Here is a 115,343-nt window from a genome sequence, read left to right on the forward strand (position 1 = left end):
CCAGAAATACGGGACTGATAATCGATTTGACAGCGTATCCCTTTAGGGCAAACATGGTCTTTTTCGCCTGCCATACCACAACGGCAAGGATTCATTGCGGCAATAAGTTGGAAGCGAGCAGGATAGCTAATATGGTGATTAGCACGGGCGATAACTGACTCCCCACTTTCTAAAGGTTGACGAAGAGAATCAAGAACCCGTGGAGAAAATTCAGGCAATTCATCAAGGAATAACACACCATTATGAGCAAGGGAGACCTCTCCCGGTCGTCCTTTAAGCCCTCCACCAATCATTGCGGCCATGGAAGCAGAATGATGTGGGGAACGAAAGGGGCAATGAAGTGAAATGGTATTATGAACCGTTTCTCCTGTAATAGAAGCAATCAGAGAGACATCTAAAAGCTCACGGCTATCAAGAGGTGGCAAAATGGAAGGTAAGCGTTGCGCTAGCATAGATTTTCCAGCACCAGGGGGACCTACAAACAAAAGGTTATGGCGTCCAGCAGCACAAACTTCTAAGGCACGTTTGGCTGTTTTTTGTCCTTTGATTTCGCAAAGATCTGGAAGTTCAGTTTCGATAGTATATTGGCGCGGTTGTGGACGTTTTTGAATTTGGGTTCCTTTGAAATGGTTGACTATAGTGAGCAGAGTCTCTGGGGCAAGAATATTTATTTCTGCATTTGCCCATGCTGCTTCAGGTCCACATTGGAAGGGACAAATCAGTCCTTTATCGAGTGATAAAGCTGTCATGGCAGCTGGTAAAACACCATTAACGGCGGTAAGTGAACCATCCAGTGATAATTCTCCTAAAATGACATAGTCTTGAGCTACTTCGGGAGGGAGGATTCCCATAGCAAGCATTAAGCCTACGGCGATTGGCAAATCATAATGCGATCCCTCTTTAGGCAAATCAGCTGGTGCAAGATTAATCGTAATTCGTTTAGTAGGCATAGAAAGTCCACAAGCGTGGAGGGCTGCTTGTACACGTTCACGGCTTTCTGCAACTGCTTTATCAGCTAATCCAACAATAGCCATTCCTATTTTACCAGACGAAATCATAACCTGTACATCGACAGGGACTGCTTCTAGACCGCGAAAAGCAACAGTTGTAATACGTGCGATCATTTATTTATTTTCCCCCTTTAGACTTGGTAGAGACAATCATATCTATTTATAAAAATCAAGAAGCATCTCTATAGCTTTTTTTATAGAGAGAACTATATACGTGGGCAGTTTTTTAGCATTCCCATGGAAAGTCATTTGTACAAATTTAACCATGATGATATGGGACGCAATAAAACATTTATAATAAGCTAAATAAATATGTTAAGAAAAAAAGAATGAGGCTGTTCGTGTTATACAACAGTGCAAAATTTTATGAAAATATAAGGGGAGGATAACGTTATGTATCGCAGAGTGTTATTTGATGTGATAAAACGTGTAAAATGTGCAAAGTAATTATATTTACCTTTCTTATTTTTATATTATTTAAAGCGTAGTAGATGCAAAGTGTATTATAAGGTATCTGATTTTATGGTATACCAGACAAGAATTTTGTTAAAATCAGGGACTGTGCGCTGTGTATTTATAGGCTTGTGTTTTACTTTTTCTTTTCCACAGCCACTTGCTGCATTTGATTTTTTCGGCATCCCTTTTTTTGGTCAAAAGAAAACAAATTCTTCTTCACATTATACCAAAAGTACAGAGAAATTTTATAAAGTTGATGTTGTTGCACCGCCAGGTGCACCATTAGAAGGTATAAAAATAGTTAAATCTGTTTCTTCTCTTGTTGCTGATAAAGAGAAAGCATCCGCCAGTTCTTCTGGTTTGCTCGCCAAGGCGCGTTCAGATTATCGAGCAATTCTTTCTGCTCTTTATGCTGATGGACGCTATGGTGGTGTTATTAGTATTAAAATTAATGGCTTAGAAGTCGCTGATTTAAGTCCGGTAACTCAACTTCCAGCACAATCGAATATCGTTATTACAATTAATGCTGGTCCACAATATGTTTTTAGTATTGCCAATATTGATAAAGTAGCTCCGTTTGAAAAACGTAAAGCGCATAAAATGCCCACAATTGAAGAATTGGGCTATAAATTTGGGGCTATTGCTAAATCTGAAACCATTTTGAAAGCAGAAAAATGGGCGATAGAAGGATGGCGGCAACAAGGTTATGCTAAAGCTAAAATTATGAAGAGTGAAGTCGTGGCTGATCATGCTACATTGCGTGTTGAAGGACGGATTGTTGTTGGTCCTGGACAAAAGGCTTATTATGGTCCTTTAAGTGTGCGTAATATAAGTAAGAAACCACGTGTAGATTCAGCTTATATCGCGTGGATGACCGGATTGAAACCAGGGCAGATATACGATTCTGATGCGTTAGCTAAGGCAAATGAACGTCTTGCGCGCCTTGGTGTTTTTCGTGCTATCAATATACGTGAGGCTGATACTATTAATCTAGATGGTAGTTTACCGCTTGCACTTGTTGTACAAGAACGTAAACCGCGTCGTTTTGGTGTAGGCGGTAGCTATTCAACTTTAGACGGTGCTGGTTTTGAGACTTATTGGATGCATAATAATCTTTTGGGTCATGCAGAGACTCTTAAAATTGAAACAAAAATAAGTGGTGTTGGTAGCAATAAAAAGCAATCATATAATTTTAAAAATTTTGATTATCTTTTCGGTGGTACATTTGTAAAGCCCGGTGTACTCACGCCAGATACAGATTTCAGATCAGAATTAAAAATACAACAAGATGTTTTAGAAAATTATACGACAAAAGCCATCAAAGGAAAATTAGGTATTACGCATATTTTTAATGGTAATCTATCGGGACAGGCTGCTGTAGAAGTTTCAAATGGTTATTCACGTGATATCTATTTTGGGAGCCGTAATTTTACAACAATCGGTTTCCCTAGCGGCTTGATTTACGATAGTCGTAATAATAAGTTTAATGCAACAAAAGGTTTATATGGTGAAGTTTTCATTGAGCCTTTTTATGAGATGCGTTTTAGCAACTTTGTTGCAAAAGTAACAGCAGAAGGTCGTTCTTATTGGGCGTTGGATGAAGGGGATCGTTTTGTTGTTGCTGCGCGGGCAAAGCTTGGTACAATTCTTGGGAATGATACAGCACAAGTACCCGCAAATACGCTTTTTTTTGCTGGTGGTGGGGGCTCTGTTCGTGGTTATGCTTACCGTAATATTGGTATCAAAACAGAAAATGATGGGGTTGTTGGTGGACGGGCGCTTATTGAGGGGTCAGCAGAATTGCGTGTTTCTTTAAATGATAAAATAGGGTTTGTCAGTTTTCTTGATGGAGGTTTAGTAGGGAAAAAGGCGAATTTTGATTTTTCTCAAAAAATTAAATGGGGAGCCGGTATAGGAGGTCGTTATATGACGGGTCTTGGTCCTTTACGCGTTGATTTAGCCTTTCCTTTAAAGAGAGAGAAGGGTGACCCTCGCATTGGTTTTTATGTGGGTATAGGGCAAGCATTTTAATGAAAAAAGGTGTACGTTTATCAGCTTTCTTCTTTGTATTTTTGTTTTTTGGGGTGGGTAGTTTTGTTTTTGCGCAAAGAGGAGACATTCTTCCCTCTAGCGAAATGAAAACAGATGATCGCTCATGGTTTGTTTCTTTAATTGAACGAAAGCTTTCAGCGCCTAATCGTCAAGTTCGTTTACACAATATGCAAGGGACACTGTCTTCTCAAACATCAATTGATACTATTACTGTCAGTGATAAAAAAGGGGTTTGGCTTAAAATTACCAATGCTAAAATGGATTGGAATCGTCTAGCGTTGCTGAGAGGGCGGATGGATATTAACCAGCTTTCGGCAGAACAGGTTACATTTTTACGCAAACCGCAAGGCAATTCTTCTTTTGTTTCTTCCCTTGAGACTGGTAAATTCTCTTTACCAAAATTACCGCTTGCTCTTTCTATCAATACGCTTACAGCTCAACATGTGACATTTGAACAGAATCTTTTTGGTTTTTCTGCTGATATGTCCTTAAAAGGCAATTTCACCTTGGCTGGTGGTAATTTTGATGTCGATATAGCGGCGCATCGTTTAGATGCACCGGGTTCTTTTTCTGTTCTCACCAAGATATCTGATAGTAATCGTACAGCTCAAATTGATATTTCTGCTAACGAACCACAAAATGGTATTTTGGCGAATATTTTTAACATTGAACAACGTCCAGCATTAAGTCTCGTCGTGAAAGGTGATGGTACTTTTGATGATTTGGTTATCAAACTTTCTTTAGAGTCCGATCATCATTCTATTTTAGATGGTAATGTTATTCTTGCAAGTGTTCCAGAAGGACAGAGTTTTTCTACGAAATTAGAGGGAACACTGAGCCCTTTAATACCTGTTCAATATCGTAGTCTCTTCGAATCTGATATAACATTAAAAGCAAAGGCAAGAAGAACAAAAGAAGGTGTGACACACCTTGATCAGATGGTTATTCAGAACAAAGCAATGAATGTTATAGCCAATGCTGAAATAACCGCTGATGGATTCTTGCGACGGCTTTTTGTTGATGGCAAAATGGCTCTTGATAACGAAAAGGAGTCTATTCATTTACCTATATCAGAAGTGCCAAAACCTGCGAATACTCTTGCTTTGAACATTGACTATGGTCGCGAAGGTCAACAATCTTGGAATGGGCGGTTGGTTGTAAATCATTTAAGCAATAAAAATATTTATATTCGCGATGCAATTTTTGATATGGGAGGAGTAAGCGAAAATCTTGATAATGCAGCTTCTCGTCATGTTGGTGTTCAGGTTAAAGGGACGCTTCAAGGGGTTAAAAAGATTAAGGGAGCGTTAGTAGAAAATTTAAGCCAAGCGGTTCATGTGCATTTAGATACGGATATTGTTTCGAACAAACCAATTTTGATTCATGATCTGAGTGTTACGGCTCAGGGTTTTTCTTCTTGGTTAAAAGGGACAATGGAGAATTTTGTTTTTAAAGGCGATCTCGGTTTAAAAGCTCAAACATTAACTCCTTTGGAAGTGTTCAGTAAACAATCACTTTCTGGTAATGCAGATATTAAAGCCAAAGGAACGATCAGTTTATTGAGTGGCATTTTTGATCTCCAATTATCAGGAATGGCTGACGATATGAAAATAGGCGTGCAGTCTTTTGATCGTTTATTCAAAGGAAATACTACTCTTTCAGGTGGCACTGCTCGAAATACAAAGGGCTTCACTTTACGTCATTTTAATTTGAAAAATCAATATACAAATATAGAGGCTAATGGTTATTTTTCAGATGAAAGCGCTAAAATGGATCTATCTGCTCAAATATCTGATTTGTCCAAATTAGACTCAAAGATAAGCGGTGCACTTACAATTCAAAGTACGGCGAGAGGGCGCAATAGCCATATAAAACTAAATACGCGTGCCCATATTTCTGAAGCATTAATTGTAGGGAAGAAACTTCAAAACACAACATTTAACATAGATGCATTTGTAGATAATACAGCACCAGTTACTTCTTTAACAGGGGTGGTAAAGGGTGAAGGAATTTTTGCTAAGAAACCTTTGCATTTATCGGCCTCTTTTGAAGATTCTCATAAAATTCGAAAACTTGAAAATATCGATATTAGAGGGGGAAGTGCAAAAATAACGGGTGATCTTTCTCAACAACTTGGCGGTTTTTTGAAAGGAGCGCTGCATATTGATGCCGATGATATTTCCGTACTTTCAGCGTTATTTTTGCAGGATGGTAGTGGAAAAGTAAAAGGAGATTTTATTTTTGATGAACAAAATGGCAGACAAAAAACCAATGTGAAGGCGCATGTTAACCATTTGAATTTTTCCAAGAATAAAATAAAAAAATTGGCAATAGATGCTGACATATTCGATCCTTTTGGCATGACTCAGTTTGAAGGAGTTATCAATGCAGAACATATTCAAACACCTTTGGTAATGGTCAATCGTTTAAATGCTCACGCTGATAGGAATAATGGACAAACGGTTTTTACTGTCCAGGCGATGTTGCATGATACTCTCAATGCAAGGCTTTCTGGTCGTTTAATGGTTGAGGAACTTCCAGAAAGTATAAAACGAGAAGTGCAAATTGAAGCTGTGGACTTAAAACAACATACTTTTCATGCAACATTGCCGAAGCCATCTATAATTTCTTTTGATAAAGATGGAATGACAATCAATGAATTAGGAATTGCAATAAATGGAGGCAACATCATTTTAGCAGGAAATATTCAAGATACCCTGAATTTACAACTTACAATGAATGCGCTTCCTGCTGCTTTAGTCAATCTGTGGAAATCCGATCTTGGAGCAGCAGGGAGTGTAACAGGGCAGGTTATGATTCGTGGTCATTTAAAAAAACCTGATATAACTTACGATATAAAAGGTGAGGGACTGACAACCGTTGCTTTTCAAGATAAAAAAATTATGCCTTTTTCTCTTTCTGCTACGGGAAATACTGTAGATCAAAATCTTACTTTGAATGCAAATTTAACAGGAGAAGGAGTACAAGCACAAGCTCAGGGGCGTGTATCTCTAGAGAAAAATGCGCTTGATCTTCATATTAATTTGCAAAATTTATCTGCACGTTTGGCGAATGGTTTTATTGCAGGACAAGCGCTTGATGGGACAGTGATAGGTAAAGTTGATATTGGTGGAACAATGAAGGATCCATCTGCTCATTTTGAGCTTTCTAGTCAAAATTTAACCGCTATGACGCATAAAGGACCGATGTCAATCAATATAAATGCTCGTGGTTCTTATAAAAAATCGACATTTCATATTGAAAATATGATAGCTACTGGAGATAAAGGATTAGATCTTTCCATCCATGGGCCTGTATCTCTTAATGGTTCAGAGGCAAAATTAAACGTTAAAGGGATAATGCCTCTTGATTTTGTTAATCTCTTATTAGCTAAGCGTGGTGCACATATAACGGGTACAGCAAGAATTGATACAGCTCTTAATGGGTCATTATCAAAGCCACAATTGATAGGAAATATTTCTATAGGCGACGGTAGCTTTTTTGATTCACAAACAAATGTAGGATTAAATAATATAACAATTGAAGGCAAATTGAAAGGTGATCATATCCTTATAGAAAAAGCTTCAGCTTCTTCGTTTGAGGGGGGAGGAATTTCTGCTTCAGGTCGTATCTCTAATGGTCTAGAGACAGATTTGATATTTCATCTTGATAATGCCAATTATAATGATGGTTCTATGATTCTGGCAACATTATCAGGTGAGATGACAATGACAGGTCATTTTTTAAATAGTCTTGTTCTTGGTGGTGATATCATCGTTGAAAAAGCTGAAGTTTTTGTTCCTGATCATTTTAAAAGTGCCAAGTTTCTTGATGTTAGAAATAAGAATTTAACTAAATCGATTCAAACAACACTTGAACGTGCTGATGTTAAGAACACGAACAAAAGCAAAAGCCGTATAGTTACACAAGAATCTTCATCTGTCGTGCTATCAAACATGCGTATTACAGCACGCAATCAATTTTTTGTACGCGGAAAAGGCTTAGATGCTGAACTGGGAGGACGCATTAATCTAGCAGGTCCATTGAATGATGTGCATCCAGTTGGTGAATTTAGAATGATTCGTGGACGTTTTGATATCCTGTCGCAACGTCTTAATTTTGATCAAGGACAAGCGAGTTTTAGTGGTAATCTTAATCCTACGGTTTATTTTGTAACCAACAATAACAGTGGTGATATTCGTGTCACTGTAACTGTAAGTGGGACGGTTGATAATCTTGATATTAATTTTTCATCACAACCAAATTTGCCTCAGGATGAGATTTTGGCGCGTTTGATTTTTAATCGCTCTCTTAATGAATTATCACCATTTCAGATTGCTCAACTTGCAGCAGCAGCGGCTGATCTTGCAGGTAGTTCTAATACATCTTTGTTGAATACTTTACGAACTAAAATTGGACTTGATGATCTTGATGTTATCGTTAATGAGAAGGGGAATACAGGCTTACGTATTGGACGCTACATACACAATAATATTTATTTGGGTTTTGAAGCAGGGTCTGATGGAACGACGAAAGGGACAATTAATTTAGATATTTCGCGTCATCTCAAAGCTAAAGGTGCCATAGGAAATGAACAAAATTCTAGTATAGGTCTCTTTTATGAAAGAGATTATTAAAGATTGAATTTACAAAAAACAATTTCTTCGTTTTTTGTCTCTCATTTCTAAATCTGAGGAAGGAGGCATAGACTAGAAATCCTATAAAAGAAGAAGCTTTTTGTTGAGGCGTGAAGAGATATATCTGAAATATTTGATTTTTGTTATGCTATTCTCTAAAGGGACAAAATCTTCACGAAAGATAGTATGTTATTTTGCTGCTATATATTTATTTTAGAGAAATACCTTACCTTGTTTTCAAGCCCATATCGTGCTGTTGCCTAAAGAATGGAGTGTGTGCAATATATTGATTTATAAAGATAATTTATTGTTATTCAACTTGAATTAGAACTTTGAATATCGTACGAATCTCTTTCGTATTGAATCAATCAAAATCATTCGGCTTGTATGCTACAAGCGGAGAATCCTGTGTGGATAAAACTATTAAGAAATAACTAAAAATGCCTCTTATGAATCATCTCGAGAGCTAAGAGCTGTCGCAACATTAGGGACTGGCAGAATAGTGTGAGTGGTGCCGGCTTGTTACTCCATAAGCGTAAAGATAGAGGGGGTTAATGGATTTATCGTTATACAATTCACGAATGTTATTGCGAATGGGCTTAGGGAAGACTTTGAGAGAGGTCTCTTTAAAACAAGTACGTGAATTTGCAACACAATGGCATTCTGTTTTTACGTGAAGGACATGATTCCATTAAAGAACGTGATAAACAAAAGCGTTAAGCGGAGAATTCATAAGATATCGATTTTATTGTCAAACGCATTTAAAGCAATATTTTTTAATAATAAAAATTACCTATTATTTTAGATTTTGTTTATTGTGTCTGGAATAAGATCACTTTTCTTATAACGAATAGCTCCCCAAACAGAATACTCCAAAATATAACATTATTGTGTTGCAAGTTTATGTACTTGTTTTAAAGGAACATTTCTCAGTGTGCGCTTGAGTCTATTTCATAAGATTGCTTGTGAAATGGTATAAAGTATCTCTTATGAATGGTATAAAATCTACACTACCGTTATTAATAAAGGTATAAGTATTTACTAAAGCTATAAGCCGGCATTATCATTCTATTTTCCAGCTTCTCATGTTGCTGACAATCTTTTCACTTGAAAGTGTAGAGGTATTTTTATTGCTTATCTTAAGAGTTTTTATGCATATACCAATATCTCTTATGACGTACAACAAGCGCTTTTGATTGATTCATCATAAATATAAAGAAAATTTGCAATAAGCAAATTACATCTTATCTTTTGTTTAAGATATAAAATAACAAATTATGATTATAAATCAAAATATTAAAATGTATATTAAAAGATATTTTTGTAAAAATATTTATCAGAATTATATGTCGTATTTTTCTATTTTAGCGGTTAAAAGAAAGAGGAATGTCATTTTGCTTTTCATCTGTTTTTTTGCATATTGAAATTATAGCCTTATATAGGCACTAACGTTGTGCATTTATAAACTCTTCAAGCAGTTAAGGTATTGGAGGAATATCATTTTAGTTTCTAAATGTAGAAAAAATAGCAAAGCTTGCTTTAAAGCAAGCTACAACAGTAAAAAAGTTTTATAATAAAACCTCTCTTATTTTTTCAATGTTTTTCTTTTAAACGGAGTGTATCTATAATTTGCAACACAATTTATAATTGTTAGCTTATTCTGTTGTACCATAAAAGACCGACATTTGAGGTGTGGTGATATAAGGTATGTAAGCCTTTTTGACACAGTATTCTGAAAGCACGTGGTGAATATTTAGGGTAAGCCTTGTATAAGTGAATCACATAAGTTGTTATCAAGGGGAATGAGCTCAATAAAAATCTAGATTGTTTACAGATCAGATTGGGTAGAGTCTTTGTCCTTTAAAATTTGTGTGGAGAAAAAAATTATCAGTGCAGGGATAAACACGGATAAAGGTTGTATTAATCCAGATTCATCATCATCCGCGATAATTTTTTCAAACTTTTATGCTTTCTCTTTCAGGATTCACAACACTTATGAATGTTTCAATACTTATTTGAGGAAGGGAAGGGGTTTTTGAAATTTCATGGTTAAAGTCAATTGCATTCAACAAAATAGCGAGTAAAGTTTTCATCTAAATCCAAGAAGTTTATTTTCAATAAACCATAAATTCTTTGCCAACTTTGATTAAAGTAATGCTTTTTCTTGATAACAAGTCTTTTTTTATAAATGGAGCATTACCTTCTATCCATTTTTTATTTCAAATCTTATTTAAGGATCTAGAAATTAGGGGGTATGTTTTTTGAACTGGATATTATGAAGTTTTTTATAAAACCCATGTTCTTTTGCTAGCAATTCTTTTTGAGTACCTTGTTCAATCAGTTGTCCATTTTGTATGACCACAATTTTGTGAGCACGAGCAATCGTTGAAAGGCGATGAGCAATAATGATCGTTGTGCGTCCTTTAGTAAGGTGGTGAATGGCTTCATTAATTTGTGCTTCGGTGTGTGAATCGAGCGCACTTGTTGCTTCATCAAGAATCAGAATTTCACTATCGTGAATCATTGCTCTAGCGATAGCGAGTCGTTGTTTTTGCCCCCCTGAAAGATTACAGCCATTATCACCTATCTGTGTATCATAACCATTTGGCAAACTCATAATAAAGTCATGAGCATTTGCTGCTTTTGCTGCTTCGATAATTTCGTCATCACTAGCCCCTTCTTTTCCAAGCCCGATATTATATTTAACAGTTCCTTGAAAGAGAAAAGTATCCTGTCCTACATAGGCCATCAGGTTTCTCAGAGAGCGAAATGTTGTGTAGCGAATGTCTTGATCATTAATCAATATGCGTCCTTTTGTGGGGTCATAGAGGCGCATAATAAGGTTGATAAGGGTTGATTTTCCCGAACCGGATGGTCCCACCAATGCTGTCATTTTTCCGGCTTCTATTTCTAGGTTGATGTCTTTCAATATCATTTTGTTATTAGTGTATGCAAAAGAAACATGTTCGAAACGAATAGTTCCTTGCGTTTTATTCAGATCTTTAGCTTCTTTATGTTCTACAACTGTAAGGGGACAATCGAGTATTTCAAACATCGTACGGATATTGACCAAGCCAGATTCAATTTTAACACGTACATTTGCTAGTCTTTTTGCGGGTTCATAAGCTAAAAGTAAAGCAACAATAAAAGACATAAATTCACCTTGAACACCTGCGCGTTGGGTTGCAAGATAACCGGAAAAACAAATAATACCTGCAATGGCAACACCCGTGAGTGTTTCCATAATTGGATTGGTAATAGCTTCGAGTGTTGCAATACTGTTTGTTTGTTTTTCAACATCACAAATGGCTTTGTCCATCCGTTTTTTCATGATTTCTTCTAGTGAAAAGGCCTTGATGATTCGAATACCAACAGCCGTTTCCTGTACGATTTTGATAATTTCACCAAGTGAAAGGAGTTCTTTTTCCATCAAGCTGCGAACGCGTTTTAAAGCCATTCGAACGCCTAAAAAAGCTAGTGGTCCTACGATTAAAGTAATGGAGATTAACACAAAGTTTTGAATGAACATGACAAGCAACAGACCACTAACGGAAAGCAAATCACGTACAAAAGTTGTGATAATAGTATCAATTATATTACGTACGGCTGTCGCGTTATGAGTTACACGAACAAGAAGATCAGATGAAGTGTTATTATGATAAAAAGAGACTCCTTGTTCCATAAGTCGTGCAAAAATTTTACGCTGTTGTTCAGCAATGATACTATTGCCTGCTTTGTTTAGAAAGTAAGTTTGGAAAAAAGTTGCAACTCCTTTGAGAATAAAGATAAAAGCAATGAAGCTAGAAATCAAAACAATCATAGGAAAATTTTGTGCATCAATAATCTGATTAACAACATCCCGCATAATCCATGCACTGGTTGCTGTGGTACAAGAAATGATGATCATTGAGAAGATAGCCGCACTGTACCAACGCATATGTTTACGAAAATTTTCTCGCAAAAGGCGGATAATAAGATGTTTGTCAAAAGAGGAAATTTGTTTTTTAGCCATGAAGAGCTTCTATATTCTCTCATTATTTTATGCAAGATTGAAACACTCTTAATTAAAAAGCCCCTTAATCTTTTTTACAAAAATAGCTTTTTCTTTCAAGGTTCATCACATCAATTTCACGACGGTGAGAGTGAAGAATGTAGTGCAAAGTTTCTGTGAAAGGTATAACGAAAATTCGTTGTTCATCATTATTTTTAGTTTTCAATAAAAGGTACCGGCGAGTTTCTCTATTGTATTTACCAATTTCCATATTGTGATAGTCTTTGGCACTTGAAATGGTTCACAAAAAACATTTCTGCTTTTTTAATAATTTTATGTATCATCTCCATTTGTGATGTGTAAGCAAACAATTTTGCCGCATTGCATGATAAGAGAGATTGAAATAAGAAGACCTTACAATGTTTGAGCTTTCTCATTAATATGCAAAATAACGAATTCTTCTTATAAATTGATAAAGCATTATTAAACTCTTAAAAGGATTTATACACATTTATAAAACCTTAAAAGCACCACAAAAATTCTATGTGGTGCTTCTAAATAATACTATACACATCATTTTGATGCGTTGCATGCGAATATTATTCCAATGCAAAACTATTTAGGTGCTATCACCATCATCATTTGCCGGCCTTCAAGCTTTGGCTCCAATTCGATTTTGGCAATTTCACTTGTATCTTCTTTTACACGCTGAAGAAGCTTTAATCCAAGATCTTGGTGAGCCATCTCACGACCACGAAAACGCAAAGTAATCTTTACTTTATCACCATGATCAATAAAGCGATGAACAGCCTTGAGTTTAACTCCATAATCATGGACATCAACATTTGGGCGCATCTTAATCTCTTTGATTTCGATGACTTTTTGCTTCTTACGTGTTTCAGCAGCTTTTTTTTGGGTTTGATATTTTAATTTTCCCAAATCGATGATTTTACATACAGGTGGCTCCGCATTTGGTACAATTTCAACCAAATCAAGTCCCGCATCTGCAGCCATAGCAAGAGCTTCTTGTATCGCAACAACTCCCTGATGTTGTCCCTCATCATTGATAAGCTGAACATGAGGTACCCGAATATCCTGATTTGAACGTGGTCCGTCTTTTTGGGTAGGTGTCATTTTAAACGGTTTACGAATGGTTTATGCTCCTTAAATTTTGATTCAACTACAGTTAATTTAATATACAATTATGTACCTAAAAACAACTATAATTCGTGTTATTTTCATTATTTGATTTATTACTTTTTGGAATGATTTAGATTATAAAAGTTTTTCTCTTAATTTAAAGAAATTGTTTTATAGAGGATAAAAAATCATGGATCAAAATATTCCTTGTCAGTTTTTTTCATTTGAGAACACCGCACTTGCAGTACGCTATCGCAAGGGGCGCCAATCTCCAGGTTTGGTTTGGCTTCCTGGCTATCAATCCGATATGTTAGGAAGTAAGGCAACGTTAGTTGATCAGTTTGCTCAGAAGAATGATTTGTCTTGTTTACGTTTTGATTATTCTGGACATGGAGAATCTGAAGGTGATTTTTTTCAAGGAACAATTTCGCGTTGGGTTAAGGAAAGTTTAGCGACTTTTGAAACCTATTGTGAGGGTCCACAAATTTTGATTGGTTCCTCTATGGGGGGGTGGATTGCGCTAAGGCTTGCAATGATGCTAGCACAGAAAAATAAGAAGCTTGCTGGCATGATATTGATTGCTCCAGCACCTGATTTTACACAAACATTGGTGGAACCAAAATTAGGCCCAGAAGAATGGAAGATTTTGGAGGAGAAAGGCTATATTGAACGACCTGCAGTTGATGATACAGAGCCAATGCCCTTTACAAAAACATTGATTGAAGATGGGCGCGAAAATTGTGTTATGAAAGGATGCATTGATGTTGGATGTCCAGTCCATATTCTACAAGGGATGGAAGATGAAGATATCCCCTATCAGCATACATTGACTTTACTTGATCATTTACCTCTCCATGATGTAACATTGACACTTGTTCGTGATGCGGATCATCGCTTTTCTCGTCCACAAGATTTAGATTGCCTTGAAACAGTATTGAGATCTTTTATTAATCAGATTAATGCAAAGTAAGGGGTACATTTATTGATGAAGATAAAAATATATGAGCATTTCTAAACAGCATTTTATTTTTTCTGAGCGCTCTGTACCTGTACGGGTGCGGGAAAATAAGTATGCGCGCCGTCTTACCTTACGTATTGATGCCAGAAGTCAGGAGATTTGTGTAACAACACCACCAGCAATAAATCTCTATGCGGTTGAAAATTTTATTGAAAAGCATCGATCTTGGATTGAGGCACGTCTTGCTCATGTACAAATCTCTCATAAAAATGCTTATCTCAAAGAGGGGGCGACAATTCCCTTATTGGGTGTTTCTCATACCATAAAGCATAGAGAGGGACGTGGGGTAACAGAAATCATTACAGCAGATGCGGAGCAAGGGCCTGAAATTATTGTTTATGGTCAATTAGAATATCTCCCAAGACGCATTGCTGACGTTTTGAAAAAACAAGCGGCGCTTATTATAACGCCTTTGGTGGCACATTATGCTCATCAGGTAGAGCGTAAAGTCAAATCCATTTGTTATAAAGATACGAGAAGTCGTTGGGGCTCTTGTTCAATCGATAAGCGTCTTTCTTTTTCTTGGCGCCTTATTATGGCACCAAAAGAAGTTGTTGAGTATGTTGTTGCCCATGAAGTTGCTCATCTTGTTGAAATGAATCATGGGCCAAGATTTTGGGCTCTTTGTGAAGAGCTATGTCCTGATAGTAAAACATATCGTGCTTGGTTGAAAGAAAATGCTCCTAGACTGCATGCAATTAATTTTGATTCATATAATTTAGAGGCGTAAAAAACTTTCAAATGAAGGCAATATTTAACGGAACTTTTTGTTGAGTGTTTTGTTGAGTGTGTGCTTGCTCATGTATAATGAGGAAGCCATTGAAGCTCTCAGCACGATTGTTCTCCCCTGCTTGGTTTGCTGAGTGTCTTCAATGTTTTGCTTTATCTTTTTTGTAATTCAGCGTAATAACCCTAAGTTCCGATGACTTATAAAAAATGGGAAGGTTTTTTATGTCTGTTCTTACAGATCCACTTCAGCTATTACAGGCACTTATTCGTTGTCCTTCTGTTACACCTCATGAAGCAGGGGCTTTATCAACTTTGGAACAATTTTTGAAAAAAATGGGATTTCACGTCGATCGCCCTGTTTTTACGGATAAAAATACAGATAATGTTGAAAATCTTTATGCAAAAATGGGGAGTGAAGGACCCCATCTTATGTTTGCGGGTCATACGGATGTCGTACCGCCAGGTGCATTGGAAGATTGGACTTACCCACCTTTTGAAGCTGTTATAGATCAGGGGAAATTATATGGGCGGGGTGCTGTTGATATGAAGGGTGGTATCGCTTGTTTTATTGCGGCTCTAGCGCGAGTTCTTGAGAAACGACCCATTAAAGGAAGGGTAAGCCTTTTAATTACTGGTGACGAAGAGGGGCCTGCTGTTAATGGTACGGTAAAACTTCTCAAATGGGCAGAAAAAAAAGGCGAAAAATGGACTGCGGCTCTTGTGGGAGAACCAACAAGCGTAAAGACTGTTGGTGATATTATCAAAATTGGTCGCCGCGGATCGATTTCTGGTGTCATTACCGTGAAGGGTCGTCAAGGTCATGTTGCTTTTCCAGAGAGGGCTGCCAATCCCTTGCCTTTGGCAAGTAAGCTTATTCAAGCATTGACACAAATCGTCTTAGATAAAGGGACAGAAAATTTTCAACCCAGTAATTTAGAGCTAACAAGCATCGATACCGGTAATTTAGCGGTCAATGTTATCCCAGCGCAGACAACAGTTCATTTTAATATACGCTACAATGATCTTTGGACAAAAGAAACACTGATGAAGGAAATTGAAAAGCGTCTTGCTTTGGTGCAATCAAAAAACAATGGTGATCAATATCCCTCTTATCAGCTTGAATGGATTCCAAGTTTAGGAGATGTTTTTTTGACCAAAAATGATAAACTCATTCAAACTTTATCCAATGCTATTAAAAGTGTAACAGGGAATATACCAGAATGTTCCACTTCTGGTGGTACTTCAGATGCGCGATTTATTAAGGATTATTGCCCAGTGGTTGAATTTGGCTTACCAGGGCAAACGATGCATATGGTAGATGAGTGTGTAGCCCTTGATGCAATGGAAACACTTACTACTATTTATGAGCGTTTTATTATTGAATTTTTTGCATAAAGAAAAGGTTGCTGGTTCAAAAATACCTTTATCTTGTTGTGCCATAAGATATTGCCATTTATGGTGTGGTGATACGAGACTCGTAAAACTTAATATATTAAGTAGTCTTAGAGTAAGTAATGAATATTCTTAAGTTGGGATTCTTGCCTGTAGAGTCTTTAAGTTAAGTGAATTACATAATTGAAAAGCCAAAAGAGACCTGCTTGAAGAAGCAGAACTGTTTAGACCATATTGGATTGAAAATATTCGTTCTTTAAGGTGTAGAAAGGCGGTGCAATCATATATGGAAAACAATGAATATTATATCATCATTGTGTAGTGACAGGTTGAAGCCATGAAGACACACAAAAACATGCTGCTATTGTAAAAAGTTCGTACAACATAAATGCGCTCATTCACAGCTCATGTTTTAATATGGTTTCTGAGCTCTCACAAAAGGCACTTCTTGTTCCAATTAGACTCTCTTAGAATAAAGACTATAGGAAAAGCGCTTTAAGTTTATTTTATTTCATATATTTTGCTCTGCTTTTTTTGTCCCCAAGAACTTCCGTTGCAATATCATTACGAGATAGAAGGTGAGGTTATTTAATCAGCTTTAATATTGGTTATGATAAAGGTACACAGAAATTCTTTTGTAGCATCACGTTGACTTCTTTAGCCAAGGATTGTCCTAGTATTATTCTCAATTTTTTAATTAAATAACTTTAAAGGACGCGTATAGACACTTATAAGCATATACGCATACAAGTAAGATCATATGAGATTAACATCGTTTCACTCGCTAACAAAGCAATACCGATTCATATTTAGTATATTTGTCATTTGAGTGCATTATTTGTTTAGTAAAGCTCATGATGTTGCTGTTACCTATAAATTAATACCGATCATACGGCCGCGTATCTCAAATAAATATTGGTTCAGTATTTTTTGCGATAACAGCTTTTACATGCCAGAATAGGATAAAAGCATTGTGTATATCTATTTTTTATAATCTCTGAAACAGACATACAAACATAACCTCATTGAGGGAAAATATAAAAGGTATAAAGGTGAAAATCAGCGTGCTTTTTTTACTTTCTTTTTTATTCGGCTTTACGGTTTTCAAAAGTAACTAGAGTAATATCTTTTTAAATAATCAGAGACTGATGCATGGCTTCATGCTTATTTCTCTGGTTCTTTAAATGGTGCCACGATTTCATAAAGAACAATACATTATCGTATTATGCATTCACATACTTGTTTTAAAGAAATTTTCTCAATGTTTGTCACATTTGTGCTACTACGGTGCTTATGAATATTGTAATATAAAATCTATAATGCCTCCCCATCTTTATGTTTATGAAAAATAAAGTTAGAGCACCATACACTTTCTAGCTCAAAATATTGCAATAGCTTTTAGCACTTAAGAGTGTTCATAAGAGGCCTTTTTACTCCTTTTTTATAGTTTTTATCCACATGCTTCTCCCTTTTTAAGGTGTAAGCAAATGGCGGTAACTAGCTTGCTATAAATAGTTTTGAAATGAGAGAATCTCACGATATTCTAATCTCACCTTTGCTGTGAAAAATGATAATTATGATTAAAATAAGTATGTTGTTATAAAAACTTTAGTTTGCGAGTTGGCTGATGATGTGATCAAGAACAATACGTCCTTTGGTTGTTGCTTTTAAGCGTTGGTTATCCACCATTTCTATCAATTCTTGGTGTTGTAAATCGATCAGTTTTTCCATTGGAATGCGTTTAGGGCTTAAGGTTTCATAGCGTATAAGTTCTAAGCCTTCGCAAAGGCGTAATCCCATAAGGAGCATTTCATTTGCCTGTTGTTCAGTGGTTAAATGTTCCGTTTCAATACAGCCATGTCCTGTTGTTTCTACCAAATTAAGCCACTGTTCGGGATGCTTTTCATTTATTGTGACATAACGTTCGCGGTTTTCAAGGTGTGATGACAATGTTTTTGAACAGAAAGAGGAATGATTCGGTGTATGCTCAATGAAACGTCCATGTGCTCCTGGACCAAAGCCTGCATATTGGTGATAACGCCAATAAAGAAGATTGTGTGCTGATTCGGCACCGGGCATTGCATGGTTTGAGATTTCATAGGCAGGAAGTCCATGTAGTGCCGTTATTTCTTGAGTAAGATGATACAGATCTGCTGCTAGCTCTGATGGGGGAAGGATAAGTCTTCCTGCATCATGAAGCCGTTTAAAGGCGGTTCCTTCTTCGATCGTCAATTGATAAAGAGAAAGATGGTCCGCTGCTAAATCAATTGCTTGTACAAGTTCAGATTTCCATTGTTCAAGGGTTTGTTCGGGGCGGGCATAAATGAGATCAAAAGATAAACGTGGAAAAATTTGCCGTGCTAAAGTAATAGCGCAAAGAGCTTGTTCCACATTATGGAGTCGGCCAAGTTTGCGCAATACTTTATCATTGAGCGCTTGTATCCCTAGAGATAAGCGATTAACACCTGCCGCACGGTATCCACGAAAGCGCTCTGCTTCCACACTGGATGGATTAGCTTCTAATGTAATTTCAACTTTATCATCGACTACCCATTTTTTTGCAAGTGCTTGCAATAGGGCATCGACAGTTTGCGGCTCCATAAGGGAAGGGGTTCCTCCACCAATAAAAATACTTGTAATATGGCGTGGGCCTATTTTGTGGTATTGCGTTTCTATTTCGCGCTTAAAGGCGGTGACAAAACGTGGTTGATCAACACCATGGATGCGAACATGCGAATTAAAGTCACAATAAGGACATTTAGCTACACAAAAGGGCCAATGAATGTAAATGCCAAAAGGTTCATTCATGAGAATGCTAAAAGGTTTTCTGCCAAAAGTTTGAAAGCACGTGCGCGATGTGAAAGAGGGGGAAGATCATTACGTTTCCAGTTGTGTTTTTGCTCTGTTGACATTTCTCCAAAGGTATTTTCATATCCATCGGGTAAAAAAATAGGATCAAAACCAAAGCCTTTATCTCCCCGTGGAGGCCAAATGAACGTTCCTTCAACGCATCCACGGAAGTAATCTGCATGAGCATCAGGCCATGCAATGCAAATGACGGATATAAAACGGCATTTCCGTTGACTTTTTTCTCGTGCTCCGACTTTTTGGAGTTCATTTTCTATTTTTTTCATAGCTTTTGGAAAATTACGTGTACCATCGGCTTGAATTGCCCAATCAGCGGTATAAACGCCTGGCGCACCCTCCAATGCATCTATCTCTAAGCCTGAATCATCAGAGAGGGCAGGAAGTCCTGTTTTTTTTGCTGCTGAAAAAGCTTTAATATAAGCATTTTCTTCAAATGTTTTTCCCGTTTCTTTTGGTTCTGGCAAGCCCAGTTTTTTTGCCGATTGTATTATTAAACCGAAAGGCGTAATTAAAGTAGTGATTTCATGCAATTTTCCGGTGTTATGTGTAGCAATGACAAGTTTTTTATCTGCTATGCTTCTCATATAGATTTCTCCAAAAATGAAAGGGGAATTATTTTTGTGCTAAAAACGGTTTAAATGCTCATACACACACATTCTGCTTAATTTCACATAATATGATTATTTTACACGTTTTATGATATTTTATTCCAATAAAATTTTTTATCTTGCACGAAGATAACCTTGCAAAGATAGGAAAGACATGTCTTTTTTATGATAGCATTTTATGGTAAACTTCCAATTTTCTGCTTGCTCTAAAGGGTGAAATTTTCTATTTACAGCGGTTTTTAATCAATCTAGATTCTCTTGACAAGTCCCTACAGCAGACCACTTTACAGATCAATTCTTAATCTTAAATATTTCTCACACACTCTAACAAAAATATTTCCTGCGTAATTTATCAAGCATCACTCTGAAAGGTAGCATTTTACAGCTCAATAGGATAATATGTTTTTATACTACTTTAGACTATTTGACCAAACCTTGGCAAAACTTATATAAGAGATGAGGATTTTAAAAGTAGTGAAACAATTGTGATGAAGCACAAAACTATTGATAATGAACTAAAATATCTTGATGAACGTTCGCGTGATATTTTTCGCCATATTGTTGAAGCTTATCTTAATGATGGTGAACCTGTAGGATCACGGAATCTTTCGCGGCTTTTACAACAGACATTATCGCCTGCGACGATTCGCAATGTGATGAGTGATCTTGAACATCTCGGTTTGATTTATGCACCACATGTTTCTGCGGGTCGAATGCCGACACAATCAGGTTTACGCTTTTTTGTTGATGCATTTATGGAAGCGGGTGATTTGCCAAACGAAGAGCGAGAAAATATTGAAATGCAAGTCAAAGAGGCTGGTCATGCACAATCGGTTGAACATTTTCTTGTTCAAGCAAGCCGAGTTCTTTCAGATCTTTCACGTGGGGCAGGGCTTGTTTTAGCAACAAAACAAGAAGGAACATTGAAACATATTGAATTTGTGCGCCTTGATAGGGAGCACGCTCTTGCCGTTTTGGTGACTCAACAAGGTGAAGTTGAAAATCGTATTGTTCATTTACCAGAAGGGGTTACCCATGCACAATTGACGGAAGCAACGAATTTTCTCAATGCCCATATTCAAGGGCGTACATTGAGTGAAGCTAAAGGGGAAATTGCCCGCTTATGTGCAGAAACAAGGGCCGCACTTGATGATTTATCACATCATCTTGTTGAAACGGGATTAGCTCTTTGGGGAGGAGAAGATGCTGATCATAAAATACACCTCATTGTTCGCGGGCGTAGCAATTTACTTGAAGATGTGAAAGCAGAAGAAGATTTAGAACGGTTACGCCATTTGTTTGATGATCTTGAAACGCGCGAGAGTATGGCACAGCTTCTCGATTTAACGGATGAAGGTTCTGGGGTTAGAATTTTTATTGGTTCAGAAAATAAGTTATTTTCTCTTTCTGGTTCTTCTTTAGTTGTAGCACCTTATCGTGATTCACAACAAAGAGTCATTGGTGCTTTAGGTGTTATTGGTCCTACACGGCTTAATTATGCAAGGATCGTGCCCATGGTTGATTATACAGCTCAACTTGTGTCACAGTTATTGCGTTAAAACGATGCAAGTAAGTATTTGTACTATAAAAGCTCATTGTATTATATACATTGCTACCCCTTGATTTTTGTCTGTAGAATTTCGATATCGAGAATAACGAATCTTATGAAGGAATAAAATTTTTATGTCTGATGAAAAAAACAAATTTACTGACGCTTCATTTGAAAATTGTGATTTAAAAAATCCAGCTGATCGTAATACACTTAAACAGGCAGCCGATGAATTTTTAAAAACACATAAAACAGAGGAACACGAAGTCGTTGAAACAGAAAGCAATGAGGTTAGTGATCTTTTAGCGTCTTTGCAGGATGAAAATAAAGAACTGAAAGATCAGCTTTTACGTCTTGTTGCAGATATGGAAAATCTTCGACGCCGTACTATGCGAGATGTGGCGGATGCAAGAGCTTATTCCATTGCTAATTTTGCACGGGATATGTTATCGGTTTCTGACAATCTCAATCGTGCTTTGGAAGCTATTCCAGAAGGTGCACGGGAGAGTGATGCTGGTTTGAAATCATTGGCAGAAGGCGTTGAAATGACTGAACGTGCCATGATGGCAGCATTAGAACGTCATGGGGTGCAAAAAATTCATCCAGAGGGGCAAAAATTTGATCCTCACTTTCATCAAGCGATGTTTGAAATTCCCAATGCTGATGTTCCAGATAATACTGTTCAACAAGTGGTTCAGGCAGGTTATATTATCGGGGAAAGGGTACTACGTCCAGCTATAGTGGGTGTAGCTAAAGGAGGAGCAAAAGAAGCTTCTGTTGAAGCTGATTCGGCTTAAAACACATCAATAATAAATCTCCAACATAAAATGCAGTATTCCCTGCAATTACACATATATGAAGTCTTTTCTTAAAGGGTTTTTAAAGGGTGTTATAAACACCCTTTTATCTTTGAAGCGCCCAACTTCCTTTTACAATATAGGGAGCCTTATTTAAGGGAGAGGCCGATAACAATAAAACAAAATGATCAACTTCAAAAGGAGGGACAAAAAAATCATCTTGAAAAGATAGATAAGAAGAAAGATCTTTAAGATTAATATCAAATATTCGTGCAAGAGTGATATGCGGAATAAACAGTCTTTCATCAGGCTTTAACTCTAATTTATTCCGAATATATTGCATCTTTTCATGTAAAAGAGTAAGCTTTTCACAAGGTTCAATGCGAACCACAAGAGAATGAGGAGCATTTTCTGAACCAAAAACTTCAAAACCTTTTATCTGTAGCGTAAAAGAAGGAAGTTCTATAGTGTTAAAGGTATGCATAATTTCATCTGCTAAGGAGCTTTCAACTTCGCCAAAAAAAGATAAGGTGACATGAAAATTTTGCGGGTTGATCCATTGCGCTTTTGGTAAGCCATTTTGCAATGATACGAGGGCTTTTGTTGTTTGTTGAGGAATCTGAAGAGCACTAAATAGACGACCCATGATATTATCTCCTTATAATGAAAGATGCTATCCCAAGCGCAATATAGATAATAAGGGCGGGGCACGTACCACAGAAAACAAGGCAATAGTATAGAAAAAGAATGTCTAAAAAATGCTTACTATAATTATGGTCGTACAAAGCTTATTCGTTTTAAGAAAATGGTTATGATATTGATAAGAATTGCGTTTTCAGGATCTGTATCACAATGATGTGCAATGGAAGATTACTTGTGTATTATAAAGGCTACAAAGTTAGCAGAAAATAAGAAAAGTTGATAGATTTTTGATGTGCGAAATTATTTTGACATTTATCTTTAGCCTAAAATAAAGCATACTTTAATACAAGGTGAAGAGTTCTCTTTTCTGTAAAAATTTAATTATATGATTAAGTCGGGGAATAGCCATAATACGCAAAACTATTCAAATTGGTCAAATAATGTTAGGAAAGGAAGAAAAAAATCGAGCATAACAAAATTACTATAAGCTTTTACATTTATGATAATTATGCCAATCTATAATGGATATGAATATTGGTATAAAAGCGGGAAGAGAAATTAAAATTCAAAATAATGATCGAAAGTTCCTATTTTCTAAGAATTATCATCTTTGTTTATGATGAAAAAGCACTAGTTTTCCTCTCCAAAGTTGTTATTGATGAGCTTTTCAAGAGCATTAAGAGCATCTGTTGCTTCTGGTCCTGAAACACGAATGGTGAGGTTGCAACCGGATGAAGCCGCTAGCATCATAAGTCCCATAATTGATGATCCGCCAACAATTTTCCCGTCCTTTTCAACTTCAACAGTAACATTAAAATTGTCAACAGTTTGTACAAATTTTGCAGAAGCACGTGCATGCAACCCACGTTTATTACAGATATTGAAATGACGACTTATACATGGGAGGGTATCTTTGGAAAACATTGGTATTTTATTATCCGCTATAAAATCATACTTGGTACATTAATATATTTACGCCCTGCTTCTTGTGCTATTCTTAACGCGTCTGATAATGAAATATCAGGACATTTGCGAATAGAAATTAGTTTAATAAGCATGGGCAAATTAACACCCGCAATCATTTCAACGCGTCCTTTTTCAATAGCAGGAATAGCTATATTTGATGGTGTTCCACCGAACACATCTGTTAATATGATGACGCCATGATCCGTATCTGTATCGGTTACTGCGGCTATAATATCACCTCGGCGCTGATCTATATCGTCATCGGGATAAACGCATATTGTTGCGAACTTTTCTTGTACTCCAACAACATGTTCCACGGCATGTAAAAATTCGACAGCCAGCTCACCGTGCGTTACAAGCACGAGTCCAATCATTTACGCAAACTCCTGTTAACTAATAAGACCCAACCATAGTTGGTGGGAAAGACATTGTACAAGGCTTTATCTTGCTGCCAAGAAAAATTTGCAAAAAAAAGGCAAAAATTGTGATTTTTTTATCTTTAGAAAAAAATTAGACAGATTTTTGCCATATTTTTCTAAACAAAAATGCTTCAATAGCTTGACAAATGGCTGTACAATCGGCTTCACGAAGAGAGGGAAGTTTTAAAAGAGGAATGTGCAAATTTTCAAATTGAAAAGTTTTATTTGTGGAAAAACGTTCATATTCCGGACCGAGAAAAATAACACAATCGATAGTTGTGTGCTTTTTGAATTCTATCATATAAAGACCAACGCCACGAATCTCGATGCCGCCCTCTAAATTATCGGGAGTGTATCCGTGAAGCTTTCCATTTTCCGCACGCAACATTGTATAATCATCACTGATAAGCTTCGCTTCACGTTTTGACCACTCAGCGCGGTCAAGCAAAGAAAGGGTGATGGTTGATTTTCCTGATCCCGATGGACCTATAATTAACAGCCCCTTGCCGCCCAGTTGAAGGCAATTTGCGTGGAGTATTTCACATTTTGTTTTCATGCCTTTTACTTTGGATAAAAGATTTATTTAGCAAGCGGAAGCATAATAGTAAAACGTGCACCAGTTTTACACTTCCCAAGTGTAGGATCGATAATATTTTCGGCTGTAATTGTCCCATTATGAGCCTCGATGATTTGCCGACTAATAGAAAGGCCAAGTCCAGAGTTTTGTCCAAAAGCATCTTCATTTGGTCGATCTGTATAAAAACGTTCAAAAATGCGTTCAATATTTTCTGAACGAATACCTGGGCCATTATCTTCAATGGTTAAAATAAGGGTTGAAGCATGGCTTTTCATAGTAATGCAAATTTTGCCACGATTCCGAGGAATAAAAGAACGCGCATTTTCAAGAAGATTTGAAATCACTTGTCCTAAACGAAGTTCATGTCCCAATACAAGATAAGCTTTTCCATGAGGACGTGGGACAATATTAAGGCTTATATCAATAGTTTGCGTATTACGATACACTTCCTGAACAGCATGAACAAGACTTTCCAAAAGCGGTGTCATATCAACAATCTCTGCGGTTTCTCGTGCAAGCTCTGCATCGAGTCGCGATGCATCAGAAATATCTGTAATCAACCGATCAAGGCGGCGCACATCATGTTGAATAATTTCCAGCAATTTCTCTTGTGCTTCTTCATTTTTAGCCAGAGGGAGCGTTTCAACAGCACTGCGTAGAGAGGTGAGAGGATTTTTTAATTCGTGGCTTACATCAGCAGCAAAGCGTTCAATGGCTTCAATACGCATATAAAGGGCATTAGTCATATCACGAATAGAAGTTGAAAGGTGACCAATTTCATCTTCACGCATTGAAAAATCAGGAATTTCTACACGCTGATTATTACCATTACGCACTCGATTAGCCGAGGCAGATAATTTACTTAATGGATGGGCAATCGTATGGGCCAAAAAGAGAGAAAGAACCAAAAGTACGCTACCTACAACGGCAAAAACTTTAAAGATAACCAGTCTTTCGCCTTTTACAATGTTATCAATATCGGAACCAGTGGTTGAAAGAAGAAGAGCTCCAACCACTGCGCGATAGCGTTGAACAGGAACGGCAACAGAAACAATTAATTGCCCTTGTCTGTTGCGTCTTTTAGCCGTAGCAAGAGATCCGTTTAATGCGCGGTACACTTCTGGATAAGCAATACCACTGGTTTTTGTTTGTTCTCTGTCAAGAGCAATACCTTTGCCATAAAATGCGCTTGAATACCATGAAGTAAGGCGATCCCACATGTTTTGTTCTGTTTTAAGTGGGGGTAAATCATAACTAAAAACTTCTCCACTAGAATAAAGAACGCGCGAATCAAGAAGGAGAGTAGCATCACGATCATAGATACGTGCTCTTGTCGTTTTAGGTGTAATAAGACGCCGTAAAAGAGGGGCAACTTGCTCAGGGTTAATAGGAAAATCCCAAGAATCGGTTGATTGAGGAGCGGGTGTAACGCTTTCACCAGTCTGTAACTCTAAGAGTTTTTGAGGGTCAATGAGGATAGAATTTGTATCTACTGTTGCAGAAGCAGCAATAGCCCCAGCAATAATTTTTCCTTGGGTACATAAACTTTTGATTTTTGCTTCAATTAAACCATCGCGAAATTGGTTAAGGTATAAAATGCCTGTAACTAAAACAGCAAGAGCAGCAATGTTTAATATAACAATGCGACGTGTGAGGCTGGAAAAAAGCAATTGTCTAAAGAGACGTTGTGTTCGAAGATGCAAACGAGCGAACATAAGAAATGGCGTTGAGGATGTACCATTAACGGTTGTTTTTTGTAAAGTTTCCAGTTGAGAATTGTCTGTCATCGATTTGATTGCCATTCAAATTTTTGCGACAAAGTAGTTTTATACCTCGTGGAAACGATAACCTACACCATAAAGTGTTTCAATCATTGCAAAATCATCATCCACTTGTTTAAACTTTTTACGCAGACGTTTAATGTGACTATCAATGGTGCGATCATCTACGTAGACTTGATCACTATAAGCAGCATCCATTAAAGCATCACGACTTTTTACAACTCCTGGTCTTTGTGCTAAGGTTTGCAGAATCAAAAATTCCGTAACGGTTAAAATAACAGGTTTATCTTTCCATGTACAGGTGTGGCGTTCTTGATCCATCACAAGATCTCCGCGTTTGAGAGAAGAGGTGGAAGAAGTTCCTGTAGAAAGCGGTTGGTTACGTGCATTAGAACGGCGTAAAATAGCTTTCACGCGTTCAATAAGAAGACGTTGGGAGAAAGGTTTAGTAATAAAATCATCAGCTCCCATTTTGAGACCAAATAATTCATCAATTTCATCATCTTTAGAGGTAAGAAAAATAACTGGAAGATCAGATTTTTGACGCAAACGACGCAAAAGTTCCATCCCATCCATTCGGGGCATTTTAATATCAAAAATAGCTAAGTGTGGAGGGTGAAGTGTGAGACCCTTGAGTGCAGATGCTCCATCTGTATAGCTTTCAACCCGATATCCTTCTGTCTCAAGCGCAAAAGATAAAGATGTCAAAATATTGCGATCATCATCAACAAGTACAATCGTTTGCGTGATTGTTGGTGTATCTTTCATGGTTTCTTAGACCTTTCTATTGCTGTGGTAGCAAATTACCCACACTTATTTATATGGGAGTTCATATTTTTTTTGCAAAACAAATATGATACAAATTGTAGCAAAGTAAAAAACCTTTTGTCATTACTGTAAAATCTTGTTTTGCTTTCATAATTTATAATGTTTCTACGTCTATTAAGATCCCTTCATTTGAGAGAAAATTTTCATAAAGGCTTTTTTTATCAAGGTTTATTACAAAGTTTATTATTGTATTTGTCTCATAATTGAACAGATGTAGTTTTGATTGTTGAAGTTTAGAAAATCTGCCTATGTGTTTTAAGAGCAAAGAAAAGAATGTGGCAATATATGCACAAAAATTTGTTTCTGCTACACGAAAGGAGGTCGTAATGGGATTTTTTAATTTTATTAAAACCGTAGGGGAAAAGTTAGGTATTGGGGACCATGAACCAAAAGAAAAGGATTTTAAGAGAGCATTTGATCATTTTCAACTCGGTACAGAAAAAGTCAATATTCAAGTTGAAGACGGTAAAGCTATTTTAAGCGGTGAAGTTCCAGATAGGGAAACACTTGAAAAAGCACTGCTGGTTGTTGGCAATTCACAAGGTATCTCTTCTGTAGATGTTAATCAATTAAAGGTTATAGATACAACGCCTAGAAAAACTTCTCGCTTTTATGAGGTTAAATCTGGTGATAATCTTTGGAAAATTGCTGAAGAGGTTTATGGAAAAGGGCAAGGTAATAAAAACACATTTATTTTTGAAGCCAATAAGCCAATGCTAAAATCTCCCGATAAAATTTATCCTGGACAAGTTTTACGTATTCCTGAAATTGACCATAGTTAATTCATCAAAGGGGATAATTTTTTACTGATGGCATTAAACAAAAAATAAAGAAGCGTAAAAAATTTCACGCTTCTTCATTTTATAAAGTGTGTATTTATAATAAAAGGAGCTTAGTGAACAGGAGAGGATTTAGAAGGTGATGGTACTTTCATAGCGTTTACAGAGAAATCAACATCAATGGTTCCTGCTTTCTCAAATGTTAATTTTGCGCTAATTTTATCACCTAACTTAAATGGTTGTGAAAGCCCCATGAACATAATATGATCACCGCCAGGCTTAAGCGTGATTTCGCCATTTCCCGGAATTTCAATGCCATTGTGCATTTTTTCCATTTTCATAATATCATTAACGACAGCCATAGAGTGTATCTCTGTTGTTTTTACTCCGTTTGTGGAAATAGAAACCAAACGGTCTGGGGTATTACTGTGATTAATAATGTAGAGATAACCGCTACCAACTCTTATACCTCTAGGTGTTTCGCGTGTCCAAGGATTGAGAATTTCTATGTCGCCAAGTTTATATTGCTGAGCACCTGCTGGCAAGGTTATACCAGCAAAGAGAAGAGCACACACGATATTTATGATAACCTTTTTGTATGGATATTGTGTATGTATTATATTCTTAAAGATGAGATTTGTTATTTTTTTAATAATAGATGTCATCATTGATTTACCCTCCTTCATAAGATTCACACTTTGAATATTTTTATTTTAGCAGAGCTTTTATTTAAAATAAAAGAAAGAAATGCTAAAATGAAATTGATTTGAATATAAAAATCATAGAATTCTTGAAATTTAAAAGAAGACAGTAAGATTTACAATGACAACACACCTCTTAACGCTTCCGTGTTCATCTCATAAATAGTATTTGCAAATGGTATAAAATCTATGATGCACTACTATTTTACTTAATGAAGATATAATACAGAACAATCATCAACTACTTTACCAATTTTAATATTATGACAGCTCTTGGCATTTTAAAGCGTTTATACAGAGGTATTTTTATATATTTTCAAAGTTCAAAATTATACAGTTAAGAAAAAACGCTTTAGATGAATTTAAAGCACAGATTTCAAATAGCCGCAAACAATGAGACCGTTAGAAGGAGAATTTTTGAAAGGAGATCGATAGATAATACCTTTACTGATATGAGCATTAGATATGATGACTATTTTAGTCCAAGGAAAATTTATAATATTTGTGATATAAATTATTCGCCTTTTAAAAAGCTTTTACGTGAGTATGATTTTATCAATGATGAGAAGATCAAGAGCGAGAGTGCAATCATTCTTTTATTTTTTAATTTTTATAGAAAGATATATTTTTTGAGAATTGCAAGAAAAATATATTATGCTCTCAAGTCTCTCATAAATATGGTATTTATGGGTCATTAGAGTGCCTATTTTAAAATAAATTTTTTATTTTGGAGATGTTTCTCTCATTATTCTCTTGTAGCAATAAAAGCCTGTTCTTATATACGAGGCAGCAAGGCTTGTTGCGACTTGCAGTTTATTATTATTTATATTGCTTGAAGCAATATACGGGCTTTAGGTGTTATGAGGAGCTATCTTAAAAAGATGCTTTATGAAGGTTGAGGTAGCTTGCTGAATGGAGATTATAATATGGCAAAAGTAATTGGTATTGATTTGGGGACAACGAACTCTTGTGTGGCTGTTATGGATGGCAAAAACGCAAAAGTTATTGAAAACTCAGAAGGAGCGCGAACAACACCTTCCGTTGTTGCCTTTACTGATGGGGGGGAGCGGCTTGTTGGGCAGCCTGCTAAACGGCAGGCGGTGACAAATCCTGAAGGGACAGTTTTTGCAGTTAAACGTTTGATAGGGCGCCGTTTTGATGACCCTATGGTTGAAAAAGATAAAGCGCTTGTTCCTTATAAAATTGTTAAAGGTGACAATGGTGATGCATGGGTTGAAGAGGCGGGAAAGAAATATTCTCCGTCACAAATTTCAGCTATGATTTTGCAAAAGATGAAGGAAACAGCAGAATCTTATCTTGGTGAAAAAGTTGAACAAGCCGTTATTACGGTTCCTGCTTATTTTAATGATGCGCAACGTCAAGCCACGAAAGACGCAGGTAAAATTGCTGGACTTGAAGTTTTACGGATTATTAATGAGCCAACTGCTGCTGCTTTAGCTTATGGTTTGGACAAAAAGGACGGAAAAACAATTGCTGTTTACGACCTTGGTGGTGGTACATTTGATATTTCAGTCCTTGAAATTGGAGATGGCGTTTTTGAAGTTAAGTCAACCAATGGGGATACGTTTTTAGGGGGTGAAGACTTTGACATGCGCTTGGTCGGTTATTTTGCCGATGAATTCAAAAAAGAACAAGGAATTGATCTGAAAAATGATAAACTCGCTTTACAGCGCTTAAAAGAAGCGGCAGAAAAAGCAAAAATTGAGCTTTCTTCGTCACAGCAAACAGAAATCAATTTACCATTTATCACGGCAGATCAATCAGGTCCCAAGCACTTAACAATGAAATTGACTCGGGCAAAATTTGAATCTCTCGTTGACGATTTAGTGCAGCGTACCATTGAACCTTGTAAAGCTGCGTTGAAAGATGCTGGATTAAAGGCCGGTGAGATTGACGAAGTTGTTTTAGTGGGTGGAATGACACGTATGCCCAAGATTCAGCAAGTTGTGCAGAGCTTCTTTGGTAAGGATCCACACAAAGGCGTTAATCCTGATGAAGTGGTCGCAATGGGTGCTGCCATCCAAGGAGGTGTATTGCAAGGCGATGTCAAAGATGTGTTGTTGCTAGATGTAACACCTTTATCTTTGGGTATTGAAACCTTGGGTGGGGTTTTCACACGCCTTATTGAGCGCAATACCACTATCCCGACGAAAAAATCGCAAGTTTTTTCGACAGCTGATGATAACCAGAGTGCTGTGACGATTCGTGTTTTTCAAGGTGAACGGGAAATGGCAAGTGATAATAAGTTATTGGCTCAATTTGATCTTGTTGGTATTCCTCCAGCCCCACGTGGTATACCTCAAATTGAAGTTACTTTTGATATCGATGCGAATGGTATTGTTAATGTTTCGGCCAAAGATAAGGGAACAGGTAAAGAGCATCAAATTCGTATTCAGGCATCAGGTGGTTTAAGTGATGCTGATATTGAAAAAATGGTAAAGGATGCAGAAGAGCACGCGGCTGAGGATAAAAAACGCCGTGAAGGTGTTGAAGCTAGAAATCAAGCGGAGGCTCTTATTCATTCAACTGAAAAGTCGCTCAATGAATATGGCGATAAAGTATCAGCTGAAGAAAAGGGACAGATTGAAACAGCAATATCTGATTTGAAATCTGCGCTTGAAGGCAGTGATACGGAAGAAGTAACAACAAAGATGCAAAAATTAGCAGAAGTCAGTATGAAGCTTGGACAGGCTATGTACGAAGCCTCACAAGCAGCGAGCGCTGACACTGAAACAGAGGCAAAGAATGATGATGTTGTTGATGCTGATTTTGAAGAAGTTAATGATAAGAAGAAATAGTGTCAGCATATGTGTTGATTAATTGATAAACCCGGCCTTTGAAATATAAGGCTGGGCTTTATTATTTGAGATAAGTTGCAACTTTGTTGCTAAAAATATAAATTAAAAGCAATATTATCCATAAAGATGGATGACAGAAAAATTATCAGGAATACATGATGAAGGTTGACTATTATGAAATTCTTGGCGTGACTCGCGAATGTGATGATAAAAAGTTGAAATCTGCTTTTCGTAAGTTGGCAATGCAATATCATCCTGATCGCAACGCGGGGGATAAAGAGGCAGAGCGAAAATTCAAAGAAATTGGCGAAGCCTATGAAGTTCTTAAAGATCCCCAGAAGCGTGCTGCTTATGATCGATTTGGCCATGCGGCCTTTGAAAATAGCGGTGGTCAAGGGGGAGCAAATCCCTTTGGTGGTTTTGCTGCTGGTGGTGGATTTGCGGATATTTTCGAAGACTTTTTTGGTGAGATTATGGGAGGGACACACCGTAAGCGTGGTGATAGTCGCGAACGTGGCGCAGATTTGAGTTATAATATGGAAGTGACTTTAGAAGAAGCATTTTCAGGAAAAACTGCAGAAATTAATATTCCCAGTTCCGTTACGTGTGATGTTTGTGAAGGATCAGGAGCGAGAAAAGGCTCTAAGCCGCAAGTTTGTGGAACATGTCATGGATCTGGTCGTGTGCGTGCTGCACAGGGGTTCTTTTCTATTGAGCGGACATGTCCTACATGTCATGGACGTGGTGAAACTATTACGGATCCATGCCCCAAATGTCAGGGGACACGGCGTATAGAGAAAAAACGTTCATTAAGCGTAAATGTTCCAGCTGGTATTGAAGATGGAACGCGTATTCGCCTTTCTGGTGAGGGTGATGCTGGTATTCGTGGTGGCCCCAATGGTGATCTTTATATTTTCCTTTCCATTAAACCGCATGAGTTTTTTCAGCGAGAAGGAGCAGATCTTCACTGTCGCGTTCCTATTTCAATGGTAACAGCTGCTTTAGGAGGAGAGTTTGAAGTTTCCGACCTTGATGGTGTTAAAGCACGCGTTAAGATTCCAGAAGGGACACAAAATGGACGTCAATTCCGCCTTAGAGGCAAAGGTATGCCCATGTTGCGCCGTCAGCAAGCAAGGGGTGATCTTTACATCCATATCACGATTGAGACACCGCAGAAATTAACGCAGGAACAACGTGAATTGTTGCAAAAATTTGAGAAACTCTCAAATCATGAAAATTCACCGCAATCACATGGTTTTTTTTCACGTATGAAAGAATTTTTTGAAAATATTTCTGGTTAAAATTATGTGAATGTTCTCAGAATAATTAGAGAGAACTGTGGGAAAGTTATTTTCATTAAGCTTTCTATTGTCTCATTATCTTTGAAAAGCATTTTTTCTTGAAAAGAAAAGAGAGAGACAGCTAATTTAGGATAAACTCCTGCTGCTGATAGTTTTTATATTTCATGAGTTTTATGGATAAGTCTTATTTTTGAGTGTCTATGACATTTTAAAAAGGGCTTATCCATATAAGAACGCAATTGAGTGATTGATAATAAATATTGCCAGTGTCATGATAACTGCCTTTATGCATTCAGTATTTTTGGTGTTTATTTTTTCACTCAAAATTTCTTTTTAAAGGCTCTATAATAAAACTATAAAATAGGTAGCGGCTTGCCAAGAAACGCTAAATAAGCTGTTAGGCAATCCATCTTTTTCAAATAAAGTATCAACTTCTTATAACCGATTTTATTTTTGGCATTTTTCATAGTTTTAATCACTGCTTCCTTTAAAATAAGGGTTATTTTGTTCGGAATAGCTTTTACATGCCTCATCTTAGCTTTTAGCAGTAATCATGTCTTTTTAGATGCGGATTTAGTTTTGTATTTCTGATGTCATAAACAGTTTTTCCAGATAATAAAAACGCTATAATCAAGTTTATTTTGTTCCAAAGAAATTGTGGAATGAGATAATGTGTGTTGAATGCTAAAGAAGACATAACAAAACACTTTTCGATATATCTCTCTTGTGGGGAAACAGATTCGATGGAATTCACTTAATTGAATTTATTGGCATAATAAAAAGTTGGTGGGAAGATAGAGGAAGTTACCTTTAAAAAGAAAAAATAAATACAATAAAAAATAGCACAATATGCTTAGAAAACAGCACGATATATTGTTGAAATTGATTGGTGATATGGAAAGAGAAATTTACGAAATGAATCTTTTTTCATAAAATAACATAATTAAAAGAATTAAAAATTCTACAAAACATTGAATAATTCAAGCATGTATCGCTATGCAGAAAGAAAAACTTAATGACCGATCATGAAAAATGAGAAGTTTTATAAAACCTTACGAAGAGAGTAATCTAAACAATTAAATGCTTTTACGAAGATGCTTCTGAAGAGTTATCGAAATAAAGTCACAATATATGATAATTTTGCAAAGCCTTTTTTCGATTTTACGATATAAAAAGATAAATTATGATTATAAATCAACTTATTATGATTCTCCATGAGGAGCGTTCAATTGACATTTCCTCATGTTTAATGATTGAGAAAAAGTCAAATTTTTAAAACCAAAGTTATAGTTTATTGGGATAAGCTATAAAGCAGTTGAGTGATTTCTTATCTTGGGAATATGTTAATTTTATTATTATAAGAAACTTTATTTTTATCTTACAAAATCAATGGTTGTATATATTCCTATTCATTGTTAAGTATCCATAGGGATAAACTAATGAGTTGAATGTACGGCTTAGCTTCAAAATTTTGCTTTTCAATTTTATATATAAGATCATAAAATAATGACATTTTTTTACGTCTATTTTGTTTAATTTTTCGCTGTCAATTTTTAAAGGAAGTTTTTTGTATTTCATTTTGCTATTCCTTTTTCGTAATTTAGAGGAAAATTGACGATTTTCAGGGGAGGGGGTGGATAGAGTAAAGTTTGGTTTTATTGTTTTCACTTTTCCTAAATTTCATTAAGAGATGGTAAAAAGTGATGAGGAGGCTCTATTGATGGATGATGCTAAAAACGGTGATGTAGATGTTTTGGAAAAACAAGCAGCATTTTTATCGTCTGCTTTACCTTATATGCAAAAATATGAAAATGAAACGGTCGTGGTAAAATATGGCGGCCATGCTATGGGTGATCCTGCTTTGGGGCGAGCATTTGCGCGTGATATTGCTCTATTAAAGCAATCGGGGATCAATCCTGTTGTTGTTCATGGTGGTGGGCCTCAAATTGCTGAAATTTTAATGAAAATGGGGATTGAATCACGATTTGAAAACGGACTACGGGTAACCGATGAGCGGATCGTTGAAGTGGTTGAAATGGTTTTAGCGGGTTCCATAAATAAAGAAATTGTTGCTCTCATCAATGCTGAGGGTGAATGGGCAATAGGATTATGCGGCAAGGATGGCAATATGGTTTTTGCCGAAAAGGCTTATAAAACTGTCATTGATCCTGATTCGCATATTGAACGTGTTTTAGATTTGGGGTTTGTTGGTGAGCCTGTTGAAGTTGACCGCACATTGCTAGATCTTTTAGCATCTTCTGAAATGATACCAGTTCTTGCTCCTGTAGCTCCAGGACGCGATGGTAAAACTTATAATATCAATGCTGATATTTTTGCTGGAGCTATTGCTGGTGCATTAGAGGCTAAACGCCTTTTATTTCTCACTGATGTTCCTGGTGTTTTGGATAAACAGGGTAAACTTTTAAAAGAATTGACAGTTGCTGAAGCTGAGAAATTTATTAAAAATGGGACAATTTCAGGAGGCATGATTCCAAAAGTAGAGACTTGTATAAAAGCCCTTCAAAATGGCGTGGAAGGTGTTGTCATTTTAAATGGTAAAACTCCTCATTCTGTTTTACTAGAGCTGTTTACCGAACAGGGAGTTGGAACGCTTATTGTTTCATAAATTGTGGGGAAAATTGGAAGAGAAAGTTTTTCATGGTGAATCTAAAACAGTTTAAATATCCTTTATTAAGTAAGCCAGAATTGGCAATATTTACTGCGACAATATTGTGGGGCGTTACATTTTTAGTCATTCACATTGCGGTACGCTATAGTGGTCCTCTGTTTTTTGTTGGATTTCGTTTTATTGTTGCATCTCTTATATGTGGGGTAATTTTTTGGCGCTCTATAAAAGGTATAACTGTTTATGAAGTTTTCGCTGGGATGGCGATAGGTTTAGCCATGTTTTTTGGTTATGCTTTTCAAGCAGCTGGACTTCAAACAATTATTAGTAGTCAGTCAGCTTTTATCACAGCGCTTTATGTACCGATGGTTCCAATCTTGCAATGGATTGTTTTTAAAAAACCTCCCCGTTTAGCTTGTTGGATTGGTATTATTTTCGCTTTTATTGGGCTTGTATTTATTTCAGGACAAAAGCCGGGAAATTTTGATTTTTCAAAAGGCGAAATTTTAACTTTGTTAGGCGCTTTAGCGATTGCTGGAGAAGTCATACTCATCGGAATTTTTGCGAACAAGGTTGATAGTCGGCGTGTAACCATTATTCAGTTATTTTTTAGTGGTTTTTTTTCATTTGCTTGTATGCCTTTGATGGGTGAAAGCATCCCTGAATTTTCGTGGGTGTGGTTTAATATTGGTATAGGATTGGCATTAATGAGTGCCATCATTCAATTAGCTATGAATTGGGCACAAAAGTCTATTTCCCCTACGCGTGCGACACTCATTTACGCAGGTGAACCGGTATGGGCTGGTATTGTTGGGCGTTTGGCTGGCGAACATTTATCTCCCTTAGCTTTATTGGGCGGTTTGCTTATTCTGATTGGGATAATTGTGGCTGAATTACAACCTTCACAATGGCGTAAAAAAAATAAAGCAATTAAAAAAATTGATTAGCTATACATTTTTTTATTATGATTTTATTACATGAGATTTTTGCTTGTAGAGTTTTCATTTTTGGAGCTTTTTTAATACTAAGATGATTAAGAAGTTCTATAAATTATTCCAGCTTTTGCATGCCAAAGTGGAGAAATAGTATGCTTCTATCTGTTTGTCAGATTTCTGAACCGGGCAGACAACCTTCATTGAGCCAAAGCATGAGGTGATATAAAGGTAAAAATTAACGCTCATCTTTAAATTCGGCTTTAACAACTTTCAAAAACATCTACGGTAATGTTTTTGAATAATGAAAATTACGCACTGTCGCACGTTATTTCTTTTGTCCTTTAATAGAGTTACGCTTCTCACGCAAAATAGAACGCCCAAAGTATCCCCATAACGTTGTACATTAAAGCGTTTTTTAAAAGATAATTTTCTCAATATACATCATATTCATTGACGGTTTGCATGAAGTATAGAAAAACCACAGAGCATCATCATTTTACTTAAAATAAAAGGCACGAGCATTTTCTTTATCTGTTCTCAATATTACGACAGCCTTTGGCATTTAAAAGAGAGAGGCATTTTTACTCTTTTCTTAAACGTTCTTATCCATACACTAGCCCTGTTTTATAATGGAGAGGCAAAAAAATTGATTGATTCACTATGAGAAGATTTAAAATGAGAGAGGCTCGCGATATTCAGAGTTTTCATTTAAATTGCAAAACAATAAACGATCATTATAAATCAATGCGTTATCCAATGAATCGAAGAGGATTGGTGTGTTTTATATTTAATGGAGGAAGGAAGGAGTTGTATAAAAAGTATATAAAACATCACTCAATAGAGCATATTTCTAAAGTTTTAAAAATTGAGAAAAAACTCCCTCGATATTCATATTATTTTATATAAGATTACTAAAAAAGCAGATTATTGCGTACAAATAAAAAAGCATTTCTTGCGAATTTTATTGCAAGCCTAAGTGATATACACGCACATCATATAAATATGATAATACATTGATTTATAATTATAAGCATTATTCACATTGAATTAGAACCCTGAATACCGTAAAATTTTCTCACGTCAAATCATTTTCATGTTAAATCAATCCAAATCACTTGCTTACACGTCACAAGTGGGTGGGGGCATGTGGGTAAAGACTGTACAAGAAAGGCATATCTCTTATAAACTTTTTCAAGTGTAAAGGATCGTCGCAATATTGGAGATTGGCAAAGTGTGTGATGGTGCTAGCTTACTACAGCATATGAGTTATCAAATAAGATGCGAAAAGATCATTTTAGCAGCCTTGGATTTAATTTAGCAAATAAAGCCTCATTTTTTAGGCTATAAAAAGTTGTGTTTTGAGAAGCTTTTTAGGTTTATATTCTTTTGATAGAAGCCGGAGCATAATTGGTCTTTGCGTTTTGTATTATTCTTTGCTAAATCGCCTTATATGACAATAGATCGTAATTATATTCGTAATTTTTCCATCGTGGCGCATATTGATCACGGCAAATCCACTTTAGCTGATCGTTTGATTCAAATAACAGGTGGGCTTGATACACGTGAGATGAAAGAACAAGTACTCGATTCCATGGATATTGAGCGTGAACGTGGAATTACTATTAAAGCACAGACGGTACGTTTACACTATAAGGCAAAGAATGGTGAAACCTATATTTTAAATCTTATGGATACACCAGGTCATGTGGATTTTGCTTATGAGGTTTCGCGTTCATTGGCAGCTTGTGAAGGTTCTCTGTTGGTGGTGGATGCAAGCCAAGGCGTAGAGGCGCAGACGTTAGCAAATGTTTATCAAGCCATTGATAATTCCCATGAGTTGGTTGTTGTTCTCAATAAAGTTGATCTTCCAGCAGCAGAACCTGAGCGAGTTAAAGAACAAATTGAAGATGTGATAGGCATTGATACATCTCAAGCAGTAGAAATATCAGCAAAAACAGGTTTGGGTGTTCCTGATGTTTTGGAGGCAATTGTTGCACAATTACCACCTCCACATACAGGTGATGTTTCAAATCCCTTGAAAGCAATGCTGGTTGATAGCTGGTATGATGCATATCTTGGTGTCATTGTTTTGGTACGGGTGATAGATGGTATTTTAAAAAAAGGCCAAACCATTCGTATGATGGGTACAGGTGCAAAATATCCAGTTGAGCGCGTTGGGGTGTTTACACCTAAAATGGTACAGGTTGATGAATTAGGACCGGGCGAGATTGGTTTTATCACTGCTTCTATCAAAGAGGTAGCAGATACACGGGTTGGGGATACGATTACTGAAGAGCGCCGTCCTTGTGAAAATGCTTTACCTGGTTTTAAGCCTGCGCAACCGGTTGTCTTTTGTGGACTTTTTCCAATTGATGCTGCCGATTTTGATGATTTGCGTGCAGCCATGGGCAAATTACGCTTAAATGATGCGAGTTTTTCTTTTGAAATGGAAACATCTGCGGCTTTGGGGTTTGGTTTTCGCTGTGGCTTTTTGGGACTTCTGCATCTTGAAATTATTCAAGAGCGATTAGAGCGTGAGTTTAATTTGGATTTAATCGCGACAGCACCTTCGGTTGTTTATCGCATGAATATGAATGATGGTTCTGTTAAAGAGTTGCACAATCCAGCGGATATGCCTGATGTGGTTAAAATTTCTTCCATAGAAGAACCGTGGATTCGGGCGACAATCATGACTCCTGATAATTATCTTGGGTCAATTTTAGAGCTATGCCAAGAGCGGCGCGGGGTACAGGTTGGGTTATCCTATGTTGGAACCCGTGCTATGGTAACGTATGATTTACCACTGAATGAAGTTGTTTTTGATTTTTATGACCGGCTAAAATCAATCTCAAAGGGTTATGCTTCTTTTGATTATCAAATGACAGATTATGCAGAAGGTGATTTAGTTAAAATGTCTATTTTAGTGAATGGAGAGCCTATTGATGCATTATCGATGCTTGTTCACCGCACGATTGCAGAAAAGCGCGGGCGTTCCATGTGTGAAAAACTGAAAGATCTTATTCCCCAGCATATGTTTCAGATTCCAGTTCAAGCGGCTATTGGTGGTAAAGTTATAGCGCGCGAAACGATTCGTGCTTTGCGTAAAGATGTAACAGCGAAATGTTACGGGGGTGATGTTACGCGTAAGCGCAAACTTTTGGAAAAGCAAAAAGAAGGCAAAAAGCGGATGCGCCAATTTGGAAAAGTAGAAATTCCACAATCGGCATTTATTCAAGCGCTCAAAATGAACAAATAATGAAAAAAGGGGTATTTTCTCTCATTGATTGCGCTTTTGCTTTTGTTGATTGGTTCAGGTGTTTAAAGAACACTTTTAAATAGAATTGCGTCGTGCTTCATGTTCTTGTGTATTGCATAATGGTGTCACTTTCTCACGTAAAACAGAATGCTTTAAACAAAATACATTTATGTTGCATATTGGCGTGCTCGTTTTCGTAAATCATCACTCAATACATCAAACTCCATTTCACAACGGGGGATGTAACAAAATATAATGTAAAATACACTGTGAATGATATAAAATCCATTTGGCATTACCGCTTTTACGCGTCAGAAAGGTGCAAAGCGCACCCATCATACTCTTTTTCCGCTCAAAATATTATGACAGTCCTTATCACTTGAGAGAATTCATTAAAGGTATTTCACTCTTTTCTTGAAGTGTTTCTTACCCACATACCAACTGTGTTTGTAACGAGCAAGGAAATGATAGTGATTGATTCACTATGAAAGGATTTGAAATGAGAGAATCCTTGTATTCGAGGTTATTATTCAAGTTAAAAAACGATGAAATATTATTATGAATTAATCTTGTGTCTAAGAACGTAAAAGATCATTAATAGATGTTTTTTCTCGTGTTTTTTGATCAACGCGTTTTACAATAACAGCACAATAAAGGTTTGGGCCTGCTTCACCATTTGGTAAAGGTTTTCCGGGGAGAGAACCTGGTACAACCACTGAATAGGCTGGTACTTCACCAATAAAAATTTCACCTGTTGTACGGTCAATAATCTTTGTTGATTTTCCAATAAAGACTCCCATTCCCAAAACAGCACCTTCACGGATAATACAGCCTTCAACAATTTCAGAGCGAGCACCGATAAAGCAATGATCTTCAATGATTGTTGGATTTGCTTGCAGTGGTTCTAAAACACCTCCAATACCAACACCGCCAGAAAGATGGACATGTTTACCAATTTGTGCACAAGAACCAACGGTGGTCCATGTATCAACCATTGTGCCCTCATCGATAAAAGCACCAAGATTGACAAAGGATGGCATCAATATAACATTGGGTGCAATGTAAGCAGAATGACGTACAATGGCTCCAGGAACGGAACGGAAATCAGCACTTTTAAAATCTGCCTCTTGCCAACCAGAGAATTTTGAAGGAACTTTATCCCACCAATGTGTCCCATTGATTCCACCAGTAATAATTTGCATAGGATTAAGCCGAAAAGAGAGTAAAACCGCTTTTTTCAACCATTGATGAACATGCCATTGTCCATTTTTTTGTCGTTCTGCAACACGGATTTCACCTTTATCAAGAAGGTTCAATGCATGTTCAACACTCTCACGTATTTCGCCTTTTGTGGTAGTATCGATAGAATCGCGATCGTCAAAAGCTTGTTCGATAATAATTTCAAGTTGTGTGATATGGGTCATGACGAGAGTTCCGTTAAACAAGTTGAAAGCTTCAAGATTTATTCTCTATGAACTACGCGAAGAAATGTGTTCAGTCAATAAAACGATGAGGAAGTAGGACAGGTGCATGAAAAAAAGCTGTAAAGAAAAAAGAAAAAGGGAGCAAGAAAACTGGACGCCACTTCTCCATACGAAGGATGCTCTACAACAGATCCATAAAGTCTCTAATTCAGCACAGGTGCGTTCGTCTACTTATCGTTTAGCCTATATCGATCAAGATTTTATGATGCGTCCAGAGCTGCGTTCACAACGTATTAGTCTTGAATTTTTAAAGCCGGAAATAACCCTTAAAGAATATGATATTCAATCAACAGTTGTTTTATTTGGTGGTGCGCGTATTCCTGAACCTGGGCAAGCAGCGTGGGCTGCAAAAAATGAAATACAAAAGAAAAATTTGCATGCTATGTCACATTATTACGATGAAGCAAGAGAGTTTGCGCGTTTGTGCTCACTCTATTCTGCTACGACACAATATCGTGAATTTGTGGTTGTTACGGGGGGCGGACCAGGAATCATGGAGGCGGGAAATCGTGGTGCTTGTGATGTTGGTGCCCCAACGATTGGCTTGAATATTATTTTACCACATGAGCAAGAGCCTAATTCGTATGTGTCGCCGCATTTGTGTTTTAATTTCCACTATTTGGGGATGCGCAAAATGCATTTTTTAGTACGAGCGAAAGCCCTAGCCATTTTTCCAGGAGGATTTGGAACTCTGGATGAACTGTTTGAGACATTAACTTTAGTACAGACGGGGCGTATGAAACAGGTACCAATTTTATTGTTTGGCAAAGAATTTTGGAGCAATACTGTCAATTTTGAGTATCTGTCTGCACAAGGTACAATTTCTCCTACTGATATTAATTTTGTGAAATTTGTTAATACAGCAGCAGAAGCTTTTGAAGAAATTCGTTCTTTTTATAAACTGCCTTAACGACTTTTGAGATGCTCACTCTTGAAGGATAATTAATACTCTACTTTGGTTAAATAAAGTCCTGAGGGGGGGGCAACAACACCACAACGTTTACGATCTTTAGCATGAAGAGCTGTTTCGAGATCTTGAGCTGTCCAACGTCCAATACCCACTTCCATGAGGCTTCCTGCGAATGAACGGATTTGATGATGAAGAAAAGAACGAGCTTGTGCATAAAGGAAAATTTCTTCACCTTCTCTTTGAATATCGAGACGTTCAAGGGTGCGAATAGGGCTTTTGGCTTGGCAATGTGCTGAACGGAAAGTTGTAAAATCATGTTGTCCTACAAGCTTTTGCGCAGCTTCATGCATGGCTTCAGCATGAAGAGGTTTTGGTATCCACCACACGCGTTTGGCATTTAAAGCTGGTGGAGAGCGACGATTAAGTATTTTAAAAAGATAATGGCGTTTTACAGCGGAAAATCGTGCATCAAAGTCATCAGGGACATTTTCTACATTTAAGATTGAAATCGCCTCTCCCTGTTTACGTAAAAGAGCATTGAGCGCGTCACGCACAGTATGGGAGAGCCAGTTTTTTTCAAAATCAACATGCGCAACTTGTCCCGTAGCATGTACGCCCGCATCGGTTCTTCCTGCTGTTGTTATGGTCAATTGTTGTCCACTAAAGCAAAAAATTGCTTGTTCAAGAGCTCCTTGTATCGTGTGAAGTTTTGCTTGACGCTGCCAACCAGCATAATTTGAACCATCATATTCAAGAGTGAGTTTAAAACGTGGCATCTTAAAAAACAGCAGAAATATGAGCACCTCGCAAAAAGGTTGCGCACTCAAGAATTTTACCGCCAGATCTTTGGAGAGAGGTTATTTCTATCCGTCCTTGCCCACAATGGATAATCAAAGAATCTGGTTCTATCCGTCCAATTTCAAGAGAAGGACCTGTTGTTAAACGACTATCAAGAATTTTTACACGTTCTTCTCGTCCACCGATATTCATATTGCACCAGCAACTAGGAGAGGGAGAGAGCGCGCGAATATGCCTATGAATAAACTCTGCAGGTTTTGTCCAATCAATGCGGGTCTCTTCTTTTCTAATTTTGGCGGCATAGGTGATGCCTTCTTCTGATTGTGGGGTCAGTTTAAGTTGTCCTTTTTCAAGAGTGGATAAAGTCTCTACCATAAGTTCTGCGCCAATATGTGAAAGTCTGTTTGAAAGCTCAGCAGTGGTGGTGTTATCAGTAATGGGGATGGAGCGAGAAAGAGCGATAGGCCCCGTATCAAGTCCTTCATCCATTTTCATGATCATGATACCTGTTTCTTTATCACCAGCCATAATTGCTCGTTGAATAGGCGCAGCACCACGCCAACGTGGTAAGAGTGAAGCGTGGGCATTAAAACAACCAAAACGTGGCGTTTCGAGAATAGCTTTGGGTAAAAGGAGTCCATAAGCCACCACAATAGCAGCATCAACAGAAAGTGCTGCAAATTGCTCCTGTTGTTCGATTGTTTTGAGTGTTTGAGGCGTGAAGACAGGAATGGATTTTTCTTTTGCTACGGTGTGAACAGCGGAGGGGATTAATTTAAGTCCTCGACGTCCTGCTGGACGAGGGGGTTGACTATAAACAGCAACAACATCATGACCTGCATCCAATAAAGCATGTAAAATAGGAACAGAAAAATCTGGTGTTCCCATAAAACTTAATCGTAAAGCCATTACAAAACTGCTTCCTGCATGTTTTTTTCTTTTGCGCGTTTTTTAAATTTTCGTATCACCATATCGCGTTTGATCTTTGAAATGTAATCAATAAAAAGGCGCCCATCTAAATGATCAATTTCATGCTGCAAGCAAGTTGCTAAGAGATCGTCTGCTTCAATTTCTGTTTGTTTTCCTTCACGGTTCTGATAGCGAACACGAAGGCGTTTAGGACGTTCAACCTCTGCAAAATAATCAGGAATAGAAAGACAACCTTCTTTGTAAATATTACGCTCATCTGAAAGCCATAAAATTTCAGGGTTGATAATAACAAGTGGTTTTTTCTGCTCATCTTCAGAATTTCCAGAGACATCTATAACCAACATACGTAGCGGTATACCAATTTGAATAGCAGCAAGACCAACGCCTTTAGCATTATACATGGTTTCCAACATGTCATCCGCAAGTTTTTGGAGAGCTGAATCGACCTGCTCAACAGGTTTGGACACTTCCCGTAAAATCGGATCAGGTAAAGTAACTAAAGATCTCATTGGCATAAGTAGAGATTAATCAATGGTTTGTTATTGGTCAATATTGAATAACGGATTCTTGCGTTTTTTTACAATAAGAGCGTTATATTACAATTTATGTTTGATTCGTTTTTTTCCATACTCGCTGGTGATTTTTTTTCTAAACTAATGCTTTTGCTTTTATTTATACTTGTCTGTTTGGCATTTTTTATGTTGATACATTCTCATCGAAAAAAAGCATTTTTGGAAAATGAAATTGCTGAACGCGCACGTGAGGCACAAATGCAGATGGCTACCTTGCTGAAAACACAAGCTGAAATGCAAGGACGAATGCAAACGATGGCGGAAATTTTTGGTCAACGGCAGGCTGAATTGAATAAATCACTCAGTGAGCAACTCAATGGGATGACAACAAGCTTAGGCCAAACACTTCAGGTACAGACCAAATCCACTTATGAAAATTTGAATCGTTTGCAAGAGCGTTTAGCAGTGATTGATGCAGCACAAAATAATATTCAATCGCTTACGGGACAAGTTGTTCAGTTGCAGTCCATTTTAAGCAATAAGCAGACGCGTGGTACTTTCGGTCAAGGGCGGATGGAAGCAATTATTGCCGATGCCTTACCAACAAACGCTTATGCTTTTCAGGCTGTTCTTTCCAATGGAAAGCGCCCAGATTGTCTCATTCATATGCCCAATAAAGCTCCTTCTCTTGTTGTTGATGCTAAATTTCCTCTGGAAGCTTGGAATGCTATGCGTAAGGCAGAATCAGCGCAAGAGCGTCAAGAGGCAGAACGCCAATTTCGTACCGATATGGAAGTTCATATTCGTGATATTGCACAAAAATATTTGATTCCTGGAGAAACCCATGACACTGCTTTCCTTTTTGTGCCATCTGAATCGATTTTCGCAACAATTTATGAGGACTTTGAGGCATTGGTACAAAAATCCAATAGAGCCCATGTGATTATTGTTTCACCATCTTTGTTGATGCTCTCTGTCCAAGTGGTACAAACCATTATGAAAGATGCGCGTATGCGTGAACAAGCGCATTTAATTCAATCAGAAGTAGCAAAATTGATGGAAGATTTTGGACGAATGGATACGCGTGTTCGCGCACTACAGAAGCACTTTCATAAAGCAGGTGAAGATATAGAGGGAATTTTGATATCGTCCTCCAAAATCATGAAACGGGCAAATCGCATTGAAACTGTCGAATTAAAAGAAAATTACTCTGAACCAACAAAAATGACAACATTGGCTCAGTCGCAAACATTGCGTTTTGCTGATGAGGAATAAAGCAAAGCAAGCTTCTTAGATATTACAAGTTAGATCATGTTCTTTATTGATTGGTAATCATTTTTTAGTATCTCTATCTTGTTTTATTTCTTAAACGAGAGGAATAGGAATATGCGACACCTTTTGTTTTTAGGGGCACTGGTGTTTTTGCTAGAGGGATGCGCAACAACCACTCCCATCCACACAAATAATGCTTGTGCTATTTTAGCACAAAAAAATGGTTTTTTTGACAATTGGGGTAAGGTGTCTCAAAGAGCGGAAATGCGCTATGGAATTCCTATGCCTATTATTCTTGCAACCATTAAGATGGAATCGAGCTTTCGTCACAATGCACGCCCTCCACGCAAAAAACTACTTGGTTTTATCCCATGGAAGCGTCGGTCGACAGCTTATGGTTATGCTCAAGCGCTTGATAGTACATGGGCAATGTATCTTCGCTCTACAGGAAAGTCTTTTGCATGGCGTACGAATTTCGCAGATGCTGCTGATTTTGTTGCTTGGTATCATAGCCAAAGTGTTCAACGCAATGGGGTGAGGTTTGATGATGCATATAGCCTTTATTTAAATTATCATATGGGGCATGGTGCTTATGCACGTAGTGGTGGGCATGTCAGTGCTGCGCTTTCACAGACAGCACAGCGCATGGCAAGGATATCGAGGCTCTATGAACAGCAATTAAAAAGATGTGGATGGCATTAGGGAAGATTTTTGAAAATCTCAATCAGGGAATTGATGGGATAAAATTATTCGAAAGCAAAATTCCACATGATATGATAAAATAGTGTCGTTTTCCGATCGTTCAATGAAATAAATTGTTATTTTTTAGAATAAACTCAAGCAACAGAAAGTTTTTGCAATACACAATATATTTGAAGATACTCTCGACATTTTTACTTCCTTTGTTAAAAAAATTTATAATAGAAACCATTTTCTATTTAGTGTTGGCATTTCGCATTGGGCTAAGTACTAGAGGTTATTGAAGAAAAATTTTAAAATATAATATCATTTTTTATTTTCATTATGCGTATTACTGGCTGATTATTATATGAATATTTTCTTTGTTAAGCGTATAAAATAGCAATTAAAACAAATGCAATTCGGGCATCATAAAAAGGGTAAAATATTCAATATAAAAAAACGAGAAATGCATTAAACGAAAAAACGTTGTTTTGTATAAAGAGGGCGCTACAGTCTTCAAAAAAACTAAGTGTATTTAGTATTGTATGAAATAAAACATAGTCGTCCATCCAGTTCATCTTAATTGAAAGAAGTTATCTTATTGTATTGTAAAAATACTCCTGTTTATAGGATGATAAGGTATATGCAACTTTATACACAATGAATATTCAGGGTAGGGAATATTCAGAGAAAGATTTGTAACGCCTATGAAGTAACAAGTCAGTCTCCAATGTTGTGATAGCTTTTGCATTTGAGAATATTTATGAGAAGCATTTTTATTCTTTTTCTTAAATGGTTTAAGATATTGATTTATAAAGATAATATATCGTTATTCATATTAAAGTAAGAATCTCGAATGGCGTAGGGTTTTATCGTTTCAGATCTCTTGAGGTTGAATCAATAAAACCATTGGCTTGCACATAACAAGCACAATGGGTATGTGGATAAAAACTGTGAAAGAAAAGACTAAAAATGTTTTTTTATGAACATACATTCTCAAATGTAAGAATTATCCGTAACATTGGGAATTAGCACATATAATGATAGCACCACTTTGCTCTTACACCTCGACCTTGTTTATGACGTGCAGGGAAAAAAATTAATTGATTCAATATATTATTTAAGTGTTAATATACCTTAGTATTGAGCAGGTATACGCTACTCAAGGTGGATAATTTTTAATTGGCAGAACATCTGATCAGCTAAAAATACTCGAAAAAAGTTCTGATTCGCAATAATTGAGAAGTATATTTTAATATTTTATTCTCTACTCTTTGTTTAAGTACTTCATATCTTTAAAAAAGATACCGGTAACCAACATATTATGATATTTGTGGAAATATTGTGGTAAAGGAAATTCAAATTTTGTCCTTTAAGACAAGGCGCAGGTTAAACAGCTCATTTTCTATTTCTGTGCAAAGCATAAAAAATTATCTACTTTCACGGTTGCGACAGTAAATTTTATAATCCAACAAATGATTAAAAATGTATTATAATATCATTAAGATGCAAGGAACAGGCGCTATTGGAATGATAATTAAATAGCACATAAACCTTTTAAATTGATGCACACATCTTTTATTATAATTGATTCCCTTGATAGAACAGTTGGTCTTTTTGGTGGAGCTAAGCGGGATCGAACCGCTGACCTCTTGCATGCCATGCAAGCGCTCTCCCAGCTGAGCTATAGCCCCTATAAAAACAAATTGTCCCAAAAAGACAGTATACAATTCCAGCTTTTCTAGAACGATCAAAATTGAAGATCAAGAAGAATTTACATTCAATAGAAAAGATGTCCTCTTTTACTTCTTTTAAGCATCGTCATCATTAGAAACACCGCCTCCGAGAATATCAGTAACGTCATCATCTTCATCGTCACCATCATGAGACAAAAATGTATCATCATCATCACCAAGATCTACATCACTATCTTCTAAATCAGGAAGATCGTCATCTTTAGAATCCACATCATCATCTTCAAGAAGCATAAAAGCAGATTTTTCAAGTGCTGTATCAAGCTCTTCAGTATCAACTTCTTCTTCATTATTTGCTTCCGCTGCTGCAACTTCAAAGTAAGAACGCGGATAAGAAATCCCTGTATAGGGCGACACAATAGGATCGCGATTTAGATCGTAAAATTTTTTTCCTGTTTCTGGATCAACACGTTTAGTTCCAAGTTCTTGTTTTGCCATAAACCGTGCCTCTTTGATTAACTATTATTCCATTAAAAGATAAATTTTATGGTGCTTAATCGAAAAATAATACCTTTGTCAAAGATAAATACACTGTTCCACAGTGATTTTTTCATGACGTCTTTTAAAGCATGTGCTAAAGGATGCACAATTTCATAAAAGTTAGATAGAATTAAATAGAATTTCCATGCAAAAAGCAATCCCTATAACCACCTATAAATCGAGTAGTCTCTCTGGAAAAATTCAAATACCAGGAGATAAATCAATCTCTCATCGCTCTCTTATATTGGGAGGATTAGCAAGTGGTGAGACATATATTCATGGATTACTTGAAAGCGCTGATGTACTCAATACAGCTGCTGCTATGCAAGCTATGGGTGCCTGTATTATTAAAAAAGAAGACTTTTGGATCATACGAGGAACAGGGAATGGTTGCCTTTTAGCTGCACAAAAACCTTTAGACTTTGGAAACGCTGGAACAGGTGCTCGTTTGGTTATGGGAATGGTTGGTCCGTATCATATGAAAACAACCTTTATTGGTGATGCTTCTCTCTCTAAACGTCCAATGGGACGTATCCTTGATCCACTGCGTCTCATGGGGGTTGAAATTGAGGCAACGCGCGACGATCACCTTCCTTTAACGCTTTATGGTCCGAAAATGGCTAATCCGATTCGTTACCGTGTTCCAATAGCTTCCTCCCAAATTAAATCAGCAATCCTGCTTGCTGGACTCAATACCGCCGGCACTACAACTGTTATTGAACCAGTTCTGACACGAGATCATACGGAAAAAATGTTAAAAGCATTCGGTGCGCAACTTGAAATAGAAAAAGATAACGAAGGTGCGCGTTTGATTCATCTTAATGGTCAACCCCATCTTACTGGACAAACGATTCATATTCCGGGTGATCCTTCTTCTGCTGCTTTTCCAATTATCGCAGCCCTTCTTATAGAAGACTCTGATATCACCATTGAAAATGTTTTGATAAATAACTCTCGAATAGGACTTATCGAAACATTGTGGGAAATGGGTGCTCAAATTGAATTTTTGAACCGACGTCAAACAGGTGGAGAGGATGTTGCTGATCTACGGATAAAATCATCGGTCCTTAGAGGCGTTACGGTGCCCAAAGAACGTGCTCCATCGATGATAGATGAATATCCTGCTTTGGCAGTAGCAGCTGCCTTTGCAGAAGGCAAAACAGTTATGCTAGGAATTGAAGAATTGCGTGTAAAAGAATCGGATCGATTGTCTGCTGTTGCTCAAGGATTAAAAATTAATTGCGTAGACTGTGAAGAAGGTCAAGATTTTCTTATTGTTTATGGAAAAGGTTCTGCCAAAGGTTTGGGGGGTGGGTATGTTGCCACACATCTTGATCATCGAATTGCTATGTGTTTTCTCATTTTTGGGCTTGTGTCAGAAAAACCTGTTACCATTGATGATAAACGAATGATCGCTACGAGCTTTCCAGAATTTATTCCTTTTATAAAACAACTTGGGGGAAAAATCGCTTGAAGCCTTTTGTTATCGCCATTGATGGACCTGCTGCCTCAGGCAAAGGAACCTTAGCACGCAAAATTGCTGCACATTATCGCCTTCGTCATCTCGATACTGGTCTTACTTATCGTAGTGTTGCTCATACGCTTTTACAACAAAATTTAGCTCTTAATGATGAAAAAAATGCTATTATTTATGCTAAAGAACTTGATTTTAATACCTTAAATCCTTCTCTTCTTTCTTCTCATGAACTTGGTGAAGCGGCTTCAAAAATAGCAATTAACCCTGCTGTACGCAAAATTCTTGTCGAAAAACAACGCAACTTTGCTAAAGTTTTGCCCGGCTGTGTGCTTGATGGGCGTGATATCGGAACGATTGTTTGTCCTGATGCCGATATCAAGTTTTATATTCTAGCCAATGTTCAAACACGCGCCAAACGCCGCTACCAAGAGATTTTAAAAAAAGGTGTTCAAGCAAATTATCATGAAATCCTAGCTCAACTTGAACAGCGCGACAGTCGCGATATAACGCGCAAACAAAGTCCACTAAAACCAGCAAAAAACGCCCACTTGCTTGATACGTCAGAATTGAGTATAGAAGCAACATTTGAAATTGCATGCAGTTTTGTTGATCCAATCATAAAAATGCATATAATTGGATAAATTCGTTAAGGTAACTTCCAGCCTAGCGCTAACTTTTTTCCTTTATTCAAGGAAAAGGCTAGGGAGTTACTTATGTTAACACTAACCTAGCGCTCATACCTTATAATACAAGGTATATATTAGGAGTTCTTATGTCACAATACAATCCCACAACAGCGGATTTTGAAGCCCTTTTAACAGAATCTTTTCAAACTAATGATCTTAATGAAGGATCTGTTGTTAAAGGTCGTGTTATTGCAATCGAAAAAGACATGGCCATTATTGATGCTGGTCTTAAAGTCGAAGGACGTATTCCTCTCAAAGAATTTGGAGCTAAAGCAAAAGATGGTTCTTTGCAAGTTGGCGATGAAGTTGAGGTTTACATTGAACGCATTGAAAATGCGATGGGTGAAGCTGTTTTATCGCGTGAAAAAGCACGGCGCGAAGAAAGTTGGGTCCGTTTGGAGGAAAAATTCAATGCTGGTGCACGCGTTGATGGAGTGATCTTTAGCCAAGTAAAAGGTGGTTTTACAGTCGATCTTGATGGTGCCGTTGCTTTCTTGCCTCGCAGCCAAGTTGATATTCGTCCCATTCGTGATGTTTCACCCCTCATGCATAATTCACAGTCCTTTGAAATTTTGAAGATGGATCGTCGTCGTGGCAATATTGTGGTTTCACGTCGCACTGTTTTAGAAGAAAGTCGCGCTGAGCAACGTTCAGAAATCGTACAAAATCTTGAAGAAAACCAAATCGTTGAAGGTGTGGTGAAAAATATTACAGATTATGGTGCCTTTGTTGATCTTGGTGGGATTGATGGTCTCTTGCACGTTACAGATATGGCATGGCGGCGTGTTAATCACCCATCTGAAGTGCTCACAATTGGCCAAACGATTAAAGTGCAGATTATTCGCATTAATCAAGATACGCACCGTATTTCTCTTGGAATGAAACAGCTTGAAAGTGATCCTTGGGAAAGCATCAGTGTCCGGTATCCGATTGGTAAAAAAATTACGGGTGCTGTTACCAACATTACTGATTACGGTGGTTTTGTTGAAATTGAACCAGGAATCGAAGGGCTGATCCATGTTTCTGAAATGAGCTGGACAAAGAAAAATGTTCATCCTGGAAAAATTCTGTCTACATCACAAGAAGTAGAAGTGGTTGTTCTTGAGATTGATCCTTCTAAACGGCGTATTTCTCTTGGCTTAAAACAAACATTTGAAAATCCATGGGAAGCTTTTGCCAATAAATTTCCTATCAATTCGCAAATTGAAGGAGAGGTTAAAAATAAAACAGAATTTGGTCTGTTTATTGGGCTTGAAGGCGATGTTGACGGTATGGTTCATTTGTCTGATCTTGATTGGAACCGTCCTGGTGAACAAGTTATTGATACTTATAATAAAGGCGATATCGTTAAGGCTGTGGTCCTTGATGTTGACATTGAAAAAGAGCGCATTTCTCTTGGAATTAAGCAGCTTTCCAGCGATAAAGTTGGAGAAGCAGCTGCTTCTGGCGAATTGCGAAAAGGTGCAGTTGTAACATGCGAAGTGATTGCTGTTAACGACAATGACATTGGTGTGAAATTGATTGACCACAACCTTGAGACAACCATTCGGCGTGCTGATCTTGCGCGTGATCGTGATGAGCAACGTCCTGAGCGTTTCGCAATTGGGCAAAAGGTTGATGCTCGCATCACAGCATTTGATAAAAAAACACGTAAAATTTCAGTATCGATTAAAGCTTTAGAAATTGCAGAGGAAAAAGAAGCTGTTGCACAATATGGTTCTACAGATTCAGGTGCTTCTCTTGGTGATATTCTGGGTGCAGCTTTGAAAAAACAAGAACAAGATTAATCATCAATCATTAAAGTTGGTTTTATTATTAAGGTCACTCATTAGGAGTGACCTTTTTATTTTATAAAAAAATTGTCTGCTTATTTTTAAATTATTGAAACAAAAATTATAAATGCTTGCAAATAAAAACAAAAAGTTTGTTTTTTGTCTAACAACGGTTCACTATTCAGATAAAATGCTTAAAATTTAAATAAAAAACAATGTAATTGAATAACAATGGGACACTATGACGTGCATAATACCTTTCATAAAGTGCTTTTTTTCTCAAAAAGAGAAAAAAGATCATTTTATTAATACGGATTTTCCTCTTCGTGCAATTTATAAGGTACAGGAAGATCTTTATAACTTAGGGCATGATATAGCTTCTGGTAAAGAAATTTTACTCCCTGAATATGAAGGAGTAGGAGATTTTCGCAAGAGATTGAATGAAAATGCTAAACTTATTCTTCATGCCTTTCATACCAGTGATTTTGCTGCCCGAAATGATGAAACCATCGCACCATCTGCTCAATGGCTCATTGATAATCATTACACCATTGATAAAACCATACAAAAGCTACGTCGTAATCTACCCAAGTCCTTCATAAAGCAACTTCCTCTTTCTACACACAAAGCCGGAATACCACGAATTTTTGCTTTAACTTGGCTTTATATTGCGCATACCGATAGCAGCTTTTCACAAGAAACACTCATGGCTATGACCAACGGATTTCAAGAAGTTTGTGCGCTCACAATTGGTGAATTGTGGGCTCTTCCTTCAGTTATGCAAATGCTGCTCATTGAAAATGTCCGTCGTCTTTCAGTACGTATCGAAAAAGCGCGACATATGCGCCATCTTGCTAGTCAAGTAGCTGATAAAATTTCTCTTGTAGAAAATAAAACAAATCTACACTCTCTTTTTACGCAGTATAAACCATTTACTGTTGATCCAACTTTTTCAGCACATTTATTCTATCGCCTGCGCAGTGCATCTGTCGATTCAACCGTAGCATTAACTTGGCTTGAAAAGCAATTGAAAAGCCAAGGCAGTAGCTTAGAGATTGCAACAGCTGATGAACATACCCGACAAGCAGCAGATGGTGTGACCATGGGAAATATTATCTGTTCTCTTAAAGCTATAGATGATGTTGATTGGACAGCATGGTTTGAAACAGTGAGTTGTGTCGATTCTATTTTGCGTAAAAATAGTGATTTTTCTGAAATTGATGCTCACTCACGCAATATTTATCGACAAGTCATTGAAAAAGTTTCTCGCTTTTCGCCTCTTAGTGAACTGGAAGTTGCACATAAAGTTGTAGAAATGGCAAATTCCACTTCTAAAGATATGCCTCATCATTCTTGTGTGGGGTGGTACCTTGTTGATGATGGTCGTGGCATATTTGAAAAGGCTTGTGGGTATATTCCGCCCTTTCTCATAAAATGGACACGCGCTTCCTGTTGCTCAAAATTGAGAGTCATCGCCGTTCCTGTCTCTTTTCTGACGCTTGCTCTTTTGCTGGTAATTTACGCCCTTTTACAGCTATCTGGCATGACACAATGGATGTCTTTTTGCTTTACTGGATTGGCGCTTTTTCCTGCTATCGATGCTGCTTTTGCTTTATTTAACACTGTTGTTTCGTGGTTTGTCCCATCAAAACAACTCATTGGTTATGAATATAAAGAAGGTATTCCAAAACATGCACGGACAATGGTTGTTGTACCTACTTTGATGACATCACGCGCTGACATTGATGAACAAGTGCGCAATCTTGAAGTGCACTATCTTTCCAATCCTAAAGGTGCCATTCATTTTGCACTCATTACAGATTGGGTGGATGCTCCATTGAGAGAAACGCAAGATGATCTTGATTTATTGCACTATGCGCAAAAGAGTATTGATAAACTCAATAGTCGTTATCATCGTGATAAACTTCCGCTTTTTTTCCTTTTACATCGCCGACGCCTTTATAATACAAGCGAAAAATGTTGGATGGGATGGGAACGAAAGCGAGGAAAACTTCATGAACTTAATCGGCTCTTAAGAGGCGATAAAAATACAAGCTTTTATCCTCGCAATCCACATCTTCCTATGGATTGCCGTTTTGTTATGACGCTGGATTGTGATACACGTCTTACTCCAGAGAGCGTCGCGAAACTTGTTGGAAAGCTTAACCATCCACTCAATTATCCCGTTTTTGATCCACAAAGTGGAAAGGTTGTAAAGGGCTATAGCATTTTACAACCACGCATTATTCCTTCTCTTACAACAGGAAAAAAAACATCAATTCTCCAACGGGTTTTTTCTATCAACCGTGGCATTGATCCTTATGTTTTTGCTGTTTCTGATACTTATCAAGATCTTTTAGGAGAAGGCACCTTTATCGGTAAAGGTCTTTATAATATTGATGCATTTGAACAAGCACTTGATGGAAAAATTAAAGAAAATACTATTCTTAGTCATGATCTCTTAGAAGGAGGTTATGCTCGTACTGCTCTGGTAAGTAGCATAGAAGTCATTGAAGACTATCCAACCGCTTACAATATTGATGTTATGCGTTATCATCGTTGGGTCCGCGGTGATTGGCAGCTTTTGCCTTATCTTTTTCCCCACCGTCAAATAAGTTCCGTGACGCGTTGGAAAATGCAGGATAATTTACGTCGTTCTCTCACTCCACTTATGTGGTTAATCGCAGCATTTGCAGGATGGGCTTTTTTGTCTTTAAAGAGTGCAATCGTCTGGCAACTATTCTTGTTGTTTAGCTCCTTCATTTCACCCATTCTATGTGTATTAAAAACGCTTGTCTCATCCAATATAGATCATTCTTTGCGTGGACATTTTCAATTAATTTGGAACAAAATTGCTCTTACAAGCGCTGATATATTTCTTAAAACGACGTTTCTTGCTCATTCGGCGTATTTTATGACCGATGCGATTATTCGTACACTCTATCGTATGACGATTTCAAAACAGCATCTTCTTGAATGGAAAACTTCTGCCGCAACAAAATCAATACCCAATAGTTTGCGTTTCTATGTTTTTACAATGGCACCAGCATCGCTTATTGGTATTCTTACTATAGCACTCCCTCTTTTTTCTGATAGTTTTGCAAGCTTGGTTGCTTTGCCTTTTGGGATAGCATGGTTTTTTTCACCCTTCATTGCTTGGATTGTGAGTCAACCTTCAACCTTTCAAGATAGCCTTGATCTTTCTTCAAAAGATGAAAAAAAACTCCGTTCTATTGCACGGCGGACATGGCTTTATTATGCAACCTTTGTCAATGCACAAAACAACTATTTGCCTCCCGATAATTTTCAAGAAGATCCTGAACCTCTTGTTGCTCAACGTACATCGCCTACGAATATTGGGGTTTATCTCCTTTCTATTATTGCTGCACGTGATTTTGGTTGGATTGGTTTTGAAGAGACCATTACCCGTATTGAATGTACATTACGCTCTCTTGCAAAAATGGAAAAGTTCCGCGGTCATCTCTATAATTGGTATGAAACGGATACACTCAGGCCTCTTTTGCCTACTTATGTATCAACCGTTGATTCAGGAAATCTTGCCGGTCATTTGGTAACACTCTCTTCTGCCTTAAGTGAATGGGCTGAAAAACCTCATGTTTTTTTTCAAAGTGATCGAGAAGGCTTATCGGATGTTCTTGCTATTCTTGAAGAAACTGTCAGAGAAATTCCAGATCATCAACCCAGTTTACGCTCTTTACGCCAAAAAATCGAAGAAAACATCACTCGTTTTCATGATTCTATCTTCACTTTTATAGAACAAGAAAATACGATTCCTTCTCACATCATAGATCTTTCACTTGCAGCCCATGATATTGTGCACTTAGTCGGTGAACTTGACCACAAAATTCAAACGATAGAATCTGCTCGTGCGCTTTCTTGGGCTAAATGCCTTATCGACACCTGTAACGCTCATCATAATGATGCGACTGCTCATTGTGATACTGAAAAATTACGTAAAAAACTAAACAGGCTGGCTATAGCGGCAAGGCAAATAGCCTTTGATATGAAATTTGACTTTTTAGAACAGCCTAAACGGCATCTCTTATCCATTGGATATCGTGTTCAAGAAAACAAACTCGATGAAAATTGTTATGACCTGCTTGCTTCAGAAGCACGTCTTGCAAGCTTTTTTGCCATCGCAAAAGGAGATATAAAACTTAAACATTGGTTTCGTCTTGGTCGACTTCTCGTACCCATAGGTGGGAAAGGTGCACTCCTATCATGGTCTGGATCAATGTTCGAATATCTTATGCCATCTCTCGTAATGCATGAACCTTTAGGATCTCTCCTAGATCAAACAAATCGATTGATTATTCGTTGTCAAATACAATATGCCCATAAACGGGAATTGCCATGGGGTATTTCAGAAGCCGCATTTAATGCTCGCGATCATTTAATGAATTACCAATACGCTCATTTTGGTGTTCCAAACCTCGGACTCCAACGTGGTCTTTCACGCAATGCTGTCATTGCTCCCTATGCCAGCCTTCTAGCGGCACAATATGCTCCTGCTTGCGCTGTCGCTAATTTAAAACGACTCCGTGATCTTGGAGCTTTAGGAACATATGGTTATTATGACTCTGTTGATTTTACTCCAACACGCGTGAAAACAGGGGAAAAATACGCCATTATACGCAATTATTATGCGCACCATCATGGCATGTCTATCCTTGCTCTTAACAATGTTATTTTTCAAGGGCGAATGCGTGATCGTTTTCACCGTGATCCCGTTATTGAAGCAACACAATTGCTCTTACAAGAAAGAGCGCCTCATCTCATTCCTATTATTCATACCAAAGCTGTTAATCGTATGCGCAATAAGTCTCAAGCATTTGACGCAGCCCCTTTGCGCATTATTACAAACCCGTTACTCAAACCACGAGCAACTTTACTTTTGTCTAATGGCTTTTATTCTACCATGTTAACAGCGAACGGTTCTGGTTACAGCCGTTGGCACGATTATGCGATTACGCGCTTTATTCCTGATGCAACAGAAGATCAACAAGGTACTTTATTCTTCTTACGTGATACGCATAGTGGACGGTGGTGGTCTGTTACTGGTGAGCCAACACGTGTTATTGAAGAAGAAGCTGTCAGCATTTTTACAGATGAAAAGGCTGAATATACAAAAATGGTTGATGGTATTAAATCAACACTTGAATGTCTTATTACATCTGAAGGATGTGGCGAAGGGAGACGTATTCAACTGATGAATACGACAAATAAAGACCGACTCATTGAAGTGACTTCTTATGGTGAATTAGCGCTTGCCACGATGGATACAGACCAAGTTCATCCTGTTTTTTCCCGTATGTTTATAGAGACAGAAATTACTGAAGAAGGTAAAACAATTTTTGCCAAAAGGCGCAAACGCTCGCCTAGTGATCCTGAAATCTATGTTACCCATTTTGTTTCTAGTACAACAGATATTCTCCAAGAGACAGAAGCTGAAACAGATCGCTCTCTGTTTATTGGTCGGGGGCGATCCATTCATCGTCCTGCTGCATTTGACCAAAATGCTCGTTTCAGTAACAGTCAAGGTTGTGTTCTTGACCCTGTTATGTCATTGCGATGCCGTATAAAAATTCCAGCCCATGAAAAAGCAGAACTTATTTTTTGGACTTTTGCTGCTCATACAAAAGAAGCGCTAAATAATCATATTAAACATTATCGACAACCTGATATGTTTCAAAAAGAACTTTCAATGGCATGGACGCGCTCACAAGTCGCACTGTATCAGAGCGGAACCCAGCTTAAAGAAGCTATTGTCTATCAAAAATATGCAACACCACTTATTTATCCAGAAAGAACGTGGCGTCTTCCTTCTGAAATATTAGCAAAAACGCTAGGAAAACAGTCTAATCTTTGGCCCATGTCTATCTCAGGAGACAATCCACTCTGTCTTCTTAGATTAAATAACGAGGGAAATATAACTGTACTGCGCGAGCTCCTTAAAGCACATGAATATTGGCGTATGCGCGGTCTTATTGTTGATTTGGTCATTCTCAATGAACAAACATTTTCTTATATACAAAGTACACAACGCGCTCTTGAGTGGGTCTGTGAATCTTATTATCACCACACGCAAAAAGCAGATGAACGCCAACATATTTTCATGCTTCGACGCGATCAAATGAGTGAACAGAGTTTTAAAACGCTTCTTGCATCAGCGCGTATCGTTCTTGATGCCCAAAATGGCTCTTTATCTGAACAACTTAAACGACTTGATGAGAATGATTTTAATCTCACAGTTCGTAAAAATTATCAAGAACCTTATGATCAATTAGACTTGCCAAGATATAACGAAGGACAGCAATTTACAACACAAACTGAACAAAATCTTTTTTCTTCCATTGGTCTTATTAGCCAACAAAAACCATCCTCTTTTCTCCCAAATGGAGAAGATCTAAGATATTGGAATGGTTACGGTGGTTTTAATCAGCACAATCATTATGTAATACGTCTTCATGGACGTACCACTACACCGCATCCGTGGATTAATGTCATTGCTAATCACAGATTTGGTTTTCATGTCTCTGCTGAAGGTGCAATTTTTACTTGGGCTAACAATAGCCGCGATTATCAACTAACTCCTTGGGCGAATGATCCAACGTCTAACCGACCAGGAGAAGCTCTTTATCTGGTTGATCGCCAGTCTTTAAAACGTTTCTCACCCGTTTCTACTGTTGAATGTGACGAAAATATTGTCTATGAGGCGTGTCATGGGTTTGGATTCTCAACTTTTAAATCAACACATTCAGAAATCGCATTAGAACTGACTCATACACTTGATCCCGAAAAACCTATTCGCTTTTCACGTCTTATCCTTACGAATGAAGGGAAAAAACCACGCAGTTTACGCCTTTATAATTATGTTGAATGGGTTTTGGGAAATGTCCGTACAAAATATGCCCCCTTTATTGTTTCCTCTTATGAGACCAGATGGGGTGCACATTTTATTCAAAATCCCTATCACATCGAGAAATCTCAACAAGTTACATTTTTATCAGCGTCCGAAATGCCAACCAGCACTACGACCAATCGCGCTGAATTTATTGGTGCAACGGGAACCGTAACACGTCCAAATGCGATCCGTAAAGCCGCTGCTCTTTCGAATACCATTGAAGCAGGATGTGATCCTTGTTCAGCATTCGCCTATGATATTGATCTTCAACCAGGGCAAACAAAAGAAATCATCTTCTATCTTGGCAGTGCTGAAAATAGGCAAGAAGCTGAAAAATTACTCAATCAAGTACGTGCAAGTGATTTTGAAATTCAGCTCACAAAACAAAAACAGCAATGGAGTGATTTTGTTTCTCCTTTCCAAGTCAAAACACCTGATGCTTCTTTTAATCTTATGGTCAACCATTGGCTTCCTTATCAAATCTACGCATGCCGCATCATGGCACGCGCAGGCTTTTACCAAGCGAGTGGTGCATTTGGTTTTCGTGACCAGTTACAAGATAGCTTGTCTTTGTTATTGCTGGAACCACAATTAGCACGTGAACAATTGTTAAATGCAGCAGCGCACCAATTTCTTGAAGGTGATGTGCAACATTGGTGGTTGCCTGACACAAATGCTGGTGTTCGTACATACATTTCTGATGATATCGTTTGGCTTGCATATGCAACAGCTCTTTATGTCACTACCACTGGTGATGACGCTTTTCTTGATACGCTCATTCCTTTTATTGAAGGTGATGTTCTCAAAAGTGGGCAACAGGATGCTTATTTTCAACCCACCCAATCCCCAAAGGTTGCAACAGTTTATGAACATTGTGTTTTAGCTTTAGACCTTGCCATTAAACGCTGCGGACCACATGGTCTCCCTCTTATTTTAGGTGGGGATTGGAATGATGGCATGAATTTGGTCGGTGTGGAAGGAAAAGGCGAAAGCATTTGGTTAGGATGGTTTCTTGGGTACACATTACAAGCATTTATCTCTTTAGCCAAAAAACGTGCTGACAATAGCCATATGCAAATATGGAGTACGTACCTTGAACATTTAACAAAATGCCTAGAGAAAAATGGTTGGGATGGTGCTTGGTATCGACGTGGTTATTTTGATGATGGAACACCTCTTGGCTCTAAAATCAATGATGAATGTCAAATTGATACCATTGCTCAATCTTGGGCTATCATTTCTCAAATGGCATCGCCTGAACGTCAAAAACAAGCAATGACATCAATGTTGGAACATCTCTATGATAAAAAAGGCGGACTCATTCGCCTTTTTTGGCCGCCTTTTGATAAAAGTACGCTCGAGCCTGGTTATATAAAAGGTTATCCTCCAGGAATTCGAGAAAATGGTGGTCAATACACGCATGGTGCCATTTGGAGTATTTTTGCGTTGGCTGAAATGGAACAAAACGATAAAGCTTATGCTTTATTTTCTATGATAAACCCAATTACCCATGGACAAGATCCTGAAATTTATCGTGTTGAACCTTATGTAATGGTCGCAGATATTTATGCTGTTGAACCACGATGTGGTCAAGGCGGTTGGACTTGGTATACAGGTTCAGCCGGTTGGTTTTATCGCGCCGCAACACAAGCTATTCTTGGAATACAGCGTCAGGGAGACCTATTGTTTTTGCAGCCACATTTACCCTCTATTTGGCCAAAATATGAAGCAACAATGAAGTTTTATGATGCCGTTTATTGCATTAAAGTAAAATGGGGACCTAAAAATATGCTCTATATTAATAGCAAAGAATATACCGAAGTTCATATAGGGATAAAGTTACAAAAAACAGGTCAGCATGAAATTATACGTATTGTCAAATCTTAAAGATTAAAGATGAAAAAAGAGAGCAGACTTTTTATTCTTGTCCAAAACTGTAGAGTTGTTATATTGCACCGCCTATATTAGCCGTGTTGGTGCATAATATTTTAGATTTTATGAAAATGAAAGAAAAAGGTTATGAATCATCCGGATATTGCTAGACGTGTTTACAATCACACTTGGAAACTTGATCCCATTATTCGGTCACTTCTTGATACGGATTTTTATAAGCTTCTAATGGTGCAGATGATTTGGGGGTTATATCCTAATGTTAATGTTACTTTTTCCCTCATAAATCGCTCTAAAACAATACGTCTTGCCGACGATATTGATGAGAGTGAATTGCGTGCCCAACTTGATCATGCTCTTAGTTTGCGCTTTACAAAAAAAGAAATGATTTGGCTTGCTGGTAATACATTTTATGGACGCAAACAAATTTTTGAACCGGATTTTCTTCAGTGGCTTGAGAATTTTCAACTTCCAGAATATGAACTCACCCGCAAAGATGGCCAATATATCCTTCATTTTCATGGACCCTGGGCCCATAGTTCCATGTGGGAAATTCCTGCCCTTGCTATTATTAGTGAATTACGTTCACGTGCTGCTCTCAAAAAACTAGATCGTTTTGCTCTTGATGTACTTTATGCGCGTGCTAAAGCAAAAATGTGGAGTAAAGTTGAACGTCTCAAAAAATTGCCTGATATTAAAATATCTGACTTTGGGACAAGGCGCCGCCATTCTTTTTTATGGCAGCGCTGGTGTGTGGAAGCATTAAAAGAAGGGATTGGTAATTCTTTTACTGGAACTTCTAATGTTCTTCTTGCCATGGATACGGATTTAGAAGCTCTTGGAACCAATGCACACGAATTGCCCATGGTTATTGCGGCTCTCAGCAATAACGATGATGAATTACGCAGAGCTCCGTATCAAGTTTTGCAGGATTGGAACCGTTATTATGGTGGAAATCTTCTCATTGTTTTACCTGATACCTTTGGTACAGAAGCATTTTTACGCAATGCACCAGATTGGGTAGCTGATTGGACGGGTTTCAGACCCGATAGTGCGCCCCCTATTGAAGGTGGCGAACGTATTATTCAATGGTGGAAAGAAAAAGGAAAAGATCCATGCAAAAAACTTCTAATTTTTTCTGATGCTCTTGATGTCAATACAATTGAAAAAACCTATCATCATTTCCATGGTAGAGTGCGCATGAGTTTTGGATGGGGCACGGATCTTACCAATGACTTTACAGGCTGTGCACCTCAGGAAATCGAGACTCTTGATGCTCTTTCCCTTGTTTGTAAGGTGACCTATGCCAATGGTCGACCAGCCGTGAAACTTTCAGATAATCCTGAAAAAACGATCGGTGATTCAAAAGAAGTACAACGTTATATCAATTTTTTTGGTAATACAAAGCGAATTGCTAGACCTATAAAGACGTAGTTTTCGGCTCTTTAAAACAAGTATATTGCCTCATCATATTGTTTATAAAATTGATTTTTGTCCTGCCTTAAAACGAGGATTTTTAACCTTGGCTGGTCTGTAAACCGTTCGGCTGTTTTTTGAGCAGATTCTACTTAGTCTATCAACGCATACGCTTCACTTACATAAGGCGCGATAGATAAGACTTAAAAATATTCACTACGCATTAAAAAAATACTTAACGTGCTAGGGAAGTTTAGCCAAGGAGGCTTCCTTATATCATTTGTCATAAATAACGGTGTTATACAGCATAACAAGATACTATCATTTTGCATGTTGAATGAGCGTGCGCGAGTATCATAAGTTTTTCTCATTTCAATCCTGTTAAATCAAGCACACTAATCCCCTTGCATATATGAAGGTTTTCAAGTTTTAAGAGTTATTGTTGTAGTTTGACAGTAGGTTTTATACTAAGTGGAAAGAGGCGGGATTAAGTAGGAATACGTGGTAATTTGTTGTTTTATGTACAATTTTTACCATTAAATGCGCGTTTTATCAAAATAGATTTTGACACCTAAAATTACAAAAATTACCGAAAATCAGAAAAAAGTGCGTTTCCATAGTAAAAATGAGAAAAGGCTTTCAAAACCCTTTGAGAACACCTTTAAAACTCTTTGAAAAAAATAAATTGGTACAAAATCTAGTGTCAAAATATACAAAACCAGATGACAAGCTACAATTGCAACATTAGAAATTACTAAGGCAACATTGGAGGATGATAAATAGCATGGTGACTATCGGTATGCATTTTGCAAGGCAAGGATGATGGTGCTCAAATAGATTTTATGCACTTTACAGGAGATTTTACTTTATCCATGTATGGTCTGCTATTATGAAATGAGTAAAGCGTTGAGAAATGTTTCATTAAAATAAATGTGTAAATAACATGATTTGGGAGACCTTTTGTTTTACGTGAGGGGCATGACTTCATTAAAAAACAGAGAATGCAATAATATTTTTATTTCGAATAAGCTTTATATCAAGACAGAGAAATTATTTATTCGCATATTATAATAAGAATGCGTGTATGTATAAACCATTTGAAAAATTCTGTTGTTTCTTATGAATTATTCTTAAGTTAAGAACAGATGTAACCTTAAAGATTGATATAATAGACCGGCTTCTTAACTGTATAAGTATAAAAATGAGGGTATTTAGTAAGCTTTGTATTATATCCTCATTAAGAGATATGAAAACAAACGAAATGTCTATCATATCAATGACTTTTCAATGATGTATATATAGAGATTCATACAAACATGCTTTACAAAAATAATGACTCTCTTCCATGAATGTGATTTATCATTGTTTACCAAGTGAGAACATTTTGAGTGTTCGTAAACAATCTTCTTTGTTCATAAAAATTATTTCACAAACATATTATTAATTAATTGCGCTCAAAAAGCTTGCTATTTCATATGTATTTTGGATGTGGAGAGCTTATATTCAAAACTTAAAAGTCCTCATAGTTTTTACAAATAAGTCGAAGCTAAAAAGAGTATCTCATAAAGCCTTTTTTATCATTAAGAAGATGGACGTGTTACAATATAAATGGCAATCAGCAATAATATAACCGCAACAAGTAAGGAAATCCATAAAGGAGGGTGTAGCATTACGAAAAAGGATAAAAATCCTCCTGTCATACTCATCATTGCAAAAACTTTAACGAATGGAGAGATTGCTTTTTTTTCTTCCCATCGCTTAATAGGGGGACCAAAAATACGATGATTATTCAACCATTGATGAAAACGTGGAGAAGAACGCGTAAAACACCATGAGGCAACCAATAAAAAAGGCACCGTTGGCATAATAGGTAATACGACACCGATAATACCTAATATAACCATCGCCCACCCTGCTATATAATAGCAGATACGTAAAGGGTGCGATATCTTCGAATCTTTTTTCATTCTCTCGTACTATTTTCCTCTACGCAAAACCCTATACAAAAACATTGTATCTGTTTTTTTCTGTTTACATGTCTGAGTGCACAATTACGCTCTACCCCTTCATGCGTAAGTGTCTTTGCTGTTATAAGTTCCTTGAAAATACCGAATAGCTTACACAATATGATAATCATTTTAAATGATTTCAAGAAAAGAGGAGAGATTTTAGAAAAACAAAAAAATAAAAAGGCTGCAGAAGAAATCAATGCAGCCTCTTAATTAAGAATGCAGTGTTGGGGGGGAGAAAATGTACTGCACTCATCTGCTAGATATTAGGAGGAAAAACAACCTAGCACCCCAGACTCTAATTAAAATAAAAATGAGAAACAATATATAAAAATGCATGGCTGATATGCATGAATTTTAACACTTTCAAGTTTCTTGAACTGTGTTTCGACGAAAGAAAATCATCATGAAAATAGCCATAAAAATCAACGTCAAGATCAACACAATTGTGGAAGCAGAATCAGAGCCGATAAATAAGCTGAGATAAATCCCTAAAAAACCAGAAAAAGCTGCAACAAGTATCGCGATCATTAACATAAAAGAAAACCGCTTTGTGACAAGATAGGCAATTGCTCCTGGTGCTATCAGTAAAGAAATAACGAGCACGATACCGACAGCTTTCAAAGCTGCAACAATTGTAAGAGAAATCATCGTTAGAAGGGTATAGTGGAGTAGAGATATTGGTAACCCCATTGCACGTCCTTGAACTGTGTCAAAAATATACAGCATAAAGTCGCGCCATTTTGCTGCTAAAATAAAAGTGACAACAGCAGAAATGATTGCCGTCTGCGTTATATCAAGCCAGTTAACACCCAAGAGATTACCAAATAGAATATGATTCAAATCTAAGCTACTATAAATAGACGTGGCTAAAACAAGCCCTAAACCAAACATTGAAGAAAAGACCACGCCCATCACCGTATCCTGTTTGATACGGCTATTGCTCCCTAAAAAACCCGTTAATAGTGCACACACCATTCCTGCAACAAAAGCACCGCAAGTAATCAAAGTCATTGTAATATTCTCTGGACGCATATGCTGAAACCAAGCAAATGGCAAAGAAGTTAAAAATGCGATTACCCATGGTGTTGTCATATAACCAACAACAACACCTGGAAAAACTGCATGAGAAATGGCATCGCCTAACAGCGCCCATCCTTTCAAAATAAGAAAACAGGAAAGCATCGCCATGGGAATAGAAAGAATCATGACAATAAGCATACCCTTAAGCATAAAAGAAAACTGAAACGGAAGCAGTAATTGATCAATCATGATAATATTACACCCTTTTTTGCCGCATTTATGCGTAAGCGCGCAGCAATAAACCCATGTTTAGGAGCAAAAATAAAAGCCAAAACAAATAAAGATGCTTGAAAAAGCACTACAACCCCCCCCGTTTGTGCATTCAAAAAATAACTCACATAAACACCCAAGACACTTGTGAAGGTTCCAATTACAACTGCAATAACCAAGATGTTTACGAAACGATCACTTAAAAGATAGGCCGTTGCCCCAGGTGTCACAACAAGACAAATGACTAAGAACGCTCCAACGGTTTGCATCGCAGCAACGGTACAAGCGGCAAGCAATGTGAAAAAGAGAATCTTTAAAAATTTTACGTTTAATCCAATGGCATGCGCATGCGTTTCATCAAATAACGAAACAAGAAGATCTTTCCATTTCAAAAGCAATATAAGCAACGAAACAAAGCCGATAAAAGCCAATTGTAGAATATCTGTTGAACTCACTGCTAAAATATTTCCCAAAACAATCGTATCAATATTAACGGCCATTGGTTTTAATGATTTGAGAAACAACCCAAAGGCAAAAAAGGAAGAAAAAATGAGCCCAATAATGGTATCTTCTTTAAGCTTTGTCCGATGGTTAAAAAAGAGCATTGCTGCTGCTGCAAGACCACCAGAAAAAAAAGCGCCGAGTGAAAAAGGTAACCCTAAAAGGTAAGCTCCTGCTACACCAGGAACAATCGAATGGGAAAGTGCATCACCAATCAATGACCAACCTTTTAACATCAAAAAAGCCGAAAGAAAGGCACAAACACACCCAACTAACCCAGAAACCCACATTGCATTCACCATATATTGATAGCTCAGTGGCTCAAGCAACCAAGAAATCATGCAACGTGCTCCACTCTTTCAATATCTTCACAAGCTGCAGACTGCTTTCTTCCCATGAAAACATCATTTTTTTTTGCGCTTTGAAGGTCAAAAATATGGTGGTGCAAAGATCCTCCAAAAGTTTTTTCCAGATTTTGCTTTGTAAAGATTTTTTCAGTTAATCCGGAAGCTAACACTGTTCCTTTTATTAAAACCGTATGATCACAAAATTCACGAACAGAACCCAAATTGTGAGTTGAAACCAAGATCACAGCTCCTTCTTTACGAAGATCTTGTAACAAAGCAATGATTTTATCTTCTGTTGTAACGTCAACCCCTGTAAACGGCTCATCTAATAAAATAGCTTTTGCTTTCTGTGCAAGAGCGCGTGCTAGAAAAACACGCTTTTTCTGTCCACCAGAAAGTTCTCCAATTTGGCGCTTGGCAAAAGCCAGCATATCAACACGTTCTAAGGCAATACGAACGGCTTCATAATCTTGTGTACGGGCATAGCGAAAGAAATTCATATGACCGTACCGCCCCATCAATACAACATCTTCAACCAAGACAGGAAAATTCCAATCAACATCTTCACTTTGAGGAACATAAGCAATAAGATTTTTTTTCAAAGCTACATCAACGGGCAAATCAAACATGCGAATTTTTCCCTTTGAGGGGCGTACAAACCCCATAATCGCTTTAAATAACGTTGACTTACCGGATCCATTAACACCAACCAATGCCGTAATAGAACCCTTTGGACTTTCAAAATTCACTTCGCGTAAAGCTGTATGTCCATTACGATATGTTACCGTTACTCCTTGGGCAAAAATTCCACATTCCGTCATTGGTTTTTTACTCCCTCTACTAAAGCATTGCTAATACGCCCACTCGTGACACGTAATAAATCAATATAAGTGGGTACCTCACCATTTTTCTCACTTAAAGAATCAACATAAAGAACACCACCGTATTTAGCTCCTGTTTCTCTGGCAACCTGCTTAGCAGGCGCAGGGGAAATAGTGCTTTCAGAAAAAACTGCATGAATATTGTATTTGCGAACCATATCAATAACATGCTTGACCTGCTGTGGTGTTCCTTGTTGGTCAGCATTGATGGGCCATAAATAAAGTTCTTTTAGATCAAAATCACGCGCCAAATAGCTAAAAGCCCCCTCACTAGTCACAAGCCAACGTTTATCTTGCGGTACAGCTTCTAATTCAGCCCTAATTGGATCAATCGTTGCACGAATTTTCTGTTTATAAATTTCAGCATTCTGTTTATAAATTTCAGCATGTTCAGGATCATATTTTACAAAAGCATCGCGAATATTATCAACGTAAATCAAAGCAGAGGTCGGTGACATCCACGCATGAGGATTGGGTTTACCGCTAAAGGGGCCCTCACCAATTTTAATGGGTACAATACCTTTTGAAACAACAACACTTGGAACATCCTTGATATTTTGAAAAAACTTTTCAAACCAAAGCTCTAACTCTAAACCATTCCACAATACAAGGTTAGCTCCCTGAGCACGCATAAGATCGCGTGGGGTGGGTTGGTATTCATGAATTTCCGCACCTGGTTTTGTAATGGATTCAACATCAGCGGCATCACCTGCTACATTGCGTGCCATATCAGCAATGATAGTGAATGTCGTAACAGCTTTAAATTTACCAGCACACAAAGCAAAATTGGGTGTAAAAAAAATAACACTTCCAAAAACTATGGTGAAAAACGTTCTTACGTTCATTGATTCTCTCTTTCCTTTATATGCCTTCTTTTTATTGCAAATAATTTGCATTATCATTTAGCAATAGCAGTTATCTTTTACATTTGCAATGAAGGATTAAGAGAAAAAATAACTTTTCAAGATGTTTAAAAACAGTTTTTTCATATTGAAAAAACTGATGATTTAAGCAGCTTGTTTTGGTAATAAAATCCCCTTTCAAGAAGCTCTATAGCTCTTGAGTGCTAAACAAAAAGGGAGTACTCAAACAAGCTCCCACTTCATGTAAAATATCTCATAAAAAATGAGAATACTCAGTAGCGTAAATATGCACCTGTCATTTTGGTAACATTATCCACGATCTTTGAGGCAAGCTTTTCTAAATCTTCATCTGTTAAAGTCCGTTCTATGGGCTGAATAGTTACTTCAATTGCAACAGATTTTTTATCTTCACCAAAGCTTAAATCTTCAAAAATATCAAAAACCTGCACTGAATGAATAAGTTTTTTATCGGCTCCACTTGCCGCCCGAATAATAAGAGAAGAGGCAACAGTTTTATCCGCTATAAAGGCAAAATCACGCCGCACCATTTGAAAAGGTGAGAGTTTCAAAGGAGGACGGCTTTTGGTCGTTTTTTTCTTTGATTCTGGAATTCGATCTAGAAAAATTTCAAAGCCGCATAAAGGGCCACTGACATCTAACTTTTCTAATGTAGCAGGATGAAAAACACCAAAAAAACCAAGAATAATCTTTGATCCAAGTTTTATGACACCTGAACGACCAGGATGATACCAATCCGGTGCTCCAACTTCAATCTGCACTTTCCCAACATCCATATCGCATGCTTCTAAAATAGCTAAAGCATCTGCTTTGGCATCAAAAACATCAACGACGGTTGCATTTCCATTCCAAAAACGCCCAGCCCCTTTAAATTGCTCTGTTCCGCGACGAATTCCACTAACAACACGGTGTTGTTTATCAGGGGTGTCGCCCTCATAAATACTTGAAACTTCAAACAAAGCAAGATCGGAAAAACCACGATCAGCATTTCTTTGTGCCGCCATAATCAAGCCAGGTAAAAGGGAAGGACGCATCATTGACATATCAGCAGCAATAGGATTAACTAATTTAAGCTCTTCTTGACCTCCTCCAAAAGCAAGAGCTTGATTTTCAGAAATAAAAGACCATGTCACCGCTTCTTTCATACCACGTTGCACTAGAGCCAAACGTGTAGCACGTGAACGAATTTGTGCGCATGTTAAAATTTGATCTTTTCCTTCTGCAAAGTTTTCCAAAGGAATAGGTTTAATTTTATCTAACCCATAAATTCTCATAACCTCTTCCACCAAATCGGCTTTACCCATAATATCAGGGCGCCATGATGGTACTTTTACCGTAACGACTTCTCCTTTTCCTTCAACAAAAAATCCAAGTTTTGTTAAAATAGAGATGACTTTTTCAGGTTCTATTTCCAAATTTGTTAAACGTTTAATTTCAGAAAAAGGAAAAGCGATCTGTTTGATTTCTTGTTGCTGATAGCCAACGATCTTCTTTTTAGATACTTCACCACCACAAAGACGTAAGACCAATTCTGTTGCAATCTCAAGTCCTGTTTCTATAAAAGCCGGGTCAACACCTCGTTCAAATCGATAACGTGCATCACTAATAAGACCTAATGCTCTTCCTGTTTGTGCAATGCTTCGCGCATCCCAAAGCGCCGATTCAATAATAATGCGATGTGTTGTTTCATCACAACTCGTTCTTTCACCGCCCATGATACCGGCAATCGAAACAACCCCCTCGTCATCTGCAATGACACAATTCTTAGGGCCCAGATGATAGATTTTTCCGTTCAGTGCTTGAAGCTGCTCTCCTTCACGCGCGCAACGTACACACAAATTACCTTTAATTTTATCTGCATCAAAAACATGGAGCGGACGACCAAGGTCAAAACTGATGTAATTGGTCATATCAACAAGCGCATTAATCGGTCTCAGACCAATTGCATTCAAACGCTGTTGCATCCACTGTGGTGATGCACCATTTTGAACATTGCGCACTTCACGCCAAGCAAAACCTAAACATAATGATGAATCTTGCGAAAAATCTAATGAAACATCGAGAGGTGTTTCAAAGGAAGGATCAAATTTTGACAAGGATAATTCTTTTAATTTTCCCATTCCAGCGGCAGCAAGATCACGTGCAATACCACGAACACCTGTGCAATCGGAACGATTAGGGGTCAAACCAATATCAATAACCGGATCATCTAAACCAGCATAAGCTGCAAATGAACCTCCAATAGGTGCATCTTCTGGAAGTTCAATAATCCCATCATGCTCATTTGATAATTCAAGCTCCGCTTGTGAACACATCATCCCAAAACTTTCAACACCTCGGATTTTTCCTACAGATAATGTTACATCAAGTCCTAGAATATAAGTGCCTGGTAGTGCCAGAACACCAACAAGACCTGCGCGTGCATTTGGTGCTCCACAGACAACTTGAACAGGTGTGGAAGTCCCTGTATCGACTGATAAAATTTGAAGTTTATCTGCATCAGGATGCTTTATTGCTGTTAAAACTTTTGCAATCACAAAACCTTTTAAAGAAGACCGATCATCAACGTAATCAACCTCAAGACCTATAGCGGTTAATTTTTCACAAATTTCATTCAAAGATGCATTTGTTTCTAAGTGATCTTTTAACCAGGACAATGTAAACTTCATTTTAAAACCTCACATGAAAGCGATGACTAAGATCACACATTTCTATTAGGAAAAAAAGCAGGCATATCAAAGCAACGAAAGCCATAATGGTCTAACCAACGCAGGTCAGCATCAAAAAAAGCCCGCAAATCAGGCATACCGTATTTCAACATGGCAATACGATCAATGCCCATGCCCCATGCAAAACCTTGATATTCATCTGGATCTAAACCAACATTTTTCAACACCTGGGGATGCACCATTCCGCATCCTAAAATTTCCAACCAATCCTGCCCTTCTCCGAACTTTACTTCTGAACCAGAACGATCACATTGAATATCTACCTCCATAGATGGTTCGGTAAAAGGGAAAAAAGAGGGACGAAAACGCATTTTTACAGAGGGAACTTCAAAAAATGCTTTACAAAAAGTTTCATGCAGCCACATCATATGTGCAATGGTGGAGGTTTTATCAATGACAAGACCCTCGACCTGATGGAACATGGGAGAATGTGTTGCATCCGAATCCATGCGGTAAGTTTTTCCAGGAATAATGATTCGTATCGGTGCTTTTTGTTTTTCTAGTGTGCGAATTTGTACGGGTGATGTATGGGTTCGCAATAATTTTCGTTCTCCCATTTTATCAACATCAAAAAAGAAGGTATCATGCATTTCACGCGCTGGATGCCCTTCAGGAAAATTCAATGCTGTAAAATTATAATAATCTGTTTCAATATCAGGTCCCTCTGCAAGAGAAAAACCCAACTTTGTATAAATGGCAATAATTTCCTCAATCACTTGTGAAATAGGATGAATGCGTCCCCGTTCTATAGGTGAAGAGCGAACAGGCAAGGTAACATCAACTGTTTCACGAGAAAGACGGGCATCCATTGCCTGTCTTTTCAGAAGATCACGCTTTTGTGCCCATAATTCTAAAATGCGATTTTTTAATCCATTAAGAACTGGTCCAACTTTATGGCGCTCGCCAGCATCCATTTTTCCTAATTCTTTTAATTTTTCAGAGATACTACCTTTTTTACCCAATGCTGCAATACGCACTTCTTCAAGTGCTTGTTCATCACCTGCTGCCTCTAAGGCTAAACAAATTTCTTGTTCCAGACGCTCAATATCATTCATATTTTTGCCTATTTTTTAATAAAGAAAAACCCGCACTCGCAATAGCCAGCACGGGACCTCGAATAAATGAATGCTTTAAGAGAACACGACTGGCTTATTTGACAGCGCCTTCGAAAGCATTAGGTGTCGTATCTTTTAAATATTCTAAAGCTTTTTTTGCCGAAGCAACTAAAGCAGAAAATGCTTCTGCCTCATGGATTGCTATATCTGAAAGAACCTTACGATCAACCTCAATACCGGCTTTTGATAAGCCATCAATAAAACGTCCATAAGTTAAACCTTCTGCGCGAACAGCCGCATTAATTCTCTGAATCCACAAAGCACGGAAAGTACGTTTCCTATTTTTGCGGTCACGATAAGCGTATTGCTTTGAACGATCAACCGCTGCTTTAGCTGCACGAATGGTATTTTTACGACGACCGTAAAAACCTTCAGCCTGTTTAAGAACTTTTTTGTGCTTAGCGTGTGCTGTCACACCTCTTTTCACACGAGCCATATTATAATCTCCTCAAAATCAAAAGCGTAAGGTTTAAATACCATTCGGCAAATAATGCTGAATGACTTTTTTAGCATCTTGTTCACACAAAACCATTGTTCCACGTGCATCGCGAATAAATTTATTCGAACGCTTAATCATGCCGTGGCGCTTACCGGCAGCTGCTACTTTAATTTTGCCTGACGCAGTGATTTTAAACCGCTTTTTAGCGGATGATTTGGTCTTCATCTTGGGCATTTTGCTACTCCGTACATTAATTTATTCAATCAAACATTTTATTCACTCAAGCGGACCAACGCTTGAACAAGCATTTAAACAGCCACGGCATGCCCTGCCGGGCGGCTCTTAAAGACGTTTTCATAAGCTAGTATACACAAAATAGCAAGACCGTATTACAAAAAAATCGGCGCTCCATTGCCTTGAAGCTCAACCAAAGGTGCTGGAATTGCATTTGTTTTGATGGCTGCTTTACATAAATCGGCAATAATGCATTGCGTACATTGTGGTTTACGGGCTTGACAAATATAGCGACCATGTAAAATCAGCCAATGATGCGCATGGCGAATATAATGAACCGGTATAATCTTTAATAATTTTTTCTCAACAATTTCTGGTGTTTTTCCAGGCGCCAAACCAAGACGATTGCTTAAGCGAAAAATATGTGTATCTACTGCCAATGTAGGCTGACCAAAAGCAACATTCAAGACCACATTAGCCGTTTTGCGCCCCACTCCAGGAAGGGCCATGAGTGCTTCACGCGTATCGGGTACTTGACCGCCATAATAATCAATTAAACAGTTGCAAAGCGCATAAACATTACGTGCTTTTGCACGCCAAAGGCCAATTGAACGGATATGATTTGCTATTTCTTCTTCCCCTAATGCAACCATTTTTTCCGGTTGATCAGCAAGGCAAAATAATTCTTTTGTCGCTTTATTAACGCTTACATCTGTCGCTTGAGCCGAAAGCACAACGGCAACTAAAAGTGTAAAAGTATTTATGTAGTTAAGATCACTCTTAGGTGTTGGGCGTTGCACAGAAAAACGGCGAAATATTTCCGCAATTTCATCTTTATTATACAATATACTAGATAAATTTCGCACCTTTGATAATTTTATGTTACTTTGAGGCATTGAACTCTCTTAAATCTTCTCTCTTGAAGTTATCATTCACGCTCGCCATATGAGAGGAGTGCAGCGAACACTTTTATAGAGTTTGGTCAAGTAAAGCCGTTTTAAAGAGGATACTCATGAATGACACATGTGACGCCTTTCTCCAATCCTTTTCTTTTAGGGTTTGAAACCGTAGAAAAAATATTGCAACGTATCGGTAAAGCTGATGAGGCTTACCCAGCCTATAATATTGAACGTTTGCATAAAAGTGATGATGCAAATCATATCCGGATAACTTTGGCTGTTGCTGGATTTAAGATTAACCATCTTAATATTTTACTCGATGATAATCAATTGGTTATTCATGGTAAACAAACAGACAACCAAAATCATCAATATTTATATCGCGGTATAGCTGCGCGACAATTCCAGCGAACCTTTGTTCTCGCGGAAGGGATGCATGTTACAAATGCAGAGTTGAAAAATGGTCTTTTATCAATTAATCTGTATCAACCAAAATTAAAAAAAGAAATAAAACAGATTCCAATTAAAGTCAGTAGTGGTGAGTCATAAAAGTTAAGGCGTAAAGGAACAGTGAAATGGGAGAACACAAACAAAACTTGTCGTTTCAGAACACATCCTACTCTGATGCGGGACAGATTGCCTATTTAAAAAAAGTTTGTACAGATGATCTGGCTAAAAACTTTCCAGATCTTCCACCGATGACCCCAGGCATTACGATATGGGCTCTCTTTGGTGAAACAGGTTATCCTATCATTTTATCCGATGAGCGTTCTATCGCCCTTGCTGGAGCCAATGAGCATGAACTACAAATTGTAACTCTGCACTAGATTACCTTACGAGAAAAAGCTGTACTCTTTATAAATTCTATCTGTTTTTTCGTAAAGGGTGTAATGTGAGTTATAATGAGATTAAGTATTGATTTATATTCATAATTAATTTTTTACAACTGGAATGAGAGTCCCGAATATCATAAGGTTCTCTCATTTGAGATCTTCTTATATTGAAACAATTAAAGTCACTTGCTTGATGTCATAAGCAGGGAGAGCCATGTGGATAAAAACACTTGAAGAAAGGAATAAAAATATCTCTTTTTAATTGTCTCAATTACCAAGGACGTTCACGATATGGGGATAAAAAAATGTATGATGGTGTCAGTTTTCTTCTTCATAAGTGTGAAGATGTCCCTTATAGATTTATATTATTCACGGGGGCTGTTATACCATTCATAGGCGCTATCGTGAAATGGGCTCGAGTGCATTGAAAGATGTCTCTTTAAAATGAGTATAAAGGCTATACAAGTGTATTTTGTTTGGTGTGTTTTGTTCTTCCTGAGGGGAGTAGCTCTATTGAAGAGTGTAAAAACAAAAGCATGAGATAATGCGTCATCATTATTTAAAAGATATTTTTATGAATGCGTTTGAAAGGTGTAAAGCTGAATTATAAGGAGATGATAGATTTTTATCACGATTTCTTTATATTCTTTCCAATTCCAGAAATTACGCAAACAGATAGATGCAATATGCTAACCAAATCTGGCATACAAAAATCTGGAACAGTTCGTGTCATACTGAAGCGTTTTGATATTTGTCTCAAACGTGGACTTGCACAGGGATTAGATGTTGATTAACAGGTAATAAAAAACAAAGGCTTTATGAAAAAGTTTATGCAGAGCTTTTAATTTTGTGCTTCAAATGCCGCAGTACAAGGTATTTTTCTCTTTTGAATATTAAAGCTCTTGTTTTTATAATGAAGTTACAGCACAACAAGCAAAATGGAATTATTTGAGGGGAAAAAAATAATGCCTTCTTACCGTTCAAGAATATCAACCCACGGGCGTAATATGGCAGGAGCCCGCGGACTTTGGCGTGCAACAGGGATGAAAGATACTGATTTTGGTAAACCCATTATTGCGATTGCGAATTCTTTTACACAATTTGTACCAGGGCATGTTCATTTAAAAGATCTTGGGCAATTAGTCGCACAACAGATAGCAGTTGCCGGTGGTGTTGCGAAAGAATTTAATACCATTGCTGTAGATGATGGAATTGCGATGGGGCACGATGGAATGCTCTATTCGTTGCCCTCACGTGAAATCATTGCTGATTCTGTAGAGTATATGGTTAATGCACACTGTGCAGATGCACTTGTTTGTATTTCTAATTGTGACAAAATTACACCTGGTATGTTAATGGCTGCTTTACGGTTGAATATTCCGACAATCTTTGTTTCAGGCGGTCCTATGGAAGCAGGTAAGATTAAATGGAAGGATCAAGATCTAACGGTTGATTTGGTCGATGCCATGGTTGCAGCAGCTTCAGAACAAAATTCAGAAGAAGAAGTTGCTGAAATGGAGCGTGCTGCTTGTCCTACATGTGGTTCTTGTTCAGGAATGTTTACGGCCAATTCTATGAATTGCTTAACGGAAGCATTGGGGCTTTCTCTTCCCGGAAATGGATCAATGTTAGCAACACATGCAGATCGACGAATGCTTTTTGAAGAAGCTGGAAAACAGATTGTTGCATTGGTTAAACGTTATTATGAAGAAGATGATGAAACAGTTTTGCCGCGCTCTATTGCTTCACGCAAGGCTTTTGAAAATGCAATGACCGTTGATATTGCCATGGGGGGATCAACCAATACAGTACTGCATCTTTTAGCTGCAGCGCAAGAAGGTGAGGTGGATTTTACCATGACGGATATTGATCATCTTTCACGTTGTGTTCCTGTTTTATGTAAGGTTGCTCCTGCTGTTGCAAATGTACATATGGAAGATGTTCATCGCGCTGGTGGTATTATGGGGCTTTTAGGTGAACTGGATGCGGCAGGACTCATTGATACATCAACTTATACGGTTCACGCAAAAACAATGAAAGAAGCTCTTTACCGCTGGGATGTAAAGCAAACTAATGAGCCAACAGTTCATGCATTTTATCGTGCCGCTCCAGGTGGTATTCCAACACAGACAGCTTTTAGTCAATCTTGTCGCTATGAGACCCTTGACCTTGATCGTGAAAAAGGTGTGATTCGCGATAGGGAACACGCATATTCACAAGATGGAGGATTGGCAGTTCTTTATGGGAATCTTGCAAAAGATGGCTGCATTGTAAAAACAGCAGGCGTTGATCAATCAATTTTAACTTTTAAAGGTCCGGCAAGAATTTTTGAAAGCCAAGATTCAGCTGTTTCAGCTATATTAACTGATAAGATTAAAATAGGTGAAATTGTTTTAATCCGTTATGAAGGCCCACGTGGTGGACCTGGAATGCAAGAAATGCTTTATCCAACGAGTTATCTCAAATCTAAAGGATTAGGCAAGGTTTGTGCACTTGTTACAGATGGACGTTTTTCAGGTGGAAGTTCAGGGCTCTCAATAGGACATATTTCACCAGAAGCTGCTGAAGGAGGAGAAATTGCGTTGGTGGAAGAGGGGGATATCATAGAAATTGATATTCCAAATCGTAGAATTCATATGTTGGTGGATGACGTTGAGATGAACCAGCGCCGTTCTAAGATGGAAGCAAAAGGAAAAGGCGCTTGGCAACCGATTGAGAAGCGTCAGCGTAAAGTTTCAAAGGCTCTCAAAGCCTATGCAGCGATGACCACATCTGCTGCAAAGGGTGCAGTACGTAATATTTGATGAGTTGAATAGAGATAGTGCTCTGATTTTTTGCATCTTTTGCACGATATTCTAAGCTAATTATTTTATGAGTTTATGAACTTATCAGAATATTTCGAGTCATGATGAGTATGATTAAAAAGCTATCAATACAACTAAAAACTGCGGTAGATTGCTTATTTTAGCAGCTATGTAAGACAGATACAGTATAATTACTTTTCATATCATATTCCAATCTTATATGAGATTATGATTTCTTATTACTCATAATTTATGAAAGATATTTATTGTACTGGTGGCATTATCTTGTTGTACCGTAAAAACACTGTCATTTAGAGCTGTGATATACGGCATCTTCCTTAAATATTAAGTGTGTTTTTAGTGTGTGGTGAATATTCTTAGACTTGTTTGTAAAGCTTTGAGTTTAAGAGAAGCACATGATTAGGAAGTCAAGGAAAATCCGTTAGAAGCTGGACTATTTGCAGACTTGATTCGAATGAAAATCCTTATCCATTAAGGTGTGGGAAGGAGTTGAAGGATGTTTATGAAAATAAAGTACAGCTGTGATATATCTGATTATATGTTTCATATGAAAACAGTAAAAGAGCTCTTTATAACTTAAAATGTGAAGAAAATGCGAGACCCATTATCCATGAATTTATTATGCAAAATGGGATGGTATTTCAACACCAACAGCTTTAAACTAGAAATGTTGCTATGATAACAATAATATCGATCATGAAAAAGCATAATTCACTAAATATGGCGTATTTGCAAGGTGGAGGAGATTTCATGACAATCTTTACAAAAAACGACTATCTTGTAAAAATAGTCGATATTGACCAATTTTGTGTATACGGGCCAATATTGATCTAAGGAAATATGAAATATAATGCATAGGGTTTTGCCTATAGGCAATTACACTTATCAAAATATATTATGTAGAAAAGCGATGGGAATACGATAAATAACTGTTTATGCTGTGGTATATCAAAAATGGTTACGTTATCTCCTATTAAGAAGGTTTTTTAATAAAAAATAACATCTGTTTTCTATAAAGGGTTACTCTTTTCAAGCTGTTTGAGGTGGTAAATTGCTTCTAAAGCTTGTTTAGGAGAGAGTTCATCGGGATGGATATTTTTTAAAGCTTCGTGAAGAACACAATGTTTGTTTCTTTCTTCATTGACGGGAGATGTTGCTTTAAGAGAAAAGAGAGGTAAATCATCAATGAGTTTATGTCCTTTTCCAGCCATTTCGCCTTGTTCTAATTGATGGAGTACATCTGTTGCTCGTGTAATAACGGCTGGGGGAAGTCCAGCAAGCTTTGCGACTTGTACACCATAGGAACGGTCAGCGGCTCCTGGTGTGACCTCATGAAGAAAAACTACATCACCATCCCAATTTTTGACTTTCATGGTTACATTATGCAGTCTGTCAAGTTTTTCGGTAAGTGCAGTCATTTCATGAAAATGGGTAGCAAGAATAGCACGACAATGGTTAACTTCATGGAGATATTCAACAGCAGCCCAAGCAATAGAAAGTCCATCAAAGGTTGATGTTCCACGTCCTATTTCATCAAGAATAACAAGGGAATGGTGGCTAGCATGATTGAGAATCGTTGCTGTTTCAACCATTTCCATCATAAAGGTTGAGCGCCCTCGTGCAAGATCATCGGAAGCCCCAACGCGACTAAATAGGCGATCAACGACACCAATATGTGCTGAAGTTGCTGGAACGAAGGACCCCATTTGCGCCATAATAGCAATAAGAGCATTTTGCCGCAAAAAAGTTGATTTTCCTCCCATATTAGGCCCTGTCAACAGCCAGATTGCTGCATATTGCTGATTTTCTTGCACAGAGAGATCACAATTATTGGCAATAAAAGGTTCTGCTGCTTGTTTGCGGAGTGCTTGCTCGACGACAGGATGGCGTCCTGCTGTAATGCGAAAGGTAAGTGAAAGATCAATTTTAGGGCGGCAATATCCTTGTTCTTCAGCAAGATATGCTAAAGCGACAGAGACATCTAAAATAGCAAGTGCTTCAGAGGCTTTACGAATAAAATCAACTTGTTCGGTAATTTCATGAACGAGAATATCAAAAATCTCTAGTTCAAGTGTCAATGCGTGATTGGCAGCATGGGCAATACGGCTTTCAAGGTCAGCAAGCTCTGTTGTCGTAAAACGCATAGCGTTTGCCATTGTTTGCCGATGAATAAAACTTGCTTTAGCTTCTGGATTATTTGTAAGAGCAGATGCTTGTGTACTGGTTACTTCAATGAAATAACCTAGAATATTATTATGCTTTATTTTAAGCGTCTTAATATCTGTTTTTTGGGCATATTGCGCTTGAAGTTCAGCAATGACACGGCGAGATTCATCACGTAAAGCACGCATTTCATCGAGCTCTTTATGATAATTGGAACGAATAAAACCACCATCACGTTTAAGGAGTGGGAGATCATCAGCTAATGCTTGTTCTAAATGAAAGTATAACGCTGTGGGTAAGTTTGAGAACACCTGTTGTACATCACTTATTTCTTGAGGCAGAAGCTCATTATCAAGAAGTTGATGCAATTCACGAATGATTTCAAAGCCACGCTGGATTGTCGCCATATCACGGGGACCTCCTCGTCCAAGAGCCAAACGTGAAACGGCGCGGGGCATATCTGGTCCCCCCTTTAAAATAAGCTTTATCGCTTCTGCAAGAGAAGGATTACGTAGAAAAAAATCGATAGAATCCAAACGCGTATCAATAGCTGAAGGAGTGGTGAGGGGAGCAATAAGGCGGTCAATAAGAAGGCGTGATCCTCCTCCTGTTACAGTGCGATCAATAGCTTTTAATAAACTTCCATCCCGTTGACCTGATGTCGTTCGAATAAGTTCAAGGCTTAGTCTGGTTGCGGCATCAATAAAAAGAGTTGCACTTTCATTTTGGCGTTCAGGCTGCATGAGGGGAGGGCGATGCGTGATTTGTGTTTTTTCGATATAACGAATAGCAGCTACAATTGCAGAGAGTTCACAGCGTGAATAATCGGCAACGCCTTCAAGAGTTGAGAGTTTAAAATAATTGCAAATATCGCGTTCAGCGGTGAGTGCATCAAAGAGACAAGCAGGTTGAGGTGAAACGATACGATCAAGAACACTAAAAAGTGACTTGTGAGATTTATCATGAAAAAATGAATCAGAAACAATGATTTCTTGTGGATCCACACGCATAATATCTGCTAAAAGTTTTTCTTGGCGGCTCTCTGTTACACGAAATATGCCTGTTGAGATATCAATCCAAGAAAGAGCAAATTCCTCTCCATCGCTAGTTTTTATACGGGAAAGTGTCATCAAATAATTTGCGCGTGTTGGATCAAGGAGTTTTTCTTCTGTTATTGTTCCAGGTGTTACAAGACGAACAACATCACGCCGAACAACAGATTTTGAGCCACGTTTTTTTGCTTCAGCAGGATCTTCTATTTGTTCACAAACAGCAACTCGGTAACCACAAGCAATCAGTTTTTGTAAATAATCATCTGCAGCATGAACGGGAACACCACACATAGGAATATCTTGTCCTAAATGTTTTCCGCGTGCTGTGAGTGTGATTCCTAAAGCCTGAGCAGCTTCAATCGCATCATTAAAAAATAATTCATAAAAATCCCCCATTCGGTAAAAGAGAAGGGAATCATGATGGACGGCTTTGATTTCTATGTACTGCTCCATCATAGGTGTAAGACGTTCTTGAGAGGAAGCAGATGGGGAGGCAGGCTGTGGAATTAAATTATTTTTATGATTGTTTTTTTTATCCATTTGTACGAGGCCTGTTTCCTTTAAGTGAAGTTTTTACTCTTTTTTGTTTACTTCAATATCTATTTATCTCTAAATTGCAACGCATCATCAGATTTGCTAAGGCAAGAATAGCGATTTCTAATATATGAATCAAATTTAATGACTATACGCATTATCAAGCAAAATTTACACTGTTTTTGGAGAAAATAAAGTGAGATGAAAAAGAGCGAGCAGGATCAGAAAATGTCTCAAACTGTTTACAGTGCGAGCGAAAGAGAAGCTCTAGATTTTCATAGTCGTGGTCGACCAGGAAAGCTTGAGATTATTGCAACAAAGTCTATGGCAACACAGCATGATTTAGCACTTGCTTATTCACCAGGTGTTGCCGTTCCAGTTAAGGCAATTGCTCAAAATCCAGCGCTAGCTTATGATTATACAGCAAAAGGTAATCTTGTTGCTGTTATTTCAAATGGAACCGCTATTTTAGGGTTAGGCAATTTAGGTGCACTTGCCTCTAAGCCGGTCATGGAAGGCAAAGCAGTGCTGTTTAAGCGTTTTGCGGATATTGATTCCATTGATTTAGAAATTGATATAAATGATACGGAAAGTTTTATCAATTTGGTGCGTCATTTAGAACCTTCTTTTGGTGGAATCAATCTTGAAGACATTAAGGCACCTGAGTGCTTTATGATTGAAAGCCGCCTACGCGAGGTGATGAATATTCCTGTTTTTCACGATGATCAACATGGTACAGCGATTATTGTTGCTGCGGGTGTTCTCAATGCTTTGACTTTAACAGGGCGCGATATGCAAAATACGCGGTTAGTCTGTAATGGTGCTGGTTCTGCTGGGATTGCTTGTATTGAACTGATTAAAGCAATGGGCTTTCGTTCTGAAAATATCATATTATGTGATACAAAGGGTGTGGTCTATGAAGGTCGTAAAGAGGGAATGAATCAGTGGAAATCTGCGCATGCTATTCAAACGGATAAACGTACGCTTATGGAAGCAATGGAAGGAGCAGATATATTTTTCGGGGTTTCTGCTAAAGGTGCTCTTACCCCTGAAATGGTAAAATCCATGGCGCCGCAGCCGATCATTTTTGCTATGGCCAATCCCGATCCAGAAATTACACCGGAAGAGGTTATGCAAGTGCGTCATGATGCTATTGTTGCAACAGGGCGTTCCGATTATCCAAATCAGATTAATAATGTTCTCTGTTTTCCTTATATATTTCGTGGTGCGCTTGATGTGCGTGCAACAGTTATTAATGAAGACATGAAGATTGCTGCGGCAAGGGCTCTTGCCGATTTAGCGCATGAGGAAGTACCTGACAGCGTTGCAGAAGCTTATCGTGGAAAGCGATTAAAATTTGGTCCTAATTATATCATTCCCGTTCCTTTTGATCCGCGTTTGTTCACAGTTGTTTCAATAGCGGTAGCAAAAGCAGCAATGGAAAGCGGTGTTGCACAAAAGAACATAGATGATTTAGAGGCCTATGAGCGTGATTTAAATGCGAGGCGTGATCCTACTTCTTCGATAATGCGTGGGGTTTATAACCACGTTCGTCAAGCGCCAAAACAAATTGTTTTTGCAGAAGGTGAAGAAGAACAAGTTATGCGGGCAGCCGTTTCTTATGTTCATCAAAAATTAGGACAAGCGATTTTGGTTGGTCGGGAAGAGCAAATAAGAGAAGCAGCTGTTATCGCTGGAATTGATTTGGAGCGTGAAGGTATTTCTATTATAAATGCCAAGCTTTCTTGCCGTACAGATGCTTATGCGAATTATCTTTATAAAAAGATGCAGCGTCAAGGCTGGCTGTTGCGTGACTGTCATCGTCGTATCAATAATGATCGCAATTATTTTGCTGCGTGTATGGTGGCACTAGGAGATGCTGATGCAATGGTTACAGGGGTGACACGCAATTATGAAACAGCGTTGATCGATATACGTCGGGCAATTGATGAAAAACCAAAAGAACGATTGATTGGTATTTCAATGGCCATTTGCCGTGGCCGAACTGTGTTTATTGCCGATACAGCTGTTTATGAAAATCCTAATGCTGAAGAATTTGCTGATATAGCGGAACAAACAGCTTCGTTTGTACGTGGATTTGGGTATCAACCACGGGTAGCATTTTTAGCATTTTCTACGTTTGGCTACATGAAAGGGCAGACGACGCAGCAAATTCAGGATGCAATTAATATTTTGCACGAACGCAAGGTTGATTTTGAGTTTGATGGAGAAATAAGCGCTGATGTGGCGCTCAATTCCAAATTGATGCAGCAATATCCATTTATGGGATTAACGGAGCCTGCTAACATTTTGGTTATGCCTGGATATCACGCATCTTCCATTGCAAGCAAAATGTTACAAGAACTCGGTGAAGCAACTATCATTGGTCCTATTTTAATTGGATTGGAAAAATCTGTCCAAATTGTACCGTTTAGTGGGAGCGATACAGATGTTGTCAATATTGCAATGCTTGCGGCTTATCATGCCGCAAAAGTCGTCTAAAGGAAAAAAGCCCCTAATATACCAATAATATATCAAGGGGCTTTTTGATAGCAAAAAAATAAATTTTTTAAGAGGGCTGTATTTGATTGTCTTTTTGCTCTTCAGAAAGACGCTTTTGGAAGAGTGCTGCAAAATCAATAGGATCAATCCACAAAGGTGGAAAACCACCACTTTGAGTAGCATCAGATATAATTTGGCGAGCAAATGGAAATAAAAGACGGGGACATTCAATAAAGACCAGTGGCATAACATGTTCTTGTGGAATGTTTTTAAGGTGGAAAACACCACCGTAAATAAGTTCTACATGAAATAAGGTTTCAGTTTCATCATTGGCTTTGACGGAGAGAGACAAAACGACATCATAATTGTCATCACCAATTGGGTTAGCATTGACGTTAATATTGATATCAATTTGTGGTGATTTTTCACGTGCACGTAATGAACGAGGAGCACCAGGGTTTTCGAATGATAAATCTTTTAAATATTGAGTTAATACAGCAAAAACCGGCTCTCCACCACTGTTATTCATTTCATCTTCGGCCATACGACAAACCTCTTCCATTATAATATGTATATTTATTTTAGATCTAAAGACCAGATTGGTTATCACGCCTTGCAAAAGGTTGCAAGAAATGCGCTCTTTATCTTGAATATTTTTTTAGTTTGTTACAGATTTTTTAGGTATTTCAATGGTTATCATCATTTTTGCGCCATGGAGATTCTGTCGTATCATGAATTGTGTAATCTTCTGCTTTTAGATCAATTATTTTTTCAGAGTCATTTTTTCTTTTAGTATTGGGATTCATTTTGTTTTTTAATGATGCAAAGAAATGCCAAGCAACAGAGCGAATTGGTTTAATAAGAAGTAATATTCCCAAGAGGTCAGTTACAAAGCCGGGAAGAATAAGTAAAATTGCACTAAACATGATGAAAGCATCATTAATAATATTATTCTCTAATGTGCGTCCTTGGATAAGTTCATTTTGTATATTTTTTAAGAGGCTAATCCCTTGAATTCGCAATAAAACAACCCCAACTATGGTTGTGAGAATAACCAAGCTCAAGGTTGCCAAAATACCAATTTCTTGACCAACAAAGATAAAACCAGCAATCTCGATTAAAAGAATGCAAAGAAAGATAACAACAAAAAAACGAGGATTTATAGAATAAAGTTTTATCACATGAAAGTTTCCTTCTAGATGAGTAGGGGGAGAAATTCTTAAGAGAACTCCGTTTAAATACAAAATCTATAAAAATATTTGAATGATAAGATTCCTTATTTTACATATTTATTGATAAATGGTATTGACTGCAATGTTTATTAGAGACTTAAGCTTTGGAGATTGATAGCGCCTATGGAATTTGACGTTATACTTGTCATAGCTCTTGTTGTTATGGTTGTTATTTTTGTGCAACTCCGTAATGTATTAGGGAAACGAATTGGGTTTGAAAAGCCACCCTTTGATCCTTATTCACGACGTTCTAAAAAACAAGTTGAAGCAGAAACGGCTGATAATATTGTTTCGTTCCCTCATCAGAAAAATTCACAAAAAGACGACTTTAGTGAAATTGATAAAATTTCACCGGAGGGGAGTGTTTTGAATAAAAATTTGCGGGAATTTCATAGAATTGATCCTCATTTTTCTCCTCAACTTTTTATAAAAGGTGCACAAATTGCGTATGAAATGATTGTAACAGCTTTTGCCAAAGGTGATCGCAATCAACTTAAAAGCTTGCTTTGTCAGGATGTTTTTGAGAGCTTTTGTATGGCTATTGAGCAACGAGAAAAAAATAAAGAAAGAATAGAATTCACTTTTGTTGGAATTAATAAGGCCGAATTTGTTGCGGCGGCAATACAAGAAAAAGATGAACTTTTAACGATACGTATTGTCAGTGAGATGATTTCTGTTACTTATAATGAACAGGGCGAGCGTATAGACGGTGATCCTGATGCTATTGTAGAAATCAGGGATATTTGGACTTTTGTTCGCAATAGTTTATCGTCAGATCCCAACTGGAAGCTTTTTGCTACAGAAAATGAAAATTAAAATACTTTTTGTTTTTCTTCCATAAGCATTCAATGATTTATGAGAAATTAAAATGTCCTCAAGTAAATGGAGACAAAAAAGAGATTTATTGGCTTCACAAGATCGTCTTTTATGGGAGATGGTTTGTCGTACGATAACACCGCTTCACGGTAAGATGCTCTCTTCTGCTTCAGAAACTATTGCAAATATTAATGATAAAAAACAGCCTGTAACTCAAATCTCCTCATTGTCTCAGGAAAATCAACAACCCTCGACAATTATTAAAAGAGAAAAGAGGTCAGTTACACAAGCACAAAAGATTCATTTCTTTGATCATGTTGCATATCGTAAAATTTCCCAAGGTCGTTGTCCTCTTGAGGCGCGTCTTGATCTCCATGGTTATATGCAGGAAGAAGCTTATTTTTTCTTAAAAAAATTTCTACAGTCCTCTCAGCAGAGAGGATTGCGTTATGTCCTTGTGATTACAGGAAAAGGACGATCCGTTGGGAGCGATGGAGCTTTGTATAGATTTGTTCCGTATTGGTTATCAACACCAGCTTTTCGATATTATGTCCACGCGTTTGAGCAAGCAGCGCGTCAGCATGGCGGAGAAGGTGCGCTTTATGTTTGGTTGCGCCGTTTTGTGTCGGGAGAAGGAAAGTGATGTTATTGTGGTCGCTCTAGATTTTATATTTATTTATACTTATAATTTATTGTTTTTGTATATTTCGTAAGAGCCTTGAATACAATATTCCCTTCTTTATAATTTTTTATAAAAAATTATAAAGATATTATTTTACATTCTACGTATTGCTTCACGCTTTTGTTTATCGCATTCTTTAACGGGGCACATCCCTCACGCAAAACAGAATGACATTGAATTGCATGTATTCACAGGCTTGTTTTAAAGAAACATCTCTCAACGCTCCCAAGCCTATTTTGCGACGGCATCCGTGAAGAGTATAATGATAAATCCATGAAGCACCCCCTATCTTTATACTTAATAAAAGGGCAATCTGGCATCATCGTACACTTTGCCATCTCCCAATGTTGCAACAACCCTTTAAGTCCTTGGCACTTGAAAGCATTTATAAGAGGCATGCCTTTCTTTAAGTGTTTTTAACTCTCCACAGTTCTCATCTCGCTCGTGACGCCCAAACAAAAGATTTTGATTGATTCAATATAAGAGGACTTAAAATGAGAGAGATATAAATGGATCTCATTCAGGTTGCAAAGCGATAAATTATTTTTATAAACCACAGCATTACTCTATTAAATACACGAAGCATAAAAACATGAGAAATTGAGAAACTAGCTTATTCAAAAGATGTCGCTATGGATAGTGTTAAAAGCAGTACAACTAAATTAAAGAAAATTGTGAAAATAAACAGGAATATAACTTTACAACACACAGCTGCGCAATAGCACCAAAAGATACAGTTTCGTTGAATAGTTTCATGAAGAAATTTTTTCATTCATTAAAAGCTCCATTAAATTTCTTTCTCATAATAATTCGATAATTAAAATTTAATAGCGAAGCGCAGAAGGCGTAGAATACGAGATTCAATTGAGGATATTACACTCTTATCCGACGTCTTTCAGATATTGGTTGAAATGCTAGCTTAGCATGAAAGGCACAATAGGGGCTATTTTCATCAGAATCTGCACCACAAAAATGAAAATCTGCTGATAATGGATCGCCAACCGGCCATCTACATGTATTTTCACTCAATTGTAGAAGATTAAGTTGACGTGATATAGGCACAACTACATTGGATTTTGTGGACATATCAACTTCTTTTACATCTTCCACTACAAATTCTGTCTTTAAAGCGGTTTCTTCAATACTTACAGATGATGTGTTTATTGGCGATACCGTGGATGTGTTGCGACGCACACGTGGAGATGATGGGCTGCTACTTCCCACGGGAGTTTTTTGCGCACGCGTGGTGCTTCCTTGTGCTGTCTTACCACGTCCTGGTAACTTTAATCGATGTACTTTGCCGATGACTGCATTTCTGCTGACCCCACCCAATTGAGCAGCAATTTGACTTGCACTTAACCCTTCACTCCAAAGCTTTTTAAGAAGCTCAACGCGTTCACATGTCCAACCCATACCAGCACTCCATTCCGATTACGTCACTAAGATGCTCTCCCCCGTTGCATCTTCAAATGTTTAAATAATGTTTTCATTACGCTGAATGAAAGAACTTTACACTCTACGTGAGCATAAAAAAATCATCCAACCTGTGGATTTACAAATCAAAACACATCATCTTGCTTATTATATTGTAAATTACAATATGCACTCACTCTATGACAAGAGTCTTTACCTCTTAAAGAGTTTATTTAGAATGTTTTCCCCAACTTGCAAATCAATCATAGGTTAAACTTTCACTTTTGTTTAAGGCTTTTTCCCAAAATGCTTATTTGTAGAACCTTCATTGACTTTTTTTCAATTGGTGTAATGATCTATTCTATAGGTGTAATCACTAATCGTAATGAAATGTTGAAAGCACCGTAACGAAATATACCATGCTGTTTTATTTGTAGTGTTGCTTTGTATATATATATATTGAAAAGACTAAAATATAAAGGGAATTATGATGGATGCCGTCTCTATACAACCACTTTATGAATGCTTCGCAAGACGAAATTTGCATTTTGAACAGGGGCATGGTGTATGGCTTATTTCCGATAAAGGAGACCATTATCTTGATTTCACATCTGGCATTGCTGTTAATGCATTAGGATATTCACATCCAAAATTGGTTGATACGCTCAAGATACAAGCTGAAAAACTTTGGCATGTTTCTAATATTTTTCAATCTCCTGAACAAGCATCTTTTGCCACGCGGCTTTGTGCAAATAGTTTTGCGGATAAGGTTTTTTTCTGCAATTCAGGCACTGAAGCATTGGAGTGCGCATTCAAAACGGCACGTCATTATTACTATGCTACTGGTCATTCAGCACGCATTGAAATAATTACTTTTGAAGGGGCATTTCATGGACGTACACTTGCTGCACTTGCTGCGACTGGGCATGAAAAGTATCTTGAAGGCTTTGGACCTAAAGCTGGTGGATTTATTCAAGTACCTTTTTGTGATGAAATCGCTTTGCGTAACGCTATTAATAAAAATACCGCCGCTATTCTTATTGAACCTATTCAAGGAGAAGGAGGAATACGAACGGTTTCTCATGAATATTTAAGGTTTTTGCGTAAAATATGCGATGATAATGGTCTGTTGTTGATTTTGGATGAAGTGCAAACGGGCATGGGACGAACAGGAAAGCTTTTTGCTTATGAATGGAGTGATGTCACGCCTGATATTCTTACCCTCGCAAAAGGACTAGGAGGTGGATTTCCATTGGGCGCTTGCCTTGCAACGGATAAAGTTGCAAAAAGTATGATACTTGGAACGCATGGATCAACCTTTGGAGGAAATTTGCTTGGAATGGCTGTAGGAAATAGTATTCTTGATGTTTTGTTAGAGCCAAGTTTTCTCATCCATGTTCAGCGCATGGGTGATAAACTAAAAAGTGGGCTTTTGCACATTCTCAATATCTATCCTGATATTATCTGCGCAGTTCAGGGGATGGGGCTTATGTTGGGTATTCAGTGTATTGTACCTTCAAATCTTGTCGTTAATGCTTTGGAAAATGAATATCTCTTAAGCGTTGCAGCCAACAACAACGTTGTGCGCTTATTGCCTCCTCTTATCATTAGGGAAGAAGAAATAGATGAAAGTTTACATCGTATTGAAAAAGCAATAGCGTATCTTTCACAAGTAAACAAAGAAAGACAAATATCACACACATGACAAATGCTCTTCGTCATTTCACGGACTTATCCATTTTAACGCCAGCAATAGCACGTGCACTGATCGATTATGCAAAGATCCTTAAAGCATCTTTTAAAGCAGGAAAAGGTTCAAAACCTTTTATAGGTAAAACACTTGCGATGATTTTTGAAAAACCATCCACACGAACCCGTATTTCATTCGATATCAGTATGCGCCAGCTTGGCGGAGATACAATCATGCTCACGGGTTCAGAGATGCAACTTGGTCATAGTGAAACCATAGCTGATACGGCGCGCGTTTTATCCCGTTTTGTGGATATCGTGATATTGCGAACAACGAAACACCAACGTATGCTCGAATTGGCACAATATGCACAAATTCCTGTCATTAATGCCCTTACAGATGATACACATCCTTGCCAAATTCTAGCAGATATCTTAACCTATGAGGAGCATCGGGGGCCAATTGCTAGCAAAATATTTGCGTGGATGGGGGATGGTAATAATGTGCTTCATTCCTTAATTGAAGCTGCAGCTCTTTTTGGTTTTCATTTGCGTATTGCCACACCAAAGGGCAGTGAACCACAGGAACAATTTATCCATTGGGCACGTGAGCGGGGAGCACATCTTATGCTAACCCATGATCCTCAAAAAGCGGCTCAAGATGCTGATTGTATTATGACCGATACATGGGTCTCCATGGGACAAGAATTTCGTGCTCGCAGTCATTCTATTTTTCAGCCTTATCAAGTCAATGAATCTCTCATGAAATTAGCAAAATCTGATGCTCTTTTTATGCATTGTCTTCCTGCTCATCGTGGTGAAGAAGTGGTTGATTCTGTGATTGATGGACCGCACTCCGTTGTTTTCGATGAGGCTGAAAATCGTCTTCATGCTCAAAAAGCAATTCTTTCTTGGTGTTTACAAGATGCGTTTTTCTCTCCACAATAGCCTCCCTACAACAAATTATATAAAAAAGGCAAAGCTATGAGTGAACAAGCTAAAGATGAAGCCTCTCTCAACAACAACTTCTTGCATGAAGATGATAGTGTTATTCCCTTTCAAGTTGAAGAACTTGATATCCGTGGGCGTGCCGTACAACTTGGGGAAACTTTAAATTCTATTCTTAACAGACATCAATACCCTGAACCGGTTTCTTATCTTCTGGCAGAAGCTTTACTTTTAACGGTTCTGCTTGGAACTTCTCTAAAACTTACGGGAAAATTTATTCTACAAACCCATTCCGATGGACCGGTTAATATGTTGGTGTGCGATTTTTCGCCTCCTTCCAGTTTACGTGGATACGCTCGTTTTGATAAAGAACAGCTGAAACAAGCCATAGACAATGGTCAAACCTCTTCAGAAACACTTTTAGGAAAAGGCACTTTAGCCTTCACAATTGATCAAGGTCCCCATATGCAACCCTATCAAGGGATAGTTGCATTAGATGGATCAAATTTACAAGAAGCTTCTCGTATTTATTTTGATCAATCAGAACAAATTCCTACCGATATCCGTCTGGCTGTTGCTATATTAATTAATCGTGACCAACAAGGAAAACCGCAGAAAAGCTGGCGAGCTGGAGGTATTTTGATCCAACTTTTACCCCAAGAATCGTCTCATCATAAAATAGATGCCCCTCATCAAAAGCGAGAAGAAACGAAAACTCATACCCAATTGGATAACCAATGGCAGGAATCTAAAATACTCATGGAAACGATTGAAAGTTCAGAATTAACAGATCCCCAAGTCGGTAGTAAACAGCTCTTGTTCCGTCTTTTTCATGAACAAGGTGTTAGAGTTTTTAATCCTTTTTCTCTTGTCGATCAATGTTCTTGTTCACACGAAAAAATTAAAGGAATCCTAGAAGGCTTTTCTATTGATGAACGCAATAAAATGGTTAAAAATAAATATATTTCAGTCACATGTGAATTTTGCTCAAAAACATATTGTTTTACACCGCAAGAATTTTTAGAAGAAAAAACATAATCAAATATTTTTCATAAAAAATGATGATTGCAACAAAAGCCTATTTTATTTGCGTCATAAAAGTTTACGCATAAGCTCATATGAACTTCTAGAATATTTCTTGTCTTAGAGTTTTTTTAGTGTATACGAGTGATCGTTCTGTTGAGATCAGTAATTACGTTATAGAGTGCTTAAAAAAGAGTTCTCTGTAAAATATATTTTCTCCTCTCGAAAAAGCTTCTTTTATACTTTTTACATCTCAAAAGTTTATTTCTTACAATGAATTCTTTTATAATTTTCATTGATAGATTGAGTATGTACTCATAACTTATCTTCTCTGTTAAATGAGACTTTTTGATTGTAGTCATATTTTCTTACTCGAATTTATCTTATTAAGACTCAATAAAGCTTATTAGTTATAATCATAAGGGAAATTATCGAGAGAATAAGAATGTATAGATTCAATATAGACTTTATGGAGTCTATTACAAACAGATAAGTGTAATGGGAATAAATATAACAATGACGCTGCAAAAGAGCAGATTTATTATTTTATAAAGATGAGAATAGTGGTGAAGTCCCCTCATAACAATGTGCATTTTAGATAAAAAGCGAAGACAAAATACTACATGACTTTGAAAATAATAGTTGGTTGCTGTCACTAATCTAACGATGGTTCTATAGCAATATTGTTTTGTCCAAGTAATCAAAAATAAAGCTCCCAAACAGATATTTCTTTACACATGTTTTTGAATCAACAATGGTAATGCTCTTGTAAAATTTTTCTAAGAAGAATGCGGGTCCGTATAAATAAAATAGCATACATAGCATGATAAAACGTTATGTTTTTACAAACCTGCATTATTTTATTTTTCTTCTGTCATAATCGCTTGTTCAATTTTTGGTAGAATTTTTTTTTGATAAATTTGCCACGTTAAGGGACCAACATGTTTGGCAATAATGATGCTCTCTTTATTCAAGAGAAAGGTTTCTGGGGGGCCATATATTCCCCAATCAATGGCTGTATATCCTGAAACATCAAAGCCAATAAATTTAAAAGGATTACCAAAACTGTTTAAAAAACGCAGGGCATTTGTTTTATTATCTTTATAATTAATACCAATCAGATCAAAACGTTTATCTTGTGCAATTTGCATAAGAATAGGATGTTCTTCGCGACAGGGCAGACACCAAGAGCCCCAAAAATTGACCAATGTGACACGTCCTTTAAACTGTTTTGAATTGAGATAACTTTCTTTATCAAGAAGAGGAAGATGAATATTGGGAGCAGGTTTTTCAGCCAATGCGTTTGGGAGAAGAGAAGAATCTTGAAGGTGTTTTTTATCCATAAAATTGAAAAAAAGCACCATGAGAAGAAGAAAAAGAACAAATGGTCCAAAAAAAACAAGCAGAACAGGCAAAGATATATTTTTTTTAAGTTTGGAGGGATGTTTTTCATTATACTTTTCTTTTTGTGACAGCTCTTTTTTGTTTAGTTGTTGGAGAATTTTTTTTTGGTATAGAGCTTTGCAAAGAATATATCCAATAAGACATAAGAGGGATATTGCAGAAAGCACATAGCTTAAAACAACAATTTGCTCGTGTTTAAGGGTGCTAAGGAAAAAATCAATTTTCTGAGATAGATTTCCTAAAAGTCCGCTGTGGATGCCATTTAGGTCGAGCATGATGAAGCGTCCTGTTGTTGTGCACGACGGGATTTTTTAATCTGAAGTATTCGGATATAATGACTATTGATTTCATTTCGCATAGCCATCAAATAAAGCACAATAAACATAAAGATAAAACAAAAGAGCATTGTTATAAGGGGCCATAACATAGCATTGTCGATTGTTGATCCTCCAGCACGTAACAATGATGCTGGTTGATGCAATGTATTCCACCAATTAACGGAAAATTTAATAACAGGGATATTAACAAATCCAACAAGTGTAAGAATTGCAGTAGCACGAGCGGCTTTTACTTGGTTGTCAAAAGCACGCCCAAGCAGGATAATGGAGAGATAGATAAAAAGCAGAATTAAAACTGATGTTAACCGTGCATCCCAGACCCACCATGTTCCCCATGTAGGTCGCCCCCAAAGCGCTCCTGTCATGAGAGCCAAGGCGGTAAAAATTGCCCCTATAGGCGCTCCACATTTAAGTGCTACATCAGCAAGATGATATTTCCAAATCAGATTTCCTAATGCCGCTGCACTCATCGTTACATAGCAGAATGTAGACAACCACGCAAAGGGAACATGAAGGTACATAATCTTAACAGTAATGCCTTGTTGATAGTCATCAGGAGAATGCATCACCAGCATAAGCCCTAAGATAAGGAAACACAATGTTATGCCGGCCAACCAAGGTAAGACGATACTGCTTATTTTCATGAAAAGGGTGAAACTTGCAGGGAGTGACCTGATTTTATATGTACGAGATAGTTCATTCATAAAATTCATAATAGGCAGAGTTTTGCTATGCGGCAATCATCTTTTATTATTCTGATAAAAGTTTAAGCGTTATTGCAGCAACAAAAGAGCTAAAGAGACTCAAAAGAAGTGAAAAAGCACTGAGAAGAGCTAGGGAAGTAAGAAAAGAGGTATTTGGGTTTATTGGGGCTGTAGCAGCCGAAACACCAAAAATCATAATTGGAATGATCCACGGCAAGATAATGATAAAAATAAGCAAAGTACTGTGCAACAATGAGGTTGCGAGTGCAGCGCCTATAGCACCAATAAAAATAATAGCTGGTGTTCCGCATAAAAGGGTAAGTATTGTTGTAAAAGTTATTACTACATCTAAATGGAGCATGAGGGCTAAAATAGGTGTGGCAAAAATAAGAGGAAGCATTGTTCCTACCCAATGGGCAAGACATTTTGTAAAGACAATTAGTGTAAAACTTTGTCTTTTTCCTGAAAGGATAAATTGGTCGAGATTACCATCATCGCGATCGATTTGGAAAAGTTTGTTCAGATTGAGGAGTCCTGCAAGAAGGGCTCCAAACCACAATATACCTGGTCCTATTTGTGCAAGAGTTTTGGGATCTGGTCCAATGGCAAAGGGGGTTATGACAACAACAGCGATAAAAAACAATAATCCTGTTAGTGAAGTGGCTTGTAGCGCTAATAATAGTTTAAGATCACGCCAGAACAGTGCTTTCATTTTATTCTCTCCTAGAGAGGTAAAAATTTTTCCAGAGCGATTTTATGGTTTTCTGGAATGCCTATGGAATTATGAGTTGCAGCGATAATCATACCACCTTGATTGAGATGACGCTGGAAAATACGAGCGAGGAGTTTTTGAGCATGGTTATCAAGCCCAGATATTGGTTCATCTAAAATCCAAAGAGGACGATAGGAGAGCAAAAGGCGAGCAATAGCTACGCGTCTTTGTTGTCCAGTTGACAGAGCGTTAAAGGGTAAATGTTCAAGGTTAGAAAGACCAATATCGGCAAGAGCTTCATGCGCAAAACGTAAATGTTGACCGTAAAAATCTGCCCAAAATTGCAAATTATCAATGACAGATAAGAGAGGTTTCATAGCATTTTGAGGACCAAGATAATGACAAGCAGTTGCAACAGGGTATATTTGATCATGGTCTTTAAGTATTATATGACCTTCAGCAGCCTCAAGAAGACCGACAATGATTCGGAGTAATGTAGACTTTCCGATACCATTAGGACCGGTGATTGTCATAAGTTGCTGTGAAAATAAACAAAAAGAAAGACCTTGAAACAGAATTTCCTCGTTTCTGTAAGCGGCTAAATCTTTGCCTGATAACACCATGTGATTGCCTATTTTGTTTTTATTTTCATATTCTTTATTGCATTATAGAATAAAAAACACATTTTTTATGCAATTGTACCTAGAATAGTTCTAGAAATAGTTCTATAAGGGATACCTTACATCAATATCTGGTGTAAAATGGTTTCTGGCGCTGATTTCCGCATTATGCCTAGAGGGTGGAGGGGGAAATGGATGGCGGAGGTAATTGCGTCTGCGCTCAAGCTGCGACCTTGACTCGTAGTTTGTGTTGTTCATTCCTGGAAATTGGGTGGTTATAGTATGAGGGTGGACAGTCATGACTCAAATTGATAGCTTTAATTGTCGTAGAGTATTAAATGTTGGTGGCAAAGAATATACTTATTATAGCTTGATTGAAGCGGAGAAGAACGGACTTGAAGGTGTTTCTCGTTTACCGTTTTCGATGAAAGTTATTCTCGAAAATTTATTGCGATTCGAAGATGGTCGCACAGTTAAAAAAGAGGATATCTTCAATGTTGCTAAGTGGTTAAACGACAAAGGGAGCGCTGGGGCAGAAATTGCTTACCGTCCTGCACGTGTTCTTATGCAGGATTTTACAGGTGTTCCAGCAGTTGTTGATCTTTCTGCAATGCGTGATGCTATGGTTAAACTTGGCGGTAACGCTGAAAAAATTAATCCTCTCATTCCCGTTGATCTCATCATTGATCACTCAGTTATTGTTGATGCTTTTGGCAATTCCATGGCTTTTAAGGAAAACGTTGAGCATGAATATGAACGCAATGGTGAACGCTATCGTTTCCTTAAATGGGGGCAACAAGCCTTTCAAAATTTTCGCGTTGTTCCTCCAGGAACAGGGATTTGTCATCAGGTTAACTTAGAATATTTAGCACAATGTGTATGGATGAAGAATGAAGAGGGCTGTGAGACGATTTATCCTGACACCTGTGTGGGAACTGATTCGCATACGACTATGGTAAATGGTTTAGGGGTTTTAGGTTGGGGTGTGGGTGGTATTGAAGCAGAAGCAGCAATGTTAGGCCAACCTGTTTCTATGTTGTTACCTGAAGTGATTGGTTTTCGTCTAACAGGTAAACTTAAGGAAGGTGTAACAGCCACCGATCTCGTATTAACGGTGACCCAAATGCTACGTCGGAAGGGTGTTGTCGGTAAATTTGTTGAGTTTTTTGGTCCTGGTTTGGAGCATATGACGCTTGCTGATCGGGCAACGATTGGAAATATGGCACCTGAATATGGAGCAACGTGTGGTTTTTTTCCAATTGATAAGGAGACAGTGCGTTATCTCAATATGACAGGGCGTGATGAAAGTCGGATTGCCTTAGTGGAGGCTTACACCAAAGCACAAGGGATGTGGCATGATGAAATGGTGGCTCATCCCATTTTTAGTGATACAATTGAATTAGATATGGGAACCGTTGTCCCTTCTATGGCTGGTCCTAAACGTCCTGAAGGACGTATTGCATTGGAAAATGTTGGGCAGGGTTTTGAGAAGGCATTGGTCGAAGACTATAAGAAGACTTCTGGACAAGATAAGCGTTATCAGGTTGAGGGTGAAGAATATACGCTTGGTCACGGTGATGTGGTGATCGCTGCGATTACGTCGTGTACGAATACATCGAATCCAAGTGTTCTTATTGCAGCGGGTCTTTTGGCACGAAATGCTGTGGCAAAGGGTCTTAAGAGTAAACCATGGGTAAAAACTTCTCTTGCACCTGGTTCACAAGTCGTTGAAGCTTACCTTCAAAATTCGGGTCTGCAAAAAGATTTAGATGCATTAGGATTTAACTTAGTAGGATTTGGGTGCACAACATGTATTGGGAATTCTGGTCCTTTGCATCCAGCTATTTCCAAAACGATTAATGACAATGGTATAATTGCATCTGCGGTTCTTTCAGGAAATCGTAATTTTGAAGGGCGTGTTTCCCCTGATGTGCAAGCGAATTATTTAGCTTCACCACCATTAGTTGTTGCACATGCGCTCATCGGGACGGTGTGTAAAGATTTAACCAAGGAGCCTCTAGGTGAAGATTCAAATGGCCACCCCATTTATTTGAGAGATATTTGGCCAACTTCTCAAGAAATACAGGAGTTTATCGAAAAAAATGTCACGCGGAAGGTTTTTGCCGAAAAGTATGCAGATGTTTTTAAGGGAGATGAAAATTGGCAAAAAGTTCAGATTCCTACGGGTTCTACCTATTCTTGGGATGAGCAATCCACCTATGTACGCAATCCACCTTATTTCGATGATATGCAGAAAACACCTGATATCTTACCAGATATTAAAGATGCACGGATTTTAGGTTTATTTGGTGATAAAATCACGACGGATCATATTTCTCCTGCTGGTTCTATTAAAGCAGCTTCTCCTGCCGGAAAATATTTAATGGATCATGGTGTTAAAGTGGCTGATTTTAATCAGTATGGAACGCGTCGTGGGAATCATGAAGTTATGGTGCGTGGGACCTTTGCCAATATTCGCATTCGTAATTTCATGTTAGGGGAAAATGGTCGAGAAGGAGGTTATACGGTTCATTATCCGTCAGCGGTAGAACAAACCATTTATGATGCAGCAATGGCGTATAAACAAGAAGGTATTCCACTCGTTGTTTTTGCAGGTATTGAATATGGTAATGGATCATCCCGCGATTGGGCTGCCAAGGGGACCAATCTTCTTGGTGTCAAAGCAGTGATTGTGCAGTCTTTTGAAAGGATTCATCGCTCTAATCTTGTTGGTATGGGCATTGTCCCTTTTGTTTTTGAGGAGGGGCTAAGTTGGAAATCTTTAGGCTTAAAGGGAGATGAAAAGGTGACAATTGAAGGGATTCATAACTTGAAACCTCGTCAAAAGACTGTAGCGAAAATTACTTTTTCTGATGGTACGGTAAAAACCGTTCCATTATTATGCCGTGTTGATACTGAAGATGAGCTAGATTATTTGCATCATGGTGGAATTTTGCAATATGTCTTGCGTAAGTTAGCCGTTTAAATTCTTTTGTTTGTTAAGGAATATCTATTATTAAGCTATAAAGTTGCGGATCAAAGAGTTTGGCTTCGTTTTTTTATGGCTATCTTTGAAAATCTAATTGACGTTAGCTTTAGGATTGCGCTATAATCCACACGGTTATAGGCAGCTTTATAGTTTTGCTTGGGTTGGATTTATTTATATTGGTAGAGTTGTTATTGAGACTCATTTTACCAAGGTGTTGAAAGAGAGATTATATTTATGGCGAATACACCTTCTGCTCGAAAAGCGGTGCGCAAGGTTGCGGCGCGCACACAGGTTAATAAGGCCCGCCGTTCACGCGTTCGTACTTTTATACGTAAGTTTGATGATGCTTTAGCGGGTGGCGATAAGGCATCTGCAGAGATTGCATTTAAGAATTTTGAGCCTGAAATTATGCGTGCAGTTTCTAAAGGGGTTTTTCATAAAAATGCTGCTGCGAGGAAAGTATCGCGTTTAGCTAAACGTTTGAAGGCTCTCAGCGTTTAAGCTTTTTCTCCTTTAATTGAGAACAAAGCCAGTATCCATGAGGATGCTGGCTTTTTGTTTATTATTTCAAAAGTTTCTATTGAAAATAAGAATCGATAATGATTCTCCACTTGAAAAAGGAGAGAAAGTTTATAGAGGGAGGTATGGTTATCCACAAGCTTTGTGGATTTGTACAGAGTCTTTTTTGTCAAGCATTTTATTTTTTTTTTTAAATCTGAAGAGATTCTTTAATTATTGGTAAATTTAGAGAAAAAAAATGAATTGAATCAATATTTTTTTCAGTCCTCATTAATATAAGCATTTTTTTCGGGTTTTTTGATTTTATTTTGACCTCTTGCATTTTACCTCTGCTGTTTTGTATGGTTCTTATGAAGACTAAGAAGCATGAAGGGGTCACATCAGCGCATTATTCTGTATTTTGTTGAATACAAGATGTTTTGATTTAGGCTTTTCGAAACTTTTGTGTTGGAGAGGTTTTCTGACGGTTTTTTAGTTTTCTTAATGGATATGTTTACCATTTTAGAAGGGTGGGTCATATCATGAGTGCAAGTAAATCTTATTGGTCATCTTTGTTAGTAGGGTTGTGATGAGGCTATCCTAGGGGAGGGTGAGTAATCTTATTTGGGGTAGGGCGTTTTGCCTTCGCTAGATTTATTTTAGTTGTTTGGCAGGACAAAATTTTATTTTTATCAGGATGGAAGATGGTGGATAAATTGAACTCTAAAGCTAGTTCCTTTAAAAGGGTTTCGGTAAATATCCTGTCGGCAGAGAACATAATAAAGAATAGGATGACGGAAAGTGATGAGAACGTTTGTAGAAATGCTTCTATAGGGCATTCTATTGTTTCAGAGGAGGAAAGTGCGGCGGCTTTTATACGTGTTATGGCGCAATTAAAGGTGCAGGTTGGTGTTGAGGCTTATACCAGTTGGTTTGGACGTGTGAAGCTTGCTGAATATAGTCATACTCTTGTAAAGCTTTCTGTTCCTACTGCTTTTTTACGTTCATGGATTAATAATCACTATGGTTCTCTTTTGACTCATTTATGGAAACAAGAGAATTCAGCAATTCTTCGTGTTGAAGTTATTGTTCGTGGTATGGAACGCGTTTCAAGAGATGTCGTTTGTAAAAGAAGTGTTCCTCCTGTTGTGCTAGAGGAGCAGGCGACTTCATCTTTTGTTGAAAGTTGCGCAGAGCATTCAGTTAAGAATTCTCAAACGGGAGTTTTTGGATCTCCACTTGATTCTCGCTATACTTTTGAAAGTTTTGTTGAGGGGGCTTCTAATCGTGTTGCTTTAGCAGCTGCGCGTTCCATTGCAGAGGGGCATAAAAGTGCCTTACGTTTTAATCCTCTTTTTATTCACGCATCTGTTGGCTTAGGAAAAACACATTTGCTTCAAGCGATTGCTGCTTCTGCATTGAAGCGTTTAACGTCTGCGCGCGTTATTTATTTAACTGCTGAATATTTTATGTGGCGTTTTGCAACAGCTATTCGTGATAATGATGCTCTTTCTTTTAAAGAACAGCTTCGTGATATCGACCTTTTGATTATTGATGATATGCAGTTTTTGCAGGGTAAGTCGATACAACATGAGTTTTGCCATTTGCTTAATATGTTGCTTGATAGTGCAAAACAGGTTGTTGTCGCTGCAGATCGTCCACCAGCAGAATTAGAATCGCTTGATCTTCGCGTTCGCTCTCGTCTTCAGGGAGGGGTAGCTCTTGAAATTGAAGCACCAGATTATGAAATGCGTTTGCAAATGTTGCGCCAGCGGTTGAAGGTGGCACAACAAGATGATGGCATGGTATCAATTTCTGATGATATCTTGGAATATATTGCGAAAACGGTTTTAGGGTCGGGGCGTGATATTGAAGGTGCGTTTAATCAGCTCTTGTTTCGTCAATCTTTTGAGTCTGATTTATCTTTAGAGCGGATTGATGAGTTATTAGGTCATTTGACACGTCCTAGTGAACCTAAGCGTATTCGGATTGAAGAAATTCAGCGTACGGTAGCACGCCATTATAATGTTTCTAAACAGGACTTGTTATCTAATCGTCGAACACGTACGGTTGTGAAGCCACGGCAAGTTGCAATGTATTTAGCAAAAGTATTAACTCCTCGCTCATTACCAGAAATTGGGCGCCGTTTTGGTGGGCGTGATCATACAACAGTTTTACACGCTGTGCGTAAAATTGAAGATTTGGTTTGTGGTGATCAGACCTTGGCTAAGGAACTTGAGTTGCTTAAGCGGTTGATTGGAGAACAGGCTGTATAGTGTTTATCGTTTCTTTCTTTGGAGAGACTTTAAAGAATTTAATGAAAAGATTTATTTTTTCTTATGCAGGAGTGACTTGCCATTTTAAGAGAGGTTTAATAAACTCTAGCAGGCGATTCTTAAAGAGGGTCTATTCTTTAAGTCTAAAGAATTCTTATAGTTTTTAGTAAATCATACGGGGCTTTTATGCGGATTACAGTTGATCGCAGTCAATTTCTCAAGTCTCTTGGTCGGGTTCACCGTGTGGTAGAGCGCCGTAATACTGTTCCTATTTTATCGAATGTGTTGATTGATGCAGAAAATGGCCGTGTACAGTTAAAAGCAACAGACCTTGATTTAGAGGTTATGGAATCTTTTGCAGTTAATGTTAAACAAGCTGGAGCAACAACTGTTCCGGCACATTTGCTCTATGATATCATTCGAAAACTTCCTGATAGCAATGAAGTTGTATTATCCCTCGATGAGAATCAAGCAGGTACAATGTCCGTTGTTTCGGGTTGTGCACATTTTCAGCTTCAATGTCTTCCGAAGGCAGACTTTCCAGAGTCGCTTCCTGGGCAATTTGGTTATCGTTTTTCTTTATCGGCATCAGGCTTAAAACATTTACTTGATTGTACACAATTTGCCATTTCTACTGAAGAAACCCGTTATTATCTTAATGGTATTTATTTCCATATTATTAATGATGGTGTTTTGAAATTGCGTTTGGTTGCAACTGATGGTCATCGTTTGGCACAAGTTGAGATGGAAGCTCCTTCGGGAGTTGAGGGAATGCCTAGTGTTATTGTTCCCCGTAAAGCTGTAGGAGAATTGCAAAAACTTCTTTCAGAAGAAAATGATAGCGATGTATGTATAGAGCTTTCGGAGACAAAAATTCGTTTTTCTATAGGCTCTGTGATTTTTACATCAAAATTAATTGATGGAACATTTCCAGATTATCAACGTGTTATCCCTCTTGGAAATGATAAAGAATTAATTGTTAATAGGCAGGACTTTTCTTCTGCAGTTGATCGTGTTTCAACGATTTCAAGTGATCGGGGGCGTGCAGTTAAATTAACGATTGAGCATGGACAGTTAAGGCTTGTTGTTAATAGCCCAGATTCGGGCAGTGCAGAAGATCAATTATCAGTAACTTATGCATCTGAACCGCTTGAGATAGGATTTAATTCACGTTATCTTTTGGATATTGCTGGGCAGCTTTCAAGTGATGAGATGGTTTTTATGTTGGCTGAGGCTGGAGCACCAGCTCTGATTCGTGATAATGATGATGCGGATGTGCTCTATGTACTGATGCCTATTCGCGTTTAGGGGCAGTTGTTTTGCAATGCATGGCCAGTCATGTGCACAAAGTGGCAGTGAGGCAGCTGAAGCTTTTACGTTATCGCAATTATTCTTTTTTCAATATTCATTTTTCTGGTCAGCATGTGGTTTTTACTGGCCATAATGGTGCTGGTAAGACGAATCTTTTAGAGGCGTTATCTTTTCTTTCTCCTGGTCGTGGTTTGCGGCGTGCTGTTTATTCTGACGTTAGTTTTGTAGATGGTGGTGGTGGAGGATTTGTTGTATTTGCGCGTCTTGAATGCGCTCTTTATGGTGAAGTAAAGATTGGTACAGCTTTTGAGGTTAGCGATAACAGTCGAAAGGTCCATATTAATGGTGTGAATGAGTCGAGTGATTGCCTAACAGATTATTGTCATATTAGTGTCCTAACACCGTCTATGGATGGTCTTTTTACAGGTCCTTCACTTGAGCGCCGTAGTTTTTTGGACCGTATGGTTTTGGCGATTGATCCCTTGCATAGGCGCCGCATAGCCGATTATGATAGAGCTATGCGCGCACGTAATCGTTTGTTTTTAGATGGAAATGAAGATTGTGCTTGGTTTGATGCTTTAGAAAAGCAAATGGCAGAATTGGCGACAGCTATTTCTGCGGCGCGTGTTGATGTTATTCGTCTTTTAAATGACATGTTTACACAAATGCCCTCACAGATACCTTTTCCACGAGCTTTTTTGCAAATTGATGGTTTTTTAGAAACAGCTCTTAGTGAAATATCAGCAACTGAAGTTGAAGAACAATTTTGTGATCGATTGCGGCATAATCGCGCAATGGATCGTGCTGCTGGTCGGACGTTAGAAGGACCACATCGTGCAGATTTGCAGGTTTTTTATGCTGATAAAAATAGAGCAGCAACATCTTGTTCAACAGGTGAACAAAAAGCGCTGCTAACAGGTTTAGTTTTGTGTCATGCACGTCTAACAGGTATGATGTCGGAAAGATCTCCTATTCTTCTTCTTGATGAAATGGCTGCCCATCTTGATTCGCATCGACGTGCTGCTCTATTTGATATTCTTGATGATTTAGCTGTACAAACATTTATGACAGGAACAGATCGTCTTTTATTTGATGACTTAAAAGGACGCGCAGAATTCTTTGAGATTAAGGATGGAGCTTTATTGCCGTAAAAACATGCTAAATATTTTTTTAATAAGTGATAGGTCTGAAAGAAAAGGCTTGCTATGTCAGAGATAATAACGATTTTAAATGGTCCTAATTTAAATTTTCTAGGTCAACGTGAGCCAGAAATTTATGGAACTGAAACTCTAGAAGATATTGAAAAAAGATGCAGAGAATGGGCAAAAAAAAATGATATTATAATAAATTTTTATCAAAGTAACTATGAAGGGCAATTAGTGGCATGGATACAAGAAGCAATAGAGGCAAGTTCTGGATTGATCATTAACCCAGCGGCTTACAGTCATACATCTGTTGCACTTCTTGATGCTCTAAAAATGTTTTCAGGGCCGAAAGTAGAAGTTCATTTATCTCATATTTATCAGCGTGAAGCTTTTCGTCACCATTCTTATACATCTGCAGGTGTAGACGCTATCATAACTGGGTGTGGAGGTGATGGATATCGGTTTGCACTTGAGTATATTGCAAAACAATTAAGCAAAACAATTAAATTGTGATAGGTAAAGAGTAAGCGTTTAATAAGAGTAATATAGGCATTTAATTCTCTTGATAATTATTTTCAAATCTGTACAATGTGAGGTATATATTTATGACAGTTTTTAGTGCGTATGACGGGGGTAAATAGAGATGAAAAGCTTTGTTAGACAATTAGAAATGCTTGTGATTTTAGGGGGAGCACTGCTTTTGTCTGGTTGTAAAATTGATGTTATGCAGCCATCAGGTTATGTTGCACGTCAACAGCTCATTTTGATCGTTGTTTGTGTGGTGGTGATGCTTTGTATTGTTATCCCAGTTATGGTGAGTGTGGTATTTTTAGCTATAAAATATCGTGCATCGAATATGAAAGCGGACTATTCTCCTGATTGGGCACATTCAAATAAAATTGAAGCATTGATGTGGGGTATTCCAGTTGTAATTGTAATGGTTTTAGGTTCATTAACAGCTTATTATACCTATAAGCTTGAACCTACAAATCCTCTTCCAGTGGAAGTTGTAGGTGAAGGAAAGCCATTACAGATTGATGCTGTTGCTCTTGATTGGAAATGGCTTTTTATTTATCCTGAATACGGTGTTGCATCGATTAATGAGATTTATGCGCCTGAAGGACGTCAAGTTTTATTGCAATTGACGTCAGAGAATTCTGTCAATGCTTTTTGGGTTCCCAAATTGGGTACAGTTCTTTACGCTATGCCGCAGATGAATGCTAAGTTGCATTTGGTCGCTGAAGAGCAAGGAGTATTCAAAGGAGCCTCAGCAAATTATAGTGGTGATGGTTTTTCGGGTATGCGGTTTAAGTGGCATTCTGTGTCTTTGCAGGATTTTGAGGATTGGATTGTAAAAGCTCGGGCTAATGGTCGAGTACTTGATCGTTCATCTTATCGTCAACTTTCTATTGCGCCTCGTATGGGTGATATTGCTGCGAAGGAAAAAGATGCTGAAGTTCGTTATTTTGCACCTGTTGAGAAGCGGCTTTACTATCGTGTTGTGAATCGATGTGTCGATGAAAAGACGGTATGTAATGAAGATTTAATGAAACGTGCTGCTGCTCAGACGCTATGGGGTGCACTATGTTCAGTATTTGATCCTGATGTTATTTAACAGAGTCAATAAAGTAAAGAGCCCTTTTAACAAAGGTTTCTTTTAAACTTGAATTTCATTTGAAATGGGTTGAGAAATGTTTGGAAGACTTACAGATCCTACGGCAGGTGCTTTTCATGCGCTTGCACATGAACCGATCGTTTTGTATACATGTATTGCGATTGTTTTGGTTGGTTTAATTGCTGTTATTGCTCTAACAGTACTTGGGTGGTGGGGGATTCTATGGCGAAATTGGATTACAACGGTTGACCATAAACGCATAGGTATTATGTACATCGTTCTTGGAATTATTATGCTTGTTCGCGGTTTTGCGGACGCACTTATGATGCGAACGCATCAAGCTTTAGCTCTTGGGAGTGAAACAGCAGGTTATTTGCCCCCTGAGCATTTTGATCAAATTTTTTCGGCGCATGGTACGATCATGATTTTTTTCATGGCCACGCCTATTTTATTTGGTCTTTTTAATTATCTTATACCACTTCAAATTGGTGCGCGTGATGTTGCTTTTCCCTTTGCAAATAATCTAGGTTTTTGGATTACGGCTGCAGGGGCGATATTGATTAACATATCCCTAGGTGTTGGGAATTTTGGTCGTGGTGGTTGGTTGATGTATCCACCTTTTACAGAATTGCAAACGAGTCCAGATACAGGGGTAGATTATTATTTATGGTCACTTCAGCTTTCTGGTATTGCAACAACAATGGGATCAGTGAATTTTATTGCAACGATGATTAAAATGCGTGCTCCTGGAATGACAATGATGAGAATGCCTATTTTTTGTTGGAGTGCTTTTGTCAGCAATGTTCTTATTGTAGTCATTTATCCTGTTTTGGCTGTAGCATTTGCACTCTTGGCATGTGATCGTTATTTGAACATGAATTTCTTTACCAATGTTGGTGGCGGAAATCCGATGGTATGGATTAACTATGTTTGGGTTTTTGGTCATCCTGAGGTTTATGTTTTGGTTGTTCCTGCTTTTGGAATTGTTTCTGAAGTTGTATCAACTTTTTCTTCAAAACGCCTCTTTGGTTATACTTCAATGATATGGGCCATGTTGGTTATTTTGATTCTTTCGCTTCTTGTTTGGGGCCATCATTTCTTCACAATGGGTGGGGGTGAAGCTGTAAATACCTTCTTTAGTATTGCTACGATGATTATTGCAGTTCCAACCGGTGTAAAAGTTTTTAATTGGCTGCTTACGATGTATAGAGGTCGGATTCGCTTTGAGCCTCCTATGCTTTGGTGCATGGGTATGATCTTTACATTTGTTGGTGGTGGATTAACAGGTGTTTTATTATCTATTGTTCCTGCTGATTGGCAGTTTCATAATTCGCTCTTTTTGATAGCACATTTCCATCATACAATTATTGGAGGTGTGGTTTTTGCGTACTTAGCGGGGATTGCATTTTGGTTTCCAAAAGTTTTTGGTTATAAACCAAATCGCATACTAGGTATTACATCTTTTTGGTGTTGGTTTATTGGTTTTTACCTTGCCTTTTTCCCCGTTTATGCGCTTGGTTTAATGGGGGCGACGCGTCGTCTTCAGCATTACATGGAACCTAGTTGGCAGCCGATGTTTATTATTGCTGCATTGGGTGCTTGTATTATCTTACTTGGTATCCTTTGTTTTGTGCTACAGGTTGTTTTGGCGATTTGGTACGGTATTAAGCATAAAGGGCACTTACCGGTAACATTAAATGATTCTTGGGGTGATGCACGTACACTTGAATGGTTTACCTCTTCACCGCCTCCTTCTTATAATTTTGCCCTCCTTCCAAAGATACAGTCTGATGATGCTTATTGGAATATGAAGAAAAGTGGTTATCAACGGCCGACAAGTGGATTTACAAAAATTCATATGCCATCGAATACATCGGCTGGAATTATTGCTGGCTTCTTCTCATTAGTTGTTGGTTTTGCGCTTGTTTGGCATATTTGGTGGCTTGTTGCGGTTGGACTGGTTGGTTTTATTGCAACGCTTGTGTGTCATTCATTAACAGGTGATCATCATGGTTACTATATTCCAGCTGAAGAAGTGCAAAAAACTGAAGATGCCTTTACGGCTGTTCTTAAAGAGCAAGGAGTGACAGTATGAGTGCTGTAACAATGAATAACGCGAGTACTATAGATGAACTTCACCACGATAGTAGCTCGGTAATGACGTTTGGTTTTTGGGTCTATATTCTTTCAGACTTAATCCTGTTTTCGACACTGTTTTCAAGTTTTGCTGTATTTTCTGCTTCTTATGGTGGTGGTAAAGCGGGCAGTGAGTTTATAGATTTAAAGTTTGTTTTGGTTGAGACTGCTTTCTTGTTGTTTTCGTCCGTCACTTATGGCTTTGCAATGGTACAAGCACATAAAAATAACATCAGTGGTGTGCGTTTATGGATGGCTATTACCTTTGGATTGGGGTGTTGCTTCATTGGTATGGAACTTTACGAATTTCATGAACTTTTGAGTGAGGTTTTTTATTTTGATCCAAATGCTTATGCGGGTATTGATCCTGCAACAGGTTTACAGCTTTTTGGACGGGAAATTCTCTCTGCTTATTGGTCAGCATTTTTTGCTTTGGTTGGCACCCATGGACTTCACGTAAGTGTTGGCCTTCTTTGGATGGTTGTGATGTTTTTTCATCTTCGTCGTAATGGCTTGGATCAGAACAATAAAACACGTTTAGCATGTCTTTCCATTTTTTGGCATTTACTTGATATTGTATGGATTGGTGTTTTCACCATGGTTTATCTATTAGGAGCGTTGTGATGAGCGTGCAAAATGAAACACATGGTCCCAGTACTGGTTCCTATTTGGTTGGTTTTATTCTGGCTGTATTTTTCACTTTGGGTTCTTTTATTCCTGTGATGTATGGAATGATGGAAAGTTGGGCAGTTAGTACAAAGGTTGCGTATCTTATTGGGATGGCGATTATTCAGATTATAGTACAAATTGTTTTCTTTTTGCACTTGAATTCTGGTCCAGACGCCAAGTGGAATTTAAGCGCGTTGTGGTTTGCTGCTATTTGCGTTTTTGTTATTATTGGGGGAACTTGGTGGGCTATTTCTCATTTGAATTATAATATGATGGGTGGTTCAGGACGTGTTATTGAACCGGAAATATCAAGTAGAGATGATTCTTCAGTGTCTGAGCAGTTATCAAACAAAGATATATCCGTAAGAAAACAGCCAGAAAAGATACAGGGCTCAGAGGTTTCGATGGAGCAAGGTGCAAGTACGCAAACTCCTGTAGATCAAGCACTTGGTTCAGAAATGCCTATGGGGCAGGGTCTAAGTACGCAAACTCCTGTAGATCAAGCACCTGGTTCAGAAATGCCTATGGGGCAGGGTCTAAGTACGCAAACTCCTGTAGATCAAGCACCTGGTTCAGAAATGCCTATGGGGCAGGGTCTAAGTACGCAAACTCCTGTAGATCAAGCACCTGGTTCAGAAATGCCTATGGGGCAGGGTCTAAGTACGCAAACTCCTGTAGATCAAGCACCTGGTTCAGAAATGCCTATGGGGCAGGGTCTAAGTACGCAAACTCCTGTAGATCAAGCACCTGGTTCAGAAATGCCTATGGGGCAGGGTCTAAGTACGCAAACTCCTGTAGATCAAGCACCTGGTTCAGAAATGCCTATGGGGCAGGGTCTAAGTACGCAAACTCCTGTAGATCAAGCACCTGGTTCAGAAATGCCTATGGGGCAGGGTCTAAGTACGCAAACTCCTGTAGATCAAGCACCTGGTTCAGAAATGCCTATGGGGCAGGGTCTAAGTACGCAAACTCCTGTAGATCAAGCACCTGGTTCAGAAATGCCTATGGGGCAGGGTCTAAGTACGCAAACTCCTGTAGATCAAGCACCTGGTTCAGAAATGCCTATGGGGCAGGGTCTAAGTACGCAAACTCCTGTAGATCAAGCACCTGGTTCAGAAATGCCTATGGGGCAGGGTCTAAGTACGCAAACTCCTGTAGATCAAGCACCTGGTTCAGAAATGCCTATGGGGCAGGGTCTAAGTACGCAAACTCCTGTAGATCAAGCACCTGGTTCAGAAATGCCTATGGGGCAGGGTCTAAGTACGCAAACTCCTGTAGATCAAGCACCTGGTTCAGAAATGCCTATGGGGCAGGGTCTAAGTACGCAAACTCCTGTAGATCAAGCACCTGGTTCAGAAATGCCCATGGGGCAGGGTCTAGGTACGCAAACTCCTGTAGATCAAGCACCTGGTTCAGAAATGCCTATGGGGCAGGGTCTAGGTACGCAAACTCCTGTAGATCAAGCACCTGGTTCAGAAATGCCTATGGGGCAGGGTCTAGGTACGCAAACTCCTGTAGATCAAGCACCTGTTTCAGAAATGCCTATGGGGCAGGGTCTAGGTACACAAACTCCTGTAGATCAAGCACCTGGTTCAGAAATGCCTATGGGGCAGGGTCTAAGTACGCAAACTCCTGTAGATCAAGCACCTGGTTCAGAAATGCCCATGGAGCAAGGTCCAAATACGCAGTTTCCTGTGGAGTAGTTGTTAGAAATATCTACGGAGCTGATGCGGCATGTATCAGCTTCGTAGAAGAAATTTGTAGGATATAAAGCAGGAGATAAGTACAAGATATCAGTGGAATGAGTATCATTATTTTGAATATACTTTTAATTTAAAAGAGAAAGTCCGTGGGGTATTTAGCCAATCTTTAATTTTTGAGACAAATAGCTATTTGTAGAATATACAAAAAGTGATGTTTGTAAAATTTACTACAAAGAAAGAGAATGTGCGAAACAAATTTTTATATTGTGTGAGATAAAAAAGCTACGAAGCAGTAATATTTTTAGATTTAAAGAATTTATATTAAAGATAGCATTAAAATTATTTGTAATAATAATATGCAATTGAAATCAAAAATTTAGAGAATAATCAGAAAATTTAATGAAAACCGTTGCAATGACAGTTATAGGTGCTGGTTCTTTTGGTACTGCATTAGCGATAGCTCTTGCCCGTAATGGTCATAATGTTTTACTTTGGGGATATAGTCCTCAACATATCAAAGAATTACAGGAACAACGTTGTAATCAAGTATATTTACCCGATGTTCGATTTCCTGAAAATTTATTACTTGAAGCTTCCCTTGAAACTGCAATAACGGCAAGTCACAATATATTAATCGCTGTTCCAAGCCATGTATTTCATCAAGTTTTGTATAATATTCAGCCTTATTTAGATCAGCATTCACGCGTTATTTGGGCTACAAAAGGTTTAGAACATGGTACTGGACGTTTCTTACAAGAGGTTGCTCGTGAGATTTTAGGTGAAAAAATTCCTTTAGCTGTTTTTTCTGGACCAACTTTTGCTCAAGAACTAGCTATTGGTTGGCCTACTGCAATGACGATAGCAGCTTCTGATGTTGAGTTTGGTAAAGAATTGCAGCAACTTTTTCATTGTGACAAAAGTTTTAGAGTTTATAAAAGTTCAGATATGATTGGTGTTCAATTAGGGGGGGCAGTCAAAAATGTTATTGCTATTGGTGCAGGAATATCAGATGGCATAGGTTTTGGGGCAAATGCACGAATAGCTCTTATCACACGAGGACTAGCTGAAATCAGTCGTTTAGGGGAGGCTATGGGTGCTGAGCTTTCCACATTTATGGGAATGACAGGCTTAGGTGATCTGGTTTTGACATGTACTGATAATCAGTCGCGTAATCGCCGTTTTGGAATACTTCTTGGTAAAGGAATAGATATAAAAGAAGCAGAAAAACAAATTGGTCAGGTTGTGGAAGGATACTTAAATACCAAGGAAGTATATACGTTGGCGCAGCGTATTGGGGTAGAAATGCCCATTGTAGAACAAATTTATCAAATTCTCTATTGTGGTAAAAATATAACTGAAGCGGCAAACACATTACTAAGCCGCGCTCTCAAGGACGAAATTCAATGATATCCTGTTTTTTAATAATTCCAATCGTAAAAAATAGAAACATGCTATGATAGACATATAAAATAGATTTTATTGATGGTTGTATAAGGCAGTCATATTCCAGAAAATTATAGATTCATATCATTCGATTCTTTATGAAACATGGCTGAAATATAAAAGTTTTGGCTTTTGTCTAAGAGCTATCTCTTTGAAGATAAATTGTCGTTTCCACTTATACGTGTTTATGTAATGTAATGAACAAGATATTTTTATTGTCTCTTAAATTCATCTCACAATGATATTTGCAAACAGAATAATACAAGACTCATTAGGTAGAAGCATCTTATTTATGTAACGTATAAGCTAAGAATATCGGGGCAGGGATATTGTGAATCTCTGTTTTTGTAATTCTTTAAAACAAGAAGACAATCTAATTTGGGAAGAAGATGAAATTTTAAAGCTGAAAATCTGTTCCCATTTCTACAATCATTTTTAAATTCAGTTTTACGCTATCTAAAGCAATATCTTTTAAATAATGGAGATTATCTCACACCTTTATTTTTCTCATTTTCTAATGAAAGCATTTTTCTGATGTGTCAGGTAAAATAGAACGTCCAAAAAAACACGATTGCTGTTATATATTCACGTGCTTGTTTTAAAGAGACCTCTCTTAAAAATCCTAAGTCCAATTTGCGACGGTGACTGTGAATAGTGTAACCGATAAAGCTATTGTGCACATCCCCATCTTTATGTTTATGAAGGAGGAAGACGAGCATCATTACACCCCCAAATGTTGTGAGACAGCTCTTGGCACTTGAAGCTGTTCAGTAGAGATATTTAAGCCTTTTATTTTCTCACATGTCAATTCTGTTTTTTATATGCAAGAAATGATTTTTGGAATTATAACTTTGAAAGTCTAAGATTGAAAAAATGTTATTGTACTTGTTTGTGGCTGTCATTTAAACTGAAAAATAATGTGATTATAAAGATAAAAAATTGATTTATATAAATAATTCATTTTATTTTTGTATTGGGTTAATTAAAAATATATGTTTGCTTGTCACAAGCGGGTTAGTATGTGGATAAAAATTATTAAAGATACTTCTAATGAATCATCTCAAGTGTCAAGGGTTGTTTCAATATTAGAACATGGCAAGTAAAATGACGGTGTCGGTTTGTCATCTGTATAAACATTAAAATGGTGGTAAAAAAAGGATTTTATGTACTTCACAAGGATTTTTTATATGTTCTACAGGTACCATTGTGAAATGGAATGGCGTGCATTGAGAGATATCTTTAAAAAATGCATGAAGGAGAAACAGCTATAGTGTTTTTGGGTGTTCTATTTTACCTGACACATCAGAGCAATGCTTTCATTAAAGAACAATAGTAAGATTATGATTGATTTCTTTACGCCTTCATATTCATCCTAAATTAGATTGTATTTGCGTTTCAAGAATAAATCAAACGGTAGGAATATTTTTTTCAATTTGCTACACAAAAGCTGAAACTAAGGGTTTTAATAATTCTCTAATCTCTGTTTCAAACTGCGGTGGCATGAGGGTTGGATATTGATTTATAAGCAATGGCAAAAGCGTATGCTTTAGTAAGGTAAATAACGTCATAAAATACACACTTTATCAACCATGGATTGAAGAAATATTCCGGCTTTTATAAAATATTTTGCGAAACAAGGCATCGTACATCTGGTTTTGTATTGACTTATTCTTACAAACATTTGCACATATTCCTTACGTCATATTATTATAAGTCAATACACTATTATATAGCTGAGAAAGTACTCAATACCCGATTAAAGCACTATGTACATGATTGATTTTCTTTTTTAGTGCAATGAAATAAATTTTATTCTTCTTGGGAATCGTCACTTTTTTTCAGTTCTTCAAGTATTGGCATAGACATGATGTTATAGCCTGAATCAACATAATGGATTTCACCTGTAACACCTGATGATAAGTCAGAGAGTAGATAAAGAGCAGATTTTCCAATTTCATGAATATCTACGGTACGCCGTAATGGGGCATTACGGCGTTGATGTGAAAATATTGCCCGTGCAGCTGCAATACCATTACCTGCTAAAGTTCTAACAGGACCAGCGGAAATCGCATTGACACGAATATTTTGAGGACCAAAGTCCGCTGCTAAATAACGTACCATAGCTTCTAAAGCTGCTTTAGCAACACCCATGATGTTATAATTAGGCACAACTTGCTGTGAAGCACCGTAGGTAAGAGTTAAAAGTGTTCCTCCATTGGGCATAAGCTTACCCGCGCGCTGGGCAATTTCAGTAAAGGAATAAGCTGAAATAACCATCGTGCGTTGAAAGTTTTCACGTGTTGTAACATCAACGTAACGCCCTTTTAGCTGAGTTTTATCTGAAAAACCAATGGCATGGACAATAAAATCAATTGTTTTCCATTCTTTTTCAAGTTGCTCAAAGACGTAATCAATATTTTCACTTTTTTCAACGTCACACTCTAGCACTAATTTGCAGCCAAGTTTATCTGCTAGGGGATGAACACGTTTTCCAAAAGCATTTCCTTGATAAGTCAACGCTAATTCCGCTCCTGCTTGTGCGAGCTGACAGGCAATGCCCCAAGCAATTGAATGGTCATTCGCAATTCCCATAATAAGGCCGCGTTTGCCCTCCATCAAACCTTTCATATTATTCTCCGTAAGACCGTACTTTTTTCAATTACTAAGAGCTTTTGTTTATACATAACGTTGGAAAACAAGCGTTGCATTGGTACCGCCAAAGCCAAAAGTATTCGACAATACGGTATTCAGTTGTTGATGATCACGTCGTTCACGAACGATTGGCATATCAGCAAAAGCTGGATCAAGTTCTTCAATATGGGCACTTTCACAAATAAAATTATGATTCATCATTAACAATGTATAGATTGCTTCGTGAACACCTGCTGCTCCCAAGGAATGTCCTGTTAGAGACTTGGTAGCGGAAATGGGGGGGCATTGATCACCTGCTCCAAAGACACGACGGATAGCTTCTATCTCAGGAGGATCACCAACAGGAGTTGCTGTCGCATGGGGATTGATATAATCAATTTTATTATCGACTGTTGCAAGGGCCATGCGCATGCATCGTTCTGCTCCCTCTCCTGATGGGGCAACCATATCATGTCCATCGGATGTCGCACCGTATCCAACGATTTCTCCGTAGATTTTTGCACCACGTGCTTTAGCAAGTTCTAAATCTTCAAGGACTAAAACGCCAGCACCTCCAGCAATGACAAAACCATCACGATTAACATCATAAGCACGTGAAGCTTTGTGAGGAATGTCATTATATCTGCTGGACATAGCGCCCATGGCATCGAATAAAACAGATAGTGTCCAATCCAAATCTTCGCAGCCACCGGCAAAGATGCGCTTCTGTTTACCATATTGTATCATTTCGTAAGCATTACCAATACAATGATTGGAGGTAGCACAAGCTGAAGAGATTGAATAATTGATCCCCTTTATTTTAAAGAAAGTTGCTAATGTTGCAGATGCTGTGGAACTCATCGCTTTAGGGACAACAAAAGGTCCAACACGTTTTGGACCTTTTTGGCGTGTAATGTCAGCAGCTTCTACGATTGAATGTGTTGAAGCACCTCCAGAACCCATAATAATACCCGTGTGTTCGTTCGATACTTCATGCGGTTCTAGACCCGCATCAGCAATTGCTTGATCCATGGCGATGTGATTCCATGCTGTTCCACGCCCATGAAAACGTAGAGCACGTCGATCTACGAGTTCTTCTATATTAATATCGGGCTTGCCATAAACTCTGCTACGAAAGCCTAATTCAGCATATTGAGGTGCGTAAGAAATTCCGGATTTTGCTTCACGTAAACTGGTTAAAACAGCTCTAGGATTATTTCCAATTGCGGAGACAATTCCCATTCC

Annotated in this window: 79 protein-coding genes, 1 tRNA gene and 1 pseudogene (2 of these 81 only partly in view); 42 read left to right on the forward strand and 39 right to left on the reverse strand. The window is 37.8% G+C overall.

The window, feature by feature from the left end; genetic code table 11:
* A protein-coding gene (locus ACFIMK_RS05655; RefSeq protein WP_375612798.1) for a YifB family Mg chelatase-like AAA ATPase crosses the window boundary here: on the reverse strand, positions 1–1,124 show its 5' portion. The gene continues 409 nt to the left of window position 1, outside the view; only the first 1,124 of its 1,533 coding nucleotides appear in the window; its start codon is at positions 1,122–1,124; the stop codon falls past the left edge of the window.
* Between the two features lie 408 nt (positions 1,125–1,532).
* Between ACFIMK_RS05655 and ACFIMK_RS05660 the strand changes: the two genes are divergently transcribed.
* From ACFIMK_RS05660 to ACFIMK_RS05670, 3 genes are all read left to right on the forward strand, one after another.
* Complete coding sequence (locus tag ACFIMK_RS05660; RefSeq protein ID WP_375628501.1) at positions 1,533–3,497, forward strand: autotransporter assembly complex family protein; 1,965 nt, start codon at positions 1,533–1,535, stop codon at positions 3,495–3,497.
* Complete coding sequence (locus ACFIMK_RS05665) at positions 3,497–8,155, forward strand: translocation/assembly module TamB domain-containing protein (RefSeq protein ID WP_375628500.1); 4,659 nt, start codon at positions 3,497–3,499, stop codon at positions 8,153–8,155. Before ACFIMK_RS05660 ends, ACFIMK_RS05665 begins: the two co-directional genes overlap by 1 nt.
* A 554-nt stretch (positions 8,156–8,709) precedes the next feature.
* A complete protein-coding gene (locus ACFIMK_RS05670; protein WP_375611376.1) occupies positions 8,710–8,832 on the forward strand; it encodes a hypothetical protein in 123 nt (40 codons plus the stop codon).
* Between the two features lie 1,568 nt (positions 8,833–10,400).
* Here the strand turns inward: ACFIMK_RS05670 and ACFIMK_RS05675 are convergent.
* Both ACFIMK_RS05675 and infC read right to left on the reverse strand, forming a co-directional pair.
* The gene (locus ACFIMK_RS05675; RefSeq protein ID WP_375611377.1) at positions 10,401–12,167 is read right to left on the reverse strand and encodes an ABC transporter ATP-binding protein; all 1,767 of its coding nucleotides are present in this window, start codon (positions 12,165–12,167) and stop codon (positions 10,401–10,403) included.
* Between the two features lie 594 nt (positions 12,168–12,761).
* Entirely contained in the window at positions 12,762–13,280 is a 519-nt protein-coding gene (infC, locus tag ACFIMK_RS05680) for a translation initiation factor IF-3 (RefSeq protein ID WP_026500140.1), read from the reverse strand.
* Between the two features lie 196 nt (positions 13,281–13,476).
* On the opposite strand from infC, the gene ACFIMK_RS05685 reads away from it, so the two are divergent.
* The 3 genes from ACFIMK_RS05685 to dapE all read left to right on the forward strand — a co-directional run bounded on the left by ACFIMK_RS05685 (position 13,477) and on the right by dapE (position 16,428).
* Complete coding sequence (locus ACFIMK_RS05685; protein WP_375612802.1) at positions 13,477–14,256, forward strand: alpha/beta hydrolase; 780 nt, start codon at positions 13,477–13,479, stop codon at positions 14,254–14,256.
* Positions 14,257–14,287: 31 nt separating this feature from the next.
* Positions 14,288–15,034 carry a M48 family metallopeptidase gene (locus ACFIMK_RS05690; protein WP_375611379.1) on the forward strand — a complete coding sequence of 249 codons (747 nt, stop codon included), beginning with the start codon at positions 14,288–14,290 and terminating at the stop codon, positions 15,032–15,034.
* A gap of 221 nt (positions 15,035–15,255) precedes the next feature.
* A complete protein-coding gene (gene dapE, locus ACFIMK_RS05695; protein ID WP_375611380.1) occupies positions 15,256–16,428 on the forward strand; it encodes a succinyl-diaminopimelate desuccinylase in 1,173 nt (390 codons plus the stop codon).
* 1,605 nt (positions 16,429–18,033) lie between these two features.
* Here dapE and hemW read toward each other — a convergent pair.
* Both hemW and rdgB read right to left on the reverse strand, forming a co-directional pair.
* Positions 18,034–19,233, reverse strand: a complete 1,200-nt coding sequence (hemW, locus tag ACFIMK_RS05700; RefSeq protein ID WP_375675464.1) for a radical SAM family heme chaperone HemW — start codon at positions 19,231–19,233, stop codon at positions 18,034–18,036.
* On the reverse strand, positions 19,230–19,877 hold the full coding sequence (gene rdgB, locus ACFIMK_RS05705) for an RdgB/HAM1 family non-canonical purine NTP pyrophosphatase (protein WP_375675462.1): 648 nt from the start codon (positions 19,875–19,877) through the stop codon (positions 19,230–19,232). Before rdgB ends, hemW begins: the two co-directional genes overlap by 4 nt.
* A gap of 512 nt (positions 19,878–20,389) precedes the next feature.
* Between rdgB and hrcA the strand changes: the two genes are divergently transcribed.
* Positions 20,390–21,460: a heat-inducible transcriptional repressor HrcA gene (hrcA, locus tag ACFIMK_RS05710; RefSeq protein WP_273790224.1), complete on the forward strand. Its 1,071-nt coding sequence runs from the start codon at positions 20,390–20,392 to the stop codon at positions 21,458–21,460.
* 124 nt (positions 21,461–21,584) lie between these two features.
* Positions 21,585–22,247, forward strand: a complete 663-nt coding sequence (gene grpE, locus ACFIMK_RS05715; protein WP_375611384.1) for a nucleotide exchange factor GrpE — start codon at positions 21,585–21,587, stop codon at positions 22,245–22,247.
* 106 nt (positions 22,248–22,353) lie between these two features.
* Here the strand turns inward: grpE and thpR are convergent, their stop codons facing one another.
* The 6 genes from thpR to ACFIMK_RS05745 all read right to left on the reverse strand — a co-directional run bounded on the left by thpR (position 22,354) and on the right by ACFIMK_RS05745 (position 27,400).
* Positions 22,354–22,893, reverse strand: a complete 540-nt coding sequence (thpR, locus tag ACFIMK_RS05720; RefSeq protein WP_375611385.1) for an RNA 2',3'-cyclic phosphodiesterase — start codon at positions 22,891–22,893, stop codon at positions 22,354–22,356.
* Positions 22,894–23,519: 626 nt separating this feature from the next.
* Complete coding sequence (locus ACFIMK_RS05725; RefSeq protein WP_012754483.1) at positions 23,520–23,813, reverse strand: HPr family phosphocarrier protein; 294 nt, start codon at positions 23,811–23,813, stop codon at positions 23,520–23,522.
* 17 nt (positions 23,814–23,830) lie between these two features.
* Positions 23,831–24,229 carry a PTS sugar transporter subunit IIA gene (locus tag ACFIMK_RS05730; protein WP_375611386.1) on the reverse strand — a complete coding sequence of 133 codons (399 nt, stop codon included), beginning with the start codon at positions 24,227–24,229 and terminating at the stop codon, positions 23,831–23,833.
* Between the two features lie 136 nt (positions 24,230–24,365).
* Positions 24,366–24,830: an HPr kinase/phosphatase C-terminal domain-containing protein gene (locus ACFIMK_RS05735; protein WP_375612806.1), complete on the reverse strand. Its 465-nt coding sequence runs from the start codon at positions 24,828–24,830 to the stop codon at positions 24,366–24,368.
* Between the two features lie 23 nt (positions 24,831–24,853).
* Positions 24,854–26,638: a stimulus-sensing domain-containing protein gene (locus tag ACFIMK_RS05740; protein ID WP_375611388.1), complete on the reverse strand. Its 1,785-nt coding sequence runs from the start codon at positions 26,636–26,638 to the stop codon at positions 24,854–24,856.
* Positions 26,639–26,677: 39 nt separating this feature from the next.
* Complete coding sequence (locus ACFIMK_RS05745; protein WP_005774392.1) at positions 26,678–27,400, reverse strand: response regulator transcription factor; 723 nt, start codon at positions 27,398–27,400, stop codon at positions 26,678–26,680.
* 386 nt (positions 27,401–27,786) lie between these two features.
* On the opposite strand from ACFIMK_RS05745, the gene lysM reads away from it, so the two are divergent.
* Entirely contained in the window at positions 27,787–28,242 is a 456-nt protein-coding gene (gene lysM / locus ACFIMK_RS05750; protein WP_375611389.1) for a peptidoglycan-binding protein LysM, read from the forward strand.
* Positions 28,243–28,352: 110 nt separating this feature from the next.
* Here the strand turns inward: lysM and ACFIMK_RS05755 are convergent, their stop codons facing one another.
* Positions 28,353–28,907: a copper chaperone PCu(A)C gene (locus ACFIMK_RS05755; protein WP_375611390.1), complete on the reverse strand. Its 555-nt coding sequence runs from the start codon at positions 28,905–28,907 to the stop codon at positions 28,353–28,355.
* Positions 28,908–29,866: 959 nt separating this feature from the next.
* On the opposite strand from ACFIMK_RS05755, the gene dnaK reads away from it, so the two are divergent.
* From dnaK to lepA, 5 genes are all read left to right on the forward strand, one after another.
* Positions 29,867–31,759, forward strand: coding sequence for a molecular chaperone DnaK (gene dnaK / locus ACFIMK_RS05760; RefSeq protein WP_273790233.1), 1,893 nt, complete (start codon positions 29,867–29,869; stop codon positions 31,757–31,759).
* 158 nt (positions 31,760–31,917) lie between these two features.
* Positions 31,918–33,060, forward strand: coding sequence for a molecular chaperone DnaJ (dnaJ, locus tag ACFIMK_RS05765; RefSeq protein ID WP_375611466.1), 1,143 nt, complete (start codon positions 31,918–31,920; stop codon positions 33,058–33,060).
* 1,720 nt (positions 33,061–34,780) lie between these two features.
* Complete coding sequence (argB, locus tag ACFIMK_RS05770) at positions 34,781–35,686, forward strand: acetylglutamate kinase (protein ID WP_375612884.1); 906 nt, start codon at positions 34,781–34,783, stop codon at positions 35,684–35,686.
* A 32-nt stretch (positions 35,687–35,718) separates the two neighbouring features.
* Positions 35,719–36,633 (forward strand): DMT family transporter, encoded by a 915-nt coding sequence (locus ACFIMK_RS05775; protein ID WP_273790236.1) that lies wholly within the window; start codon positions 35,719–35,721, stop codon positions 36,631–36,633.
* Between the two features lie 1,438 nt (positions 36,634–38,071).
* The gene (gene lepA, locus ACFIMK_RS05780; protein WP_375682874.1) at positions 38,072–39,877 is read left to right on the forward strand and encodes a translation elongation factor 4; all 1,806 of its coding nucleotides are present in this window, start codon (positions 38,072–38,074) and stop codon (positions 39,875–39,877) included.
* 575 nt (positions 39,878–40,452) lie between these two features.
* Here the strand turns inward: lepA and dapD are convergent.
* Positions 40,453–41,301, reverse strand: coding sequence for a 2,3,4,5-tetrahydropyridine-2,6-dicarboxylate N-succinyltransferase (gene dapD / locus ACFIMK_RS05785; RefSeq protein ID WP_375611393.1), 849 nt, complete (start codon positions 41,299–41,301; stop codon positions 40,453–40,455).
* Between the two features lie 106 nt (positions 41,302–41,407).
* Between dapD and ACFIMK_RS05790 the strand changes: the two genes are divergently transcribed.
* A complete protein-coding gene (locus tag ACFIMK_RS05790) occupies positions 41,408–42,271 on the forward strand; it encodes an LOG family protein (RefSeq protein WP_375611394.1) in 864 nt (287 codons plus the stop codon).
* A gap of 32 nt (positions 42,272–42,303) precedes the next feature.
* On the opposite strand, the gene truA is transcribed toward ACFIMK_RS05790, so the two are convergent.
* The 3 genes from truA to def are packed head-to-tail and all read right to left on the reverse strand — an operon-like array spanning position 42,304 to position 44,514.
* On the reverse strand, positions 42,304–43,047 hold the full coding sequence (truA, locus tag ACFIMK_RS05795) for a tRNA pseudouridine(38-40) synthase TruA (RefSeq protein WP_375612809.1): 744 nt from the start codon (positions 43,045–43,047) through the stop codon (positions 42,304–42,306).
* 1 nt (position 43,048) lies between these two features.
* Positions 43,049–43,978, reverse strand: coding sequence for a methionyl-tRNA formyltransferase (gene fmt / locus ACFIMK_RS05800; RefSeq protein WP_375620855.1), 930 nt, complete (start codon positions 43,976–43,978; stop codon positions 43,049–43,051).
* Positions 43,978–44,514 (reverse strand): peptide deformylase, encoded by a 537-nt coding sequence (gene def, locus ACFIMK_RS05805; RefSeq protein WP_375620854.1) that lies wholly within the window; start codon positions 44,512–44,514, stop codon positions 43,978–43,980. The genes fmt and def overlap by 1 nt, the downstream gene beginning before the upstream one ends.
* Positions 44,515–44,604: 90 nt before the next feature.
* Here def and ACFIMK_RS05810 point away from each other — a divergent pair, with 90 nt between their 5' ends.
* Together ACFIMK_RS05810 and ACFIMK_RS05815 are read left to right on the forward strand one after the other, a co-directional pair.
* Positions 44,605–45,786: a DNA recombination protein RmuC gene (locus ACFIMK_RS05810; RefSeq protein ID WP_375612812.1), complete on the forward strand. Its 1,182-nt coding sequence runs from the start codon at positions 44,605–44,607 to the stop codon at positions 45,784–45,786.
* Between the two features lie 111 nt (positions 45,787–45,897).
* The gene (locus ACFIMK_RS05815; RefSeq protein WP_375612813.1) at positions 45,898–46,485 is read left to right on the forward strand and encodes a hypothetical protein; all 588 of its coding nucleotides are present in this window, start codon (positions 45,898–45,900) and stop codon (positions 46,483–46,485) included.
* Between the two features lie 1,597 nt (positions 46,486–48,082).
* Here the strand turns inward: ACFIMK_RS05815 and ACFIMK_RS05820 are convergent.
* Together ACFIMK_RS05820 and ACFIMK_RS05825 are read right to left on the reverse strand one after the other, a co-directional pair.
* Positions 48,083–48,158 (reverse strand) — tRNA-Ala (locus ACFIMK_RS05820).
* 117 nt (positions 48,159–48,275) lie between these two features.
* Positions 48,276–48,656 carry a TIGR02300 family protein gene (locus tag ACFIMK_RS05825; protein ID WP_375611400.1) on the reverse strand — a complete coding sequence of 127 codons (381 nt, stop codon included), beginning with the start codon at positions 48,654–48,656 and terminating at the stop codon, positions 48,276–48,278.
* A gap of 187 nt (positions 48,657–48,843) precedes the next feature.
* Between ACFIMK_RS05825 and aroA the strand changes: the two genes are divergently transcribed.
* From aroA to pncB, 5 genes are all read left to right on the forward strand, one after another.
* Positions 48,844–50,172 (forward strand): 3-phosphoshikimate 1-carboxyvinyltransferase, encoded by a 1,329-nt coding sequence (aroA, locus tag ACFIMK_RS05830; protein ID WP_375611401.1) that lies wholly within the window; start codon positions 48,844–48,846, stop codon positions 50,170–50,172.
* Positions 50,169–50,816, forward strand: a complete 648-nt coding sequence (cmk, locus tag ACFIMK_RS05835) for a (d)CMP kinase (RefSeq protein WP_375611402.1) — start codon at positions 50,169–50,171, stop codon at positions 50,814–50,816. The genes aroA and cmk overlap by 4 nt, the downstream gene beginning before the upstream one ends.
* Before the next feature lie 131 nt (positions 50,817–50,947).
* On the forward strand, positions 50,948–52,648 hold the full coding sequence (rpsA, locus tag ACFIMK_RS05840; protein ID WP_375638158.1) for a 30S ribosomal protein S1: 1,701 nt from the start codon (positions 50,948–50,950) through the stop codon (positions 52,646–52,648).
* A gap of 226 nt (positions 52,649–52,874) precedes the next feature.
* Positions 52,875–61,445 (forward strand): GH36-type glycosyl hydrolase domain-containing protein, encoded by an 8,571-nt coding sequence (locus ACFIMK_RS05845; RefSeq protein WP_375682869.1) that lies wholly within the window; start codon positions 52,875–52,877, stop codon positions 61,443–61,445.
* A gap of 132 nt (positions 61,446–61,577) precedes the next feature.
* On the forward strand, positions 61,578–62,882 hold the full coding sequence (gene pncB / locus ACFIMK_RS05850; RefSeq protein WP_375693525.1) for a nicotinate phosphoribosyltransferase: 1,305 nt from the start codon (positions 61,578–61,580) through the stop codon (positions 62,880–62,882).
* A gap of 1,562 nt (positions 62,883–64,444) precedes the next feature.
* Here pncB and ACFIMK_RS05855 read toward each other — a convergent pair.
* The 10 genes from ACFIMK_RS05855 to nth all read right to left on the reverse strand — a co-directional run bounded on the left by ACFIMK_RS05855 (position 64,445) and on the right by nth (position 74,189).
* Positions 64,445–64,831 (reverse strand): YbaN family protein, encoded by a 387-nt coding sequence (locus ACFIMK_RS05855; protein ID WP_273790249.1) that lies wholly within the window; start codon positions 64,829–64,831, stop codon positions 64,445–64,447.
* Positions 64,832–65,239: 408 nt separating this feature from the next.
* The gene (locus ACFIMK_RS05860; protein ID WP_273790250.1) at positions 65,240–66,145 is read right to left on the reverse strand and encodes a metal ABC transporter permease; all 906 of its coding nucleotides are present in this window, start codon (positions 66,143–66,145) and stop codon (positions 65,240–65,242) included.
* Positions 66,142–67,008 carry a metal ABC transporter permease gene (locus tag ACFIMK_RS05865; RefSeq protein WP_375611406.1) on the reverse strand — a complete coding sequence of 289 codons (867 nt, stop codon included), beginning with the start codon at positions 67,006–67,008 and terminating at the stop codon, positions 66,142–66,144. The genes ACFIMK_RS05860 and ACFIMK_RS05865 overlap by 4 nt, the downstream gene beginning before the upstream one ends.
* Positions 67,005–67,835, reverse strand: coding sequence for a manganese/iron ABC transporter ATP-binding protein (locus ACFIMK_RS05870; protein ID WP_375615605.1), 831 nt, complete (start codon positions 67,833–67,835; stop codon positions 67,005–67,007). The genes ACFIMK_RS05865 and ACFIMK_RS05870 overlap by 4 nt, the downstream gene beginning before the upstream one ends.
* Positions 67,832–68,740 (reverse strand): metal ABC transporter substrate-binding protein, encoded by a 909-nt coding sequence (locus ACFIMK_RS05875; RefSeq protein ID WP_375611408.1) that lies wholly within the window; start codon positions 68,738–68,740, stop codon positions 67,832–67,834. Before ACFIMK_RS05875 ends, ACFIMK_RS05870 begins: the two co-directional genes overlap by 4 nt.
* A gap of 290 nt (positions 68,741–69,030) precedes the next feature.
* On the reverse strand, positions 69,031–71,445 hold the full coding sequence (pheT, locus tag ACFIMK_RS05880) for a phenylalanine--tRNA ligase subunit beta (protein WP_375649122.1): 2,415 nt from the start codon (positions 71,443–71,445) through the stop codon (positions 69,031–69,033).
* A gap of 32 nt (positions 71,446–71,477) precedes the next feature.
* Positions 71,478–72,560, reverse strand: a complete 1,083-nt coding sequence (gene pheS, locus ACFIMK_RS05885; protein WP_375612817.1) for a phenylalanine--tRNA ligase subunit alpha — start codon at positions 72,558–72,560, stop codon at positions 71,478–71,480.
* Positions 72,561–72,654: 94 nt separating this feature from the next.
* Positions 72,655–73,056, reverse strand: coding sequence for a 50S ribosomal protein L20 (gene rplT / locus ACFIMK_RS05890; RefSeq protein WP_012754515.1), 402 nt, complete (start codon positions 73,054–73,056; stop codon positions 72,655–72,657).
* Positions 73,057–73,089: 33 nt separating this feature from the next.
* The gene (gene rpmI / locus ACFIMK_RS05895; RefSeq protein WP_183193590.1) at positions 73,090–73,293 is read right to left on the reverse strand and encodes a 50S ribosomal protein L35; all 204 of its coding nucleotides are present in this window, start codon (positions 73,291–73,293) and stop codon (positions 73,090–73,092) included.
* 155 nt (positions 73,294–73,448) lie between these two features.
* Positions 73,449–74,189, reverse strand: a complete 741-nt coding sequence (gene nth, locus ACFIMK_RS05900; RefSeq protein ID WP_375612818.1) for an endonuclease III — start codon at positions 74,187–74,189, stop codon at positions 73,449–73,451.
* A gap of 120 nt (positions 74,190–74,309) precedes the next feature.
* Between nth and ACFIMK_RS05905 the strand changes: the two genes are divergently transcribed.
* The 3 genes from ACFIMK_RS05905 to ilvD all read left to right on the forward strand — a co-directional run bounded on the left by ACFIMK_RS05905 (position 74,310) and on the right by ilvD (position 77,829).
* Complete coding sequence (locus ACFIMK_RS05905; protein WP_375612819.1) at positions 74,310–74,741, forward strand: Hsp20 family protein; 432 nt, start codon at positions 74,310–74,312, stop codon at positions 74,739–74,741.
* A gap of 26 nt (positions 74,742–74,767) precedes the next feature.
* Positions 74,768–75,019: a DUF1150 domain-containing protein gene (locus tag ACFIMK_RS05910; RefSeq protein ID WP_012754519.1), complete on the forward strand. Its 252-nt coding sequence runs from the start codon at positions 74,768–74,770 to the stop codon at positions 75,017–75,019.
* A gap of 971 nt (positions 75,020–75,990) precedes the next feature.
* Positions 75,991–77,829, forward strand: coding sequence for a dihydroxy-acid dehydratase (ilvD, locus tag ACFIMK_RS05915; protein ID WP_375638162.1), 1,839 nt, complete (start codon positions 75,991–75,993; stop codon positions 77,827–77,829).
* 1,031 nt (positions 77,830–78,860) lie between these two features.
* On the opposite strand, the gene mutS is transcribed toward ilvD, so the two are convergent.
* A complete protein-coding gene (gene mutS, locus ACFIMK_RS05920; RefSeq protein WP_375611415.1) occupies positions 78,861–81,605 on the reverse strand; it encodes a DNA mismatch repair protein MutS in 2,745 nt (914 codons plus the stop codon).
* 195 nt (positions 81,606–81,800) lie between these two features.
* Between mutS and ACFIMK_RS05925 the strand changes: the two genes are divergently transcribed.
* Positions 81,801–84,101 carry an NADP-dependent malic enzyme gene (locus ACFIMK_RS05925; protein WP_375611416.1) on the forward strand — a complete coding sequence of 767 codons (2,301 nt, stop codon included), beginning with the start codon at positions 81,801–81,803 and terminating at the stop codon, positions 84,099–84,101.
* A 67-nt stretch (positions 84,102–84,168) separates the two neighbouring features.
* Here ACFIMK_RS05925 and secB read toward each other — a convergent pair whose 3' ends face one another.
* Both secB and ACFIMK_RS05935 read right to left on the reverse strand, forming a co-directional pair.
* Entirely contained in the window at positions 84,169–84,645 is a 477-nt protein-coding gene (gene secB / locus ACFIMK_RS05930) for a protein-export chaperone SecB (RefSeq protein ID WP_375611417.1), read from the reverse strand.
* Positions 84,646–84,787: 142 nt separating this feature from the next.
* Complete coding sequence (locus tag ACFIMK_RS05935) at positions 84,788–85,282, reverse strand: FxsA family protein (protein ID WP_375612822.1); 495 nt, start codon at positions 85,280–85,282, stop codon at positions 84,788–84,790.
* Between the two features lie 174 nt (positions 85,283–85,456).
* Between ACFIMK_RS05935 and ACFIMK_RS05940 the strand changes: the two genes are divergently transcribed.
* Both ACFIMK_RS05940 and ACFIMK_RS05945 read left to right on the forward strand, forming a co-directional pair.
* Complete coding sequence (locus ACFIMK_RS05940) at positions 85,457–86,149, forward strand: Tim44/TimA family putative adaptor protein (protein WP_375612823.1); 693 nt, start codon at positions 85,457–85,459, stop codon at positions 86,147–86,149.
* A gap of 52 nt (positions 86,150–86,201) precedes the next feature.
* Positions 86,202–86,792, forward strand: a complete 591-nt coding sequence (locus ACFIMK_RS05945) for a Smr/MutS family protein (protein WP_375611420.1) — start codon at positions 86,202–86,204, stop codon at positions 86,790–86,792.
* A gap of 135 nt (positions 86,793–86,927) precedes the next feature.
* Here ACFIMK_RS05945 and ACFIMK_RS05950 read toward each other — a convergent pair.
* A pseudogene (locus tag ACFIMK_RS05950) lies at positions 86,928–87,176 on the reverse strand (Arm DNA-binding domain-containing protein); the annotation flags it as partial.
* Positions 87,177–87,704: 528 nt separating this feature from the next.
* On the reverse strand, positions 87,705–88,244 hold the full coding sequence (locus tag ACFIMK_RS05955; protein WP_375612825.1) for a GcrA family cell cycle regulator: 540 nt from the start codon (positions 88,242–88,244) through the stop codon (positions 87,705–87,707).
* Between the two features lie 490 nt (positions 88,245–88,734).
* Between ACFIMK_RS05955 and ACFIMK_RS05960 the strand changes: the two genes are divergently transcribed.
* The 3 genes from ACFIMK_RS05960 to ACFIMK_RS05970 are packed head-to-tail and all read left to right on the forward strand — an operon-like array spanning position 88,735 to position 91,919.
* On the forward strand, positions 88,735–89,949 hold the full coding sequence (locus tag ACFIMK_RS05960) for an aspartate aminotransferase family protein (RefSeq protein ID WP_375638179.1): 1,215 nt from the start codon (positions 88,735–88,737) through the stop codon (positions 89,947–89,949).
* Positions 89,946–90,881: an ornithine carbamoyltransferase gene (gene argF, locus ACFIMK_RS05965; protein ID WP_375682870.1), complete on the forward strand. Its 936-nt coding sequence runs from the start codon at positions 89,946–89,948 to the stop codon at positions 90,879–90,881. Before ACFIMK_RS05960 ends, argF begins: the two co-directional genes overlap by 4 nt.
* A 36-nt stretch (positions 90,882–90,917) precedes the next feature.
* Positions 90,918–91,919 carry an Hsp33 family molecular chaperone gene (locus tag ACFIMK_RS05970; RefSeq protein ID WP_375637203.1) on the forward strand — a complete coding sequence of 334 codons (1,002 nt, stop codon included), beginning with the start codon at positions 90,918–90,920 and terminating at the stop codon, positions 91,917–91,919.
* Between the two features lie 845 nt (positions 91,920–92,764).
* Here the strand turns inward: ACFIMK_RS05970 and ACFIMK_RS05975 are convergent.
* From ACFIMK_RS05975 to ccmA, 4 genes are all read right to left on the reverse strand, one after another.
* Positions 92,765–93,379 (reverse strand): DsbE family thiol:disulfide interchange protein, encoded by a 615-nt coding sequence (locus ACFIMK_RS05975; RefSeq protein ID WP_375630725.1) that lies wholly within the window; start codon positions 93,377–93,379, stop codon positions 92,765–92,767.
* Positions 93,380–93,570: 191 nt separating this feature from the next.
* On the reverse strand, positions 93,571–94,350 hold the full coding sequence (locus ACFIMK_RS05980) for a heme ABC transporter permease (RefSeq protein ID WP_375630513.1): 780 nt from the start codon (positions 94,348–94,350) through the stop codon (positions 93,571–93,573).
* Between the two features lie 46 nt (positions 94,351–94,396).
* Positions 94,397–95,062, reverse strand: coding sequence for a heme exporter protein CcmB (gene ccmB, locus ACFIMK_RS05985; protein ID WP_375611427.1), 666 nt, complete (start codon positions 95,060–95,062; stop codon positions 94,397–94,399).
* 11 nt (positions 95,063–95,073) lie between these two features.
* On the reverse strand, positions 95,074–95,685 hold the full coding sequence (gene ccmA, locus ACFIMK_RS05990) for a heme ABC exporter ATP-binding protein CcmA (RefSeq protein WP_375611428.1): 612 nt from the start codon (positions 95,683–95,685) through the stop codon (positions 95,074–95,076).
* A gap of 295 nt (positions 95,686–95,980) precedes the next feature.
* Here ccmA and acnA point away from each other — a divergent pair, with 295 nt between their 5' ends.
* The 11 genes from acnA (at position 95,981) to gpsA (ending at position 111,431) form a co-directional block, all read left to right on the forward strand.
* Positions 95,981–98,668, forward strand: a complete 2,688-nt coding sequence (gene acnA / locus ACFIMK_RS05995) for an aconitate hydratase AcnA (RefSeq protein WP_375612829.1) — start codon at positions 95,981–95,983, stop codon at positions 98,666–98,668.
* A 237-nt stretch (positions 98,669–98,905) separates the two neighbouring features.
* Positions 98,906–99,172, forward strand: coding sequence for a 30S ribosomal protein S20 (gene rpsT / locus ACFIMK_RS06000; RefSeq protein ID WP_273790272.1), 267 nt, complete (start codon positions 98,906–98,908; stop codon positions 99,170–99,172).
* Positions 99,173–99,873: 701 nt separating this feature from the next.
* Positions 99,874–101,445: a chromosomal replication initiator protein DnaA gene (gene dnaA / locus ACFIMK_RS06005; RefSeq protein WP_375638164.1), complete on the forward strand. Its 1,572-nt coding sequence runs from the start codon at positions 99,874–99,876 to the stop codon at positions 101,443–101,445.
* Positions 101,446–101,631: 186 nt separating this feature from the next.
* Positions 101,632–102,753: a DNA polymerase III subunit beta gene (dnaN, locus tag ACFIMK_RS06010; protein ID WP_375638165.1), complete on the forward strand. Its 1,122-nt coding sequence runs from the start codon at positions 101,632–101,634 to the stop codon at positions 102,751–102,753.
* A gap of 20 nt (positions 102,754–102,773) precedes the next feature.
* The gene (recF, locus tag ACFIMK_RS06015) at positions 102,774–103,907 is read left to right on the forward strand and encodes a DNA replication/repair protein RecF (protein ID WP_375611469.1); all 1,134 of its coding nucleotides are present in this window, start codon (positions 102,774–102,776) and stop codon (positions 103,905–103,907) included.
* 54 nt (positions 103,908–103,961) lie between these two features.
* Positions 103,962–104,414 (forward strand): type II 3-dehydroquinate dehydratase, encoded by a 453-nt coding sequence (gene aroQ / locus ACFIMK_RS06020; RefSeq protein ID WP_375611431.1) that lies wholly within the window; start codon positions 103,962–103,964, stop codon positions 104,412–104,414.
* A gap of 130 nt (positions 104,415–104,544) precedes the next feature.
* Complete coding sequence (gene cyoA, locus ACFIMK_RS06025; RefSeq protein WP_375611432.1) at positions 104,545–105,516, forward strand: ubiquinol oxidase subunit II; 972 nt, start codon at positions 104,545–104,547, stop codon at positions 105,514–105,516.
* 76 nt (positions 105,517–105,592) lie between these two features.
* Positions 105,593–107,611: a cytochrome o ubiquinol oxidase subunit I gene (gene cyoB / locus ACFIMK_RS06030; protein ID WP_375611433.1), complete on the forward strand. Its 2,019-nt coding sequence runs from the start codon at positions 105,593–105,595 to the stop codon at positions 107,609–107,611.
* Positions 107,608–108,276 (forward strand): cytochrome (ubi)quinol oxidase subunit III, encoded by a 669-nt coding sequence (locus ACFIMK_RS06035; protein ID WP_375628427.1) that lies wholly within the window; start codon positions 107,608–107,610, stop codon positions 108,274–108,276. The genes cyoB and ACFIMK_RS06035 overlap by 4 nt, the downstream gene beginning before the upstream one ends.
* Complete coding sequence (gene cyoD, locus ACFIMK_RS06040) at positions 108,276–110,024, forward strand: cytochrome o ubiquinol oxidase subunit IV (RefSeq protein ID WP_375693526.1); 1,749 nt, start codon at positions 108,276–108,278, stop codon at positions 110,022–110,024. Before ACFIMK_RS06035 ends, cyoD begins: the two co-directional genes overlap by 1 nt.
* A 399-nt stretch (positions 110,025–110,423) precedes the next feature.
* Positions 110,424–111,431, forward strand: a complete 1,008-nt coding sequence (gpsA, locus tag ACFIMK_RS06045) for an NAD(P)H-dependent glycerol-3-phosphate dehydrogenase (protein ID WP_375612834.1) — start codon at positions 110,424–110,426, stop codon at positions 111,429–111,431.
* A 1,845-nt stretch (positions 111,432–113,276) separates the two neighbouring features.
* Here the strand turns inward: gpsA and fabI are convergent.
* Both fabI and fabB read right to left on the reverse strand, forming a co-directional pair.
* A complete protein-coding gene (fabI, locus tag ACFIMK_RS06050) occupies positions 113,277–114,095 on the reverse strand; it encodes an enoyl-ACP reductase FabI (RefSeq protein ID WP_375610038.1) in 819 nt (272 codons plus the stop codon).
* A 48-nt stretch (positions 114,096–114,143) separates the two neighbouring features.
* On the reverse strand, positions 114,144–115,343 hold the 3' portion of the coding sequence (fabB, locus tag ACFIMK_RS06055) for a beta-ketoacyl-ACP synthase I (protein WP_375638167.1). Its footprint extends 21 nt past the window's final position; only the last 1,200 of its 1,221 coding nucleotides appear in the window; the start codon falls outside the window, past its right edge — the gene reads right to left on this strand; it ends in the stop codon at positions 114,144–114,146.

Origin of the sequence: Bartonella sp. AP280QHHD, assembly GCF_042196125.1 — a bacterium.
Lineage (GTDB): Bacteria > Pseudomonadota > Alphaproteobacteria > Rhizobiales > Rhizobiaceae > Bartonella.

Excerpts from the sequence above, each read along its gene's own strand:
- ACFIMK_RS05660 (WP_375628501.1), top strand. The coding sequence starts at position 1,533 with ATGGTATACCAGACAAGAATTTTGTTAAAATCAGGGACTGTGCGCTGT.
- ACFIMK_RS05665 (WP_375628500.1), top strand. The coding sequence starts at position 3,497 with ATGAAAAAAGGTGTACGTTTATCAGCTTTCTTCTTTGTATTTTTGTTT.
- ACFIMK_RS05670 (WP_375611376.1), top strand. The coding sequence starts at position 8,710 with ATGGATTTATCGTTATACAATTCACGAATGTTATTGCGAATGGGCTTA.
- ACFIMK_RS05675 (WP_375611377.1), bottom strand. The coding sequence starts at position 12,167 with ATGGCTAAAAAACAAATTTCCTCTTTTGACAAACATCTTATTATCCGC.
- infC (WP_026500140.1), bottom strand. The coding sequence starts at position 13,280 with ATGACACCTACCCAAAAAGACGGACCACGTTCAAATCAGGATATTCGG.
- ACFIMK_RS05685 (WP_375612802.1), top strand. The coding sequence starts at position 13,477 with ATGGATCAAAATATTCCTTGTCAGTTTTTTTCATTTGAGAACACCGCA.
- ACFIMK_RS05690 (WP_375611379.1), top strand. The coding sequence starts at position 14,288 with ATGAGCATTTCTAAACAGCATTTTATTTTTTCTGAGCGCTCTGTACCT.
- dapE (WP_375611380.1), top strand. The coding sequence starts at position 15,256 with ATGTCTGTTCTTACAGATCCACTTCAGCTATTACAGGCACTTATTCGT.
- hemW (WP_375675464.1), bottom strand. The coding sequence starts at position 19,233 with ATGAATGAACCTTTTGGCATTTACATTCATTGGCCCTTTTGTGTAGCT.
- rdgB (WP_375675462.1), bottom strand. The coding sequence starts at position 19,877 with ATGAGAAGCATAGCAGATAAAAAACTTGTCATTGCTACACATAACACC.
- hrcA (WP_273790224.1), top strand. The coding sequence starts at position 20,390 with ATGAAGCACAAAACTATTGATAATGAACTAAAATATCTTGATGAACGT.
- grpE (WP_375611384.1), top strand. The coding sequence starts at position 21,585 with ATGTCTGATGAAAAAAACAAATTTACTGACGCTTCATTTGAAAATTGT.
- thpR (WP_375611385.1), bottom strand. The coding sequence starts at position 22,893 with ATGGGTCGTCTATTTAGTGCTCTTCAGATTCCTCAACAAACAACAAAA.
- ACFIMK_RS05725 (WP_012754483.1), bottom strand. The coding sequence starts at position 23,813 with ATGTTTTCCAAAGATACCCTCCCATGTATAAGTCGTCATTTCAATATC.
- ACFIMK_RS05730 (WP_375611386.1), bottom strand. The coding sequence starts at position 24,229 with ATGATTGGACTCGTGCTTGTAACGCACGGTGAGCTGGCTGTCGAATTT.
- ACFIMK_RS05735 (WP_375612806.1), bottom strand. The coding sequence starts at position 24,830 with ATGAAAACAAAATGTGAAATACTCCACGCAAATTGCCTTCAACTGGGC.
- ACFIMK_RS05740 (WP_375611388.1), bottom strand. The coding sequence starts at position 26,638 with ATGACAGACAATTCTCAACTGGAAACTTTACAAAAAACAACCGTTAAT.
- ACFIMK_RS05745 (WP_005774392.1), bottom strand. The coding sequence starts at position 27,400 with ATGAAAGATACACCAACAATCACGCAAACGATTGTACTTGTTGATGAT.
- lysM (WP_375611389.1), top strand. The coding sequence starts at position 27,787 with ATGGGATTTTTTAATTTTATTAAAACCGTAGGGGAAAAGTTAGGTATT.
- ACFIMK_RS05755 (WP_375611390.1), bottom strand. The coding sequence starts at position 28,907 with ATGATGACATCTATTATTAAAAAAATAACAAATCTCATCTTTAAGAAT.
- dnaK (WP_273790233.1), top strand. The coding sequence starts at position 29,867 with ATGGCAAAAGTAATTGGTATTGATTTGGGGACAACGAACTCTTGTGTG.
- dnaJ (WP_375611466.1), top strand. The coding sequence starts at position 31,918 with ATGAAGGTTGACTATTATGAAATTCTTGGCGTGACTCGCGAATGTGAT.
- argB (WP_375612884.1), top strand. The coding sequence starts at position 34,781 with ATGGATGATGCTAAAAACGGTGATGTAGATGTTTTGGAAAAACAAGCA.
- ACFIMK_RS05775 (WP_273790236.1), top strand. The coding sequence starts at position 35,719 with ATGGTGAATCTAAAACAGTTTAAATATCCTTTATTAAGTAAGCCAGAA.
- lepA (WP_375682874.1), top strand. The coding sequence starts at position 38,072 with ATGACAATAGATCGTAATTATATTCGTAATTTTTCCATCGTGGCGCAT.
- dapD (WP_375611393.1), bottom strand. The coding sequence starts at position 41,301 with ATGACCCATATCACACAACTTGAAATTATTATCGAACAAGCTTTTGAC.
- ACFIMK_RS05790 (WP_375611394.1), top strand. The coding sequence starts at position 41,408 with ATGAAAAAAAGCTGTAAAGAAAAAAGAAAAAGGGAGCAAGAAAACTGG.
- truA (WP_375612809.1), bottom strand. The coding sequence starts at position 43,047 with ATGCCACGTTTTAAACTCACTCTTGAATATGATGGTTCAAATTATGCT.
- fmt (WP_375620855.1), bottom strand. The coding sequence starts at position 43,978 with ATGGCTTTACGATTAAGTTTTATGGGAACACCAGATTTTTCTGTTCCT.
- def (WP_375620854.1), bottom strand. The coding sequence starts at position 44,514 with ATGCCAATGAGATCTTTAGTTACTTTACCTGATCCGATTTTACGGGAA.
- ACFIMK_RS05810 (WP_375612812.1), top strand. The coding sequence starts at position 44,605 with ATGTTTGATTCGTTTTTTTCCATACTCGCTGGTGATTTTTTTTCTAAA.
- ACFIMK_RS05815 (WP_375612813.1), top strand. The coding sequence starts at position 45,898 with ATGCGACACCTTTTGTTTTTAGGGGCACTGGTGTTTTTGCTAGAGGGA.
- ACFIMK_RS05825 (WP_375611400.1), bottom strand. The coding sequence starts at position 48,656 with ATGGCAAAACAAGAACTTGGAACTAAACGTGTTGATCCAGAAACAGGA.
- aroA (WP_375611401.1), top strand. The coding sequence starts at position 48,844 with ATGCAAAAAGCAATCCCTATAACCACCTATAAATCGAGTAGTCTCTCT.
- rpsA (WP_375638158.1), top strand. The coding sequence starts at position 50,948 with ATGTCACAATACAATCCCACAACAGCGGATTTTGAAGCCCTTTTAACA.
- ACFIMK_RS05845 (WP_375682869.1), top strand. The coding sequence starts at position 52,875 with ATGACGTGCATAATACCTTTCATAAAGTGCTTTTTTTCTCAAAAAGAG.
- pncB (WP_375693525.1), top strand. The coding sequence starts at position 61,578 with ATGAATCATCCGGATATTGCTAGACGTGTTTACAATCACACTTGGAAA.
- ACFIMK_RS05855 (WP_273790249.1), bottom strand. The coding sequence starts at position 64,831 with ATGAAAAAAGATTCGAAGATATCGCACCCTTTACGTATCTGCTATTAT.
- ACFIMK_RS05860 (WP_273790250.1), bottom strand. The coding sequence starts at position 66,145 with ATGATTGATCAATTACTGCTTCCGTTTCAGTTTTCTTTTATGCTTAAG.
- ACFIMK_RS05865 (WP_375611406.1), bottom strand. The coding sequence starts at position 67,008 with ATGATTTCTTGGTTGCTTGAGCCACTGAGCTATCAATATATGGTGAAT.
- ACFIMK_RS05870 (WP_375615605.1), bottom strand. The coding sequence starts at position 67,835 with ATGACGGAATGTGGAATTTTTGCCCAAGGAGTAACGGTAACATATCGT.
- ACFIMK_RS05875 (WP_375611408.1), bottom strand. The coding sequence starts at position 68,740 with ATGAACGTAAGAACGTTTTTCACCATAGTTTTTGGAAGTGTTATTTTT.
- pheT (WP_375649122.1), bottom strand. The coding sequence starts at position 71,445 with ATGAAGTTTACATTGTCCTGGTTAAAAGATCACTTAGAAACAAATGCA.
- pheS (WP_375612817.1), bottom strand. The coding sequence starts at position 72,560 with ATGAATGATATTGAGCGTCTGGAACAAGAAATTTGTTTAGCCTTAGAG.
- rplT (WP_012754515.1), bottom strand. The coding sequence starts at position 73,056 with ATGGCTCGTGTGAAAAGAGGTGTGACAGCACACGCTAAGCACAAAAAA.
- rpmI (WP_183193590.1), bottom strand. The coding sequence starts at position 73,293 with ATGCCCAAGATGAAGACCAAATCATCCGCTAAAAAGCGGTTTAAAATC.
- nth (WP_375612818.1), bottom strand. The coding sequence starts at position 74,189 with ATGCCTCAAAGTAACATAAAATTATCAAAGGTGCGAAATTTATCTAGT.
- ACFIMK_RS05905 (WP_375612819.1), top strand. The coding sequence starts at position 74,310 with ATGACACATGTGACGCCTTTCTCCAATCCTTTTCTTTTAGGGTTTGAA.
- ACFIMK_RS05910 (WP_012754519.1), top strand. The coding sequence starts at position 74,768 with ATGGGAGAACACAAACAAAACTTGTCGTTTCAGAACACATCCTACTCT.
- ilvD (WP_375638162.1), top strand. The coding sequence starts at position 75,991 with ATGCCTTCTTACCGTTCAAGAATATCAACCCACGGGCGTAATATGGCA.
- mutS (WP_375611415.1), bottom strand. The coding sequence starts at position 81,605 with ATGGATAAAAAAAACAATCATAAAAATAATTTAATTCCACAGCCTGCC.
- ACFIMK_RS05925 (WP_375611416.1), top strand. The coding sequence starts at position 81,801 with ATGAAAAAGAGCGAGCAGGATCAGAAAATGTCTCAAACTGTTTACAGT.
- secB (WP_375611417.1), bottom strand. The coding sequence starts at position 84,645 with ATGGCCGAAGATGAAATGAATAACAGTGGTGGAGAGCCGGTTTTTGCT.
- ACFIMK_RS05940 (WP_375612823.1), top strand. The coding sequence starts at position 85,457 with ATGGAATTTGACGTTATACTTGTCATAGCTCTTGTTGTTATGGTTGTT.
- ACFIMK_RS05945 (WP_375611420.1), top strand. The coding sequence starts at position 86,202 with ATGTCCTCAAGTAAATGGAGACAAAAAAGAGATTTATTGGCTTCACAA.
- ACFIMK_RS05955 (WP_375612825.1), bottom strand. The coding sequence starts at position 88,244 with ATGGGTTGGACATGTGAACGCGTTGAGCTTCTTAAAAAGCTTTGGAGT.
- ACFIMK_RS05960 (WP_375638179.1), top strand. The coding sequence starts at position 88,735 with ATGGATGCCGTCTCTATACAACCACTTTATGAATGCTTCGCAAGACGA.
- argF (WP_375682870.1), top strand. The coding sequence starts at position 89,946 with ATGACAAATGCTCTTCGTCATTTCACGGACTTATCCATTTTAACGCCA.
- ACFIMK_RS05970 (WP_375637203.1), top strand. The coding sequence starts at position 90,918 with ATGAGTGAACAAGCTAAAGATGAAGCCTCTCTCAACAACAACTTCTTG.
- ACFIMK_RS05980 (WP_375630513.1), bottom strand. The coding sequence starts at position 94,350 with ATGAATGAACTATCTCGTACATATAAAATCAGGTCACTCCCTGCAAGT.
- ccmB (WP_375611427.1), bottom strand. The coding sequence starts at position 95,062 with ATGAAAGCACTGTTCTGGCGTGATCTTAAACTATTATTAGCGCTACAA.
- ccmA (WP_375611428.1), bottom strand. The coding sequence starts at position 95,685 with ATGGTGTTATCAGGCAAAGATTTAGCCGCTTACAGAAACGAGGAAATT.
- acnA (WP_375612829.1), top strand. The coding sequence starts at position 95,981 with ATGACTCAAATTGATAGCTTTAATTGTCGTAGAGTATTAAATGTTGGT.
- rpsT (WP_273790272.1), top strand. The coding sequence starts at position 98,906 with ATGGCGAATACACCTTCTGCTCGAAAAGCGGTGCGCAAGGTTGCGGCG.
- dnaA (WP_375638164.1), top strand. The coding sequence starts at position 99,874 with ATGGTGGATAAATTGAACTCTAAAGCTAGTTCCTTTAAAAGGGTTTCG.
- dnaN (WP_375638165.1), top strand. The coding sequence starts at position 101,632 with ATGCGGATTACAGTTGATCGCAGTCAATTTCTCAAGTCTCTTGGTCGG.
- recF (WP_375611469.1), top strand. The coding sequence starts at position 102,774 with ATGGCCAGTCATGTGCACAAAGTGGCAGTGAGGCAGCTGAAGCTTTTA.
- aroQ (WP_375611431.1), top strand. The coding sequence starts at position 103,962 with ATGTCAGAGATAATAACGATTTTAAATGGTCCTAATTTAAATTTTCTA.
- cyoA (WP_375611432.1), top strand. The coding sequence starts at position 104,545 with ATGAAAAGCTTTGTTAGACAATTAGAAATGCTTGTGATTTTAGGGGGA.
- cyoB (WP_375611433.1), top strand. The coding sequence starts at position 105,593 with ATGTTTGGAAGACTTACAGATCCTACGGCAGGTGCTTTTCATGCGCTT.
- ACFIMK_RS06035 (WP_375628427.1), top strand. The coding sequence starts at position 107,608 with ATGAGTGCTGTAACAATGAATAACGCGAGTACTATAGATGAACTTCAC.
- cyoD (WP_375693526.1), top strand. The coding sequence starts at position 108,276 with ATGAGCGTGCAAAATGAAACACATGGTCCCAGTACTGGTTCCTATTTG.
- gpsA (WP_375612834.1), top strand. The coding sequence starts at position 110,424 with ATGAAAACCGTTGCAATGACAGTTATAGGTGCTGGTTCTTTTGGTACT.
- fabI (WP_375610038.1), bottom strand. The coding sequence starts at position 114,095 with ATGAAAGGTTTGATGGAGGGCAAACGCGGCCTTATTATGGGAATTGCG.